84 protein-coding genes and 7 pseudogenes (1 of these 91 running past the window's edge) are annotated in these 115,343 nt (G+C 71.2%); 34 read left to right on the top strand and 57 right to left on the bottom strand.

The window, feature by feature from the left end:
- Positions 1 to 550: the 5' portion of a hypothetical protein gene (locus ACH4U8_RS14315; RefSeq protein ID WP_395777999.1), read on the bottom strand. It extends 257 nt beyond the left edge of the window; only the first 550 of its 807 coding nucleotides appear in the window; it begins with the start codon at positions 548 to 550; the stop codon falls past the left edge of the window.
- A 791-nt stretch (positions 551 to 1,341) separates the two neighbouring features.
- Between ACH4U8_RS14315 and ACH4U8_RS14310 the strand changes: the two genes are divergently transcribed.
- Positions 1,342 to 1,848: a hypothetical protein gene (locus ACH4U8_RS14310; protein WP_395777997.1), complete on the top strand. Its 507-nt coding sequence runs from the start codon at positions 1,342 to 1,344 to the stop codon at positions 1,846 to 1,848.
- A gap of 97 nt (positions 1,849 to 1,945) precedes the next feature.
- Here ACH4U8_RS14310 and ACH4U8_RS14305 read toward each other — a convergent pair.
- Both ACH4U8_RS14305 and ACH4U8_RS14300 read right to left on the bottom strand, forming a co-directional pair.
- Positions 1,946 to 2,372: pseudogene (locus tag ACH4U8_RS14305) on the bottom strand (transposase); the annotation flags it as partial.
- Between the two features lie 376 nt (positions 2,373 to 2,748).
- Positions 2,749 to 4,357 (bottom strand): annotated as a pseudogene (locus tag ACH4U8_RS14300) (DUF6185 family protein).
- Between the two features lie 938 nt (positions 4,358 to 5,295).
- Here ACH4U8_RS14300 and ACH4U8_RS14295 point away from each other — a divergent pair.
- From ACH4U8_RS14295 to ACH4U8_RS14285, 3 genes are all read left to right on the top strand, one after another.
- On the top strand, positions 5,296 to 6,009 hold the full coding sequence (locus ACH4U8_RS14295) for a DUF4232 domain-containing protein (RefSeq protein WP_395777995.1): 714 nt from the start codon (positions 5,296 to 5,298) through the stop codon (positions 6,007 to 6,009).
- A 977-nt stretch (positions 6,010 to 6,986) separates the two neighbouring features.
- Positions 6,987 to 8,408 carry a hypothetical protein gene (locus ACH4U8_RS14290; protein WP_395777993.1) on the top strand — a complete coding sequence of 474 codons (1,422 nt, stop codon included), beginning with the start codon at positions 6,987 to 6,989 and terminating at the stop codon, positions 8,406 to 8,408.
- A 336-nt stretch (positions 8,409 to 8,744) separates the two neighbouring features.
- Positions 8,745 to 8,885 (top strand): hypothetical protein, encoded by a 141-nt coding sequence (locus tag ACH4U8_RS14285; protein ID WP_395777992.1) that lies wholly within the window; start codon positions 8,745 to 8,747, stop codon positions 8,883 to 8,885.
- Between the two features lie 166 nt (positions 8,886 to 9,051).
- Here the strand turns inward: ACH4U8_RS14285 and ACH4U8_RS14280 are convergent, their stop codons facing one another.
- The 4 genes from ACH4U8_RS14280 to ACH4U8_RS14265 form a co-directional block, all read right to left on the bottom strand.
- Entirely contained in the window at positions 9,052 to 9,747 is a 696-nt protein-coding gene (locus ACH4U8_RS14280; protein WP_360310156.1) for an ester cyclase, read from the bottom strand.
- A gap of 474 nt (positions 9,748 to 10,221) precedes the next feature.
- Complete coding sequence (locus ACH4U8_RS14275) at positions 10,222 to 10,746, bottom strand: hypothetical protein (RefSeq protein ID WP_395777990.1); 525 nt, start codon at positions 10,744 to 10,746, stop codon at positions 10,222 to 10,224.
- Between the two features lie 314 nt (positions 10,747 to 11,060).
- The gene (locus tag ACH4U8_RS14270) at positions 11,061 to 11,462 is read right to left on the bottom strand and encodes a hypothetical protein (protein WP_395777988.1); all 402 of its coding nucleotides are present in this window, start codon (positions 11,460 to 11,462) and stop codon (positions 11,061 to 11,063) included.
- A 279-nt stretch (positions 11,463 to 11,741) separates the two neighbouring features.
- Entirely contained in the window at positions 11,742 to 12,215 is a 474-nt protein-coding gene (locus tag ACH4U8_RS14265) for a MarR family winged helix-turn-helix transcriptional regulator (protein ID WP_395777986.1), read from the bottom strand.
- A gap of 293 nt (positions 12,216 to 12,508) precedes the next feature.
- On the opposite strand from ACH4U8_RS14265, the gene ACH4U8_RS14260 reads away from it, so the two are divergent.
- Entirely contained in the window at positions 12,509 to 13,726 is a 1,218-nt protein-coding gene (locus tag ACH4U8_RS14260) for a PucR family transcriptional regulator (RefSeq protein ID WP_395777984.1), read from the top strand.
- On the opposite strand, the gene ACH4U8_RS14255 is transcribed toward ACH4U8_RS14260, so the two are convergent.
- From ACH4U8_RS14255 to ACH4U8_RS14240, 4 genes are read right to left on the bottom strand one after another with little or no spacing between them, the layout of a single operon-like run.
- Positions 13,623 to 14,546, bottom strand: coding sequence for a pyridoxal-phosphate dependent enzyme (locus tag ACH4U8_RS14255; RefSeq protein WP_395777982.1), 924 nt, complete (start codon positions 14,544 to 14,546; stop codon positions 13,623 to 13,625). The two genes, ACH4U8_RS14260 and ACH4U8_RS14255, sit on opposite strands and share 104 nt — an antisense overlap.
- A gap of 13 nt (positions 14,547 to 14,559) precedes the next feature.
- Positions 14,560 to 21,567 (bottom strand): amino acid adenylation domain-containing protein, encoded by a 7,008-nt coding sequence (locus ACH4U8_RS14250; protein WP_395777980.1) that lies wholly within the window; start codon positions 21,565 to 21,567, stop codon positions 14,560 to 14,562.
- A gap of 17 nt (positions 21,568 to 21,584) precedes the next feature.
- Positions 21,585 to 22,616: an aldo/keto reductase gene (locus ACH4U8_RS14245; protein WP_395777978.1), complete on the bottom strand. Its 1,032-nt coding sequence runs from the start codon at positions 22,614 to 22,616 to the stop codon at positions 21,585 to 21,587.
- The gene (locus tag ACH4U8_RS14240; RefSeq protein WP_395777976.1) at positions 22,609 to 25,839 is read right to left on the bottom strand and encodes an amino acid adenylation domain-containing protein; all 3,231 of its coding nucleotides are present in this window, start codon (positions 25,837 to 25,839) and stop codon (positions 22,609 to 22,611) included. Before ACH4U8_RS14240 ends, ACH4U8_RS14245 begins: the two co-directional genes overlap by 8 nt.
- A 181-nt stretch (positions 25,840 to 26,020) precedes the next feature.
- Between ACH4U8_RS14240 and ACH4U8_RS14235 the strand changes: the two genes are divergently transcribed.
- Both ACH4U8_RS14235 and ACH4U8_RS14230 read left to right on the top strand, forming a co-directional pair.
- Positions 26,021 to 26,893: a hypothetical protein gene (locus ACH4U8_RS14235; protein ID WP_395777974.1), complete on the top strand. Its 873-nt coding sequence runs from the start codon at positions 26,021 to 26,023 to the stop codon at positions 26,891 to 26,893.
- Positions 26,890 to 27,654 (top strand): annotated as a pseudogene (locus ACH4U8_RS14230) (enolase C-terminal domain-like protein); the annotation flags it as partial. The gene ACH4U8_RS14235 and the pseudogene ACH4U8_RS14230, both read left to right, overlap by 4 nt.
- A gap of 27 nt (positions 27,655 to 27,681) precedes the next feature.
- Here the strand turns inward: ACH4U8_RS14230 and ACH4U8_RS14225 are convergent.
- Complete coding sequence (locus ACH4U8_RS14225) at positions 27,682 to 28,266, bottom strand: TetR/AcrR family transcriptional regulator (protein WP_395778206.1); 585 nt, start codon at positions 28,264 to 28,266, stop codon at positions 27,682 to 27,684.
- Positions 28,267 to 28,398: 132 nt separating this feature from the next.
- Between ACH4U8_RS14225 and ACH4U8_RS14220 the strand changes: the two genes are divergently transcribed.
- Entirely contained in the window at positions 28,399 to 29,589 is a 1,191-nt protein-coding gene (locus ACH4U8_RS14220) for an acyl-CoA dehydrogenase family protein (protein WP_395777972.1), read from the top strand.
- Positions 29,586 to 30,620, top strand: a complete 1,035-nt coding sequence (locus tag ACH4U8_RS14215; protein ID WP_395777970.1) for a phosphotransferase family protein — start codon at positions 29,586 to 29,588, stop codon at positions 30,618 to 30,620. Before ACH4U8_RS14220 ends, ACH4U8_RS14215 begins: the two co-directional genes overlap by 4 nt.
- Before the next feature lie 281 nt (positions 30,621 to 30,901).
- On the opposite strand, the gene ACH4U8_RS14210 is transcribed toward ACH4U8_RS14215, so the two are convergent.
- The 3 genes and pseudogenes from ACH4U8_RS14210 to ACH4U8_RS14200 all read right to left on the bottom strand — a co-directional run bounded on the left by ACH4U8_RS14210 (position 30,902) and on the right by ACH4U8_RS14200 (position 32,387).
- Positions 30,902 to 31,384: an amidohydrolase family protein gene (locus ACH4U8_RS14210; RefSeq protein WP_395777968.1), complete on the bottom strand. Its 483-nt coding sequence runs from the start codon at positions 31,382 to 31,384 to the stop codon at positions 30,902 to 30,904.
- Positions 31,385 to 31,481: 97 nt separating this feature from the next.
- Positions 31,482 to 31,775: pseudogene (locus ACH4U8_RS14205) on the bottom strand (amidohydrolase family protein); the annotation flags it as partial.
- A gap of 228 nt (positions 31,776 to 32,003) precedes the next feature.
- Entirely contained in the window at positions 32,004 to 32,387 is a 384-nt protein-coding gene (locus ACH4U8_RS14200) for a winged helix-turn-helix transcriptional regulator (RefSeq protein ID WP_395777966.1), read from the bottom strand.
- 141 nt (positions 32,388 to 32,528) lie between these two features.
- Between ACH4U8_RS14200 and ACH4U8_RS14195 the strand changes: the two genes are divergently transcribed.
- Both ACH4U8_RS14195 and ACH4U8_RS14190 read left to right on the top strand, forming a co-directional pair.
- A complete protein-coding gene (locus tag ACH4U8_RS14195; RefSeq protein WP_395777964.1) occupies positions 32,529 to 33,497 on the top strand; it encodes an NADP-dependent oxidoreductase in 969 nt (322 codons plus the stop codon).
- A gap of 199 nt (positions 33,498 to 33,696) precedes the next feature.
- Positions 33,697 to 33,789 (top strand): annotated as a pseudogene (locus ACH4U8_RS14190) (heme-binding protein); the annotation flags it as partial.
- Between the two features lie 68 nt (positions 33,790 to 33,857).
- On the opposite strand, the gene ACH4U8_RS14185 reads toward ACH4U8_RS14190, so the two are convergent.
- Positions 33,858 to 35,471, bottom strand: coding sequence for an acetolactate synthase large subunit (locus tag ACH4U8_RS14185; RefSeq protein ID WP_395777962.1), 1,614 nt, complete (start codon positions 35,469 to 35,471; stop codon positions 33,858 to 33,860).
- 175 nt (positions 35,472 to 35,646) lie between these two features.
- Between ACH4U8_RS14185 and ACH4U8_RS14180 the strand changes: the two genes are divergently transcribed.
- Positions 35,647 to 36,195, top strand: coding sequence for a helix-turn-helix domain-containing protein (locus ACH4U8_RS14180; RefSeq protein ID WP_395777960.1), 549 nt, complete (start codon positions 35,647 to 35,649; stop codon positions 36,193 to 36,195).
- Between the two features lie 96 nt (positions 36,196 to 36,291).
- On the opposite strand, the pseudogene ACH4U8_RS14175 reads toward ACH4U8_RS14180, so the two are convergent.
- Positions 36,292 to 36,888 (bottom strand): annotated as a pseudogene (locus ACH4U8_RS14175) (alpha/beta fold hydrolase); the annotation flags it as partial.
- Here ACH4U8_RS14175 and ACH4U8_RS14170 point away from each other — a divergent pair.
- Together ACH4U8_RS14170 and ACH4U8_RS14165 are read left to right on the top strand one after the other, a co-directional pair.
- Positions 36,888 to 37,040, top strand: a pseudogene (locus ACH4U8_RS14170) (CGNR zinc finger domain-containing protein); the annotation flags it as partial. The pseudogenes ACH4U8_RS14175 and ACH4U8_RS14170 sit on opposite strands and share 1 nt — an antisense overlap.
- Positions 37,041 to 38,785: 1,745 nt before the next feature.
- A complete protein-coding gene (locus tag ACH4U8_RS14165; protein ID WP_395777958.1) occupies positions 38,786 to 40,426 on the top strand; it encodes a hypothetical protein in 1,641 nt (546 codons plus the stop codon).
- A 597-nt stretch (positions 40,427 to 41,023) separates the two neighbouring features.
- Here ACH4U8_RS14165 and ACH4U8_RS14160 read toward each other — a convergent pair.
- The 3 genes from ACH4U8_RS14160 to ACH4U8_RS14150 form a co-directional block, all read right to left on the bottom strand.
- The gene (locus tag ACH4U8_RS14160) at positions 41,024 to 41,980 is read right to left on the bottom strand and encodes a zinc-binding dehydrogenase (protein ID WP_395777957.1); all 957 of its coding nucleotides are present in this window, start codon (positions 41,978 to 41,980) and stop codon (positions 41,024 to 41,026) included.
- Entirely contained in the window at positions 41,980 to 42,507 is a 528-nt protein-coding gene (locus tag ACH4U8_RS14155) for a VOC family protein (RefSeq protein WP_395777955.1), read from the bottom strand. Before ACH4U8_RS14155 ends, ACH4U8_RS14160 begins: the two co-directional genes overlap by 1 nt.
- A 63-nt stretch (positions 42,508 to 42,570) precedes the next feature.
- Positions 42,571 to 43,806 carry an amidohydrolase family protein gene (locus ACH4U8_RS14150; RefSeq protein WP_395777954.1) on the bottom strand — a complete coding sequence of 412 codons (1,236 nt, stop codon included), beginning with the start codon at positions 43,804 to 43,806 and terminating at the stop codon, positions 42,571 to 42,573.
- A 71-nt stretch (positions 43,807 to 43,877) separates the two neighbouring features.
- Between ACH4U8_RS14150 and ACH4U8_RS14145 the strand changes: the two genes are divergently transcribed.
- A complete protein-coding gene (locus tag ACH4U8_RS14145) occupies positions 43,878 to 44,414 on the top strand; it encodes a PadR family transcriptional regulator (RefSeq protein ID WP_395777952.1) in 537 nt (178 codons plus the stop codon).
- Between the two features lie 101 nt (positions 44,415 to 44,515).
- Here ACH4U8_RS14145 and ACH4U8_RS14140 read toward each other — a convergent pair whose 3' ends face one another.
- The 3 genes from ACH4U8_RS14140 to ACH4U8_RS14130 all read right to left on the bottom strand — a co-directional run bounded on the left by ACH4U8_RS14140 (position 44,516) and on the right by ACH4U8_RS14130 (position 47,187).
- On the bottom strand, positions 44,516 to 45,118 hold the full coding sequence (locus ACH4U8_RS14140; protein WP_395777950.1) for a M20/M25/M40 family metallo-hydrolase: 603 nt from the start codon (positions 45,116 to 45,118) through the stop codon (positions 44,516 to 44,518).
- Positions 45,119 to 45,150: 32 nt separating this feature from the next.
- Positions 45,151 to 45,747 (bottom strand): hypothetical protein, encoded by a 597-nt coding sequence (locus ACH4U8_RS14135; RefSeq protein ID WP_395777948.1) that lies wholly within the window; start codon positions 45,745 to 45,747, stop codon positions 45,151 to 45,153.
- 918 nt (positions 45,748 to 46,665) lie between these two features.
- Positions 46,666 to 47,187, bottom strand: a complete 522-nt coding sequence (locus ACH4U8_RS14130; protein ID WP_395777946.1) for a S1 RNA-binding domain-containing protein — start codon at positions 47,185 to 47,187, stop codon at positions 46,666 to 46,668.
- A 111-nt stretch (positions 47,188 to 47,298) separates the two neighbouring features.
- Between ACH4U8_RS14130 and ACH4U8_RS14125 the strand changes: the two genes are divergently transcribed.
- From ACH4U8_RS14125 to ACH4U8_RS14115, 3 genes are all read left to right on the top strand, one after another.
- Positions 47,299 to 47,451: a hypothetical protein gene (locus ACH4U8_RS14125; protein ID WP_395777944.1), complete on the top strand. Its 153-nt coding sequence runs from the start codon at positions 47,299 to 47,301 to the stop codon at positions 47,449 to 47,451.
- A 6-nt stretch (positions 47,452 to 47,457) separates the two neighbouring features.
- A complete protein-coding gene (locus tag ACH4U8_RS14120) occupies positions 47,458 to 48,579 on the top strand; it encodes a methyltransferase domain-containing protein (protein WP_395777942.1) in 1,122 nt (373 codons plus the stop codon).
- 151 nt (positions 48,580 to 48,730) lie between these two features.
- On the top strand, positions 48,731 to 49,138 hold the full coding sequence (locus ACH4U8_RS14115; RefSeq protein ID WP_395777940.1) for a hypothetical protein: 408 nt from the start codon (positions 48,731 to 48,733) through the stop codon (positions 49,136 to 49,138).
- Between the two features lie 520 nt (positions 49,139 to 49,658).
- On the opposite strand, the gene ACH4U8_RS14110 is transcribed toward ACH4U8_RS14115, so the two are convergent.
- The 6 genes from ACH4U8_RS14110 to ACH4U8_RS14085 all read right to left on the bottom strand — a co-directional run bounded on the left by ACH4U8_RS14110 (position 49,659) and on the right by ACH4U8_RS14085 (position 61,797).
- On the bottom strand, positions 49,659 to 49,883 hold the full coding sequence (locus ACH4U8_RS14110) for a hypothetical protein (RefSeq protein WP_395777938.1): 225 nt from the start codon (positions 49,881 to 49,883) through the stop codon (positions 49,659 to 49,661).
- A 185-nt stretch (positions 49,884 to 50,068) separates the two neighbouring features.
- Positions 50,069 to 50,515 (bottom strand): TIGR03618 family F420-dependent PPOX class oxidoreductase, encoded by a 447-nt coding sequence (locus tag ACH4U8_RS14105; RefSeq protein WP_395777936.1) that lies wholly within the window; start codon positions 50,513 to 50,515, stop codon positions 50,069 to 50,071.
- A 129-nt stretch (positions 50,516 to 50,644) separates the two neighbouring features.
- Positions 50,645 to 57,598, bottom strand: coding sequence for a hypothetical protein (locus ACH4U8_RS14100; RefSeq protein ID WP_395777934.1), 6,954 nt, complete (start codon positions 57,596 to 57,598; stop codon positions 50,645 to 50,647).
- A gap of 73 nt (positions 57,599 to 57,671) precedes the next feature.
- Positions 57,672 to 59,036, bottom strand: coding sequence for a hypothetical protein (locus ACH4U8_RS14095; RefSeq protein ID WP_395777932.1), 1,365 nt, complete (start codon positions 59,034 to 59,036; stop codon positions 57,672 to 57,674).
- Positions 59,037 to 59,156: 120 nt separating this feature from the next.
- Positions 59,157 to 60,698 (bottom strand): hypothetical protein, encoded by a 1,542-nt coding sequence (locus tag ACH4U8_RS14090; RefSeq protein WP_395777930.1) that lies wholly within the window; start codon positions 60,696 to 60,698, stop codon positions 59,157 to 59,159.
- A 397-nt stretch (positions 60,699 to 61,095) separates the two neighbouring features.
- Positions 61,096 to 61,797: a hypothetical protein gene (locus ACH4U8_RS14085; protein WP_395777929.1), complete on the bottom strand. Its 702-nt coding sequence runs from the start codon at positions 61,795 to 61,797 to the stop codon at positions 61,096 to 61,098.
- 535 nt (positions 61,798 to 62,332) lie between these two features.
- Here ACH4U8_RS14085 and ACH4U8_RS14080 point away from each other — a divergent pair.
- The gene (locus ACH4U8_RS14080; protein ID WP_360310094.1) at positions 62,333 to 63,214 is read left to right on the top strand and encodes a methyltransferase domain-containing protein; all 882 of its coding nucleotides are present in this window, start codon (positions 62,333 to 62,335) and stop codon (positions 63,212 to 63,214) included.
- Between the two features lie 12 nt (positions 63,215 to 63,226).
- On the opposite strand, the gene ACH4U8_RS14075 is transcribed toward ACH4U8_RS14080, so the two are convergent.
- The 8 genes from ACH4U8_RS14075 to ACH4U8_RS14040 all read right to left on the bottom strand — a co-directional run bounded on the left by ACH4U8_RS14075 (position 63,227) and on the right by ACH4U8_RS14040 (position 72,550).
- A complete protein-coding gene (locus ACH4U8_RS14075) occupies positions 63,227 to 63,616 on the bottom strand; it encodes a hypothetical protein (RefSeq protein WP_395777927.1) in 390 nt (129 codons plus the stop codon).
- Positions 63,617 to 63,768: 152 nt separating this feature from the next.
- Positions 63,769 to 65,361: an alkaline phosphatase D family protein gene (locus ACH4U8_RS14070; protein WP_395777925.1), complete on the bottom strand. Its 1,593-nt coding sequence runs from the start codon at positions 65,359 to 65,361 to the stop codon at positions 63,769 to 63,771.
- 282 nt (positions 65,362 to 65,643) lie between these two features.
- Complete coding sequence (locus tag ACH4U8_RS14065) at positions 65,644 to 66,102, bottom strand: nuclear transport factor 2 family protein (RefSeq protein WP_360310089.1); 459 nt, start codon at positions 66,100 to 66,102, stop codon at positions 65,644 to 65,646.
- A gap of 147 nt (positions 66,103 to 66,249) precedes the next feature.
- Positions 66,250 to 67,776, bottom strand: coding sequence for an ABC transporter substrate-binding protein (locus tag ACH4U8_RS14060; RefSeq protein ID WP_395777923.1), 1,527 nt, complete (start codon positions 67,774 to 67,776; stop codon positions 66,250 to 66,252).
- Positions 67,777 to 68,430: 654 nt separating this feature from the next.
- Positions 68,431 to 69,417: an acyl-CoA dehydrogenase family protein gene (locus ACH4U8_RS14055; RefSeq protein ID WP_395777921.1), complete on the bottom strand. Its 987-nt coding sequence runs from the start codon at positions 69,415 to 69,417 to the stop codon at positions 68,431 to 68,433.
- The gene (locus tag ACH4U8_RS14050) at positions 69,414 to 70,577 is read right to left on the bottom strand and encodes an acyl-CoA dehydrogenase family protein (RefSeq protein ID WP_395777919.1); all 1,164 of its coding nucleotides are present in this window, start codon (positions 70,575 to 70,577) and stop codon (positions 69,414 to 69,416) included. The genes ACH4U8_RS14055 and ACH4U8_RS14050 overlap by 4 nt, the downstream gene beginning before the upstream one ends.
- A gap of 1 nt (position 70,578) precedes the next feature.
- Positions 70,579 to 71,367 (bottom strand): enoyl-CoA hydratase-related protein, encoded by a 789-nt coding sequence (locus ACH4U8_RS14045; protein ID WP_360310081.1) that lies wholly within the window; start codon positions 71,365 to 71,367, stop codon positions 70,579 to 70,581.
- 73 nt (positions 71,368 to 71,440) lie between these two features.
- Positions 71,441 to 72,550, bottom strand: coding sequence for a zinc-binding dehydrogenase (locus ACH4U8_RS14040; RefSeq protein ID WP_360310079.1), 1,110 nt, complete (start codon positions 72,548 to 72,550; stop codon positions 71,441 to 71,443).
- 116 nt (positions 72,551 to 72,666) lie between these two features.
- Between ACH4U8_RS14040 and ACH4U8_RS14035 the strand changes: the two genes are divergently transcribed.
- The gene (locus ACH4U8_RS14035) at positions 72,667 to 74,073 is read left to right on the top strand and encodes an aldehyde dehydrogenase family protein (RefSeq protein WP_395777917.1); all 1,407 of its coding nucleotides are present in this window, start codon (positions 72,667 to 72,669) and stop codon (positions 74,071 to 74,073) included.
- Positions 74,074 to 74,125: 52 nt separating this feature from the next.
- On the opposite strand, the gene ACH4U8_RS14030 is transcribed toward ACH4U8_RS14035, so the two are convergent.
- A complete protein-coding gene (locus ACH4U8_RS14030; protein WP_360310075.1) occupies positions 74,126 to 74,872 on the bottom strand; it encodes an FCD domain-containing protein in 747 nt (248 codons plus the stop codon).
- Between the two features lie 530 nt (positions 74,873 to 75,402).
- Here ACH4U8_RS14030 and ACH4U8_RS14025 point away from each other — a divergent pair.
- From ACH4U8_RS14025 to ACH4U8_RS14015, 3 genes are all read left to right on the top strand, one after another.
- Complete coding sequence (locus tag ACH4U8_RS14025) at positions 75,403 to 76,455, top strand: hypothetical protein (RefSeq protein ID WP_360310073.1); 1,053 nt, start codon at positions 75,403 to 75,405, stop codon at positions 76,453 to 76,455.
- Between the two features lie 416 nt (positions 76,456 to 76,871).
- Entirely contained in the window at positions 76,872 to 78,812 is a 1,941-nt protein-coding gene (locus ACH4U8_RS14020) for a flavin-containing monooxygenase (RefSeq protein ID WP_395777915.1), read from the top strand.
- Positions 78,813 to 78,952: 140 nt separating this feature from the next.
- Entirely contained in the window at positions 78,953 to 80,554 is a 1,602-nt protein-coding gene (locus ACH4U8_RS14015; RefSeq protein WP_395777913.1) for a fatty acyl-CoA synthetase, read from the top strand.
- Positions 80,555 to 80,646: 92 nt separating this feature from the next.
- Here ACH4U8_RS14015 and ACH4U8_RS14010 read toward each other — a convergent pair whose 3' ends face one another.
- Both ACH4U8_RS14010 and ACH4U8_RS14005 read right to left on the bottom strand, forming a co-directional pair.
- On the bottom strand, positions 80,647 to 81,216 hold the full coding sequence (locus ACH4U8_RS14010; RefSeq protein WP_360310067.1) for a hypothetical protein: 570 nt from the start codon (positions 81,214 to 81,216) through the stop codon (positions 80,647 to 80,649).
- A 204-nt stretch (positions 81,217 to 81,420) separates the two neighbouring features.
- Positions 81,421 to 82,089, bottom strand: a complete 669-nt coding sequence (locus ACH4U8_RS14005) for a helix-turn-helix domain-containing protein (RefSeq protein ID WP_360310065.1) — start codon at positions 82,087 to 82,089, stop codon at positions 81,421 to 81,423.
- 239 nt (positions 82,090 to 82,328) lie between these two features.
- Here ACH4U8_RS14005 and ACH4U8_RS14000 point away from each other — a divergent pair, with 239 nt between their 5' ends.
- The gene (locus tag ACH4U8_RS14000; RefSeq protein WP_395777911.1) at positions 82,329 to 84,428 is read left to right on the top strand and encodes a SpoIIE family protein phosphatase; all 2,100 of its coding nucleotides are present in this window, start codon (positions 82,329 to 82,331) and stop codon (positions 84,426 to 84,428) included.
- Between the two features lie 77 nt (positions 84,429 to 84,505).
- Here ACH4U8_RS14000 and ACH4U8_RS13995 read toward each other — a convergent pair whose 3' ends face one another.
- On the bottom strand, positions 84,506 to 85,246 hold the full coding sequence (locus ACH4U8_RS13995) for a TetR/AcrR family transcriptional regulator (protein ID WP_395777909.1): 741 nt from the start codon (positions 85,244 to 85,246) through the stop codon (positions 84,506 to 84,508).
- A gap of 459 nt (positions 85,247 to 85,705) precedes the next feature.
- Between ACH4U8_RS13995 and ACH4U8_RS13990 the strand changes: the two genes are divergently transcribed.
- Positions 85,706 to 86,209, top strand: a complete 504-nt coding sequence (locus ACH4U8_RS13990; protein WP_360310059.1) for a MarR family transcriptional regulator — start codon at positions 85,706 to 85,708, stop codon at positions 86,207 to 86,209.
- A 7-nt stretch (positions 86,210 to 86,216) separates the two neighbouring features.
- Here ACH4U8_RS13990 and ACH4U8_RS13985 read toward each other — a convergent pair whose 3' ends face one another.
- The 3 genes from ACH4U8_RS13985 to ACH4U8_RS13975 all read right to left on the bottom strand — a co-directional run bounded on the left by ACH4U8_RS13985 (position 86,217) and on the right by ACH4U8_RS13975 (position 88,853).
- Complete coding sequence (locus tag ACH4U8_RS13985; protein WP_395777907.1) at positions 86,217 to 87,071, bottom strand: SDR family NAD(P)-dependent oxidoreductase; 855 nt, start codon at positions 87,069 to 87,071, stop codon at positions 86,217 to 86,219.
- Positions 87,068 to 87,511 carry a nuclear transport factor 2 family protein gene (locus ACH4U8_RS13980; protein WP_360310057.1) on the bottom strand — a complete coding sequence of 148 codons (444 nt, stop codon included), beginning with the start codon at positions 87,509 to 87,511 and terminating at the stop codon, positions 87,068 to 87,070. The genes ACH4U8_RS13985 and ACH4U8_RS13980 overlap by 4 nt, the downstream gene beginning before the upstream one ends.
- Positions 87,512 to 87,587: 76 nt before the next feature.
- Positions 87,588 to 88,853 (bottom strand): phosphotransferase family protein, encoded by a 1,266-nt coding sequence (locus ACH4U8_RS13975; RefSeq protein WP_395777905.1) that lies wholly within the window; start codon positions 88,851 to 88,853, stop codon positions 87,588 to 87,590.
- A gap of 275 nt (positions 88,854 to 89,128) precedes the next feature.
- On the opposite strand from ACH4U8_RS13975, the gene ACH4U8_RS13970 reads away from it, so the two are divergent.
- Positions 89,129 to 90,238, top strand: coding sequence for a CapA family protein (locus ACH4U8_RS13970; RefSeq protein ID WP_395777903.1), 1,110 nt, complete (start codon positions 89,129 to 89,131; stop codon positions 90,236 to 90,238).
- A gap of 55 nt (positions 90,239 to 90,293) precedes the next feature.
- On the opposite strand, the gene ACH4U8_RS13965 is transcribed toward ACH4U8_RS13970, so the two are convergent.
- On the bottom strand, positions 90,294 to 90,830 hold the full coding sequence (locus ACH4U8_RS13965; RefSeq protein WP_360310051.1) for a hypothetical protein: 537 nt from the start codon (positions 90,828 to 90,830) through the stop codon (positions 90,294 to 90,296).
- 472 nt (positions 90,831 to 91,302) lie between these two features.
- Between ACH4U8_RS13965 and ACH4U8_RS13960 the strand changes: the two genes are divergently transcribed.
- Positions 91,303 to 92,238: a cytochrome P450 gene (locus ACH4U8_RS13960; protein WP_395777901.1), complete on the top strand. Its 936-nt coding sequence runs from the start codon at positions 91,303 to 91,305 to the stop codon at positions 92,236 to 92,238.
- A 30-nt stretch (positions 92,239 to 92,268) separates the two neighbouring features.
- Here the strand turns inward: ACH4U8_RS13960 and ACH4U8_RS13955 are convergent, their stop codons facing one another.
- Positions 92,269 to 93,219: a zinc-binding dehydrogenase gene (locus ACH4U8_RS13955; protein ID WP_360310047.1), complete on the bottom strand. Its 951-nt coding sequence runs from the start codon at positions 93,217 to 93,219 to the stop codon at positions 92,269 to 92,271.
- A gap of 165 nt (positions 93,220 to 93,384) precedes the next feature.
- Here ACH4U8_RS13955 and ACH4U8_RS13950 point away from each other — a divergent pair, with 165 nt between their 5' ends.
- Positions 93,385 to 94,068 carry a TetR/AcrR family transcriptional regulator gene (locus ACH4U8_RS13950; RefSeq protein ID WP_379991926.1) on the top strand — a complete coding sequence of 228 codons (684 nt, stop codon included), beginning with the start codon at positions 93,385 to 93,387 and terminating at the stop codon, positions 94,066 to 94,068.
- A gap of 358 nt (positions 94,069 to 94,426) precedes the next feature.
- Entirely contained in the window at positions 94,427 to 94,873 is a 447-nt protein-coding gene (locus tag ACH4U8_RS13945; protein ID WP_360310043.1) for a hypothetical protein, read from the top strand.
- A 262-nt stretch (positions 94,874 to 95,135) separates the two neighbouring features.
- Here ACH4U8_RS13945 and ACH4U8_RS13940 read toward each other — a convergent pair whose 3' ends face one another.
- Positions 95,136 to 96,680 (bottom strand): ABC transporter substrate-binding protein, encoded by a 1,545-nt coding sequence (locus ACH4U8_RS13940; RefSeq protein WP_360310041.1) that lies wholly within the window; start codon positions 96,678 to 96,680, stop codon positions 95,136 to 95,138.
- Between the two features lie 1,191 nt (positions 96,681 to 97,871).
- Complete coding sequence (locus ACH4U8_RS13935) at positions 97,872 to 98,213, bottom strand: DUF4333 domain-containing protein (protein ID WP_395777899.1); 342 nt, start codon at positions 98,211 to 98,213, stop codon at positions 97,872 to 97,874.
- A gap of 298 nt (positions 98,214 to 98,511) precedes the next feature.
- Between ACH4U8_RS13935 and ACH4U8_RS13930 the strand changes: the two genes are divergently transcribed.
- On the top strand, positions 98,512 to 98,925 hold the full coding sequence (locus ACH4U8_RS13930) for a VOC family protein (protein WP_360310037.1): 414 nt from the start codon (positions 98,512 to 98,514) through the stop codon (positions 98,923 to 98,925).
- Positions 98,926 to 99,327: 402 nt separating this feature from the next.
- Here the strand turns inward: ACH4U8_RS13930 and ACH4U8_RS13925 are convergent, their stop codons facing one another.
- Complete coding sequence (locus tag ACH4U8_RS13925) at positions 99,328 to 99,939, bottom strand: FMN-dependent NADH-azoreductase (protein ID WP_395777897.1); 612 nt, start codon at positions 99,937 to 99,939, stop codon at positions 99,328 to 99,330.
- A gap of 142 nt (positions 99,940 to 100,081) precedes the next feature.
- Here ACH4U8_RS13925 and ACH4U8_RS13920 point away from each other — a divergent pair, with 142 nt between their 5' ends.
- Together ACH4U8_RS13920 and ACH4U8_RS13915 are read left to right on the top strand one after the other, a co-directional pair.
- Positions 100,082 to 100,483 (top strand): winged helix-turn-helix transcriptional regulator, encoded by a 402-nt coding sequence (locus tag ACH4U8_RS13920; protein ID WP_395777895.1) that lies wholly within the window; start codon positions 100,082 to 100,084, stop codon positions 100,481 to 100,483.
- A gap of 418 nt (positions 100,484 to 100,901) precedes the next feature.
- A complete protein-coding gene (locus ACH4U8_RS13915; RefSeq protein ID WP_395777893.1) occupies positions 100,902 to 101,714 on the top strand; it encodes a class I SAM-dependent methyltransferase in 813 nt (270 codons plus the stop codon).
- Positions 101,715 to 101,925: 211 nt separating this feature from the next.
- On the opposite strand, the gene ACH4U8_RS13910 is transcribed toward ACH4U8_RS13915, so the two are convergent.
- Both ACH4U8_RS13910 and ACH4U8_RS13905 read right to left on the bottom strand, forming a co-directional pair.
- Positions 101,926 to 102,192, bottom strand: a complete 267-nt coding sequence (locus ACH4U8_RS13910) for a metal-sensitive transcriptional regulator (RefSeq protein WP_360310029.1) — start codon at positions 102,190 to 102,192, stop codon at positions 101,926 to 101,928.
- Positions 102,193 to 102,265: 73 nt separating this feature from the next.
- A complete protein-coding gene (locus ACH4U8_RS13905; RefSeq protein ID WP_395777891.1) occupies positions 102,266 to 104,425 on the bottom strand; it encodes an MMPL family transporter in 2,160 nt (719 codons plus the stop codon).
- A 126-nt stretch (positions 104,426 to 104,551) separates the two neighbouring features.
- On the opposite strand from ACH4U8_RS13905, the gene ACH4U8_RS13900 reads away from it, so the two are divergent.
- Positions 104,552 to 104,947, top strand: coding sequence for a DUF302 domain-containing protein (locus ACH4U8_RS13900; protein ID WP_395777889.1), 396 nt, complete (start codon positions 104,552 to 104,554; stop codon positions 104,945 to 104,947).
- A gap of 256 nt (positions 104,948 to 105,203) precedes the next feature.
- Here ACH4U8_RS13900 and ACH4U8_RS13895 read toward each other — a convergent pair whose 3' ends face one another.
- Together ACH4U8_RS13895 and ACH4U8_RS13890 are read right to left on the bottom strand one after the other, a co-directional pair.
- A complete protein-coding gene (locus ACH4U8_RS13895) occupies positions 105,204 to 106,088 on the bottom strand; it encodes a HEAT repeat domain-containing protein (protein ID WP_395777887.1) in 885 nt (294 codons plus the stop codon).
- Positions 106,089 to 106,167: 79 nt separating this feature from the next.
- A complete protein-coding gene (locus tag ACH4U8_RS13890; protein ID WP_395777885.1) occupies positions 106,168 to 106,569 on the bottom strand; it encodes a DUF2185 domain-containing protein in 402 nt (133 codons plus the stop codon).
- A 2,067-nt stretch (positions 106,570 to 108,636) separates the two neighbouring features.
- On the opposite strand from ACH4U8_RS13890, the gene ACH4U8_RS13885 reads away from it, so the two are divergent.
- The gene (locus ACH4U8_RS13885; protein ID WP_395777883.1) at positions 108,637 to 109,050 is read left to right on the top strand and encodes a hypothetical protein; all 414 of its coding nucleotides are present in this window, start codon (positions 108,637 to 108,639) and stop codon (positions 109,048 to 109,050) included.
- A 237-nt stretch (positions 109,051 to 109,287) separates the two neighbouring features.
- On the opposite strand, the gene ACH4U8_RS13880 is transcribed toward ACH4U8_RS13885, so the two are convergent.
- The 4 genes from ACH4U8_RS13880 to ACH4U8_RS13865 all read right to left on the bottom strand — a co-directional run bounded on the left by ACH4U8_RS13880 (position 109,288) and on the right by ACH4U8_RS13865 (position 115,134).
- Positions 109,288 to 109,956, bottom strand: a complete 669-nt coding sequence (locus ACH4U8_RS13880) for a response regulator (RefSeq protein WP_379989761.1) — start codon at positions 109,954 to 109,956, stop codon at positions 109,288 to 109,290.
- A complete protein-coding gene (locus ACH4U8_RS13875; protein ID WP_395777881.1) occupies positions 109,953 to 111,140 on the bottom strand; it encodes a sensor histidine kinase in 1,188 nt (395 codons plus the stop codon). Before ACH4U8_RS13875 ends, ACH4U8_RS13880 begins: the two co-directional genes overlap by 4 nt.
- Positions 111,141 to 111,236: 96 nt before the next feature.
- Positions 111,237 to 113,438 carry an MMPL family transporter gene (locus ACH4U8_RS13870; protein ID WP_395777879.1) on the bottom strand — a complete coding sequence of 734 codons (2,202 nt, stop codon included), beginning with the start codon at positions 113,436 to 113,438 and terminating at the stop codon, positions 111,237 to 111,239.
- Positions 113,439 to 113,910: 472 nt separating this feature from the next.
- On the bottom strand, positions 113,911 to 115,134 hold the full coding sequence (locus tag ACH4U8_RS13865) for a DegT/DnrJ/EryC1/StrS family aminotransferase (protein ID WP_360310011.1): 1,224 nt from the start codon (positions 115,132 to 115,134) through the stop codon (positions 113,911 to 113,913).
- Positions 115,135 to 115,343 lie beyond the last annotated feature (209 nt).

Below are 115,343 nucleotides of genomic sequence, written 5' to 3'. Positions count from 1 at the left end.
CCGGCGAGCGCAGTTCGATCGAGGTGGGGTCGAGGACGTGGACGGTACCGCTGCCGGCATCGCCCCGGTCGTACACCGCGATCCGCCCGTCGTCGATCCACACCACCGGCCGGTTCCACTCCGAGACCTCGGGATACACCGCACGGCTGGGCCCGTCCTCGGACTCGTACGGGTTCTCGCGCAGCCAGGCGGTCAGGCTCCACACCGCCGGCATCCCCCACGGCTGCCACACCCAACCACCGTCGTAGACACGAGTCCCGTCAGGACTAAGCGACAGCGCGCCGTGGAAGTAATCGAGGTCGTACTCCGCATCGTCCTCGCCCCCATCCCGGCTGTCCCGCGCCGTAAGCACCTCGCCGGACGCGAGATCGGTGACATCCAACCGGTTCCAGTCCGTGCGATGGACGACAACCGGCCGGCCACCGTGTTCGGCGAACGCCAACGCGAACGGGACGGTTTCACAGCAGTAACCCCCGCCGTCCAACTTCAACGCCGACGAACCGGTGGTGAGATCGACGACGGTGCCGTACCGACCGCGGTCTTGAACCACCGCCGCCCAACGGCCACATCGAGACACATGAAGCCGCAGTCGAACACCGCCACCGTATTCGCACGCCGCCCTCTCCTCCCGATACCGGGCCACCTCCCGCACCCCGCCGGTCGTCGGCGTCCACCGCGCCAGCCGTCCGTCCTCGGACAACACCAACCACGCCGGCCCCGCCTCACCGAGGGCCGCCGGCAACGCTGCCACATCCACGACCGGCCGCAGCGCATCGGGAACCGCCACGTCCACCGTAATCGTCGCCATATCGATCCCCTCGGTGCGCCCGCATGCCCCCGCGGCAACGTAAGCAGCAGGTGATACGGCACCGTATCGGCAAAGTCGGTAAGCGCCGCAATGCCGGTCCCAGCGGTGAGGTCGGCACGGATCCGGTCCATGTCGGGCTCATTCTCGCGCAGCTCCGCCTCGGTGTCGTCCAGCGAGAATTCCCCTCCGGTCGTCATGCCCGGACCAATCTCACTACCAGGTACCACTGTATGTACCTGTTTCTGGATGGCGATCATGGCAATGCCTGATGCAGTCGGCGACGCTGGAGGAATCAACGCTTCCCCAACCATCCGACGTGGCGAGGATTGTCTGGGTGAAGCGACGGCAGTTTCACTACCGAAAAGGCGCCTTGGCAAGTCGACGGTGGCGCGTATGTGTTGGTTCCGGTTGAGGTATCCGCTTGTACGAACTTACGGAACGAGAGCGGAAGTTCCCGTCGCGCGGGGAACCGCAGGTGGCAAGGTCCCCTAGCATCGCTTCATGATGAACATGGAATCGTCGGCACCGGCGCGGTGCAGCTGATGGGCTATCTACTTCTCGCACTCATCGCTGCCTTCACCTCCCTCATTCTTGCCGTCACCGGACTTTCCACTCTCATCCGTCATGCCGCCGGCAGACCCGGCAAGCGGAACGTACTCTTCGGTGCCGCCTCTCTCACAGGCGCCGTCGCAGCGGCGTTCTTCACCGTAGGCTTCCTGGCGGTCGGATTTGCGATCCTGGATTCCACCGACGGCGGCACGAACTCCAGCCCGCCCCAGGCCTGCATCCGCGCGGGCGGAGCGGACAAGTCGAGGCACGTCAACGGCATCGAAGGCAGCATCCTGCCATTCGGCTTCACGTGCACCGCCCCGGACGGAGGCGGCTTCCGCGCCGACGAAATCCCCAGGTATCCGACCCTCGGTGCGTACGGTCCCGGGCTCGCCGCAGTGACGATGTTCGTCCTCGCGGCCGCCCGCCGGGAGGCACCTGTCCCGGGTGGGCCCCGCCAGGGCACTCCGGTGGGCAGTTCGAGAACGTAGGGACGATCTGCGGCAACCATCGGCCCCATCGTGATCGTCCCGGTCGCGATCTTCATGTGGCATGAGGGGCGTCGGCGTAAGGGGAACGGTCCTTGATCGGGCCGGGCCGGGCCAACCTCCTCGTCATGAGGGTAATGGCGGCCCACGTGATCAAAGCCTCGCTGTGCCGAGGCAGCCTCTCGTAGTCCCCCGCGTGTCGGCGGGCGTGCATGATCCGACCCAGCGACCTTTCGATCACCCATCGGCGGGGCAACAGGACGAAACCGACCGCGTTCCTGGGCCGACTGACGGTCTTGATCGAACCTCAGGTGGGTCGTCGCCCACTCGATCAGGGCGCCGGCGTACGCGGAGTCCGCCCGGACGATGGTGATCTCGGGGTGCATCAACCCGAGCCTGAACAACACTTCCTCGGCGGCGTCGCGGTCGCTCAGGTCGGCCCTGGTATCCATGACCGGCAAGGGAAGCCCACGCGTGTCGACGACCAGGTGCCGCTTGCGGCCAATGAACCTTCTGGCGGCGTCGTAGAGGAACAGGGCGGCGTGCGGGGCGACGGTGGCGGTGATCAACCGGCGGATCTCAGGAAAGCCCGACAGGAAACCAAGCTCTCCGAGCGCGCAACTGCCCCGGGGCGCCGTGGTGTCGGCGCCGGCGGCGGCACGCGGGGACGCGGGTGCCGTGGTCGCGCGGGTCGAGGCCGGCTACTTCGAGGGCGTGGTCGGTCTCGACGGGACACCGGTGCAACGAGTTGGCGAGTCGGCTCACCGGCGAGTCCCGGGACACCTGCGGACGCCGGACTCCCGGCTCGGCGGCGGGCTTTCGACCGCAGGTGCCTCGGTGCTGGACTCCCTCCCGTCGAGGTCGGAACAGCCAGGTGCGCATCGTCGACTACTCGGCAGGGTCTCAGCCGCCGGCGCCGGGTGCGGCCGGGTCGGGCGCGCCCGTTCCGTCGAGTGGGTCGGGCTCCGGGGCTGCGGGCGAGCCGTGCCGTACCTGCTGCCAAATCGACAGGATGGCGGCGAGTTGGGCGATGAGGAAGGCGATCTGGATCGACGCCGTACGCAATTGGTAGAGCGAAAGCAGCAGTCCCGCTCGGGTGGGCCAATACCTGCGTTCGACGCGGAAGGTGTCGATGTCCATGGCTATGCCGGTGATGGTCAGGATCAGCAGCAATAGGGCGGTCGCGAGCGTGAGGTTTCCGACTGCCTGGTGGAAGGCCGTGTTGAGCATGCGGTCGAAAAGGACGGGGAGGGCGTAGACCGCGGACAGGCAGAGCGCGCGCATCGGTCCGCGCCGTCCGGGCAGGACCCGCCACAGGGCGCCGAGGACGAACCCCGCCCCGGCCCAGGTGACCTGCCAGGAGGCCAGGTCCGTGATCGAATCGAGCAGGGCGTGGCGATCGTATGTGAGGTTCGTTCGGAGATCGCCCTTGATTCTCTCGGCCCAGAACATCACGGCTGTGGCCGGGATGCCGGTCATGCCCGCGAAGAACGAGGCACGGCGGGCGTTGCCCCACCAGGTCGGGCGGGGCCCCAGGACAGCGCGATGTCGACCGGCGATACGGAGGCCGGGAGTGGGGAACGTCGGGGCCCGCCGGAGGTGGGGGGCGTGGGTGTGGGTGTGGGTGTGGGCCAGCGATGCAGGCGGTCCAGCTCGCGTTCGAGAACCAGTCGTCGACTGTCGTCCTGGCCCTGTTCGAGACGGCGCAGCCGGGCGTGCAGTTCGCGTTGCCGGCGTGCGGACTCGATCATGCGCCGTCGGTGGGTCTCGTCGACTACGGCGTGAAGGGGTGTGTGCGGGAGGATCTCTCGGGCGAGGATCGAGTGTCGTTCGCCGAACGCGAGCAGCGCGGACAGGCCCGCCCAGGTCAGGAGCAGGGACAGCAGCGGCAACGGCACACCCGCGTAGGAACCGATGATCGGGGCCACCGCCAGGAGGAACAGCACTCGTATGGCGAAGCGTTCCGACCCGCGAGGGGCCGTCGTGGACGCGCCGGGGCCTGCGTGCGCGAGCGCATCACCGCGAACAGCGCGAAGGTCGACCACCACCACAGGCTCGGGCGCACCTCGTCGGGCCAATCCGACGCGAGCCGGGTCAGATCGTCGAGGAGGGCACCTCGGTGGAGGGCGTTGTAGGCGTCGCCGGTTCCGCTCAACCAGGTGTCGCGTCGCCGGCGCTGTTCCGCGGCCCACACGCTCGCGGTGGGGATGACGAGGAAGGCGACGCCGAGCGTGCCGAGGATCGCGCCTTTGAAGGAGACCGTATTGCCCGCGCTCGGGCCGGTCGGTGTTCGCCACAGGCGCAGGGCGCTCGCGGTGAGACCGACCAGCCAGATGAAGACGACGCACGCGCACGCGATGCCCAGCGCGACGAGGCCGTGGGTGCCGACCCGGTGGGGCGGTTCGCCGGAGGCGCTCGGGCCCGTCGACAAGGACGGTGGCAGGCCGAAGGCCCCGGGCAGCAACGCGACGGCGGCGACCGTAACGAGCCGCCGGAGCGGGCCTGCCCACATCATGTCTCGATCCGTCGGGCGGCGCGGGCATCCGTTGTAGCGCGACGCGCATGATCGCCGTCGCGACATGGCACCTTCTTGACCGACTTCGGTGCAGGGATGTCGAGGGACACGGCAGACCGGGTCGTCGGCGATTTCCGTGAAACCGTCAATCCGCGAGGGGCATTCGTCGTCGTGGGAGTGCGAAGCTCGCGTGGCCAGAGGTCTGGCGTTCGAGCGTCTCGATCCACCGGGTGGAGCAATGAGGGCTCGGGGCGGAGTGAACGGGCAGGAGTCGCTCCAAGCCGTCGACGAACTCAACACCCGGTTGCGTGATCAGGCACACCGGTTCGCACCGTGTCGACCCGACGACCGCCGTCGCTCCGACCAGTACTCCCCCAGCGGCTCCACAACTCCACGCTTCCCGCAACGAATCGCTCCAGGGCCCGTGCAACGCCTGGACGTCGACGCCCATTTCGCCCCCCGAATCGCCACACCCGCACGACGTCGATCCACGGCACGCCGCCACACACCCCGCCCTCGCCCGGGACTCCCACCGTCGGTCACGGGTGAGAGCCCAACCCGGCCCGGGACGCCGACGACGAGAGGCCGTCGGGCCGACAGTCGTCCGGAACACGTGTGGTGGGGCGGCGTGTTACCCAGCCGTGGACGGGGCCGGTGGTCGGGTCGGCGGCCGGCGGGGCCGTTGTAACACCGTCCGCCTGGGCGGCCGGGATAGCTGTGACCAGGGCGAACGTGGTGTCATCGGGGTGTGGGGCGGGGCGGATCCGGGTGGTTGGCGTTGCTTCTCGTGACCATGTCACCGGTTGGCGACAGCGGTGTCGTGGTGCGACGACTCGGGTATCGCCCGGGCCGGCGACCCGGCCATAGTCGGTCGGGCAGGCACCGAGGAGCCGAGAGGGTTTCGGCTCCAACCACCGGACACCAAGGGGTCGTTCATGTTCCGCAACCGTCGCACCGCCCTCCTCCTCTCCGCCGCCGTCCTCGGCGGCGCGATGATGACCACGGCGTGCCAGGGCACGGACTCGAACTCCAACACCGGGGCCGCGCAGGGCTCCTCGCCCGTCGCCCCGCCGGCCGCCCCACCCGCCGCGTCGACCACCGGCGGCACCACGGGCGGCACCCCGGGAGGCAGCGGAGGCGGGACCGAACCCGCCGGGAAGGTCTCCCCCGGGAAGACCTCCGGCGGACAGGGCACGACCACCACAGGCGGCGGGGGCGGCGGCGACACCTCGATCGGCAAGTGCCGCACCGACGACCTCCGGGCCACCGCACAGGACGCCACCATCGGCGGCGACAACGAACTCACCGTCGCCGTCACCTTCAAGAACATCGGCCACAACTGCACCATGTCCGGCTTCGCCGGCGTCGACCTCCAGACCACCAAGGGACCCCTCTCCGCAAAGCGCATCGGCGCCCCCGCCGACCCCTTCACCCTCAAGAGCAACACCTCGGTGTCCTTCGGAGTCACCTACCCCAGCGGCGCCACCGGCGACCACGGCGTCAAGGTCACGGGCCTGCAGGTCACCCCGCCCGGCGAAACCAAGACCATCACCCTGACCTGGCCCGGCACCCCCACCGTCCCCGTCGTCGACGGCACCGGCTCCCCGATCAACGTCGGCCCCATCGGCAGCGCCGGCCAAGGCGGCTGACCCACACCACCCGGCACAGCCAGAGCCATGTGGACCTCGTCGACTGATCCCCACACGCAAACCGCGAACGGTCCCGCGAACCCGACAGGTTCGCGGGACCGACATCCGACGTTCGCCGACGCCCACGCAGACGCAGACGCAGACGAGCACGAACGCAGCCCCACCCGCGAAGCTCGGGCGGGTCAGCACGTATTCCGATGATCACCCACCGCCGGGGTGTACCCGGGGTCGACGGCATGACACACGAGCCCGGAGACCCCCGAGGACGATGACACCCGAGATGGCCGCCCGGACCCGTGTGTGGCGCGTCGACGAGGAGTACACCTTCCGCGCCGTCGCCCAACCGCGACCGACCTGTGGGGCTCCACACGGGGCAGCAACCAGATCTATGGCAGGGAACTCTGCATCACCGCAGCCGAATTGCTCGGAAGAGCTGACCATCGCCGCTCGACCTTCGGTGAGAACGCTCAACCTTCACTGCTGCGCGGCCCCACCACCGACTCGACGACCCAACGGAACACACAGCCCAAGGCGCGCGCCGACATTGAGCGGCCGCGTACGGTCGGGGTCCGGCATTGTCGCTCCGGGGTGCGTGCTGCTCAGTGGGCGGTGGTGGATAGCCTCGGCGCATACTTGATCGGATCGCCGGTCCGGGACCGGGGTGGGCTCGCCTGGCGCCGGGGTCCAGGGGGAGAACCGGCATGTCCGACACACGCGTTCCCGGTGACTCGCCACCACCCACATCCGGCGGCGTGGGGGGCGATCCCCGGCGCGACGGCGGTGAGTCGAGCGCGGCGAGCGCTCCCTCCGCAGGTGCGCCGAAAACCGCGACCGCAGGGGCGTCCGAGTCGGTGGAGGGGCATCGAACGGGTGAGTCCTCCGATCCGGAGCCGGATTCCGGCGGGTCCTGTGTCGCGTCGACGGCGGCCGACGATCGAGGCGAGGCCGAGAGCCCATCGCCCGGCGCCGGCACCGAGATGGCGGCCACCGAAGCGCCCGAATGCGAGCGGTCGGACCCGGAAGCCCGACCGGACGCCGCCGGCGCACCTCGCGCCAAGCGGCGCACCATGCTTGCGGTCGCGGCCGCGTCGATCGCCGTGGTCCTGGTCGTGGTCCTGCTGGTCGCCACCGGAGTGATCGGCGGCACCACGACTGCGGGCGGGCGACAGCAACGGGTGGCAGCCGATCGGACGGACCGCGCCGAGGCGGCCCCTCAGCGTCCCGAGATCCGCGAGGAGGAAGTGGAGGCGGTGGTCGCCGCGCGCTCGCGCGCCCTGGCGGAACACAACGTGGAGGCCTTCGTCGCGCCGATCGACCCGACGGCCACCGAGTTGATCGCGGCGCAGCGCCGCCTGTTCGCCAACCTGACGCTGTTCCCGTTCGCCGAGGCCCGGTACACGGTGTCGAACCAGCTCTCTCGGTGGGTCTCCGACTCCGGCCGCGCCGCCATCATGGTCGTGGTCTCTTTCGTGCATCGCGTCGAGGGAGTCGATCCTGCGGCGATCGCCGAGAACTACCGATGGACCTTCGACCGTACCTCCGACGGCGGCCCCATGTGGATGACCGCGGTATCCACCGCTCCCTACGGCGGGGTGACGTACCCGATGCCGTGGGATCAGACCGCCCTGGTGGTCGAAAGGCGCCCGCATGTGGTCCTCGTCGCGGCCGTCGCGAACAAGGCCGAGCTGGTGACCTGGGCCGACAAGGCGGAGGCCGCGGCCCGGCGCGATCTCGATGCGTGGCGCGGCCCGCGACTGCCGGTCGATCGCTTCGTCGTCTACATAACACCCGATCGACGTACCTTCGACGAGATCGCGACGACCAAGGGGCGCGGCCCCGCGGCGGGCGTGTGCGTGGGCCTGGCCCCCCTCACCTCGACCGAGGGCAAACAGACCCGACAGGCAGGATGTCGCGTCGTCGTGGACGGCGCGGGGAAGGGGTTCGCCACCTCCGACGACGCGATATTCAAGTCGATCGTCGAACACGAACTGGGTCACGCGATGGTCGCCGGATTCGCCCCCGCGTGGACCGAGCACGTGAGTTGGGTCGCGGAGGGATTCGCCGAGTCGCTGCCGTGGTCCGACCCCCGGATGGCGAACATGTACAACCCGACCGCACGCGCGCACGTCAAGGACGGCGGATTCACCGGCAGGCTCCCCACCGACGGCGAGATCCACAGCGCCGACCCCGCGACGTCGTCGATCAACTACCACCTGTCGATGCAGGCGATCCGCTTCCTGGCCGAAGAGTTCGGTACGGGCAAGGCCCACACGTTCGTCGCCGAGGTCTATCGCGACGCGAGTCGCCTCGACGCCGCGCTCACCGCCGCAACGGGCTTGGACCGAGCCGCGTTCGAACGCAAATGGGCCCGGTACGTGCAGGACCACCCGGGCAGCTGACGCGAACGAGGCGTGGCGTACATCTCCGCGTCGAAGGCCGCACGCCGCACGCCGATTCTCGGGCAGCGCGGCACGGATTCCCGCCGGTGTGTTCGGCGACTCGACGCGCACGACGGGTGGTCGGCGTGGGGAACGAGACGACCGGAGACCCGCGGCGGGGCCCCGGGGAGGTCGGGCCCTCGGGGTCCGCGCCGGTTCCGGGACCGGGCGTGGTTCAGCCGGTGGGTTCCGGCGGGTAGGTGCTGGAGACGGTGACGTCGTTGAGGTCGAAGGCGAGGCCGTCGTTCGCGTCGACCGAGTCGCCGTTCATGCGGCGCGGGCTGATCCGGTGGCTCTGTGTACTCGGGCGGTTCGGCGGCGCTGGTCAGCGCCGGCACCTGCGCGATGTTCCCCGTGCTCTCGTCGAGTATCGGCAGTTGCAGCACGTACACGGTGTCGGTGGGGGCTGTGGTGTCGTGGTTGTTCGCGGTGCAGTAGGAGTTGACCGCCATCAGCATGGTGTGCGGGTCGGTCCAGCCGCTCTGGCCGGTCGGTAAGGCCACTCGGTTCCAGCAGGCGAGATAGTCCTGCGCGCCGCTGCCGTCGTCGTCCCGGACCCGGCCGCCGACGGGCTCCGAAGCGACCGTGGCCGGAGGAGCCGGCGCTACGGCGTGATCGCGCCGACCTGGCGAAGCATCGCGAGGTTGTCCCAGTTCCACCAGCCTTCCACGATCTTGCCGTCACGGAAATGGAAGTTCGTGATGCCGGTGAACGAGACGTTCTCGTTCGTCGGCGCTATGCCACCGAACTCGCCGATGTGCCTGCCCACCCAGCTCCACCGGACCGCGACTTCGTCGCCGTCCGCCAGCGCGCTGTCCACGGTGAACTCGAAGTCGAAGGCCGCCCGGTAGCCCTCGATCTCCCGGCGGATGCCGTCGACGCCGCGGGTGTCCTCGTCGTTGGCGACGTCGTGATCGTGATAGTCGGCCGCGAAGAGCTCGTCGAGTCGACCCAGGTCTCCCTTGGCGATGACCTCCTCGAAGAGGCGCAGCGCGCTCTGCTTGTTGAGCTGTTCGTCACGCAACACGTCGAGGTCGGTGAACGTCGGCGGTTCGTCGCACAGCGCGACCATCTCCTCGAAAATCCGGTTGGTCTCGGGGAGTGACGAGTTGCGTTGCGCTTCCTCGTACGACGGGAACTCGACCATTTCGACGATGTGCGTCGCGTCGGACCTGTCCCGACCCACGATCGCGTGAGTGGCGGTCCGCTTGCCCTTCGTCTGCTCGACCCATGTGTCCATGAGCCGGTTCATGTCGTCGACCCTGCCGGTCTTGCATTCGATGAGTTGAACGAACGTCACGGCGTGCCTCCAGAAACTCTCGGGCTGCCGCCAATACCACCTTATGCCTCGTTCCCGGGGAGGTGGTGAGTTGCTTCGGGAGGGGTCGGACGGCTGCGGGTATCGGGCCTCCCCCGACCCCGGCGCCCAGCCACCGACTCCCGCGTCCGCAACGCGCCGGGCCCGGATCCTGATCCGATCGGGCCACCGCGCACCCGGGCGATACACCGAGGCCGACCGCCGTCCGGATCCGCCGCCGAGCCACGCCCGACCCTCCACCGTCCGGCGCGCCCCCATCGCCGGACCGACCCCCGCTCGATGCCGCCGTCCCCGGTACCGCCCGCAACAGAGCCTGCCGCCTACCGCCCCGGACCGGACCGGATACCGGGTCGGGCACGGATCCGGTCCGGAGTGCGGTCAACGTGCCGTTCCCCGCTGTCCCTTCTCGGACATGTCGGTCACGGTGGCAGACGCCGCCGACGTCGGCCCGGGTGGTCAGCTGCCGGGTCGGTCCGCGCCGTATATCCCGTCGAAGACGACGCGTTGGGGTGGTGACAGGACGGCTCGGGCGGCGGCAAGGAGGGTCTCGCCGCCGTCGGCGCCCAACGGCCAGTGGCAGTCGCGGGCCGTGCCGAGGTGCTCGCGGGCCTTCTCGGGGTCCGCCGGGAGGCCGTCGCTTCCGCGCAGGTACGCCAAGGCCAACTCGAAGTGGGCGTTGCCCTGGACGAAGCCGTCGTCGTCGTAGCGGAGCGAGGACGTCTCCAACAGGTCGTCGATGAGGTCCGCGGCTTCCTCGTGGCCGAAGTCGGAGGCCACGCACAACAGCTTGTAGACCAGTTCGTCGAGGTCTTCTTCCTTGCCCCCGCTGTCGGCGAGGAGGCTGGACACGGTCTCCGGTCCGCCGTGCCGGGCGAGTCGTACGTACTCCTGGAAGGAAGGGGTGGACCCGGGCCCCGGGCTGACGATGTAGTCGCACCGGTAGCGGTCGTGGAACGGCATGCCGCCGTCGGGAGTTGTCATGGGCGCACGGTAACGCCGGGCACCGTCATGGGAGTTCGCGTGGCGACAGGGTGGGCGACCCAACCCTACGAACGGTCCGGTCGACCCGCTCACGAAGGTGGAGCGGACCGAGGTGCGCCCTCACCCGTCCCACGGCAACGCGACGCTGTCCGGCCCGCGATACCGGTGTGCTCGCGTAATCAACCGTCGCCGGTTCCCCGAGGAACCCGGCCCGCCGGTGACCTTCCGTGACCCCTTGAGGCGTAGCGGCTCCTGGTGGTCGTTCTTGGGCCGGCCGACGGAGTCCGGCCGCCTCGGCGAGCGCGGCCCACCGGTCAACCCGCCGTCCACCGGCGGAGCTTCTCCGGGTTGCGCACCGCCCGGATGCGCGTGATCCGGTCGTCCGCGACGTCGAACGCGTACACCGCAACGACGATGCCCTCGTGCTCGATCACCGGACCGGCCCGGCCGTTGACCGTGCGCTCCCGGACCGTCAGGCCGCCGATCGCCCGGACGGCGAGGTCCGTGAGATACCGCGCAATCCCCTCGCCGCCCTCGATCGGGTGGAGCGCGGCGGCGACCACGCCGCCGCCGTCCGCCGTGAAGGTGGCGCCGGGGGCGAGGAGGCCGACGAGGGCGTTGATGTCCTGTGCGTCCCACGCCTGCTTGAAGTCCCTGACGAGGGCCGCCTGGTGGGCCGCGCGCCTCGGGGGTCCGGACGGCGATTGGCTGATCACGCACGACCAGGTCTCCGTGCCGCTGGACGTGCCGGGCGGCAAGGGGGTCGTCGACCTCGAACCGTGACGACGGCGGCCCGTCGGCTCCCGGGCCGGACGGCGGGCAAACTGCCGCGGCGGCGCCGATGGCACCGTCGGCCGGCGCATCAACGCCCGGTCCGGGTGGAGGGCGGCTTCGTCACGGCGTATGGCCACACCGCCGCCGAGGGCCGCACCTTCCCCGTGCACCGCGGCACCGGCGTCGGAGAGCGGACGGAAGGCCCCGCCCGCGGACGGCGTTCAGCCTCCTTCGAGTTCCCGGCGCACGGTGGCGGCGATGCGGGTGAGTGCGGTCTCCAGGTGGCGGCGTTGCGCGGCGGTGAGGGGGTCGAACACGAGCCGCTTCGCCTGGGCGACGTGTTCCGGGGCGCTTTCGACGAGTTTGTGCCGGCCGGTGTCGGTCAGGGTGGCGAGGGTGTAGCGGCCGTCGCCGGGGTCGGGTCGGCGGGCGACCCAGTCGCGGGTTTCGAAGCGGTCCATCGTCTTCGACAGGCGGGGCTGGGTGCTGTCGCAGACCCGGGCCAGGTCGCCGAGCCGCATCGTGGCCTCGTCGGCCGCGGACAGCCGGGCCAGCACGCCGTACTCGAAGTTGGAGATGCCCGCGTCCCGCCGGAGTTGGCGGTCGAGGGCCGCGGGGAGGGCGACGACGACCGTGAGCAGCGCCTGCCACAGGTCCTGCTGGTCGTCGTCGAGCCAGGGCGACTGGGTGTCCATGAGCCCCATCCTACTTGCCCGGGCAACTCGCATTGACTTGCCTGGGCAACTCTCGGCAGGCTATCTTTCAACTTGCCTCGGCAAGTGAAAATGCTTGCCGAGGCAAGTTGACGAGGGGTTCCGACGACCACCACGAGCCGCCCCGCCTTCAAGACCGTCCGTGCCGGTGGGCGGGTTCGAGCGTCGGTCGGCGGTAACGCGACCGTGAACGCGAACCCGCCTCGCCCCTGCGCCGGTTCCCCATGTCGACCTGGGTGGCCCTGTCACGACGTCATGACCCGAGGGAGGGCGATGTGACCGAGACCGGTCGGAAGCCGCGGCGGGCCTGGATCGCACGACTGAGCCCGCAGGGTGAGGTCGACCTCGACCGAGCGGCGTGCCCGCGCGCGATCGTCGAGGACGCCGTCGCGCGCGTCGGAGAGGACCCCGTGTGCTGGGCGATCGAACTCGGTTCCGTGGTCGTGCGGCGGATCGTCGACGAGGTGCCGGCCCTCGGCGGCAGCCCGGCCGCGGTCGAGCTGCTCCGCCGCGGCAATGAAGCGACCACCCTGCGGGCACTGTCCACTCTCGTGGAAGGCCCGGGCGCCGCCCCGCCCACCGCCGAGGCGGCCCTGGAGGGCATCCGCGAGTTCGTCCACCGGGCCGTACCGCTCGAACAGGTGTTGCGGGGCGTTCGGATCGGACACGCGGCAACGACCGAGGCGTTCCTGCGGGCCGGTGCCGAACTGGTCGACCCGGAGGCGGCGGTCGAAGAGGTCACGGCGATCTCCCGCGAGCTGTTCTCCTACGTCGACAAACTCGCCGACACCATGATTCGTGCCTACCTCGTCGAGCACGAGGTGTGGAGCACCAGCGCGGCCGCGGCACGGGCCGACATCGTGCGTTCCCTGTTGGGTGACGCCGCGACGACGGACGTCGGCGAGGCGTCGCGTGCGCTCGGCTACGACCTGCGGCGCACCCACGAGGCGGTGGTGGTGTGGTCGGACTCGCCGAACGGCAGCTCCACGCTGCAGGCGGCGGCGATCGCCGTGCTCCGAGCCCGGGGGGCCACCGCGACGCTGGTCGTACCCGTGGCCTCGGGGCGGTTGTGGGCATGGGGCGCTGTGCCTGCGGGCGGCACGCGCCGGGCCGGTTCGTGGGAGACCGTCGTGGAGGCACTGTCGCGGCAGCAGGTGCACGCGGCCTTCGGCACCCCGGTCGACGGCGTCGTGGGCTTTTGTCGCTCTCACCGCGAGGCCGAGCGCGGGGAGCGGGTGGAGCGCCTGCGGCGGGAGGCCGGGCGGGTTCCCAGGCATGCGACCGCGTACGCGGACGTCGCCGCCGTCGCGCTGTTGGCCACCGATCTCGACGCGGCCCGACGCGTCGATCGTGCGCAACCCCTGCACGACTGGTCCGCTGCCGCGCCGTTCAGCGGCCGGTCAGCAGGACGATCTGGTTCCCGCCGACCGCCGTGCCCTCGGCGTGGGCCAGCAGCCCGGCGAGTGCTGCCGAGCCCGCTGCGTTGGGGTTGACTCCGTATCGGCCCAGCCGGGCCTGGGCGGCGAGGAGTTCGTCGTCGTCCGCCGCGTGCACCGCGCCGCCCGAGTCGGCTATCGCGGTCAGGGCCTCGGGGCCGTGCAGGGCGTGCCAGTTGACCAGGGGCTCGTTGTGCTCCGTCGTGACCACGTCGTGGCTCGGCAGCGTGCGGTAGGGGCCCGGCCAGCTCGTCACGATCGGGTTGTTGCCGGACGAGCCGACGGCGTGCAGGGCCACCGGCCAGCCCAGGAGGCGGGCTCGGTGGTGGGCGGCGACGATCGTCGTGCCGTTGCCGACCGGGATCCACAGGGCGGCCGGAGCGCCGCCCAGTTCTCGGTGCAGGGCGTCGAAGACATGCCCGTGGCCCGCCAGGATCGTGTCCTTGCAGGGGCCGTCGACATTGCCGTCGAGCGCCCCCAACGTGTGGGCCACGCGGTGGGATTCGTCGACGGCGTCCTCATAGACACCGTGCACGAGACGGATGTCCGCCCCGGCGGTCGCCGCGGCGGCGCCGCCGTCGCTCCATTCGGCGGGCAGTACCACGGTGCAGCGCAGGCCCGCCGCCGCACACGCCGTCGCCATCGCCCGCCCGTAACTGCCGCACGAGCCCACGACGATCCGGTCGTGTCCTTCGGCGACGGCGCGGGCCACGACCGCGCGGGCGGCGGGTTCCTTGTGACTGCCGGAGGCGTAGCGGGTCTCGTCCTTGAGGAGGACGCGGACGCCCGGCAGCAGGCCGTCCGCGACGATCGACGGAATCAGGTACGGATCGGTGGGCGCGAGATCGGTGGGCGCGAGGGAGATCGGAGGCAACAAGGGGATGGTTCCTTCACCGGGTGCGGGCGGAGAGCAGTTCGTCGGCTTCGCGCTGCAGGTCGTCGCGCGTGCCGATCTCGGCGGGCGGTATGGCGTCGGGCAGTTCGTCCTCGATCAGCCTGAGCCGGGCGTCGAACCAGCCGCGGACGGACCAGGCCAGTTGCAGCAGTCCGCTGACGACGACCAGCAGGGCGAGGCCCCGTCCCGGGCCCTCGGATTCGAACAGGGGCTGGACGAAACGTTCGGCCAAGGGCCCGACGACGAGGTAGCCCAGCGGCATCGTCAGCATCATCAGGGTGATGAACAGGGACAGGACGCGGCCCTGCAGTTCGAACCCGACCTTGCTCTGCACGATCGCGATCCAATGACCTTCGGCGAGGGATTCGCCGAAGCCCACGAGGAACATCCCGACGACGATCAGGGCCGGCACGGTGGAGATTCCGACCAGGATCATCGCGAAACTGCCTACGGCCATCGAGACGAGCATGCCGTGACTGCGCCGGGCGGTACCGCCCCACAGACCCATCAGCACGCTGCCCAAGAGCGCGCCGACGCCGCCGGCGCCCAGCGCCAGACCCAGCACCGAGTCCGACTGCTCGGCCAGCAACATCGGCGTGATGACGGCGAAGCCCAGGGTGTAGAAGACGTGGTCGACGACGAAGAACCGGAGCGCGGCACGCAGGCCGGGTCGGCGGGTGATGTACCGCCAGCCGTTGCGGATCTCCGTGCCGAAGGTTTCCTCGCGTACGCGGAACATGAGGTTCGGGAAGCGCACGAGCAGCAGGGTGAGCGCCCCGATCGCGAAGGTGCCCGTGTCCACGAGGAGCACGCCGTCGATGCCGATCGGGTCGATGAGCGCGGCACCGAGCATGGGTGAGAACACCAGTCCGGCGCCGACACCGAGTTGCCCGATTCCGGCCGCGTGGCCGAGGTAGCGCTTGGGCACGAGTTGCGCGACCGCCGCGAGATAGGCCGGTCGCTGGAACGCGCCGGCCACCGACGTCACCGACACGACCAGGCAGACGTGCCACAGACGCAGGCCGTCGCCGTGCATGAGGAGGACCAGGGCCGCCATGGAGAGTCCGGCCGTGGTGTCGCTCGCGAGCATCACCTTCCGGCGGTCCCACCGGTCGGCGACGGCGCCGGCGAGCGGCCCCACGAGGATGCCGGGGAGCAGTCCGATCGCGCTCACCACCGCGAAGGAGGTGAGCGAGCCGGTCCGGTCGAGCACCCAGATGCTCAGCACCAGTGTGCTCAGCCCGCTGCCCATCATCGACAGGAGTTGGCCCAACGCGACCAACGCGAACTTGCGCAGGTCGGGCGCGGTTCCCCGGGTCGGGCTCTGTTCCTTGACGGTCGGCGCGGCGGGCGGCTGCGCGGCGCCGGGGACGACGGCGGCCACCAATTGCTCCGCGAGCGGCTTCGCGTGGCTCTTGAGGAAGAAGTGCCCCGCGCGTGGCAGTACGACGAGGCCCAAGTCGCCCTCGGTGAAGTGCCGCCATTCCCGGTGGCGTTCCTGATAGTGCTCGGTGACCCGGTCGCGGGCGCCGACGACCGTGATGATCGGGGCCTGCAGCGGACGGTAGGTCTGCCGGTAGGCGGCCGTGAAGTACTCCTCGGCGTCGCGGGCGTCGTGCCGGACGTTGCGGAGTACGAAGGCCTCCTGCTCCTCGTCGTCCAGATCGGTGAAACCGCCGCGGGCCCGGAGGTAGGCCAGGTATTCGCGGTCGGAGGTGAAGCGGTCCACCGGCACGTGCCGGTAGATCCAGTCGAAGAATCGCCCCGGTAGCCGGGCGGTCGGGAATCCGGCCCCGAGCGCGACCCCGGCGAGCGGCACGCCCGCGGCCTCGGCGCGCCGGGCCACCTCCACGGTGAGCGCGACGCCGAGGCAGTGTCCGTACAGGAGCACCGGGCCCTCGATCGTTCGCATTTCGTCGACGATGCGGTCGGCGACGACGGCGATCGGTTCCAAATCCTCGTCGGGTCGGGATCGGTCGTGGCCCGGCAACTCCACCGCCCGCAGCGCCCAGTTCGCGGGAAGCGCGTCGGCGAGCGGCTGATAGGCGACGGCGCTGCCCCCGGAGTAGGGCACCGCCACGACGGTGTGCCCGCCGGTCTCCGGGTCGGCGTCCGTGGCGGTGAGCCGTTGCAGCAGCCGCTGCTCGGCGGGCCCGGCCTCCGGCCGCGCGTCGAGGTGTGCGGCCAGTCGACGGATGGTGGCGTGTTGGTAGAACTCGACCAGACTGGGCGCCGGTTCGACGCGACGGACGACCTTGAGGGCCGAGAACGAGTCGCCGCCGAGGGCGAAGAAGCTGTCGTCGATGCCGGGTTCGGGCAGCCCGAGGACGTCCGCCCAGATCGCCGCGATCCGCTTCTCGGTGTCCGTCCGGGCGAGCGTCACGGCGGACGTGGGGCCCGTCCCGGCCGGGGCCGGCAGCGCGCGCCGGTCCAGTTTCCCGTTCGGCGTCGACGGAAGTGTGGGCAGCGTGAGGATACGGGTGGGAACCATGTGCGCGGGCAGACTCGCGGCGAGTGTCTCGCGGTAGGCGGCCTCGTCGGCGTCCGTTCCGTCCCGGGTCACCACATAGCCGATGAGCCGGGCAATGCCGCCGGCCGGCCGGTGCACGGCCACGGCGCACGCCGCCACGTTCGCCGGCGTGCCGAGTCGGGCCTCGATCTCGCCGAGTTCGATCCGGTATCCGTTGATCTTGACCTGGTCGTCGAGCCTGCCGAGGAAGTCGACCGTGCCGTCGAGGTGGAACCGGGCCGAGTCGCCGGTGCGGTACATCCGCGCACCGGGTGAGGTGACGAACGGGTCGGCCACGAATCGTTCGGCGGTCAACTCGGGGCGGTCGTGATAGCCGGGTACGACGCCGAGCCCGCCCAGATACAGTTCGCCGACCACGCCCGCCGGAACCGGCCGGCGGTGCGCGTCGAGGATGTAGACCCGGTTGTTCGGGAAGGGCCGTCCGATCGGCAACGGCGCGTCGTCGGCGAGGTGTTCGACCGAGCCTTCGAAGAGCACGTTGTCGACGGTGACCTCGGTGACACCGTACGAGTTGACGACGCGGTTGTCCGGGCCGACCAGGCGTTTCGCCAGCTCGTACTCCTTGACGTGCCACTTCTCGCCGCCGCCGATCAGCAGGCGCACGAACGACAGGTCCGCCCCGCTGCGCTCGGTGTGGTCGAGGAGCGCGCGCAGCACCGCGGGCACGAGTTCGGTGCAGGCGACGTTCTCGGTCTTCATCAGCGTGTGGAGATCGGCGGGGTCGAGCAGGGTCTCGCGCGGGGCGACCACCAGTCGGCCGCCGCTGAGCTGCGCCCGGAGCGTTTCGCCCACGAACATGTCGAAGGAGAAGCTGGCCGCCTGCAGGTAGCTCCACTCCGGGCGCAGCCCGTACGCCTGCTGCCACATGCCGGCGGCGTGCACGAGGTTGCCGTGCGTGACGACGACTCCCTTGGGCCTGCCGGTGGATCCCGAGGTGTAGATGACATACGCGGGATCGTCGGCCGAGTTGCACAGGGGCGGATCGCCGTCGTCCTCGGCAGATCCTGCGAGAGATCCTCGGAGAGGTCCTTCGAGAGGTCCTTCGGGATGTGCTCCGGGATGTGCTCCGGAAGGTCCGTCGCGAAGTTCTTCGGAAAATCCTTCGGCGAGATAGTCCCGGTTGATCACCACCGTCGGCGCACTGTCGGCCAACATGTAGTCCAGCCGGTCGCGCGGGTAGGCCGGATCCAGCGGCACGTAGGCGCCGCCCGACTTGAGCACCGCCCACATCGCGGTGAAGAGTTCGACGCCGCGATCCAGGTTGATCGCCACCCGGTGGCCCGGCCGGACCCCCTCCCGACGCAACCTTCGGGCGAGCCTGTTGGCCCGGCGGTTCAGCTCCCCGTAGCCGAGGGTATCGCCGCCCACGGTGAGCGCGGGCGCGTCGGGCGTGGCCGCCGCGTGGCGTTCGAAGAGCTGGTGTACGGCGGTGGCATGCAATGCCGGGGCGACGATGTCGTTCCAGTCGTCCACGACGCGACGGCGCTCGCCGTCGGTGAGCATCGGCAGCAGGGTGATCGGCGTGCCCTTCCCGCCGCTCTCCCCGGCGGCCCCGGCCCCGCCGGTCGCCGCGTCGAGCAGGGTCAGCAGGTGGTCGAGGAACGCCTCGACGCGTGCGCCGTCGAAGAGTTCGGCGGCGTAGTCGGCGTTCAGCACCGCGCCGTCGGCGGGGAAGTCCAGGCCGATCGCCAGGTCGACCATGGTCGCGGCCGGTGCCAGCTCGCCGGCATAGCGCATGATCGGGTCGTCGGATGCCGGGGTGTTGTGCACGGTCAGCATGACCGGGCTCAGGCGCTTGGCCCCACCGGGCCGCGCCAGGGCGTGCACCAGGTCGGGCAGCGCGAGTTGCCCGCGATCGAGGTCGCCCAGGACGGCTTCCCTCACCCGCGCGAGGAGTTCGGCGAACGACGGATCGCCGGACACGTCGCCGCGCAGCGGCAGGACGTTCAACGCGGGGCCGATGAACGAGGCCGACTCACCGGTGGACCGCCCGGCCACCGGCGAGAGCACGGTGACGTCGGTGCGTCCGGTGTACCGGTGCAGGACGACCTGGAGGCCGGCCAGGACCACCATGAACAGGCTTGCCCGCTGTTCGCCGGCGTAGGAACGCAGCCGGTCGAGCAGGTCGGCATCGAGGGGGCGACTGATCCGGCCTGCGGCGTACGTGGGGGTGGCCGGGCGAGGCCGGTCGGTGGGCGGTTCCAGGTCGAGGTCGGCGCCGTCGAATCGCTCCCGCCAGTACGCGACGAGTGACGCGTCGTCCTTCGCCCGGGCGCTGCGGGCGGCGAGGTCGGGTGCGGCGGCCGCCGGCGGCAGACCGGGGACGGTGGTCGGATCGGCACCCTCGCGCACGGCCCGGTACAGGGCGGCGAGTTCCTGCCCCAGCACGCCCGCCGACCATCCGTCGAAGGCGAGGTGATGCACGATCACCACGAGTTCCTCGCCGTCGAGGTAGGCGTGTGCGATCGGGCCGTGCCGGAAGTCGATGCCGGCGCGATCCGGCTCGCCGAGCGTCAGCGGGATCCGTCCCGCGGGCGCGACGACCATGCTCGGCTCGACGCCGTCGTCCGGGAAGCGCGCTCGCAACAGCGGGTGCCTGCGCACCAGTTCCGCGAGCGCCGTGGTCAGTGCCGCGACGTCGACCGGCTCTGTCCAGCGGTACCTGATGCCCAGCGTGTACACGGGCAGATCGGCGCAGAGTTGCTCGGCGATCCAATAGTCGCGCTGCATCGGGCTCAGCGGGTGTGGGACTCCCTCGGCGAGGGTGGGGGTGGGAGAGCCGGCAGTTGCGACCGCCGCCCCCTTCGCCTCGTCGATCAGCCCGGCGAGCGCGGCGACGGTCGGATCCGCGTACCACCGGGTGAGGGTCGGCTCCGCGCCGTGCCGCTGCCGCAGGGCGGCGATCAGGCGTACGGCGTCCAGGGAATCGCCGCCGAGGGTGAGGAAATCGTCGGCCGCGCTCGTGATCGGGACGCCGAGGATTTCCCCCATCAGTGTGCCCGCGCCGCGTTCGGCCGCCGTGCCGGCGAAGTCCGGCGTGTCCTGCTGCGGCGCCTTCGCGGCGAGGGCCGCCTTGTCGATCTTTCCTTGCGGGTTCAGCGGAAATCGTGGGTGCGCGACCAGGGCGGCGGGGACGAGGTGGGCGGGCACCAGGTCGGCGAGGGCGGCGCGTACCGTCGTGAGGTCGGTCGTGGCGTCGGTGACGACGTGGCCGATCAGCTTGGCGCGGCCGGTGTGTTCGTCGACCAGGACCACGGCGTCGGCGATGCCGTCGAGCGTGCGCAACGTCGCCTCGACCTCGGCCGGTTCGACCCGGTGGCCCCGGATCTTGACCTGGTCGTCGAGCCGTCCCAGGAACTCCAGTTGCCCGTCGGCGGAGCGGCGTACGCGGTCTCCGGTGCGGTATTCGCGGCCCCGGCCGGGGGTCGTGACGAACCGCTCGGCGGTCAGCTCGGGGCGGTTCAGGTAGCCGTCGACCACGCCGATGCCGCCGATCAGCAGCTCGTCGTCGTCGCCGATCCGGCAGGTCACGCCCGGGTGCGGGAGGCCGATCGGGACCACCTCGCCCGACCACTCGGTCACGTCCGCGGCCGTGGCGCCCACGGTGGTCTCGGTGGGGCCGTAGGTGTTGAACAACCGGGCCGCGTCGCCCACCGCGGCCTGCCAGCGGCGTACCGCGTCGGGCCGCGCGGTCTCGCCACCGATGATCACGCACCGCACGGCGGCCGGGAGCGCGGTCTCGCCCCGGTCCAGGGCCGCGACCAACTGGTGCCAGTACGCGGTCGGCAGGTCCAGGACGGTGATCCCGAGCGCGTCGCAGCGTTCGAGGAACAGGTCCGGCCTGCTGATCATGTCGTCGTCGCGCAGGACCAGGGTGGCGCCCCGGAGCAGCGGGCAGAAGATTTCCTCGACGCTGGTGTCGAAGCTCAGTGAGGCGAACTGCAGGATTCGGTCGCCTTCCGCGAAGGCGAACCGGTCGGCGAAGACCTCGGTGAAGTCACGCAGTTGCCGACGGCCGACCAGGACGCCCTTCGGCCGGCCGGTCGAGCCGGAGGTGAAGATGACGTACGCGGGATCGTGCCGGGGCACGCTCCCCTCCAGCGGCACCACCCCGTCGGCCGTGATCAGCGCGCGGGGGCGGGTCTCCTCGACCATGAGGTCCAGGCGGGCCGCCGGATAGACGGGGTCGAGCGGTACGTAGCCGGCTCCGGCACGCAGGACCGCGAGGATGGCGACGATGGCGTCCCGGCCGCGCGGCAGCCGGATTCCGACGAGATCGCCCGGTCGAACGCCCGCGTCGGCCAGCCGGTCCGCCAGGTCCGCGACCAGGTCGAACAGGGTCCGGTAGTCCAGTTCTTCGCCGTGCGCGTCGACCAGTGCCGGCGTGTGTGGTGTGCGGACGGCCTGCGTGGCCAGGGACGACCAGACGTCGCCGTCGACGGTGGCGGGCGACGTGTCGCGGGTTCGGATCACCGGGGTCTCCTCGGTTCTCACATCGACCAACGCGTCGGCTGCCGGTCCCAGCGGTGGGCACGCAGGGCCTCCAGCAGCTCCGGCGACAGCGACTCGGATCCGGATACGCGCAGGTTCGAACGCACGTGCTCGGGGCGGCGCATGCCCGGGATGACCACGGAGACGGCGGGGTGGTGCAGTACGAAACGCAGCGCCAGTTCCGGCAGGGTTCGGCCGGCGGGGACGAGGCCGCGCAGCGCGTCGACACGTTCGACGGTGGGTGGCAGGTTCTCCGGTCCGAAGTAGACGGCTCGCCAGTCCTCGGGTGGGAACACGGTGTCGGCGCTCAGGTTCCCGGTCAGGGAGCCCTCGTCGAAGGGGACCCTGGCGATGATCGCGATGTCCTGCTCGATCGCGCGGGGGAACAACTCGTCCTCGGGGGCCTGGTCGAAGATGTTGTGGATGACCTGGATCGCGTCGACCAGCCCGGTGTCGAGCGCGGCGAAGCAGTTCGTCGGTTCCCAGCGGTTGACGCTGATGCCGAATCCGTCGATCAGGCCCTGCTCCTTGAGCAGGGTGACGGCCTTCTGCCAGGCGGGATCCGCGGCCCAGCGGTCCTCCCAGACGTGGAGTTGCAGCAGGTCGATCCGGTCGACGCCGAGGTTGTCCAGGCTGCGCCGCGTGTAGTCGAGGATGTGCTCGAGGGGGAAGACGTCGTCGAGGGTGTCCTGCGGGCGCGGGGGCCATTCGCGGTTGAGCGGGGGGACCTTGGTGGCCAGCCGGATCCCGGCGTCGGGACGACGGTTGCGCAGTTCGCCGAGCAGGGTCTCGGACTTGCCGCGTCCGTAGGCCCAGGCCGTGTCGAAGAACGTGCAGCCCATGTCCACGGCGAGGTCGAGGGCGTCCGGGGCGATCTCGTAGTTCCATCCGGTGAATCCGCCCGGACCGCCGCCGATGCCCCACATGCCGTAGCCGACCTCGCCGACCTGCCAGCCGAGCCGTCCCATGGTGCGCCGGCGCATCGGCGCCGCTTGCTCGTTGACGACCATCGGTCGCTCCTCGTCATGCACCGACAGGCTCCTTCGGGCGGGTGTGCGATGTGGTGAACAGGGCGGAGTTGTCCTGCAGCAGGTTTTCGAGAACTTCGCGAAGGTCGGCCTCGTCGTCGCCGCGGCCGGCGGCGCGGTGCTCGACGATCGCGAGCAACATGCCCGACTCGGCGTCCCCGTCCGCCGCGGCGGTGCGCAGCCGGGACAGGAAGTGCGTGCAGGAGACCCGCTCCGCGTGCACGTCGGCCAGTTCGTCGAAGTGCACGCTGCCCGGGCTGAACAGGTGCGCGGCGCGTCCGTGCATCGCCGGATCCCGGATCGCTTCGCCGATGGCCCGGGCGATCGTGTCGACCGGACTGTAGTCCGAGCGGATCGTCGCCCGGGGCACCGCTCCCAGGCGGTCGAAGGCGGTGAGCAGCAGGTGGGTGAGTGCCGTCGGGTTGGGTACGGCGGCGGCATCGACGGCGGGCATGACCTCGCCCAGGCGCAGCACAGTCACGGGCAGGTCGACGGCGGCGTGCACGAGCCGCTCGCCCACCCACTTCGACAGGCTGTAGCCACTGGACGGTGGGGTCGCTTCGGTGATGTCGACGTCTTCGGGAACCGGCCGGCCCTCGGCGAGCGCGTGGTCGTGCAGGACGCCGAGTGTCGAGATGTAGTGCAGCGGGATGCCGCCGGCTTCCCGGGCCAGGCGGATCATCTCCGCCGTGCCCAGTACGTTCGGCTCGCGGTGCGTGCGGTAGTCGTACAGGAGGTTGACCAGGGCGCCGGCGTGGACGATCAGGTCGCACTCCTCGGCGAGCGAGCGCCGACGCGCGTCCGTCAGCCCGAGCCCGGGTCTGGCCAGGTCCCCGGCGACGGCGACGATCCGTGCGGCGTACCCGGCGTGGTCCAGGTTCTGTGCGGCCAGGGCTGCCAGGAGACGTTGCCGGGCACGGGCGTCGTCGTCGCCGCGGGTGAGGCAGAGCACCGTCAGGTCGGTGCCGTCGAGGAGTTCGTGGAGCAGTCGGGTACCGACGAACCCGGTCGCGCCGGTGAGCAGCACCGTGCGCGCGGCCCGGCTGCGCCGCTCGTGGTGCGCTGCCGGCAGCGCGGTGAGGGCGGCGAGGTCGGCGGCGACCAGCTCGGCCGAGGTCGGTACGCGGTCGCGCCCGCGCCCTGCGATCAGCCGACGCAGACCGGTCGCCGTCGGCTGGTCGACGATGTCCCGGACCCCGATGTCGGTGCCGAACCGGTCGCTCAGCTCGACCACGGCCGCCACCGCCTGCAGGGAGTTTCCGCCCGCGGCGAAGAAGTCGTCGTCGGCCGCGAAGTCCGGGCGCCGCAGGGCGGTTCGGAGAATGGCCAGTACGGGATCGGCGCCGCCGGCGGAGGGCGGCGAGTGGGGGCGTTCGACCCGTAGGGCCAACCGCCGCCGGTCGATCTTTCCCGCCTCGGTCAGGGGCATCTCCTCGACGACCACGACGCGTCGCGGGATGCCGGCACGAGGCAGCCCGGCCCGCAGCCGGGCGAGTACCGCCTCGTCGCTCGCGGTTCCGGTGACGACGAGCAACAGCTCGCGGTTCTCGGCGGTTCCGGCGACCAGTGCCACGGCCTGCCGAACTCCCTTGCAGGCCAGGGCCACGTTCTCGATCTCGCCCGGCTCGATGCGTACCCCGCCGATCTTGATCTGATGATCGACGCGTCCCGCGAAGTGGAAGCGACCGTCGGCGTCGAGGTGCCCGAGGTCTCCGGTGCGGTACATCCGGCCGTACGTCGGGGAATCGAGGAAGCGCCGCGCGGTGCGGTCGGGCTCGCCGTGGTAGCCGGCGCCGACGCAGGCGCCGCCGATGACGATCTCCCCGGTCGCGCCCGGCGGCAGGGGCCGTCCGTCGACGTCGACGACGACGGCTACGCAGTTGTCGATCGGCCGGCCCAGTGGGATGTCGTCGCCGTCCTCGGCGGTCACCTCGTGGAAGATCATGCCGATGGACGCCTCCGAGGGCCCGTACGCGTTGCTGACGCGCAGCCCCGGCAGCAACTCCCGCAGGGCCCGCACGTCCTGCGGATTGATCTGTTCGCCGCCGACCACGAGGTGCCGCAGCGAGCGCAGCCGCCGGGCCGTCGCCGGTCGTCGTTCCAACAGGGTCAGCAGCGCGCCCAGTACCGCCGGCACGAAGTCGGTGACCGTCACGGCGTGGGTGTCGATGAGGTCGATGGTGTGTTGCAGGTCGAGATGCTCGCCGGTGGTGGGCACCACCGTCGCGCCACCGGTGGTCAGCGGCCAAAAGAGCTGCCAGAAAGCCGAATCGAAGGTGTGCCGGGTGTTCTGCAGCACCACTTCGGGGCTCGACGGGGGCCCGAACCAGCGGTCCATGAACGCCAGCCGGTTCGCCAGTCCGCCGTGCAGGTTCACCGCGCACAGGGGCGTTCCGGTCGTACCGGAGGTGTACACCCCGTAGACGACGTCGTGCGGTGCCGGTCCGGGCGCGGCGTCGAACACGAAGTCCTGGTCGATCTCGGCGAGTTCGACTCGGATCGCTCGGCCGCGGTGGGCGATGGGAACGGCGGCGGGGTCGGCGCACAACACCACGGGGGCGTCGAGGAGATCGAGGGTGTGCGCGATCCGCTGTGCGGGCCAGCGGGGGTCGATCGGTACGTAGCCGACCCCGGCGATCATCGCGGCGGCCCACGACACCGGCAGGGCGAGGCCGTCGGCGACCAGGATGGGCAGCAGCGCGTCGCTTTCCGGTGCCGCGGCGCGGATCCGGGCGGCCAGCGTGCCGGTGTGCCCGACGAACTGCCGGTAGGTCAGCGTTCCGTCGGCGGCGTACACCGCCACGGCGTCCGGATGGGACCGGGCGGCGGCGAGAATGCGTTCCGGGACGCTGCGGTAGGGGCCGTGGTCCACCCGGGTTCCCGCGAGCGGGCCGAGCACCGCCGACTCGGTGTCCTGCGACAGTGCGGCGAGTTCGGCGAGGTCGGGGTCGGGATCGGTCAGCGCCGCGCCCAGCAGTTCGGTGTGCATCTCGGTGACCGCGGCCGCGGCCCGCTCCCACACGTCGCCGGGAGGGCACCGGAGTTCGACCGACACTCGACCGGGAGGGTCGATCCGTATGTACAGGGTGGGCCCCACGGTGTCGTCGGACGCGTCGTGCGTGTGGACGGCGACCGCCGTCGGGTCGATCGCGGTCGCGGTGGGGACCAGGTCCCGGCTCAGTCGTCGGGCGACTTCCGCCAGTGTCCGTTCCGCGGTATCCGCCAAGGAGATGTCGGGCCTGAGAAGGACGGGACGCCGATGGCTCCGCCAACCGAGGTTCATGGCTTCAAACGTAGGTCGGCTTAGGGATCTTTGGTGTTACCGGGAGTTGGCATCCACCCGAAGACGATCTTAACGATGATCGCGATTCCCCTACTATGCAAGCGAGTTGCCCATAATGCGGGTCATGGACACCGGTGATGAGGCAACCAGGGCACGAGCGAGCGCCGCGCGCGCCGGCACCAGATCCGGCGTACGGATCCGGATGTTGGATTCCACGGCCCGCGGCCACGCCTGTGCGCGATTCCTGTGCGAGGTGTGGCAGACGGACCCGGACCGCCCGCCCCTCGCCGGCGACGTCGTCAAGGCGATGGCGGACGCGGGCAGTTACGTGGCGGGCGCGTTCGACGAGGCGGACGGCGACGACCGGCTTCTCGGCGCGTGCGTCGGCCTGTGGGGACCGCCCGGCCGGCCCGGAATGCACAGCCACATCGCGGGCGTCCACGTCTCCGCTCGCGGACGCGAGGTCGGCTACGCGCTCAAACTGGATCAGCGGGCGCACGCCCTGGAGCACGGCGTCGACCACATCACCTGGACGTTCGACCCGCTCGTCGCCCGCAACGCCCACTTCAATCTGCACAAACTCGGTGGCACGGCGAACACGTACCTGCCCGACTACTACGGTCCCCTGTCGGACGGGCTCAACTCCGCCGACGAGTCGGATCGGCTGATGTTGCGCTGGGATCTGCGCGGCGCGCGGGCCGTGGCGGCATGCGACGAGGACACCGGGCCCGCCCCCACTCCCGCCGGGCCGACCCCGCGGGCACTGCTGGACATCGACGGCGATCGGCCGGTGACCCGGCGGGCGGGGGACGCGACAGTCCTGGTCGCCGTACCGCCCGACATCGACCTGCTCCGCGTACACCGGCCGTCCGTCGCCCGTGACTGGCGCCTGGCCCTCCGCGACACCCTGGGCACCCTGCTGGCCGAGGGAGCCCGGCTGGTCGACTTCGACCGGGCGGCCTGCGGCTACGTTCTCACCCGAGGAGAAGGACGATGAAGATCGAGCACGTCCGCCTGCGCCGCATCTCCCTGCCGCTGGTCACGCCCTTCCGCACGTCCCTGGGCATCGAATACGAGCGTTCGGCACTGGTGGTGCAGGTGTCCACCTCGCACGGCGAGGGATGGGGCGAGTGCGTCGCCGGGGCCGAACCCGACTATTCCTAGGAGTACGTCGAGGGCGCCGAAGACGTGCTCCTGCGGCACCCGGTACCTCCGCTGCCGGCGGCCGAGTCCGTGACCGCCGATGGCTTCGCACCCCTGGTCGCCTCGGTCAAAGGCCATCGCATGGCGAAGGCCGCCCTCGAAATGGCGATCCTGGACGCCGAACTGCGCTCCTGCGGCCGGTCGTTCGCGGCCGCTCCGGGTGCGGTCTCCGACCGCGTCCCCAGCGGGGTGTCGGTCGGAATCATGGACTCGGTGCCGGAGTTGATCGATGCCGTGGCGGGCTACCAGGCGCAGGGCTATCGACGGATCAAGCTCAAGATCGAACCGGGCTGGGACGTCGCGCCGGTGCGCGCGGTCCGGGAGCACTTCGGCGACGAGATACTTCTGCAGGTCGACGCGAACACCGCCTACACGCGGGCCGATTCCCGACACCTCGCCCGACTCGACGCCTTCGACCTGCTGCTGATCGAACAACCCCTCGACGAGGAGGACCTGCTCGGACACGCCGCCCTCGCCCGCAGTCTGCGCACCCCGATCTGTCTCGACGAGTCCGTGGTCTCGGCCCGTTCCGCCGCCGACGCCATCGCGCTGGGCGACGATGACCGACACGGTGCGGCCGGATCATCGGGCCACGTTCGCACCGACGATGCGCAGCGCGATCTCGCCGTACTCCCAGGCCACGGCTTCCTCGGTGATCTCGCCGTCCTCGCGGAACCATACGGCGACGCCCATGCCCAGATCCAGGATGGCGTAGGAGGCCAAGCGCACGGACGCGACCCGGAACCGACCGGCGTCGACTCCGGCGGTGATCAGGTCGCGAAAGCACGCCTCGTATTCGGCGCGTTGCGCCAGTACCTCCGCGCGATGGGGCTCCACGAGACTGCGGAGTTCGCGGGTGCCGACGAACGCCTCCCGGCGGTGCCGGGCGTGGTAGCGCACGTGGGTCTCGGTGGCGCGCCGCAGTCGTTCCGCCCAGTCGTCCGTCGTCGCGACGGCCGCCCGATGCGCGGCGAGCAGGTCCTCCATCGTGCTGCGGATGATCTGCACCAGCAGGCCCTGCTTGGAGGAGACGTGCTTGTAAAGGCTCGGACCGCGGACGCCGACCGCGGAGCCGATGTCCGCCATGGTCGTCGCCTCGTAGCCACGCTCGGTGAACAGATCCAACGCGGCGGCACGGATGGCCTCGGATCGCAGCGAGTCGGACACGAGCACTCTCCCAGGTCTGAACATTTCGCTAACTTCTGTTAGCCACCGACTCTACCTCCCTGGCTCACGTTTCTACGATTCCGAGAAGCATCCTGATACGGTCGGCTAACACTCATTAGCCTGGGAGGGTTCATGGCAGTCGATCTCACACCCGGTCCGGTCGCGGCGGAACTGGCGGAACGCACCGCGCGGTTCGTCCGCGAGACGGTACTTCCGGTCGAGGAGCGCCACAGAGGCGTGTCGACCGAGGCGATACGACGGGAACTTCAGCGGGCCGCCCGCGAGGCGGGCATCCTGGCGCCGCACGTCGCCCCGGAGTTCGGCGGGCACGGCCTGGACATGCGCGACCGCGCGTTCGTCTTCGAGGCGGCCGGCTACTCGTTGCTCGGCCCGCTCGCCCTGAACATCGCCGCGCCCGACGAAGGCAACATGCACATGTTGGAGGCCATCGCGACACCCGAGCAGAAGGAGCGCCGGCTGCGCCCCCTCGCCGCCGGTGACGTGCGGTCCTGCTTCGCGATGACCGAACCCGCCCCGGGGGCCGGGTCGGATCCCAGCGCCCTGACCACCCGGGCCGAACGCGTCCCGGGCGGCTGGCGCATCGACGGCCGCAAGTGGTTCGTCACCGGCGCCGACGGCGCGGCCTTCGCCATCGTGATGGCGCGGACCTCCGGCACCCCGGGCGACGCCGGGGGCGCGACCATGTTTCTCGTCGAGGCCACGAACCCGGGCATGAAGATCGTGCGACACATCGACACGCTCGACGAGAGCCTGTTCGGCGGACACCTCGAACTGTTCTTCGACGGCTGCCTCGTCCCCGAGAACGCCGTACTCGGGGAGGTGGACGAAGGGTTCCGCCACGCCCGGGTCCGGCTCGGTCCGGCGCGTACGACGCACTGCATGCGCTGGCTCGGCATCGCCCGCCGGGCCCAGGACATCGCGGTGGCCAGGGCGACCAGCCGCGAGTTGTTCGGCTCGCGGCTGGCCGACCTGGGCATGGCCCAGCAGATGATCGCGGACAACGAGATCGACATCGCCGCCGCCCACGGTCTGATCCTGCAGGCCTGCGCGGACCTCGATCGAGGAGGATCGGGAGCACAGTCCACCTCGATCGCCAAGACCTTCTGCGCCGAGGCCGTCTGGCGGGTGGTGGACCGCTCGTTGCAGATCTGCGGCTCCCTGGGCGTGTCCGGGGACGCCCTGCTGGGGCGCTTCCTGCGCGAGGTGCGACCGTTCAGGATCTACGACGGGCCCTCGGAAACCCACCGCTGGGCCATCGCCCGCCGGGTCGTCCGCCGACACGAGACGGCGACCGCCCGGTGAACGCGGACGCCGGAGAAAGCCCCGACGGACTGGACCTGCCGCTGCTGAACCGCTTCTTCGAGGAACACGTGCCCGGCTTCCGCGGCGAACTCGCCGCCGAGCTCATGCACGGCGGACGGTCCAACCTCACCTACAAGGTTACCGACGGTCACACCGACTGGGTCCTTCGTCGCCCACCCCTGGGCGAGCTGACCCCGTCCGCACACGACATGGCCAGGGAGTACCGGGTCGTCTCCGCGCTCGCCGGCAACGCGGTCCCGGTGGCGCGCGCCGTCGCCTTCGGTGACACCGCCCTGTTGGGTGTGCCGTTCTCGGTGGTCGAGTACGTCGAGGGAACCGTCATCCGCACCCGTGAGCAACTGCACAGGCTGCCGGACGAGCGGATCGCCGGCTGCGCCCACGCCCTCGTGGACACCCTGGCCCGCCTGCACGCCGTCGATCCCGGCTCGGTCGGACTCGACGGCTTCGGCCGGGCCGAGGGCTACCTCGCCCGGCAGGTCCGGCGCTGGTACGACCAGTGGCACCGGGTACGCACCCAAGACCTCGCCGACCTCGACGCCCTGCACGCCGGGCTCGACGAGATGTGCCCGCCGGAGAGCGGCGTCTCGATCGTGCACGGCGACTTCCGAATCGACAACGCCATCCTGGCTCCCGACGATCCGACGGACGTGCGCGCCGTGGTCGACTGGGAGATGGCCACTCTCGGCGACCCGCTCGCCGACCTGGGTCTTCACCTGGCGTACGCGGACCCGGCCTTCGCCCCGGTGCTGGGGAGCACGGCCGCCTCGACCAGCGACCGCCTCCCGGCCTCCGCCGAACTGGCCCACCGCTACGGCCTCGTGAGCGGGCGCGCCTTGGACGGTCTCGGCTTCTACATCGCCCTCGGCTACTTCAAGGCCGCGGTCATCGCCGAGGGAATCCACGCCCGCTTCCGCCTGGGCCTGACCCGGGGTCTCGGCTTCGAGACCGTAGGCCGCGCACCCGCACCGCTGGCCGCAGCCGGCCTGCGCGCGCTGGCCGGGAAAACATGAGCACCGTCGGCCCCGGCTGTTCGCCTCCGGCCGCCGGGTCGCGTTCCGACACCGAGGCCGCGGCCGCGGCGGTCCCGCATCGTTCACCCACGTAGGAGAGAACGACGTGTCGACGTAGGCCCGGCGGGCCTGCCCGGACTCGCCCACCACACTCTCGCGTCGGTGCGCTTCGGACGACGTCGCGGACCACCCGAGATCCCGCCGATGGCAGGTGCCGGGGGTTGACGGTGGGGCCGGCCGGAGGGCGTGGTGGCATTCCGGCCGGCCGGTGTGGGGGCGCTTCAGGCCGAGGGGCGCTCGGCGCGGGCGGTGAGGCGTTCCCAGTTGCGGTGGCCGATGTCGGCCTTCTGCTCGTCGGTGAAGGGCGAGTTCTCCAGGAAGGAGCGGGCTTCGCCGTTGCTGGTGTCGACGTAGGGGAAGCCGCCGGGGCGGAAGCCGTAGGTGAAGGGGTAGTCGGTGGAGTACAACATCCGGTCGGTGCCCATCACTTCGGCGGTCCAGCGCAGGTAGCGGGGGCTGTTGGTGCCGCTGCCCGCGACCCAGAAGTTCTGCTTGAAGTAGTCGGCGAGGGGCTGCCGCAGCCGGCCGGCCTCGCCGAAGAAGCCGATGTGGTCGAGGTAGAACAGCACGACCTCGCCCCAGTGTCCGGCGATCACCTGCAGGTCGGGGAACCGGTCGAAGACCCCCGAGAAGATCATGCGCAGGTACTGCACGCCGAGGTCGTAGTACCAGCCGAGACCGGCTCCGGCCAGGACGGGGCCCATGGGGGTCCGGGAGGTCGGAGTAATAGGCGTCGACGACGGGCCGGACCGGTGTCTGCGGGTGGAAGTGCAACGGCACGGCCAGCCGCTCGGCGGTCGCGTACAGCTCGTCGTTGTCCGGATGGTCGGCCGGCTTGTCCCCGGTACGGCCGTACAGCATGGCTCCGGGGAAGCCCGGCTCGCACACCGCGCGCTCCAACTCGGCCGCGGCCGCCGCCGGCGACTGGGTGGGAATCGCGGCGAACGCCTGGAAGCGGTCGGGCCGGGCTGCGACGATCCCGGCGAGCTGGTCGTTGGGCTCGCGGGCCACCGCGACGGCGTCGGCCTCCGGCAGGTCCTGCACGCCCGGAGACGACAGGGACAGCACGGCGACGTCGATGCCCTGATCGTCCATGTGGGCCAGCCGCTGCTCCCCGACCTCGTGCAGATTCCTTGCGATCGGACCGTCCCCGAAACCACGCGCGGGGATCTGCGGCGATCCGGCCCGCTCGTACGCCTCGTGGACGGCCGGGACGACGACGGTCTCTTCATCGTGGCTCGATGCGCTTGTGCGTCCGTGTGACGGTGGTTGGCCGTCCGTGTCCGGCCGCGTGGCTTTACGAACCCGTCGTGGCGGGGAGGGTCAGGCGTTCCGGGGCCGGCACGGGCTTGCGGCGGTGTTGTCGAGGTTCTCCTCGACCCAGGTGCGCAGCAGGCCGAGGGGGACGGCGGCGCCGTGGCCCAAAGGGGTGAGGGCGTACTCCACGTGCAGGGGTACGGCGGGGTAGACGGTGCGGGTGAGGATGCCGGAGTCCTCCAGACGGCGCAGGGTCTGGGTGAGGACTTTGGGGCTGATGCCCTGTAGGCGCCGCTGCAGCTCGCCGAAGCGTTGCGGGCCCTGTTCGAGTGCGCCGATGGCCAGCGCCGACCACTTGTTGGCGAGCATGTCCAGCATCGCGCGGCAGGGGCACTGGGCGGCGTAGACGTCGTGGTCGCTGTGCCGGCCTGTTGCACATTCCATCGCCATGAACCGCTCCTCACCTGGTTGCTTCCCAAAGGAAAGTAGTAACCCTTGCGGGTAACTATAGGCGCGTGGATACCGTCGCCAACACCAACCGGGAGGCCGCACGACCGGCCTCCCGCCGTTCCACCTGCTTGGAGTTGACGTATGTCCGCAACCTTGATGCGCGCGCTGATCCAGGACGGATTCGGCGGTCCGGAGGTGCTGCGGGTGGCGCGGGTGCCCCGGCCCGCGCCCCTGCCGACCGAGATCCTGGTGCGGGTGCACGCCGCCGGGATCAACCCCGTGGACTGGAAGACGCGTTCCGGCGGTGGAATGGCCGGGGTGCTGGGCGAGCCGCCGTTCACTCTGGGCTGGGACGTGTCCGGGGTGGTGGAGGAGATCGGCTTCGGGGTGACCACCTTCGAGCCCGGTGACGAGGTCTACGGGATGCCGTGGTTCCCCCGCGCGGCCGGCGGCTACGCCGAGTACGTCACCGCACCGGCGCGCCAGTTCGCCCGCAAGCCCGCCGCTCTCGATCACGAACAGGCCGCCGCCGTTCCCCTGGCCGCCCTGACCGCGTGGCAGGCGCTGGTGGACACCGCGGGGCTCCGCGCGGGCCGGCGCGTGCTGATCCACGCGGCCGCGGGCGGGGTGGGACACTTCGCGGTCCAGTTCGCCAAGCATCTGGGCGCGCACGTCACAGGCACCGCGAGCGGTGGCCGCCACGACTGGCTGACCGAACTCGGCGCGGACGAACTCGTCGACTACGCCGCCGTCCGCTTCGAGGACGCGGTCCGTGACGTCGATGTGGTCATCGACCTGGTCGGTGACGATCACGACCGCACCAGCACCCGATCGCTCGACGTGCTGCGCCCCGGCGGCCTGCTCGTCGCGATCCCCGGTGGGGTCTCGGCCGAACTGGCCGAGGCCGCTCGGGCGCGGGGTATGCGTGCGAGCGCCTTCCTGGTCGAACCCGACGGCACGGCCCTGACCCGTATCGCCGAGCTCATCGATGCCGGAGCGGTGACCGTCGAGGTCGAGGAGGTCTTCGCGCTGGAGCAGGTCGCCCGGGCCCACGCCCGCGGCGAGAACAATCGTACCCGCGGCAAGCTCGTCCTGCGTGTCACCTCCTGACGCACGCTTCCCGGCATTTGCACCACCACCCGTCGCCGGCGCACGACCGGCCTGACGCGTCCTCGAACACCCCTCCCCGGCAATCACCTCACCCTCATTTCGTCGCGCAGGAAGGCACCGATGAACCGTCGAACACAGGCGAAGTCGCAGTCCGCTCCCACCATCACCCGCTCCGCTGCCTCCGAGCTGATCGGGGGCGGTGCTCGCCGCCGCCGATGAGATCGGCTTCCCGGTCGCGGCAGCGGTCACCGACACCGGAGGTCATCTCAAGGCGTTCGAGCGCACCGACGACGCGCCGCTCCTGGCCGCCGAGGTGGCGGTCGACAAGGCATGGACGGCCGTGATCAGCCGCTCACGCCCTCAGCCGGCGCGCGGCGGCAGCACGGCCTCGATGAGGTGGGGGCCGGGTTCGGACAGGGCCCGACGGAACTGCCGGGCCAGTTCCCCGGCGGTCCTGGCGCGGCCTGCGGGCACGCCCATGCCGTTGGCGAGGGAGAGGAAGTCCAGATCCGGGCGCGACAGGTCGAAGAGTTGGGCGGACGCCTCGGCGGTGGCACCGACGCGTTCCAGTTCGGCGCGCAGGATCGCGTAGGAGCTGTTGTTGAGGATCACGGTCGTGATGTCGAGGTTTTCCCGGGCGTGGCTCCACAGGGCGGACAGGGTGTACATGGCACTGCCGTCGGCCTGGAGGCAGATCACGGGGCGGTCGGGGCAGGCGATCGCCGCCCCGGTGGCCGAGGGCAGTCCCTGTCCGATCGACAGACCGGTCAATCCCAGCATGTCGTGGGGCGGTGAGCAGGCGGTGGCCGGCTGGAGTGTGGCCATGCCCGCCGTGATGGACTCGTCGCAGACGATGGCGTCGTGGGGAAGCAGGGCGCCGATGACCGCCGTCCAGTTGTCGACGGTCAGCTCGCCGCGCGGCAGTGGCGGCGGCGACAGCGGGGCGAGGACCGGCTCGATGCCTGGCGCGACATGGTCGGCCAGCATGTCCAGCGCGAGTACGGCGTCGGCGCCTCCGTCCTCGGCCAGGACGTGCACCCGGGTATCGGGGGGCGTCGGCAGACTGCTGCGGTCGGGATAGGCGAACGAGGTCACCGGCGTACGTGCACCGCAGAGGACGAGGTGTTGTGCGTCCCGAAGTTGCACGGTGATCTGTTCACCTCGGTACGCGAGGGGCTCGACGAGTGGCACCCCCGCGCCTCGGCGTTGGCGGGCGGCCCAGTTCCGCGAGAGCAACCGTGCGCCCGTGGCGTGCTCGATCCGGCTCGCCGCGCGCAGTCCCCGCTCGCTCAACGCTGCACCGTCCAGCAGGAGTACGCACGGTTCTCCCGAGCGCAGCAGCCTCGCGATGGACCGCACGTGCTCTTCGGAAGGCGCGGGGGACGCGGGTATCTTCACCGGCCGAGCCGGTCGGCCTCCCGCCGACCAGGACAGGTTCGCCGGGACGATGAGGGTCGAGACGGACCCGGACGTACCGGTTCGGGAGGAGCCCTGTCCGACCTCCTCGGCGCCGTCGAAGCAGGTCAGCGCCGCCGCGACCGCGTCGGCCGCGTCGGCGCCGAGCGCCTCGGTGGTCGTGGAACGCCGCACCCAGGTGGAGACCGTGCCGGCGAGCGCGTCGATGTCCGACTCCAGCAGGGAATCCAGAGGTTTGTGGTCGATGGCGTGATCGCCCACGACATTCACCACCGGGGTGTTCGCACGGCGGGCGTTGTGCAGGTTGGCGAGTCCGTTGGCCAACCCGGGCCCGAGATGCAGGAGCGTCGCGGCCGGGCGCCCCGTCATCCGTCCGTATCCGTCGGCCGCGCCGGTGGCGACTCCCTCGAAGAGACACAGCACCCCGCGCATCTGCGGCAGGGCGTCCAGAGCGGCCACGAAATGCATCTCGGACGTGCCCGGGTTCGCAAAACAAACCCGCACATCGCTGTCCACCAACGTACGCACCAACGCGTGCGCTCCGCTCGTCCCTTGCACCGTTGCTCCTTTCCGTGTCCTGTCCAGGGGTCCATCGATCGCCCGTTCCGGCTGCCGATCGGACAGAATCACTGTACATTTTTTCGTCCGAACGTTCGCCACAGCGAACGTTCGGACGATGCCGGGCCACTGGCCACGCCGGCGTCGAACCCACAAGCCTCTGGAGTCGTCCCCCATGGCATCACCCGTCGCAGCGATTTCGGCCGCGGTTCGCAGCGAGCGACAGCGCAGGGGGCTGTCACTGAGCGAACTCGCCCGCCTCGCAGGTCTGAGCAAGGCCACCGTGTCGCAACTGGAGGCCGGTACGGGCAATCCGGGAGTGGAGACCGTATGGGCGCTCAGCGTGGCGCTCGGCGTCCCGTTCAGCCGGCTGGTCACACCGCCGCGCCCCGCCATCCGCATCCTGCGCGCCGACGAGGGGAGCCCCACCCACGCGGAGGAATCCGACTACACGGCCACACTGCTCGCATCCTGCGCGCCGGAAGCGCAGTGCGACATCTACCGGATCCGCGCCGAACCCGGCAGAGCCCGCCGGTCCTCACCGCACCTGCCCGGAACGATCGAACACGTCGTCCTCACCGCCGGACGCGCGATGGCAGGGCCTCTCGACCAGGCCGTCGAACTCGACGTCGGCGACTACGTGAGCTACCGCGGCGACATCCCCCACGTCTTCCAGGCCCTGGCACCGGAAACCAGCGCCGTATTCGTCCTGGAACAGAACTGAACGGAACCGATCACCCCCGCGGCCGGTGCGGCCCGTGCGGGTCCACCGGCGGCCGGGTGCTTCGCCCGGTATCCGTCGCGGCCCCATCGCGCTCTCTCATCGCAGCACCCGCCCGAGGAAGCCGCGCAGGTAACCCGCAACGACGTCCAGGTGGCTCTCCAGCAGGAAGTGACCGCCGTCGACCAGATGCACCTCCGCGTCCTTGGCGTCCCGGGCGAAGGCCCGCGCGCCCGCCGGGCCGAAGATTTCGTCGTTGCGGCCCCACACCGCGAGCACCGGGACCTCGCCGGCGCGCAGGAATTCGTGCAGCAGCGGGTAGAGCGGGCGGTTGTTCCGGTAGTCGCGGAACAGCGCCAGTTGGATCTCGTCGTTGCCCTCGCGGGAGACGAGGGCGAAGTCGTGCTCCCAGGTGTCCATGCTGACCAGGCTCGGATCGGGCACACCGTGCACGTACTGCCGGCGGATGGCGTCGAGGCTCAGCGCGGCGCGGACGGCGGGTTCGGTGTCGGGACCGGGGTTCGCCCCGTAGGCCCAGACGTCGGTCCAGAACGACTCGACGAAACCGTCCTCGTAGCCGTTGCCGTTCCGGGTGACGAGGGCGGAGATGCGTTCGGGGTGCTTGAGCGCGAGGCGCCATCCGATGGGGGCGCCGTAGTCCTGGACGTAGAGGGCGTAGCGGTCCAGGCCCAGCTGAGCAACTGCCCGGCCGGCTGCACGCCTGCGCCAATGACGAGTGCCAACTGTTCCTGCTCGATCGCAGCCGCGCCAACCGCGCCCGCTGGTGCTCGATGGCCGCCTGCGGCAACCGCGAAAAGGCACGCCGCCACTACGAACGCACCCGCTGACCCGTCCCGGGCGAACGCCTGGACCATCTCGTCGATGTCGGTGTGGTCGGCCTGGCGGGGTGCGTTCAGGTCGCCGAAGGGAATCGCCGACGGCGCGAGGGTCTGCCGGCCGCCGTCGTCCGCACCCAGGGAACCGTTCCGTCCGGCCCCCGTCCAGGGGAGTTGGTGTGCGTCCTTCCTGCGGGCGGCCTGCGGTTGCATTCCGGGGACGGTGCGACACCCGGTTGGGGATGGTGACGTTCCGCCGGCCCAGCGGGCTGGGCACGGTCGAACTCTTTACCTTGCGGGTGAAGTGGTCGGTCGGCAGGGCCGATTGGGATCCGTGACCGGTGATTGGTTCGACACTGCCGTCCGGGTCGGGCCGTGAGCCGTGGGCGATGCGGGCCGTGGATCGGCCACGGCCCACACCGAGGTCGCGTCGGTTGCGGATGGCCGTCAGGAGTTTCGCCGTGGCTTGGGGGACTCGACCGGGAAGTGGTGGCTGCCGAGGTCGACGGGGACGATGTCGAGGCGGTCTCCGTAGCGGTCGATGGCGGCCGGATCGAGTGTTCGGGTGGGTGCCGGGCGTCGTTCGGGGGGAGTCAGCCGTGGTTGGGGCGGCAGATGCGGGCCTGGGGGGAATCGTCTTTGCCGCCGGCGAAGCGGACTCCGAAGCCGCAGGCGGCCCAGGGGTCGACCGCGTCCGGTCGGGAGGTGACGCGGTCGGGTCGTGTGGGGGGACGGTCGACACGGCCCGAGGTGCCGGATCCGCGGGTCGGCTGGGGGGATCCGGCCGGTCGGGTGTCCCCGCGCGGGTCGGGCGGCGTTGTGGACGGCGCCGGGGGTGGGGGTGTCGCGGGGCCGGTCGGGCCGAGGGGGAGGGTGGCGGGTGGCGGGAGCCGGGGTGTGCCGGCGTCGGGGAGAGGCGCGCTGTTCGCGGCCAGGGCGGGATCGAGGGCTTGGGTGGGGCCGGTGGCCGGCGCGGTGTCACAGGCGGCCAGGAGCAGGAGCAGGAGAGCCGTCGCGGCGGCCGGTCGGGTGATATGCACGTGTTCCTCCGTGAGCACGAGGTCTGTCCCGTAGGGGGTAACGCGCGGACGCTCGGGGAGTCACTCGGGTGCCGTGGTGGCCTCACGGGGCGAGTCGCGGATCGCGGTGGATGGTTCACGGGGTCGGCGGTGCGACGTCGACGGACACGGAATCGGCGGCGTGGTGTCGACGGATTCGGGGTCGGGGTTCGGGGTCGGGGCTCGGGCGTCTTTCGGCGCGGGGCGGGCGCGGCGGGCCGGCCGTTCGGTGTCGTCGCCAACGCGATCGGGCGACCGATCCGTTGCCGGGGCGTGGGCCGCTCGTTGAACCGGTATCGCGAGGGGCGCGGGCGCCGACGGTGCGGGAGCCGAGGGCCGGGACCACTCGATCGACGACAGCGAGGAGCCGACCGTGGCCGAGAGGATCGTCCTGGTCGCGGGGTCGGACCCCGTCTCCCCCCGGGACGTCGGACCGAAGACGTCGGACGGGGGCGTCGACGCGCGGGACGGTCCCGAACACGTCCGACCGGAACAACCGCCACCCGGCCGGAGCCGGCGCGATGCCCCACGGCCCCGTACGCGTCCCGCCCCACGAAGGCGAAGCCCCCGCGCGCCGGGACGTCAGGCGCCGCGGTCCGCGCGGGGCGGCCTTCCGATCCGGGCCACCCGCGCGCCGTCCGGGCCTCGCCCATGCCACGACCGCACCCGCCCCAATCGCCCGAGAACGCGGGAGAACCGTTGACCACCCACGCCTCCGCCGTCCCGGCCACGCCCTTGTTCGTCATCGAGTACCCCCAGGACGGCACCGCGACCGTGGACGGCACGCCCGTCCACGTTCCCGAGGGGACGCAGGCCCGGCACGCCGCCATCGACGAGGTGCGCTTCACCGCCTCCCTCCTCGACCGGCCCGTACGCGCGATCGACATCGATCCGGACGGCACGCGCTACCCACTCCTCGTCGACCCGGACGGGACGCTCACGTTCCTGGCCGAACCCCATCCCGATCCCGAACCCGACGACGAGGCCCCCGACGACCAGGCGCACGCCCCGACGTTCGGGGAGGACGCCGCGGCGACCGACGACCACGACGACGAGTTCGACGGGCAACGGGCCCACTCCGACGGACACCTCACCCACGAACACGATCCGTACGAGACGCCGGACCCGCCCGAGACCGCCCCGCCGCCCACCGGGCGGCCACCCTCGACCACGCCCGCGCGCCCCGGTCGCGCACGGCGGCGTGCGACCCGGTCCCTCCCCCGCGTCACCCCGGCCGCGATCGGCCTCGCGATCGCCGCGGCGGTCACGGTCGCCGCGGTCCTGGCGTGGCCGGACGACGGACCCGCCGACCCCGGACCGGGCACGACCTCGCGTGCCGAGACCGCCGCATTCACCTCCCCGGCCGGCTGGCAACGAACGTCCGCCTGGACGCGGTCGATCGCACCGCCGGGAGCCGGCCGGCCGAGCGTGGCCGCGCTCGGGAACGTCCTGGCCGTACTCACGCCGGACCGTCGCGTCGCCCTCCTCGATCCCCGAGACGGGCGGATCGAGGAAGCCGGCGAACCGCTGCCGGCGGGCCATCTCGCGCTCCACGCCACCGGCGACCCGACCGCGCCGGTACTCGTCGCCGAGACCCGGGACGGACTCGTGGTGTGGCCCACACATGGCGGCCCCCGCCCCTGGGACCCGCCCGACACCGTCGCGCTCGCGCCCGGCGCCCGCGTCAGCTACGCCGGCGCCCTCCCCCTGGTGACCGGACCCGACGGATCGGCCGCCGCGCTGCGCGGCGGCGTCCTCGTCCCCGTCCGGGTGCCCCCCGGAACCGTCGCGATGGCCGCCGACGCCACGCACGTCCTCGCGGGACGCGCCGTCGGACCCTGGGAACTGCTCGGCTTCGACGGCACGACACGCGGGGTCGCCCCGGTCCCGCCGCACCCCGGCGCGCGCATGCTCCGCGTGGCCGGCGGCGGACACGGGTCGGTCGCCGTCGTGTGGTCCGGGCCCCGGGACGACGCCGAGACACTCGCCGTCCACGACTCCTCCTCCGGCCGGGTACTCGCCCACGCCGACGCCCCCGCCGGATCCCTCTCGAACACCTGGATCCGCTCCGACGACGGCCCCCTCGCAGCCCTGGGACCCGTCGTCGTCGACCTCGCCGAAGGACGCGCGTCGGTCACCCCGGGCGCCGTCGCCCGCTCCGTCGCCGGCGACCGCGTGTACGGCACCCGCGAGGGCCACCCCGTCGCGTTGACCGTCCGCGGCGCCCTCACGATGCCGGACCACACCGCCGTCCCCTGGGCCGTCAACACCGGCCGCGCGCTCCTGCTCACCGGGAACGAGGACCGAACAGTCCTGCACGCCGTGGAACCCGCCCCATGACCGAACACACTTGGCACAGCCCGGAAAGCCGACACCCACCCCACCGGACACACGGAACCCCGAACCCGGTGCAGACACGAACCACCAAACCTTGCCGGTAACCGCGTACGCCGCCTACCAGTCCCTGGAGACCGTGCCGGCCCCCACCGAGGCGATGTCGGGCTACGGCTTCCCCAAGGCGTCCGGCACCGCAGCGACCACCACGTCCCGACCGCCGTGGGCTCCCGGACGCCGACACCGGAATGGCGCACGCTCCGCAACCAGTACACGGTCTCCGACAGTTACCGCGACGCCGACGGAATCCGCCGTGCCCCACGCCGCCCGGCTGCGCGGCGACCGCTACGAACTCACCCGCATGGGCGGCACCGCCGTCCTGACGTGGCGCACCCCGACCGACCCGACACCGACACCATCACCGACGCCTGGCCCGCCCGCCCCGACCACTCCGGTGCGAGGGCACGATCGCCCGGTCCGCCCCCGGCCACGCGGACGCCGAGCCTCGGCGGCCGGCATCCGTTGCGGTCCCGGCGCAGCGGCGGGCCGTGGAGCGTGAGGCGCGTGGCCGGTGAGGGTGGGGGCGCATGTGCGGGGTTCTGCTCAGGGTTCGAGGACGACCTTGATCGCTGCGGCGGCGGGGTCCTGGGCGACGGCGAAGGCGCGGGCGGCTTCGTCGAGGGGGAAGCGGTGGGTGATCAGGACCCGAGGCAAGTCGGGTACGGCGCGCAGGATGTCGGTGGCCTGTGCGAACTCGGGTGCGCCGTGGTGGTGTCCGTACATGAAGGCGGGGACGATGGTGATCTCTTTCATCTGGGTCGTGTAGCCCATCGCCACCGGCGTCCAGAACGTGCCCAGCAGGCCGAGGGTGCCGCGTGGCCGCAGGTGGGCGACCGCCAGGTCGAAGGAGGCTTGCACGGCGGCGGCGTCGAGGACCGTGTCGTATTCGCCGGTGGCGCGGATGCGGGCGCCGAGCGCTTCGCCGGCTTCGGCGCGGTGTGGCCGCGGTTCGGTCAGGTCGACGTCGGCGCCGAGGTGGCGGGCGGCGGCGACGGCACACAGTCCGATCGGGCCGCCGCCGATCACCAGCACGCGCCGGCCGGCGGTCACGCCGGCGCGGTTGAGGCCGTGCAGGGCGACGGCGAGCGGTTCGACGAGGGCGCCGTCACGCGGGTCGACGCCGGCGCCCGAGGTGTCGACGAGCGGGAACAGCGCTCCGGGATCGACCCGGACGCGTTCGGCCATGCCGCCGTCGATCGCGACGCCCAGCAGGCGTTCGCCGCCGGTCCGGCAGAGCTGGGCGGCCCCGGCGGCGCACTGGTCGCAGGCGTCGCACGGAAGGTACGGGCGCACCGCGACGGGGGTGCCGTCGGGCAGCAGGCCGGCGAACTCGTGGCCGGGGGTGACCGGGGATGGGCCCATCGCCATCAGGTGCAGGTCGCTGCCGCAGATGGCGGTGGACACGACGGTGACCTCCACCGGCGGCACCCCGTTGCGGTCCGCCGGTTCGGGAACCTCCAGGACCCGGATGCCGTCGGCGGTGTTGCGCACCGCCTTCATCACAGGGTCACCTCGCGAACCGGGTCGGTGCCGTCCCAGTCGCGGGCGGCGTCGCGCATCATGGCGAAGAAGTCGCCGTGCAGCGTGCTCTCGTAGACTTCCGCGACCGAACCGCCGTGCCCTTCGGTGGGGAAGTACGCGAACCGCGCCTGCGGCCCGGCGTCCCCCCAGTGGTACGGCTCGACGCCGGCGTCGGCGAAGCGGCGCACGTACGCGTCGTAGTCGGTGGTGAAGTGGCACAGGTGGTGCAGCCCTTCGCCGTGCTCACTGAGGAACTCCGTGTAGGCGCTGGGTGCTTCGGGATTGAGCTGCTGGATCAGTTCGATCTGCAGGTCGCCGGAGTAGGCGATGCCGACCGCGATGCGCGCGTCGGTGCGCGTCCCGAGGTAGTAGGTGTTGACGATGCCGGCGTCGGGGAAGTGGAAGAACGGCCCGACGCCGAGGTTCTCGGTCCAGTGCCGCATCGCCGCGCGGACGTCGCGGACCACGTAGCCGAGCTGGTGGATGGAGCCGATCGCGGTCGCCATGGAAAACCTCCGTGCTGCGGTTCTGTCTTGTGGGTACGGGGGTGCCGGTCGGGGCACGTGTGGTCAGCCGGGGAACTGCCCGTGCACGAGTTGGCCGCCTTTGAGGACCGCCCGGGGCGTGCCCTCGGCGAGAACCGCGAGATCGACGGTGGGATCGGTGTCCAGGATGAGCAGGTCGGCGAGCTTGCCCGTCTCCACGGTGCCGAGGTCGGCGGCGCGGCCGACCAGTTCGGCACCGTTGCGGGTGGCCCAGCCGACGATCTCCGCCGGGGTGATGCCCGCGTGCTCGGTGTAGAGGCGAAACTCCCGCCCGTACAGGCCGTGCGCGAAGCCGACCGCGCCGTAGTCGTCGCCGAGGACGAACCGCACGCCGGCGGCCTGGGCCCTGGGGATCGCCGCGTACATGCTCTCCAGGTCGGCGCGGATCGCGTCCGCCGCGAACCCCAGGCCGGCACCCATCACTTCGAGGAAGTGCTTGGGAAAGTGCAGCGACGGGACCACGAACGCGCGGGTGTCCACCAGCGCCGCGATGACCTCGTCGTCCATCTCGTCGCAGTGGTCCACGATGTCGATGCCCAGCTCCAGGGCCATCATGATGGCGGGCTTGTTGACCAGATGGGCGCGCACCAGCGCGCCGCGCGAGTGCGCGGTCTCGATCGCGGCGGCCAGCTCGTCGCGCGTCATCTCGATGCGGTCCTTGGGCGCCGTGGTCCCGTGCCCGCCGGTGACGAACAGCTTGATCACCTCGGCGCCGCGCTTGATCTCCTCGCGTACCCCGTACCGGAAGCCCTCGGCCCCGTCGCACAGCCGCACCGCGCCGGGCGCGGGCATGCCCCAGTGCCACGGCACCCCGTCGTTGGCGTGCCCGGTCGTCGACAGTTCACGACCGGAGGGCCAGAACCTGGGGCCGGGCGTCATCCCGTCCTCGATCGCCCGCTTCACGCCGCCTTCGACCTCGTTGGCGGCGCCCGCGCCGATCACGGACGTGTAGCCGTGCGCCAGCGCGGTGTCGAGGTTCTTCGCCGCGATCAGTGCCTGGTACGAGGGTGGGTATTCGTTGCCGTACGGCACGTTCGGCCGCGACCCCAGCTCGTGGTAGGTGGCGTGGAAGTGGCAGGTGAACATGCCCGGCATGACCGTCCGCCCGGCCAGGTCCACGACCCGGTCTCCGTCCCGGGGCACCACCGTGCCGGGCGTGACCGCCGTGATGCGATCGCCCTCGACGACCACGGTCCGCCCCGCCGCAGACGGGTTGACGCCGTCCAATACGGTCGCGTCGGCCAGAATCAGTCGCTCCATGAGTGGCACCTCCACGCGATCCGATATAACTGGGATACATATATGCCATGCATGTTGAGGAGGCAAGAGCCGTGACCGAATCCGCACCCCTGCCGCCGCTGACCGAGACCGGGTGGACCGCGCTCGGCTTCATCGTGCTGCAGCCCCGCTCCGGCTACGAGATCAAACAGGCCGCGCTCGCCCAGGTCGACGCCTTCTGGGGCGTCAGCTACGCCCAGCTCTACCCGCAGCTCAAACAACTACAGGACCTCGGCCTGACCGAGCCGCTCGGCGCCTCCGGGCCCCGCAACCAGACGATCTGGCAGGCCACCGACGCGGGCCGCGCCGCCCTGCACGACTGGCTGGCCGCCCCGCCCGGCCCACCCCGGCTGCGTGACGAGGCGCTGCTGAAGCTCACCTTCGTCGACACGCTGTCCTCGACGGACGCACTCGCCCTCATCGCCCACAAGCGCCGCGAATTCCTAGGCTGGATCGCGTACTTCGAATCCGAAGCAGGCGCCGCCACCCGACCCCTGCTCCGCGCCTACGGCCTCGGCCAGGCCCGGGCCGGCCTCACCTGGTGCGACCACGCGGCAACCGAACTCGCCGGCGGTTCAGCCCCCGGGTAACACGGCCGCCCACACCCTTTCGTCCCCGAACATCGAACGCACCCCGCGCCGCGTCGGCAGCGCGGGGTACCCGGCTCGCATTCGGTGGGGAGAGCGCCCTGCTATCGGTTGTCCATCGCGAAGACTTCGCCCGGCTTGAGGATTCCTGCGGGATCGAGGGCCCGCTTGACGGCGCGATGCATGTCCGACACGAGCGGGTCCGACTCCCGGTTCAGGCCGGACCTCTTCAACCAGCCGATTCCGTGCTCCCCGGTGATCGTCCCACCCGGTTCGATCGCCTCGGTCGCGTCGGCGGCGTTGACGCCCTTGTGCGGCATCGCCGCAGCGTGCGCGGTGACTCCCGTGTAGGCGACCTGCCAGGTGCTGATCGCCGGCGAGCCCATGCCGACACAATCCATCGGCGCGGCGTGCACCATCATCGCCGTCGCGACGTCGTCGAACGCGCCCCGCTCCGGCAGGTAGACCTTGCCACCGCCGGACTCCTCCGCCGGAGTGCCCAACAGCTTGACGGTCAGGCCGAATTCGTCGGCGAGCGGGGCGAGCGCGAGGGCCGCTGCGACCGCCGCCGCGCCGTTGACGTTGTGGCCGCACGCGTGGCCGATGCCCGGCAGGGCGTCGTCCCGACACCCACGGACTCCGAACGGCGGAATGCCCTTCCTGCCAAAGCCCGTTCGCGACTGCTCCCGCGTTCGAAAGACACCCACACACCGACCACCGCGGCGACACCACGGCACGGCTACTCGGACTGGCCCGTGAGCTTGACCATGCCGATCGTGATGCGGTCGGCGGTACTGCCGAAGACCACACTCAGCCTGAGCGTCATCGCCCCGGTGGGCGTGATGTGGGCAGGCATCGTGTAGCAGGCGGGGCCGACCGCAGTTCGGTCGGTGTTGTCCTCGAAGCTGACGAGCGCCGAGTTCGGCAGGGTCATGTCCGTCACTCGCGTCTGGCTGATGTACGTCCGCCCGACCGTGGCCGAGAGGACGGCGTAGCACACCTCGACGGCACTGACCGAGGTGTTGTCGGACGGCAGACCGAGGTTCATCCCCTGGGAGTCGCGATCGGTGATCACCTGTTGCGGTGTCAGCACGACCGCGCTGGACGGGCAACAGTACGGCGCGACGGTGAGCTTGGCGGTCGCCGGGCCGGCGGGACCACTGGCGATGGCACCGAGCGGGCTGTACCTGGTCTGGACCGACGTCGAGGCGGACGATGCCGCGGAACCGACCGTCGGGCTGATCACGAATACGCCCAGGACCAGGGCCGCGACGAGCCCCAGGATGCCGAGTGATGCCTTGTTCGGGGTGTGACGCCCGCGCCGGATCCCAACCATTACGGCTCTCCCATGATGTTGGAAGCCACCCCTCGTACACCGCCCCGGAACCGCTCGGGTGAGGGGTGGCACGAATGAGCACCGCAGAGTGATCACGCTGCTGTCGGATATGACCGGCACATCCGATACGCCAATATACGGGTCCGTTGTACCGGCCGACACCAGCTTTCCGGGCAACTCCCTCCCGAAACGTATCCCCGAGCAGCGGCAGCCGCCCACGTTCTCCGGGCACGGACACGACACCGCAACGGGGCTTCCACCGGCGGGAGTTCGCCGCACGATCCGCGCGCCGACCACATCGGACCGCGGCTTCGTCCTCCGAGGTGCGACATCGCCGAGGAGCTCCTGTCGACCCCCGATGGCCGATCTGCGGGGTGCAGGGGTGTCCGAGATCATCCGGCCCGGCGGAGCCGTCATGGTCGGGGTGGATGCACGCACCGCGCCGAGTCCGCCTCGGCCGACGGCACTTCGCCGACCCGGGCCGTGTGAAACGGGCAGACGGCCTGACGCGGACACGCGCCTCACGTCGTCGGCCGCGCGGAGCGAACTGCCCGCCGCCACCCCCGAACCGCCGCTCCGGTCGAGCGACTCGTCGGCCGACGCGCGCGTCGTGGCTCACGGTCCTGGGCAGGGGGAGCCGATCGGGTGGAACGCGGTGATGTCCGGCGCTCGGGGCGAGTTGTTCCGACGTCGGGCGGTGTACAGGACGGGCGGCCCCATTTCCTCTCGGGGGTCTGGCCAAGGACCACTCTCCCGCTCCCGGGACGGTCGTACACCCCGGCGAGGCCGTCACACCGTCCCGAAGCCGCAGCGACGCCCGGGTCGCCCGGGAGGCGCGTCCGGGTCGGAAGCGCTGCCGTTCGCGCCGGCTCCCGACGCCTCGGGGGCGCGCCGGGTCCCTCGCGCGGACGTCGGGGCTCACGCCAACGCGACGGCCGCCCAGTGCGTTCCGGGTTCGGTCCCGAGGTCGACCTCGGAGATCCGGACGCGGACCTCGTCGCCCACGCGCACCGTCGCGCGATCCTTCTCGGGAATCGACAGGTGGGCCACAAGGGAATTCGAGAGGGCGAGCAGGGCGTCGCCGTGCTCCGCGAGGGCGACGACCGTCGCCGGTACCACGTCGCCGATCCTGTCCAGGAACGCCGCGGCGGGGTTCGCCTCCAGGGCCCTGACGGACAGGTGGACCCGTGCCTTCGCCGCGTCGACGTACATCACCTGAGCCGTGATCACCTGTCCCACCCGCAGCCGCTCGTTGAAGTCACGGAAGTAGCCGGACGTCAGGTTCAGCGTGTTGATCATGCCCCGGGCGTCCTCCAGCCGCACGAACGCCACCGTACGCAAGACCTGCTCCACGGTCCCGGAGCAGATCCGCCCGCTCGGGAACCGCGATCGAAGGTCCGCGACAACCATCTCGTAATCCGGATCGGAACTCCCTGCCATCCCATGGATTCTCGTCCACTCGGGCGATGCCGACCATGGGCGACTCCTCGTCCTGCTGCTCCGGCGCCGGGGTGCGCTGCGTCTTCCGAGTGGATGTGATGCTGTGTCATCATGAAGTCCCTCTGCGTGACCGAGGAGGCGTCCATGGGGCAACACGAGAAGCCGCCGCCGGATCCGTCGAAGGGCAATCCACCGCCGGACAACTCCGACGGGCGCGTGCCCCCTCCCCCGCCGTCGAACGGCCGGCACAAGAAGGACGAGTAGCCCGCCGTGGACCTGGTCGAGGCGCGGTCGCGCTTGGCGGCCGAGATGCAACGGCGGAGGGACTGGCCCGAGCGCGCGCCGTGGATCCGTGCCGCGGTGGAGGCCACGCCCCGGGACGCGTTCGCGCCCGGTCGGCTGTGGCGTTGGGACGGCGACGGCTACGTGCCGGTGGACCGCACGGTCGACGAGGACGCGTGGGTGTCGTTGGTGTACGCCGGCCCGGACGACGCCGCGGTGACGCAGGTCGTCGACGGGGTACCCACGTCGAGCCTGTCGTGCCAGGCGGTGGTGGTGGACATGCTCGACTCGCTGCTTCTGCGACCCGGCCACCGGGTCCTCGAATTGGGCACCGGGACCGGATGGAACGCGGCTCTGATCGCTCGACGCGTCGGGCCCGGCAGCGTCGTCGGCGTCGAGGTCGATCGCGGTCTGGCCGAGGAGGCCCGCAAGGCACTCGCCGCGGCGGGGGCGGACGTGACCGTCGAGGTCGGGGACGGCGCGGCCGGTCTCCCGGCGCAACCCCCGTGGGATCGGGTGATCTCGACGTACGCGGTCGAGCGGGTGCCATGGCCGTGGATCGCGCAGATGCGTCCCGGGGGCCGCCTGGTCACCCCGTGGGGGCGGCTGGGGCACGTCGCGTTGACCGTCGCCGACGACGGGCGATCCGCCTCCGGGTGGGTCCAGGGGCTCGCCACGTTCATGCCGGCCCGCGGCACCCCGGCCGAACCCCGGTTCACCGACGTCCGCGGCACCGCACCGCCCGGGGACGAACGCGGCGTCGCCCGGGACCTGGCGCCGCTGTGCGACGACGCCCACCTGCTGTTCGCGCTGCGGGTCGCGCTGCCCGAACTGCGGGTACACGCCGCGCGCGACGCCGACGGCGTCAACGCCTGGATCCACGACGGCGACACCTCCTGGGCCGTGTACTCCGCATCGGCGGGCAGCCGGACCACCCTGTACCAGGGCGGAGCAAGACGCCTGGGAGACGAGTTGGAAACAGCCTGGGACCGGTGGATCGCAGCGGGCGGCCCCGGGCTGTATGACCACGGCATGACCGTCACATCCGACAGCCAGTACGTATGGGCCCACCACCCCGACACCGGGCCCCGATGGCCGACGACCACTTGACCGCGCGGGCGCTCGGGCGTGGTCGCGTCGGCCTCGGGCCGCGACGGCGCCGTTCGACACCGGCTGCGGGAGGACGGGGGACGGGTGTTGCCGGCCGTTCGTCCCGGATCTGCTGCCGTGTGGCGGATGGCGTAGGCGGGTTTTCGCGCTCGTGGCCCGGAACGGGCGACTCGCCGCCCTGTGGGCGGACCGCGGCGCGGGCCCGGATCGTCCCGCGACCCTGTACGCGGCGCCGCTCTCGTTCGCCCCTTGGGGGCAGCCGCAGTTCGGGTCGGTGACGCGCCGCGCCTACCGGGCGGCGTATCCCGCCGCCGACTCCACGCGGCACATCTCCGACATCTCGGTGACCGACACCGGCCGGATCCTCGTGAGTTCGGCCGCCGACGCGGGCGACGACGGCCCGTTCGACTCCGCCGTGAGCGACGCCGGCCGGGTGACCGTATCGGCGGACGGCCGGGTACGAGTGACGCTCGCGGCCGCCCGACGGTGCTCGCCACCTTCCCGGGCTACAAGGTCGAAGGAGTGGAGTGCCTGCCCGGATCCACCGACGCCCTCCTAGGCACCGACGACGAGAACCTCGGCGGATACGTGCGGACCATGCCGCTCTGCGGGCCCTGACAGCGGTCGGCCGGCGCGGAAGGCGACACAGCCGAGGACGACCTCGTGGTCCTCGCGGTGCTTTGATCGGTCGGTCTTTCGCGCGGTGACCGGAACGCCCAGTTCCCGTCGACTGCGTTCCGCACGCCGCGGACGGCACCGTTCGGCGCAGCAACCCGACGTCATCCGGGCCGTGTCGGGGTGGCCCCGGCTCGAACACCGCAGAACGGCGGGCGCCCCGCGCCCGTCTTCCGCCCCGGGCACCCCTGCCTCCGCGCGACACCGACGCACAGCTACGAGTGGCGGCGCGATCGCGCCGCCGTCGCGCCCGGGACACGGTCACCGGTGGCATCCGGAAAGCGCCGGGGACGCGCGACAGGGACGCACCGCGAGCGGCGACCGGCCCCGCGGTCTTGGCCGCGGTCTCGACGCTTTCCGCCGCGGGAGGGCAGGCACGGCCTCCCCCGTTCGTCCGCCCTCGGTCAGGCGCCGCGATACCTCAGGTAGGTCTCGATCTCGCGCGTGATGTCGTGGTCTTCGTCGGCGGCGAAGGCGAACGGGCGCAGCGCGCGGCCCAGGTGGTGCACCTCGGCGGCGTCGCCGTCTCGTCCGCCGGGGCCCGGGTACACGTGCGGTTCGAGCAGCGACGCGTACAGGACGGCGCCGTGCCGGACACAGGCGAGCGTCTCGGCGCCGAGCTGATCCACGACGCGGACCGCGTCGGCTGGGCCCTCGCAAGGAACCGGGTCGTCGTCGTGCGCAGCGGGGCAACGTTCCACGAGCCGACGCTACCGCTCCCACCGAACATCGCACACCCGTACGAGCGTTCAAGTCGTCGACAGTTTCCGCCCGGCCGAATCGCCGAAGCGTTCGAGGCGACGCAGGAAGTCCTTCAGGAAGCGGGGACGGGGCCGCCGGGCCGGAATCGTTCCACTCCGACGATGTGCCGCACCTTGAGCGGGCGCACGATCACCGCGATGCGCCGCTCCCCCGGCATGGTCCACTCGAAGCGCTCGACGCCCAGGTACTTGCGGGCCAGTACGTCCATCCGGTCGTGTGCCTCCCGACCGTCGACGAAGCGGGCCACCACGCCGCTGATCTGCACGCGGTCGAAGGGGTCGGCGGTGTCCGCGTGCGAGAGGTAGACGCGGGGGTCTCGGCGCAGGTTCTCCTCCTTCACCCGACCCGCCGAGGTGTTGAACGTCAACTCCCCCTCTCCTTCCAGGTCCACCCACATCGGGCTGACCTGGGGGGCTCCGTCGGGGAACACGGTGCCGACGTACCAGATGTTGGGGGCTTGCAGCCGGGCGCGGACGGCCTCGTCGAATGTCACGGTCATCCTGGGACGCTACCCGACTGGGGTCGACGGATGGCACGGAGAGGCCGTGAAGTCCGATGGGAGAAGCCGATACCGCGAGACCGCCCGCACACATCTGCACCCGCACCCGCCCGCATCTCGGCGTCCGCGTCAGGGAGTTCCCGGGTCGCGGAAGGCCAGGGTGGCCGCATCGGACCAGGGGCCGCCGGCCCGGAGGGTGCGGGCGCGGACGCGAATGATGTAGTAGCCGAACCAGTTCGTGGTGGCGAGTCGGGTCGTGGCGGCCGGGGCGTCGGCGGAAGTCGGGGTGACGGTGGTCGTGGTGATCGTGCGGGCCGCGCCTTCGAGCGGCCGGCCCAGTGCGTCGCGGTCGCGGATGGCGACGACCTCGTAGTGGAGGCCGAGCGGCAGCGGGCCGATGGGGGCCGTCCAGGAGACCAGCACCGGGTTCTGCTTGGGCGGGAGCCCGTAGGCCCGCGCGTCGCGAACGGCCCCCAGGACGACCACTCCCGTAGCAGGCGCCCACGGCCCGGTGGTCTGCGGAGTGGCCAGCCGCACCTGGGCCGTGTACTCCTCCCCCGGCGCGGGCCGGCGGCCGTCGGCGCGGCGCAGCACGAGGCCGCGCGCGGTGATCGCCCGGGCCCGTCCGACCTCGGTCCCGCCGCACGACAGCACCGCCTCGTAGCCGAGTTGCACAACGGCGCCGGCCGGCAGCGGGCCTTCGGAGTTCGTGAGGGTCAGGGTGGTGCGCGCGGCGTCGGCGACGATGCTGGGTGGGTCCGTCCACACCAGGGTGAGTTCCGCGTCGTCGGCGGTGAGTTGCGGGGTGAGCGGTCGCGGCAGGGTGACCAGCAGGAGGCCGGGCGAGGTCGTCCACGCGCTGGTGTTGCCGTACATCTCGGCCCGCACCCGGACCCGGTAGGTCGACCGGGTGTGCAGGGCGCGTCCGTCGGCGAGCACGACCCCGCGGGCGTCGGTGCCGACGATTTCCTTGCCGCCGCCGACCGCGTAGGGGCCCGAGCCCGGGGAGGAGTCGACCAGTTCGTAGGTGTAGGTGGGTGCCGCGGGTGCGCCCGCCGGCGTGGCGACCGCCGTCCACGACGCGGTGACCGTGCCCAGGTCGTTGCGCAGTTCGGCGCGCGCGGGGGCGGCGACCACCCAGGCGTTGAACACCCGGCCGGCCCATCCGCTCATCCCGACGCCCGGGTTGTTCACCCATACATGGACGTAGTACGCCCGCCCCGAGACCGGCGCGGGCGAAGGGCTCAGCGTGACACGCCCGTTCAGGACTCCGGTGGAGGTGGCCACGGCCTTGTTGGTGGTCGGGTCGACCACGGCCACGTCGCACGGCACCGGGGTGTTCCAGGCGATCGTCAAGTCCCCCGCGGACTGCGTGACGGACAGGATCGTCGGCGCCGGTTGCGACAGGACGGTGTACGGCACCCGCGGGCTCCACGCCCCCGGGAAGTGCCCGTGCCCGAGTGCCTGCGCCTGTACCGTGTACGCGCCCCGCACCGGCTGCGCGAGCGGAACGGCGCTGCCGGCGGCCACCGGCAGCGGCACCGTCAGCGTCGGGGCCGAGGCCGGCCTCACCTCGTTTGCGAGCATCACGCCGTTCGGGTCGAACACCCGGATGACCACCTGCTCGGTACCGGCCTGCGGCGTGCCGGTCGCGACGAGTTGCGAGCGCCCGTAGGCCAGGGTCGCCGTCGGCGGGGCCGGCTTGCTCAGCACGAGCTGCTGGGACCACAGTCCGCTCAGGGGGCCTCGGATGCCCCTGACCCGTACCGGATAGTCACCGGGCGGCAGCGTGTTCGGGTCCAGCGGCAGTGCGCCCTGGAGCACCAGGCCCAGGTTGCGGCTCGCCAGTTGGGTGCCGTCGGGGCGGAACACGGCCAGCGTGTACCCGGCGGCGCGGCTCGCGCCGGCCCAGCGCGCGGCGACCGTGCCGTTGTCGTAGCCGGCCTCGTGCAGCGCCGGGGTGCCGATCCCGCTGTTCGTGCCGGGCCCGCCGTGGCTTGCCGCGTCGGAGACGGCCTTCGCGATGGCCGCCGCCAGCGTGGCGACGGTCGCCGACCCCAGGATGCCCCCGGCTCCGATCGTCGCGAGCACCAGCGCGGCGGCCTCGACCCCTTCGACGGCCGCACTGGTGATCAGCCCGTCGCACAGCAGGACGGTGGCGACGTCGAGGGCCTCCTCCCCGACGACCAGCGCCAGGAACAGGGCGATCTTCGCCGGGTCCGCGAGCAGTGCCCGGGCGAACTGCGCGGCGGCGCCGCGGATCCCGTCGGCGAGGACGCCGGGAAGCCGGTCCCACCGGGTGGTCGTCGGGACGTGCACGGCGAACGCCGGGAAGGCCGAGGTGAGGAACGGGGCGTCGGCCCCGACCAGGGTGAGGGAGCATGTGCCGGTGAGGCTGAAGACGAGGTCGTCGCCCACCGCGGTCACCGCGGGCGTCACCGTGTACGAGGTGTTCACCGCGTGCCGGGCGACGAGCTTGCCCAACGGCCCGCACAGCGACAGGGATTCGGCGTCCGCGAGCGCCTTGATCGCCGACACGAAGTCGACCAGGTTCTCCGCGAGGCCGAACGACGGCCACCCGTCGAGCGCGAACTCGGCACCCGCGCCCGCCGGATGGGTGCTGTAGCGGAACCCGCAGGCGAGCGGCCCGAACGGGGGAAGGGAACGCAGGGACGTGAGCCGCCCGGTGAACACCCGTCCCCCGTCGTGCCCGGGCGCCACGGACACGGACGCCACCGCGAACGCCTCGCCCAGGAAGTTGATGCCCGCCGACAACCGCGCCGTCGCCGAGGGCCCGGTCTCGAAGCCGAGTTCGGGGCCGCCCTGGTACGTCCCGCTGCCGCCGGGGCGGGTCGTGCCCGCCAGCGACATGAACCCGAGGTCGAGCGGCGCGTCCAATACCGCGGTCGCCGCGACGCGGTCCCACTGGCCGGTCCTGGGGTCGCGCAGGACCGTGACGATGGCGTGCAGGTCGAGGTCGGCGATCAGGCGCACGGTGAGCCGGGCGTCGATGGTGTACCCGTCGCGCGGCACCGTGCCGTCGGGGGCTCGGAGCGTGGCGCCCGGGTCCCGGTCCGCCTCGTAGTACGAGATCCGGGTGCCGGACCGGAGTCCGACGTCGATGAGCGTGCCGGGCCGGGTCGCGGACGTTCCGGTGAAGCACTGGGCGAGGAACCCGGCGAGCGACCAGTCGGCGGCCAACGAGACGTCGTAGAGCACCGGGACGCCGTCGCGGAGCACGAGCCGCGCGGCGCAGTCGAGCCGCCGGTCCGGCTCGCCCGTGCGGGGTGCGGGCCCGAGCAGCACCCGGCCGCGGATCATGACCGTCGACGTCTGCGGGACGGCCGGGCGGCCGGGCGCGGCCGGAACGGCCCATCGGTAGGCGATGTCCGCACTGAGGTGTTCGAGCGCCAGACCGCGCAGCATGAACGGCGCCGGCACGGTGTCCGCGGTGCCCTGCCGGACTCGGGTGGTGAGCCCGGCGTCGTCCGCGACGAGAGTCACGTCGAAGGCGTAGGTGCGCCCGAAGATCTCGACCAGCTCGACCCGACCCGCCAGTTCCACCCGATCGGCCAGGGCCGGCCGGTATTCGACCCGGATGCCGCGCGGACGGTCGGGGGTGTGGGTGAGCCGGACGGTGCGCGCGATCGTGATGTCGGGCAGGTCGGCGGTGAAGACCGTGCGCGAGGGGTCGGCGTGCTCGATCATCGCTGCCAACCACAGTGTCGGCGTCGCCGCACCGATGCCGATCTCCAGCAGGTGCGCGAACAGCGCGGTCCGCGCGAAGTCGATCCGCACGGCGCAGGCCACCCCGGTGGACAGTGTCAGCGCCTGGTCGCCGAGATTCTTCAGCGGCGCCGGCGACGATCCGGCGCGTTCGAGCAACGGCGCGGTGGCGCGGCTCAGTTCGCCCAGGGTGGTGCCCGCGAGATCCGACACCACCAGATGTGCCTCGCCGACCCGCAGCCGGTCGTCGACCTTCCAGGCGGCGGGCAGTATCGAGTCGAACCGGAAGCCCGCGCCGACCACCAGCGACACCGCGTAGTGCATGCGCCCGCCCTGCCCGGGGCGCGGATCCGGGGCGAGGTACACAAAGGCGTTGCACGCGGGGACGGCGCCCTGCCGGGCCAGTTGCCCCGACAACATGAGCTGCGAGGTGGTCGCGTTCAGGTGGAGCGAGGCGGAGCCGAACGTCGACGGCGCCAGGCTGCCCGGCGCGACGGCCTGCCATCCCGTGCCCGCCGCGGGCGTACACACCCCGTCCGTCAGCGCGGCGATCGACACGCGCGGTGCGTCGGCGACCGTGACCGTGCCGGTGAGCACGGTGGGCGCGGACGCCGCGCCGAGCGCCAGGGTCACCGCGGCGCGCAGCCCCGCGTACTCCAGTGTGCCGGTCACGCTCGCGCTCGCGGCTGCGGCCCGGCCCGGCAGGTCCAGGGTCGCGCCGATCGAGGTCACCGGCAGTTTCGCGGCGCCCAGCGGGATCCGCCACGCGTCGAACTCGGCCCGGCCTTCGAGGTGGAGCGCGCCGGTCTCGGGGATCGCGCGGATCTCCGCGGCGGTGAGCGTGACGCGGTCCGAGAGCCCGCGATCCTTGGCGCCCGACGGGAGGGCCAGGGGCGTGCGGTCCGGCGCCGCCACTGCGGCGGCGGTCTCGGCGACGTCCAGGACCCGGTCGCCTGCCAGGCGTCCGGTGAATTCCCACGGCCGGCCCGGCGCCGGCTTGACCGCGCCCAGCCGGATGTCGGTGGCGCCGATCGCGAGCGTCCCGAACACGGCGGCGACCACGGTGTCCGCGGTGACGGGGTAGGCACTGCGCACCTCGGCGGTGACCCCGGTCAGGGCCAGGCGGCCGGGAACCAGCGTCCATGCCTCGGGGGCCTCCACCGCGAAGCCGAAGCGGGCCAACGCCCCGCCCGCCGCGCCGGAGAACGCCAGCGCCACCCGGCACACGTCGAATCCCTTGGCCAGGGGCAGGGCGGCGGGCAGCGCGGCACGCGCCCGCGGGCCGGCGAGCCAGCCGTCGAGCGCTTCGAAGCCGGGCACGTGCACGGTGTGCGTGAATCCGGCCAGCACCTGCCAGCCGCCTTCGAAGTCGTTCTTCACGGCGGTGACGTCCACCGGGCTGCCGCACAGCGTCAGTTCGCCGTCGATGGTGCCGAGTACGCCCACCGGGTCGGTTTCGGGATCGAACACCAAGGCGGCGGAGACACCGCGGACCGCGAGTTTGCCGTCGATGATCGTCCAGGCGTCGGCCGACTGTTCGAACGCGAGCGAGAGCTGCGTGAGCGTGAGGGTCCGGGGGTCGAGGGCCACGGCCAGCCGGGTCAGGGTCAGTGCGCCGAGCGTCGCGATCCCGGCGGGCAGCACCGTCGGGTCGCCGCCGAGCAGGGCCAGCGCGTGGCCGATCGAGGGCAGCCGTACGAGGGTGTCCCGGTCGAGCACGAGCGTCCACGGCTCGTCGTCGCGCGCGGGTACGGGCAGCCGCATGTCGAACGCGGGCGCCTGCGGCCCGGAGCCGAGCGCGGCCCGGCCGCGCAGTGCGCCGGACACCGTCCAGGCGCCGGCCGCGTCCCGAACCGCAGTCAGGTCGACGGCCCAGCCCGACAGCGTCAGCAGGCCGCCGAGCACCGGCCACGCGCTCCCGCCAGGCTGGGCGATCGTGCATGAGACCTCCCGGAGTTCACGCGCGACCGGGTCGACCAGCAACGCGATCCCGCTCACCGAGGTCGGCCGTCCGGCGTCGACCAGTGTCGGCGGCAGCGCGGCCGTCAGCCGGGCGGCGTCGAAACCCGCGAGGCCGTCCAGGCGGGCGAGTTCGGGCAGCAGCCGGCCCGCGTCGTCGTCGGTGATCTCCACCCGCCACGGGCCGTTCGCCGGCACTGTCGCACGCACCGCGAACGGCTTTCCGCCCAGGGTCACGGTGCCGGAGATCGCCCCGGAGAAGGCGACGGAGATTCCGGTGGGGTAGGCGGGCGCCCGGATGACCGTGACGGCGAGCGTGACGCCGGATATCGCCAACGCGCCCGGTATCAGCGTCCATTCGCCCGTGCCGAAGCCGAGCGTGACGGTGCTGCGACCCGCCTCGTCACCGGCCGGGGACACCTGCTCGGCGTAGCCGGTCACCGTGGCCCCGGCGAGGTCCAGCAGTGACGTGGGCAGCCGCTTCGCGGCGGCGTCCGGCACTCCGCACAGGGCCAGTGCCGCGCTCGTCGAGCCCGCGTTCGCGAGCGGGCCGGTGATCCGCAGCACCGGCCGGCCGGCACCCGAAGTCGGCAGATCCACCGAGCACTCGACCGTGGCGCGACCCACTCCGGTGCTGCCCTGGACGATCAGCACGTCGGCGGCCGGATCCCTCCCGCACTCCAGCCGCAGCATGCCCGAGCGCACCGTACTCGGGCTCTGCCCGAAGCGTGCCGCGGTGAGCGGGCCCAGCGGGGCCTCGCTGCCCCATTGCAGCGACGGCCGCACTCCCGGGGCGGTGGCCACCACCCGCCCGCCGATCCGGACCCGCTGCACGCCGGTGTCGCCGGCCGCGCCGCCCACCGGCCGCAGGTCGCTGCGCACCGCGAGGGTCGCCTGGAAGTTCAACCCGGCGCCCGGATACAGAGGGAAGAAGAACGCCGGGTCGACGTGCGCGTGCGTGGTCGCGATGAACACGGCGTCGGTGAGCGGCAGATACTCGAACCTCGACTCCATCAACTCGGGGAACGAGTCGGTGAATTGCCAGTCGGCGGGCGGTCGCGCGGTCCACGCGCACCGGAGGCCGCGGTCCGCGGACACGGTGAAGACGAGGGAGACCTCGGTCAGTGGGTCGCCGGTCAGCACGTCGGAGGTGCCGGTGAGCCGGAGCACGCCCGCGTCCACGCTCGGGGAGCCCGCCGACACGAGGGTCGGGATGGCACCCGCGGACAGCCGCAACTGCCGGTTGAGCGTCTGGCGCAGCACATCGCCGGTCGGCCCCGGCACAGTGGTCGCGTCCAGCCGGTAGGCGAAGGTGCCCGGTGCGGCGGCCGAGCCGCGGGTCGCGACCAGCCGACCGCGCAGCGCGTTCAGGATCTCGGCGTCCGTGGGGTCGGGCATGGCGGATCGGTCCTCACATGGGGTCGGCGGTGCACACGGCAGGGGTTGGGGCGGGGAACGGCCGGCGGGCGGGTCAGCCGTAGACCGGCTTCGGGCCGGCCCCGAACCTGTCCCGCTTGAGTGCGGCGAGGGTGAAATTGCCGGTGTCGAACCCGGCCCGCGTCGGCGCCTCCCGCTTGGCCTGGTCGTAGCGCCTCAGCGCGGCCGGCACGTCGAAGTCGTCCACCCACCGCGGCGGGCGCACGGCCCCGAACACCAGCCGGCCCCGGTCGTCGTCGTAGCGGTACAGCGCCGACCACCGCACCGCGCTCAGCAGCTTGGTGCTGCCGCGCGTCGCGGTACCCCGGCCACGGACACCGACCGCGCACATCCAGTACGTCAGTTCCAGCGGATACGTCTCCGGCGGGAACGCGAACGGCGGTGCCAGCAGGCCCCGCGCGCCGCGCACCTGCGGCGGGGGCGCCAACCCGTCCACCGCCAAACCGAGATCGTACGGATCCAGGTGCTCCTTGATGCGCCACAGCGCCTCGTTGCCGGTCCGCGCCACCAGTTCGGCCATGTCGTACTCGGACAGCACGTGCACGCACACCTCGCTGTCGTCCTCGAACCCCGGCCGCGAGTAGATGACCAGCGTGTCGCCCAGATCCTCGTCGTCGGGCAGGGTCAGCAGGACGAACCGGCCGACGACCTGGGCGGCCACCTCCTCGCGGACGAGGTCGGGCAGCCACGGCGCGTCGTCGCCGGGCAACGCGGTGGTCGCCAGCGACCGCAGCGCGAGCTGATACGGCTCGGCGTGGGCCAGTTGCGCCGGCGTCACGGGCAGCGCGAGCACCAGGTTGTCCGGCGTGAGGCAGTCCCCGACGGCGTCCGGGGTGAGCAGCCCCGGCGGGACCTCGGCGGTCAGCACGGCGGCCTCGGAGTACCGGAAGTCGGGGTCCGAGGCCCACAGCGCCCCGTGCGAGTGCGGCGCGTACAGGTCGTCGATGCTGCGCACATCACCGTCGGTGAGCAGGGAGTTGAACGCGTACAGCGGCACGGGGATGTTGCAGGCCCGGGCGTTCGCCGGGTCCACGAGGTCGACGAAGTACTTCTGCGTCCGGTCGAAGACGTACGGCTGTCGGTCGGCGACCCGGCCGCCGAACGCCGCCGGCGTGATCGGCGTGCCGAGGAACGTGAACTGTGCGCACTGGAGGTAGCCGACGTATCGGAAGGCGGCCGGGTCGGCGCCGAAGCCGCGCTGCTGTTCCCGATACTCGGCGGGGTCGAAGTAGGCGCGGACGACCACCGATTCGGAGAATCCTTCGTCGAAGCCGATCCAGTGCGGGCCCTGCTTCCAGTACGTGGTGCCGAGCGTCGCCTCGACCTCCGGCTCGGGAAAGACGCCGTCGAGGCGATACCGGGGGTTCCCCGCATCGGGCTGGACCAGGGTGAACGGCATGGCGACTCCAAGGGGACCGGGCGCGCATCGCCCGGGCCGCAGCGGCCGCGCGATCGCGGCGAGCAGAGCGAGCAGAGCCGGGTCGGGTGCACGAACAGGACGGAGAGAACGAACAGGCGATCAGAACTCGGTCTCGTGCACGAACGGGCCGATCGGATAGATGTCCCCGGGCGCGGAGTTGCGCGGCTCCGTCGGCCGTAGGGTGGTCCGGGTGCGGTCGAGATTGGTCAGCGTGCCGGTGCCGTAGACCTGGACGACCAGGTCCGGGTAGTCGTTGTAATCCGCCGCGCGCAGCGCCAGCACCGACTCGTCGACCGGCCGTACCACGATGTCCCCCATGATCGGCGCGTCGTGCAGGTTCACGCCGAACCTCTTGGTGCTGCCTTTCGAGGTGACGACCACGTCCGCACACTCGGTGACGTAGGTCTGGACGATCGAGTTGGTGATCCGCGCTCCGGTCAGGTCCACCCACTGCGGGGTCACCCTGTCGTTGGTGCGGTTGATCACGTGCTGCGTCGGGTGGTGGTGGAACAGCGAGCGGAACCCGCTGCTGATCAGGAACAGCATGGGCTGGACGGAGGCCAGCAGCCGTACGTCGTTGCTGGACTTGCTGCCGTGGTGGTTCGCCTTCATCACCGTCGCGTAGCCCGCGCTCGCAGCCTTGTCCTTGCCGGGCCGCCGCTTGTGCGGCATGGGGAAGAACCGCACGAGGGCGTCGCCGACCGGGGATTCGACGTCGGCGTGCGCGGTGAAGGACTTCAGCGCGTCGTTGGGCAACAACTGGGCCGCCTTGTCGTTGTTGCCGCGGTTCCCGCCCGCGGGGCCGCCGTCGCCGGCGATGTCGCCACCCATGAAGAACCGGAACGAGCCGTACGACAACATCCCCACGATGGAACGGTCGTTCTGGTCCACCGTCTTCGTCTTGGACGACACGACGACGTTGCCGCCGTACGGCTTCTTGCGCACGGCCTGGCCCGACGCGATCACCCGGAAGGAGATGCGGATCCCGCTCGCGGAATTTCCGAGCCAGACCTCCGCCGTGTCGGTCTCGGTCCCGGCCTGCGGATTCCACACCTTGGTGTAGTCCTCGTCGGTGTCCAGGCCGCCGGGGAAGATCGCGACCAACTGCGTGCGTTCCTTCTTGGGTTTGCCCGTCATCGCCTCGTTGATGTCGGTCTGGAGCGCGATGAAGCCGCCGCTCATCCCGGCCCGTTTGCCGGCCGCCTGGTAGACGCGTGCCGGGTGCATGTTGCGCACGAGTACGGTGGAGCCCGGCTTCTTGCGCCGCTTGAAGATGCTGCGCAAGCCGTCCATGTGGTCCGCGTGGTAGTGGCTGATCATCACGTAGAGGTTCGGCTGGTACGCCACGGACGTGTCGACGACGCCGTGCGTGCTCAGGTAATCCACCACGTCGCCGCCGAACTCGTCGTTGCCGCCGTCGATCAGCAGCGCCTTGGTGACCGTCCCCTTCAGCGGGATGTCGTAGTGCACGGCGTAGGGCACATGGTCGATCGGCTCGCCGGGATCGGGTAGCGCCGCGTTCTTCGCGCGCGCGGCGTCGATCGCCGCCTTCACCCGGACCGGGTCGCGGTTGATGATCAGAACCGAGTCGCCCTGGCTGACGTTGATCTGATGGATCTCCAGGCACGCGCTTATGGACACGACGCACTCCCCCCACGCCTCGCGCCGTGTGACCAACGCGAGAACACGTTCTCCCACTCCCCGGCCCGACCCTACCGCGCGCGGCCGCCGGTCGCCCGTAATCCGGCTGTGGGGTGGGGAGTTGACCGAGACGCGAGTATGCCGCAGACCGCTGCGGCGGCGCCCGGCGAGACGTCGGCACGCAGGAGGACACGACGAAGTGGTCCGCCGATCGGGCCGGTTCGGTGCGGACCCGAAAGACGAACACCTCGTGGTCGGTGACCACCATGGCGTACCGGACGCCCACCGGCAGCCGCAGGCACCCGAGTTGCCCTCCGCCCCAACGCATGGTGTCGAGTCGGAGTCCGGTTGGCCCGCGGTCTGTGCGGAGGTCTGTGTCACATGATCGACGTGCCGGTCAGGAGCGGGCGTTCGCGGGCGGAGTGGCGGGCGGGGTGCCGTTCAGGAGCGGTGCTTTCGGCATCGACGTGCGCGGCACCTCGAAGCGCGCGAGCCGGGTGTAGGGGGCGATGCACTCCGGCGGGGCGCTGCGGTCGGGGAGGCGTACGTCGAGCCTGAGCCGGTTCCCGTTCGCGTACAGACGGGCGCCCTCGGGGTCGAGGCAGCCCGCCTCGACGGTCACGGTGACCACGACGTTGCGCGCGAAGTCGGTGGTGGGCACGGGTTCGCCGGGACGTTTGGACGGGTTGCCCGCGAACACGGCGGCCAGGACGTTCGCGTCCTGGGTCGCCGATTCGGCGACGGCGAACACCTTGGGGAGGCCGCGAGCGTCGGCGAAGGAGACGGTCCGCGTGTCGAGGCGGCCGTCGGCGGGTGTGGCGGGGGCTGCGGTGCGCGATGGTGCGGTCGTCGTCGTGGCCGGGGTCCCGGCGGGGGTGGCTGTGGGCGAGGTGGGCGAGGTGGCGGTGGGTGGGGCGACGGGGGCGGTGACGGGTGTGTCGGACACCGTCGGTATCGAGGCCCCCGCCTCGGGCTTGTCGTCGTCACCGTCGGCGAACAGGAACCACAGTGCGATCCCGATGCAGACGGCGGCGATCAGTGCGGCGGTGACGACGTAGGTCGTCCGTGCGGCGGGTGGTCGCGCATTCGACTCTGCCATGGTGATGTGACGTCGGCGGGCCGTCCGCGGTTCCGCGTCCACCCGACCGCCCACGACCACCATCGCCTCGGGGCCGCCGCGGAGTTGCCTCGGCACACCCGAACAACGCCTGTCCGTCCCTACGGGTCGAGGTCGGCCCGCGACATCCCGGTATGCCCGCCGCAGGCCGACGTGCGACCGCAGGCAGCGGTTTCCGGCCGGGTCCATGCGTGCCTGCCGACCGGGACCGCTCCACGCGCCATCGGCTCCGGACCACCGTCACAGCCGATTCCTCCACCGGTGTGGCCCGCCACGGGGGCACGCGCGTGCCGGGCGTGGGTGCCGGGGCAGCACGCGACCACCACGGCCGACTGCCGCCCGGCGCACCCGGGACACCCGCACGGCGGCGGGGATGCGCCATCCGCCTGTCCGCGGCGCGCCCTCGCCCGACACCCGACGCCCCGGATGGCGTTCGCGCGGTGGCACGGAGCGGTCGCACGGCGATGTCCGGCGATCGCCTTCTGTGGGCCGTGGGTTCGCCACTATCGTGAGCGGCATGGCAGCGGATGAAAGCCTCGAAGGTACACAGACTGCGCCGACCCCCGAGGAGGTGGGCGCCTCGTACGACGAGTTCGGCGACCTCTACAGCCTCATTCTCGGCGACTCCGCCATCCACGTGGGCAGTTGGGCACCGCCCGACGGGCGCGCCCCCGCCTCCAGCCTGCTCGATCTGGCCAATCTCGGTATGGATCAGCAGACCGACCACTACATCGACGCCCTGGGCCTGGGACCCGACGACCACCTGCTCGACATCGGCTGCGGCACCGGTGGTCCCGCCGTCCGGCTGGCCCGCGCAACCGGCGCCCGGGTCACGGGAATCACCGTCAGCAGTTCGCAGATTCCCCTGTGCGAGGCACGCGCCCGGCAGGCGGGTCTCGACGATCGGGTGCGTTTTCGCCTCGGCGATGCCATGAACCTCGGTGCGGAACACGCCGACGAGTCGTACGACGCCGCCTGGGCCATCGACTCGTTCCCGCACATGCACGACCAACTCGCCACACTGCGGCACGCCCTGCGCGTCCTCCGGCCCGGCGGCCGACTGCTGTTCACCGAGTTCACCCAACGCGGGAACCCCACCCCCGAACACCTGGCCGTCTTTCGCGCCGTGTGGACGTCCCTGCCGCCGCAGAACCCGGCCACCCTGCTGAGCCGCACGGCCGAGGCCGGATTCGAACTCGTGCGACTGGAGAACCACACCCAGGACCTGGCGCTGTGCGGCGAAGTGATGGACGTCCTGTATCGCGACAACCACGACCGGATCCTGGCGCGCTACGGTTCCGACACCACGTCCGCCATGGACGACGCCATGCCGAAGCTGCGCGAGTTCGTCCGCGACCACGCCGGATACCACGTCTTCCTGCTCCGAAAGCCCGTGTGAGACGCACGAGCATCACCACACCGACGACGAGCCTCTGCGGGGCCGGACCGTCGCGGCGGCGGCCCCGTCGTTCTCGTGTCGATCCCGCGGGTCCGGCGCGGCGGCGGTCCCGAGGCCCTGAACCCCCGACTCGGGCAGGCCGCGCAGGCCGGTGATCGGCCGACGGCTTGCCGGGACCACGGGCACCGATTCGTCCCGTAGCCGGCGCGCCGCGAAGGCCACCACCCGGGCCGACACGTGGTCCGGCCGGTGCGCGTCGTCCACCAGGCACGGCAGCGGGCGTTCCCGCGCCGACGCGGTGAGCAGATCGAGCAGGCCGCCCCACGGGCGGCGACACCCCGGGTGAGCTCCCGGCGCGAAAGCAAACCGCGCAGGGCGACCCAGCCCCTCGACACGGGGCACGGCAGCCGCCCCCGGTGCCCGTCCGACGCCCGCCGTCGGGCGGGCACCCACCGGCGTGTTTCGCCCGTGAGGTGGGCGACGCGCCGTCGAAGGGCTCACGGTGGCGAGCGCGCTGCCGTACCCCCGCGCCGGCGTGAAGCCGCCCTGCGCGGTCAGACCGGCGTGGTCGCGGGCACCATCCGCTTCGTCGCTCCGTCGACGGCGAACGACTTCAGGTGGGTGACCGCGCTGTCCGGCCTGGTACGGTCGGCGATCTTGTACCAGTCCATCTGCACACGTGCGGCGGTCACGTCCAGCACGCCGCAGCCGTTGGATTCGGCTTCGCCCCACTGCAGGTGCGGGTTCAACGCGCGGATCGCGGCGACGATCTGCGCGCCCACCCCGCCGGGGTAAAGCGTGCCGAAGGGCGTCGAGGTAACCGACGTCATCACGAACTGCGAGGCGACCGGCGCCCCTCCCCCGGGCGCCGGGACCTCGCCGGCCCACGAGGAGTGCAGGTCTCCGCTCAGGAAGACGGTGTTGCGCTTGTCCTGCCGGCGCAGGTGGGTGAACAACTCGCTCTGTTCGGCCCGGTAGCCGTCCCACTGGTCGGAGTTGACGGTCACGGGCGCCTCGGGACGTCCGCTGGGCAGCCACCACGGCGCGGCCATGACGGAGCTGACGATCAGATTCCAGCCGGCCGTGCCGCGCGCGAGGCCGTCCTTGAGCCAGCCCATCTGCTCGCGGCCGGTGAGGGTGCGCGCCCGGTCGTCGAGGCCGGCGGTGTCGGTCGCCGCGACCTGCCGGGAGCGGAAGCTGCGCAGGTCGAGCATGGTCAGGTCGGCGAGGGTGCCGAAGGACAGCCGACGCTGCGTGGAACCGGGCACCGCCCGGCGTACCGGCAGCCACTCGAAGTACGCCTGTTTCGCTGCCGCGAGGCGGTCCGCCCAACTCCCGTCGGAGGCCGGATCGTGCTCGTCCGCGCCGCCGGACCACCACCCGCTGCATACGTCGTGATCGTCCCACGTGGCGATGATCGGTGCCGCGGCGTGCATCGCCTGAAGGTCGGGGTCGGTGCGGTACCGGCCGTGCCGGGCGCGGTAGTCGGCCAACGTGCGACACACGACGGGTGGCTCCATGGCGCGGATGTTCCCGGGCTTGGTCGCGAACTCGTAGGTGTAGTCCCCGAGGTGGATCACCGCGTCGAGATCGCCGCGCCGTGCGAGGTGCCGGTAGCCGGCGAAGTGGCCGTTGGCGTAGTTGGTGCACGTCGCGATGCCGAAGCGTAGGCCCCCGATGTCTTGCCGGGCGGCCGGCGCGGTCCTGGTGCGCCCCACCGGCGAGCTGTCGTGGGCGGTGCGGAAGCGGAAGTGGTAGGTGGTGCCGGGGCGCAGGCCGCGCACGTCGACCTGGACGGTGTGGTCGCGGTCGGGGCCGGTGCGGGTTCGACCGGTGCGCACCGGGTGCCGAAAGTCGCGATCGAGGGCGACCTCCCAGAACACGAGGGAGGCCGGGCCGCGCCGCGAGCCCGGGCGGCAGTCCGGGTTGGGGGTGACCCGGGTCCAGATGACGACCCCGTCGGGCAGGGGGTCACCGGACGCGACGCCGTGCAGGAACGTCGCCCCCTTCGCGACGCTCACCGCCTCGGGCTCGTCGACCCCGGCGGCCCGGGCTGCGGGGGCTGCTGCGACGACACCGGCGGCGACCGCGCCGGAGGCGGCCGTGATGCGGACGAAGTCGCGGCGGTGCAGGGGAGTTCCCATCATGCGTTCCTTCGAAGGTGTGGTATGGCCGAGGTGGGACCGGATCGTGGCAAGGAGGTCGAGAAACCTGCTTGGCCTTGGGAAGGGAACCGGATCGTGGCAAGGAGGTCGAGGCACCTGCTTTGCCTTCGGAAGGGGCGGGAGTGGAGCCCGGGTTGCCGACGAGGCACGACGAGACGCCGCGCCCGTGGCCGGCCGAACCGCCGGCGCCGCCCCGGCGGCGGGACCCGACGGCGTATCACCGAAGCACGTCGTCCGTCGGTCCCGGGACGGGCTCCTACGAAGTCAGGAATCGACCGAACGCTCGGCGAAGGCAACGGAGTCGACCGTGTCGAGCACGACGTGTACGACGGCGAATCGGTAGGCATCGCCTTCTCGGCGAACCACGGCCCGCACGATGCCGCTCGCCACCGCCGAAGGCAGTTGTCCGACGATCTGTGTGACGTGGATGTACGAGGTGATCGAGACCTCCTGGTCCGTCTCGCCGTCGACGTGGATGTTGGTGCCGTTGTGGCGCAGCGGGTACGGGCTGGCGAGGCGGTGTTCCCGCTGCCAGGCCAACACCTTGTCGCGCCCGCGGTTGTCGGAGGCGATGAAGGCTTCATAGGGATGCTTGCCGGTGTCGGTACGGGAGGTGAACCACGTGTCCCGGGTGAACATCTGCGGCCAGATGTCGAAGTGTCCCTCGTCGTAGACGTACCACCAGCGATGCATGAGTTCGTGGACTGCGAGGCGGTCGTGCATGTTTGTCCTTCTCCTTGTCTCCGGGGGCGCGTTGGCGTGAAAACGTCGTGAAGACGTCGCCGCGGAGGGCGGGTTACGGCTTGCCGCCGGCGAGGCGCGGTGCGATCGGCCGCGGCGTGGACGACGGGACGAGCCCGCGCCGATTCCTCAGCCGGTCAGGGCGAGTTCACCGGGCAGATAGGTGCCGTCGTTGACCTGGACCACGCCCGTGACCTTCGCGTGCGCGATCACCGCGACGGTGGCCCGCGCATAGACCCAGTAGGGGAGTTCGCGTGAGAGGATCCGTTGGACCTCGGTGTACGCCTGCCGGCGCACCACCTCGTCCTGGCTGGTCCGCGCTCGGGTCAGGGCCGCGTCGATCTCGGGACTGCGCAGGCCGGCGTAGTTCTGGGGGCTCTGGGAGTGCACGAGGTTGTGGAGGTTGGGTTCGGGGTGCGCCCACCATTGTTGTGACAGGGTCGCCTGGAAGTCGCGTTGGATGCTGTACCGCGTGGCGTAGGCGGAGTAGTCCAGGCTCTCGATGCTCATCCGGACCCCGCGGAACTCGTTGAGTCGGCTTTGGAAGTATTCCGCGACCTGCATCGAGCTGCGGCTCTGGGGGACGAGATACCCGAAGGTCATCGGTTTGCCCTCGGCCGCGAGTTGGTCGAACAGGCGCTGTGCCTCCGCCTTGTCGGGTCGTGGCTGGTCCACGCCCGGGGAGACGAACGGGTTCCGGGACGGCGAGAGCCCGAGCGCCGGCACGTATCCGTTGCGCAGGGTCTTCGCCATGTCGGCCGGGTCGAGTGCGAGCGCGACGGCACGACGTGCTCGTGCATCGTCGAACGGGGGGCGAGTCGTGTTGAAGGTGACGAACTGCCCACCACCCGAGACTACTTCGTCGACATCGAGCTTCTCGGTCCGCGCCCGTTGGATGTTCGCGCCGTTGGACGAGTTCACCAGTTGCGCCTGGCCGGAGGCGATGTTGGTGAGTTGTTGGCTCTCCTCCGCGACCACGTCGAAGATGATGCGGTCCAGGTACGGGCGGGCGGGTCCGCCCCAGTACGTCGGGTTCTTGACCATCGTCATCCGGCTGCCGCGGACCCAGGTCTGGAGCTTGAACGGGCCGGCGCCGACGGGCTTGGCACCGAAACCCTTCGGGTCCGCGCGGTACGCGGTCGGTGAGACGATCCAGTTGAGTTCCTGGGCGATCACCCGGTCGAAGAAGGTGTTGGGTTCGGGCAGCTTCACCGTGAGGGTGAGCGGGTCGGCCACGGTCAGGGTCAATCCCGACGCCGCGAGCATGCGATAGGACCGAACGGCGGGATCCGCCTGGGTCTGCCAACTGAACTTCACCGCCTCCGCGTCGAAGGCGGAGCCGTCGGTGAAGGTGACCCCGGGACGAACCTTGACCGTCCACTCGGACGGATTGCCCGGCGTCATGGCGACGGACTCGGCCAACTGCGGTCGCAGGGCGCCGCTCTTGGCGTCGATGTACACGAGGCCGTCGTAGAGGGCGTCCAGGCGCGGCGAGTCGGCCAGGGCGGATTTGAGCGCCGTGAACGGGTCGAGGGTCGCCGCGTCCTGGAGGCTGTCCACGACGATGCTGCCGCCGGATCGTGGCGGGCCGTCGGCGGCCCGGTTCGCCTCGCCACTCGATCCGCAACCGGCGACGAGTGCGGCGGCGGCGGTCACGGCGGCCCACAACCTCGCGCGGTTGCGGGAGCCTGGGGCGGGAGTCCGGGGGGTGACTCCGGTGCGTCTCCTGAGCACGAGCTTCCTCTCGTCGGAAGAGAACACGGCGACTGTCGGGCCGTCGCGGGGTGTCGCATCGCCGGCAGCACGCGCGGCGGCGCATATTCGGACAACTGATCGGGGATCGGCCGCTTCGGACCGTCGACACCCGGGTTCGCGCCTTGAGTGTGGACCGAACAATTGCGATAGTCCAGTACACAAATCCCACGACGTCGCTCGGTGCATCGAATTTGCGTAGGCATTACTCTATGTGCGCTCGCCAAGGTGGCCCGACGAAACGCACGGATGGGGCGGCGGCCGTGGCGCCTCCCCGACCGGCGCTCCGGGCGACCGGCGAGCAACGTCCCGATCCACCGGAGGTCGCGCCCGTCGATGGACGACGCGGTCGGTGTCCGGCAGGTTCTCGCGTGCGGCGGCGGGGGCGGTGCGGTGTCGGATTGTGGCCGACGGACCGGGAGGCGCGACGAGGTGTGCCTCGATGGCGCGGCAGGCCCGAGCGCAGCGCGGCGGAGCAGGGGTGGTGCCTCGCGGGGTGGTCGGCGGCGGTGGGACCGACCAGTGGGTGGGGTGGCGTGCGGTGGCCGAGCGGGGTGTTCAGCCGGTGAGCCGTTCCCACAGGTCGAGTTCCCCGCCGTCGGTCGCGTGGGCGCCCAGGAGCCGGGCCCAGGATTCCTCGTCGCCGTACTCGTCGCGCCAGGCCCACAGCCGGGTGGTGAGGGGGTGCAGGCCGTACTCGCGGGTGACGCCCATCGCCCCGTGGAGTTGGTGGGCGAGCCTGGCGACGGTGTCGGCGGCCTCCGCGGCGACGACGCGGGCGACCGCCGCGGCGGCGAGCAGGGTTTCGGGGCCCGTGGTGCCGGCGTGCAGGTCCACCGCGCGGTCCACGGCGGCGTTCACCTGGAGCCCGGTGACCTTCATGGTCGCGAGAGAGCCGGCGACGGCGGGGATGTCGATGAGGGGGCGCCCGAACTGCCGGCGTTCCTTGACGTACGAGCGCGTCAGTTCGTATGCTCCCGCGCACGCTCCCGCCAGGGCCGCGGCGCGCAGCGTGGCGATCCGGGCTCGGATCACGTCCGCGTCCGGTGCCCCGGCGAGGTGGGCGAGGGGGATGTCACCCGGGTCGACGGCGTCGCGCGGTTCCCCGGCCAGGTTGGCCCCCTCCCCCACCACGACCCGCCGCCCGGCGAGGTCGACGTAGCGAACCACGTCGTCCGAGCCGACCACGACCAGGCCGGTCGCGCGGCGGCCCCAGGGCACGGCCGGGTACGGGCCGCCCACCCCGGGAACGCCGCCGAACACGACCGCCAGGGGCCCGCCCGCGGGCAACGGCCAGCCGGCGCAGGTCAACGCCCAGGCGGCCACGGCGTGTTCGGCGACCGGCACGGACGCCGCCCGGTGCGCGAAGCGGCGTACCACGGTGGCCAGGTCGGCGACGTCGCCGCCGGAACCGCCGTCGCCCTCGGGGACGCCGATGGTGTGCAGGCCCAGACCGACGACGGTGTCCCACAGCCGGTCGGGGTCACCGGGCCCGGCGGTGATGTCGTCGACGAGGTCGCGCAATTCGGCGTGGACGTCTTTCACGTGCGGGTCTCCTGTTTGGCGATCAGGGACAGCAGCACGTCGGCGGCGCCCCCTCGGATGGTGAAACCCGGCGAGGCGAGCAGCGCCTGGTCGAACGCGGCCCGCAGGGCCGGGTCCGGGATGCGCCGACACACGCGGCGCGCGAAGTCGACCACGTCGTTCTCGAAGGCGTTGCCGAGGTACTTGAGCGTGGCGGCCTCGACCGTCGGCGCCCGGCCCTCGTCCACCTGCCGGGCGACCCGCAGCGCGAGCCGACGCAACGTGGCCAGGCGCGCGGTCAGCCTCCCCAGGTCGACGCGCAGGTCACGCGCGTGCGGGGGGTCGCCCGCGAGGGCCTCCACGCACCCGGCCAGCAGGGGATACGTCGACAGGACACGTTCGGGGCCGCCGCGTTCGAACGCCAGTTGCTCCACGACCTGGCGCCAGCCCTCGCCGACGGTCCCGAGCAGGCGGTGGGCGGGTACGTGGACGTCGGTGAAGGTGATCTCGTTGAAGTGGTGCTCGCCCGCGAGGTCGACGATGGGGGTGACCTCGATGCCGGCGGTGTCCATGTCGACGACGAACTCGGTGAGGCCCTGATGCTTGCGTTCGGTACGCGCGGTGCGAGCGAGCAGGTAGATGTGGGTGGCGTGATGGGCGCCGGTGGTCCACGTCTTGCGGCCGTTGACCCGCCATCCGCCGGGCACCGCCTCCGCCGTGGTACGAACGGCGGCGAGGTCGGATCCGGCGTCGGGTTCGCTCATGCCCAGGCAGAAGACGGCCTCGGCGCGGGCGATCGGCGCCAGGATCTCGGCGCGCAGCTCCGGGCTGCCGTAACGCAGGACGGCGGGGCCGATCTGGCGTTCGCCGATCCAGTGGGCGGCCACCGGCGCGCCGGCGCGCAGGAGTTCCTCGGTGACGGCGAGCCGGGCGACCTGGCCGAGGCCGGCGCCGTACTCGGTGGGCCAAGCGAGGCCGAGCAGGCCGCGCCGGGCGAGTTCGCGGCTGAAGTCGGGGGCGAAGCCGCGCATCCAGTTGTCGCTGCGCGGGGTGTAGCGGCCCTGGACGCGCCATCGGGTGGTGAGGTCGCGGACCTGGCGGCGCAGGTCCGCGACGGCGGTGCCGGTCGCGGGGCCGCCGCCCGCCGCGGCGGTCGTCTCGCGTGCCCGTGTGGTGGTCATCTCACTTCCCCGTGTAGTCGCCGGGGCGGCGGGTGCGGAAGGCGTCCATCGCCTCGCGGGAGTCGGCCGTGGAGGTCATCACGGCCTGGTGGGAGGAGATCAGGTCGAGCGCGGTGCGCAGGTCCTGACGTTCGCCCGCGCGTACGGCGCGCTTGATCAGTTGCACGGCCAACGGCGGGCGGGCGGCGAGCTTGAGGGCGAACCGGCGTGCCTCGTCCCGGAGTCGGTCGTCGGGATGGACGGCGCTGACCAGGCCGAGGGCGAGCGCTTCCGGGGCTTCGACGAAGTCGGCGGTCCACAGCAGGCGCAGGGCGGTGGCGGTGCCGACGATGCGGGGCAGGTACCAGCAGCCGCCGTCGCCGGGGACGAGGCCGACGCGGACGTAGCCCTCACAGAAGCGGGCCGATTCGCCCGCTATCCGGATGTCGGCCATCAGCGCCATGTCCATGCCCGCGCCGACGGCCGCGCCGGCCACGACCGCGAGGTAGGGCTTGGTCAGTGCCTCCGCGGCGAAAGCCACCTGGTGGATGCGGGACATGAGCTGCTGCTCGGCCAGGGGGGTGCGCTCGCGCTCGGCGAAGGCGTCCAGGTCCACCCCCGAACAGAAGGTGCCGCCCGCGCCGGTGACGACGACCACCCGCACCTCGGGGTCGGCCTCGGCTCTGCGCAGGGCCTCGGCCCAGGCGTCCACCATCTCCAGGGTGAAAGCGTTCTTGTGGTGCGGGCGGTCGAGGGTGATGGTGGCGATGTGGTCGGCGAGGGAATAGTCGAGTCCGGTGGGGCTGCTCATCGAGTCCTCGGGTTCGGGATGGGTTCGCGGGTTCGGTTGCACCGGTTGCGGCGGTTGCGGCGGTGGGCGGCGGTCAGGGCACGATCGCGGCGCGCACGACGTCGCGGTGGTCGGCGGCCCGGAACGCTTCGTTGATGGCGTCCAGGGGGAAGACGGTGCTTTCGGTGAACCGCTTGGGCAGGCGGTCGTGCACGGTCTCGAGGAAGTGCAGGCTCTTGCCCAGTGCGGAGGGTTCGTACAGGGAGACGCCGATGACGCTCTTGTTGGTCATGGTCAGTCGGGACGGGTCGGCCTCGTAGGTACGCTTCGCGCTGATGTTGCCGACGCTGAGGTAGCGGCCGAAGCGGCCGAGCATGCGGATGCCCTCGTCGACGACGGCCGGTGACCCGACGAGTTCGACCACGACGTCGGCGCCGCCGTCGGTGAGTGCCTGGATCTTCTTGATCCGGGATCGCGCGTCGGTCTCGGCGGTGATGTCGACGGTGGCGTCGGCGCCCATTTCGCGGGCGAGTTCGAGGCGTTCGGCAACGGCGTCGAGGACGATCACGGTGCGGGCGCCGCGGGCCTTGGCCAGGGCGGTGGCGTACAGGCCCAGGCCGCCGGCGCCCTGGACGACGACGGTCTCGCCGAAGCCCAGTTGTGCGCGATCGAGACTGTACATCACCTGCGACAGTGCACAGTTGGCGCCGGAGACGACCTCGTCGGAGAGCGTGTCGGGCACCGTGTAGAGCAACGCGCCCGGCGGCAGGACGAAGTAGTCGCCGAACGCGCCGACGTAGTAGGGCGGTTCGGCGGCACTGGTGAGCATGGCCATGCGCAGCCGGGTGCAGCCGGCGCTGCGTCCGGAGACGCAGTACCGGCAGACGTGGCAACTGAAGAAGTACGGGAAGACGACGCGCGTCCCCGGTTCCAGGGGTTTGCCGTCGGTGTCGCGGCCGGTGCCCTCGCCGAGGGCGGCGACGCGTCCGACCATCTCGTGCCCCAGCACGGTGGGGAGTTTGCCGCCGAGGCCGCGGGTGTCGAAGTTGCCGTGCCAGGCGTGCAGGTCACTGCCGCAGACGTTGGCCCGGGTGACCCGGATCAGGATCTCGCCGGGGAGGATCCCGCGACCGGCGAGCGAGACCTCCCGGATCCCGAACGGCTGCTCCGGTGCGTCGAACCGGGCGATGCGTCCTTCGAACATTGGGTGATCCGCCTCTCGATGCCCGTGCTATCTATGTACATGGAATAGATCATTGACCCGAGAAATCGTCAAGGGCCACCGCCCGCCCGGACACCCCCACCATCGGGAGGACTCTCATGCCACCGACCATCTACCTCGACGGACGCTTCCGCGACTCCTCGTCCCCGGTCACCGTCCCCGTGATCGACCCGACGACCGAACAGGTCTACGACCACGTCCCGCGAGGCACCGCCCGGGACGCGGACGACGCCGTGCTGGCCGCCCGCCGCGCGGCAGACACCTGGGCGGCGACCCCACAGTCCGAGCGCATCGCCCTCGTGCGCACGCTCCGGGACACGCTCACCGCCCGCGCCGACGAGCTGACCTCGGCCGCGGTGCGCGATGTCGGTACCCCGGTACGCATGGCCGGTCCGCTGCAGACGATGTTGCCGATCGGCGCCGTGACCGACTTCCTGGCCGCGGCGGAGGGCATCGAGGAACCCCATGGGGTCGCGAACTCGCTGGTGCACCGCCGGCCCGTCGGCGTGGTCGTGGCCATCACCCCCTGGAACTATCCACTGCTCCAGATCGTGGCCAAGGTCGTGCCCGCGCTGCTGAGCGGCTCACCGGTCGTCCTCAAGCCGAGCGAGGTCGCCCCGCTGGTCCCGCACCTGCTCGCCGAGGCGGTGGACGCGGCCGGTTTCCCGCCCGGGGTGTTCAATCTGGTGTCCGGCCTCGGCCTCGAAATCGGCGACGCGCTGGTACGTCACCCCGAGGTGGACATGGTCTCCTTCACCGGCTCCACGGCGGCCGGCCGGGCCGTGCACGCCGCGGCCGGGCTCAAGCGCGTACAGCTCGAACTGGGCGGCAAGTCCGCCTCATTGGTACTGCCCGGCGCCGACGCGGTCGCGGCCGCGCGGGCCACCGTGAACAGTTGCCTCCTCAACTCCGGCCAGACCTGCCTCGCACTGACCCGCCTGGTGGTGCACCGTTCGCTCTACCGCGAGGCGGTGGAGGCGGCCACCGCCACCGCCGCCCGCTTCACCCTCGGTGATCCCGCCGACCCGGCCACCAAGCAGGGGCCACTGATCTCGGCCGCCCAGCGCGACCGCGTCCGCGGATTCATCGAGCGCGCCGGCGCCGACGGCGCCCGACTCACCGTCGGCGGCGCGCACGCGCCGGACGGCCTCGAACGCGGGTTCTTCGTGCGCCCGACCGTGTTCGCCGACGTCGCGCCGGAGTCGGAACTCGGGCAGGAGGAGGTCTTCGGACCCGTCCTGGCCATCACCCCCTACGACGACGTCGACGAAGGCATCCGGATCGCCGACGGCACCCGATACGGCCTCTCCGGCGCGGTGTGGGGCCCGGACCGGGAGAGCGCCGCCGCCGTGGCGCTTCGGCTGCGCACCGGGCAGGTCGACGTCAACGGCGGGCGCTTTCACACCGCCGCCCCCTTCGGCGGCGTGAAGTGCTCCGGACGCGGCCGCGAGTTCGGCCGCGCGGGGCTGGAGGAGTACTACGAACTGCAGTCGCTGCAACTGTGACGGTGGCCGGCCCCGGCACGTCGGGCGCGGCCGGGGCCCGGGTCGCGAGACCTCAATACGTCCACTCGACCGGGCGGCCCATCAGGTCCGGGTATCGGCGACGCCAATACCGCTCGGCCTCTTCGAGGTGTTCGCGCATCGCCGCTTCCGCGGCGTCCGGATCGCCCGTCCGCAGGGCCGCCACAATGACCTCGTGGGCCGTCGCCACGGCGGCCTGTTTGCGGGCCGAATAGGTCACGCCCACCCGCACGCCGTCCGCCAGCGCCTTGAGCGAACTGGCGAACACGTCCAGCACGACACTGCGCGCCGCCTCCGCGACCACGGCGTGGAATCGCTGGTTCTGGACGGCGAACACCTGTTGGTCGCCGGGGTTCTCCCGCAGCAGGCGTACCGTCTCGTCGAGTTCGACCACCTGCTCCGCGGTGATCCGCTCCGCCGCCCGCCGGGCGAGCATCGGCTCCAACGCGCGACGGGCGTCCGCGACGTCGCCGAAGGAGGCACCCTCGATCTGGAGCAGGAGACTGAGCGACTCGCCCAGGCTGTCCTTGCGCGGGTGTCGTACGACCGGCCCCCCTCCCGGGCCGCTCTTGAGCACGATCAGACCGCGGGTCTCCAGAAGTCGCAGCGCCTCGCGCACGGTCGGGCGGCCGGCCTCGTAGCGCAGCATCATCTCCTGCTCGTTGGGCAGGCGGTCGCCCTCACGGAGGGCGCCGGTGAGAATCGGCCGCGCCAGGACCTGCGCCAGCCGTTGCGACGCCTTGGGACCACGCCACGACCTGTCCTCGATGTTCGTGCTCATACCTGCCCGTTCCCCGGCGAACACCGGCAGCACATCCGACTCGACCTATTCCTGTACAGGAAAGACTACCGGGCGGCGTTCCACGCCTCCCGGGCCGATCTCGAACGATCCGGGGTGGCGGGTCGCGCCGACGGATGGCAGGATTTCGCGTATCAGCAACGCAAAATTGATATCCTGGCCACCGACGGCTTCACCCGGATGACCTCGGTCACACGGTCGAGCCCGTTGACCTCGCCTTCCCGTCGTCCTACTGTGCCGGGAACCACCGCCCCCGACGGGCTGCTCCCGGCGTCTCGACCGCCCCGGAATCACCGAACGAACCCGTCGACCCGAACCGCGGGTCGAGGTCCCGCCCGCGTCGACGATCCTCCCGATCCGGGAGCGATCCCCCGCGGCCGGCCCCGTGCGCCGAGCCCGGCGATTCGCCACACCCGACGAGGAGTCGGCGTGACGCGGGGCGGAATTTGTGTACGGATCAAGTATTCGCAGGCGGCCACCGAGCGTCGGCCGCCCGGAAAGGACAACACACGATGAGCCGGACACTGACACAGCTCAACGACATCCTGCGCCCCGTGGCCCCGCCCAGGGTCGTGGAGGGTGTGTACACCGACGACCAGCACCGCCGGATCCTCGACGTCCTCAAGCAGCACGGCCCGTGGCGGACGATCATCGCCCAGACCTTCGACTCGATCGAGGAACTGGTCGCCACCTCCAGCGGCCCGGACAACGACCAGGTCCTCGACCTCACGCTCGACGACGTCGCCGGCGCCCACTTCCGCGGGTTCTTCGCCCAGAACTCCACGGTGCTGTACCCGGAGTTGGCGGACTGCTTCTACAACTCCCGTTTCCTGGACCTGGCGAAGGCGTACTGGGGCGGCGAGTACGCCCGCCCCACGATGATGCTGTTCAACTTCTGCGGCCCGCACCACAGCGGACTCACCTCGCACCTGGACGCGGTCACCTTCCGCGGCATCCGCTACGAGAACTCCCCCACGTGGCTGATGAACGTCATGGGCCGCTCCGGCCTGTTCACCGACCACCTGGTGAAGATGGCCCAGGTCATCACGTGGTGGTACCTCGGCGAGAACGGCACCTTCACCTACTGGCCCGACGGGCCGCACGGCGAGCCCAAGCGCCTGGACCACCCCCTGTGGAACAAGGGCGTGGTCGTGCAGAACGAGTCGATGTTCCACCGCGGCGACCCGGTGGGCCGCCCCGAGGAGCGCGACACACCCGGCCTGAAGAACCGCTCGCTCCTGGGCTGGGACGCCTCCCGCGAGGACTGGGCGATCACCACCGACGGCGAGGCGATCCGCCGCTACCGGCCCGAGGAGATGCGCCTGCTCGTGCACTGGAACGCCGAGGTCTACGCGGACCACGACGAACTGAAGAAGAACATGGACCACACCGACGACCTCACCCACGACCTCGTCTTCGAACGCCTCCTGGCCGACCTGCGGGCCCGGGGAGTCGAGGTCGCCGAACCCTCGGACCCCATGAACGACAAGGACTTCATCCGCGCCCTCATCGCCACCTACGCGATCGCCCCCACGACCGACTGGGCCACACCGGGCGTGGTCTGACGCGTCCCGCGGAACGCGCGCCCGTCCCGCCCCCTTCCGCAAGGGGCGAACGGGCGCGCGGTGCCGATTCGAGGGGGCGCCTGTCCGTTCCACCTCCGCAGCCACCCGCAACGGCATCCGCTGCGGGTGTTTCGTGGACCCGTTGCGCCGAAGCGCGACGGCCGGGGTCCGACCACCATGCGGCGGCGTTTCGGCGATTCCGCCGGGTGGACCGGTTGATTTCGAGAGGTCGGTACACAAATTCGTGACCTCGCACGGTCCGATGTTCGGCGGTGGCTCTGGACAGTTGTCGCCCGGGTGGGCATTCTTTTCTCGCTGGACAGAGTGTCTATTGACCATCCTCATTGGTCAGCCGGCGGGAGGTGTCCCGGGCACGGCCGACCACGATCGAGGCAGAACGTTCCCGGAGGCCCCTCATGCCCACGCCCATGCGCACCGTCGAAGCCGCGTATCCGCGCCCTCGCGCCGCGGCCCTGCCCCTGCCGCCGACCGATCGGGCCGAGATCCGGCGGCAGTTGGCACAGGCCGACCCGCGCATCGTCTTGATGGCGTTGATCCAGCTCACCCGCGACGCGGCGCTCCTGGAGGAACTCGCCCCGGCCGTCGCGCCGACGACGGAAGCGGCCGACCGGGCGGACCTTGCCGGCCGTGCCCGCGACCTGCTCGCCGAGGCGCTGACCCGTCCCGCCCCGCCGGAGGCCGATCGGCCGCTGCCCGACGAGCTGTTCCAACGCATGGCCTCCGTCTGTGTCGGCGAGCCGGTCGACGTCGAGTTCCTGCCGCTGCTGCGCGAGCAGGGCGGTTTCAGCGCTCGCGAGGCCGTCCCCGCCGAGGTCCGCGCCAGTCCGCCGGACGGCTTTCACGCGGTGATCATCGGCGCGGGGCTCAGCGGCATGTGCGCGGCCATCAAGCTCGCCGAGGCCGGTTACAGCTACCACGTCTACGACCGCAACGCGGACGTCGGCGGAACGTGGCTGGCCAACCGCTATCCGGGGATCGGGGTGGACACCCCCAGCCACTTCTACTCCTTCTCCTTCGAGATCAACCCCGACTGGCCGGAGTACTACTCGAACGGCCAGGTGGTCTGGGACTACCTGCGCACCTGCGCCGACGCCCACGGCCTGCGCGAGAACACCACCTTCGGCACCGAGGTCACCGGCGCCCACTATGACGAGAGCACCCGCCGTTGGACCGTCACCAGCCGCGGACCGGACGGCGTCGAACACACGGAGCAGGCCGACGCCGTCATCAGCGCCATCGGGTTCTTCCAGGCCCCGATGCGTCCCGGCTTCCCCGGCCTGGAGAAGTTCGCCGGTCCGGTGATCCACACCGCCGCCTGGGACCCCGACGTCGACCTCACCGGCAAGCGGGTCGCCCTGATCGGCACCGGTGCCAGCGCCATGCAACTCGGTCCCGCCGTCGTGGACCGAGTCGGTGAACTGACCGTCTTCCAGCGTCAGCCCTCGTGGATCATGCCGCGCCGCGCCGACGGTCTCGTCGTCCCCGACGGCGCCCGCTGGGCCATGCGGCACGTGCCGTTCTACGCCGAGTGGTTCCGCACCCTCACCTACTGGATCACCGCCGACGGCAACTACCCCCGCGTGGTCGTGGACCCCGAGTGGACCATGACCGAATCGGTGTCCCAGGCCAACGAGGACGCCCGCCAGTGGCTCCTCGCCTACGCCCGCGAGGAACTCGACGGCCGGCCCGACCTCCTCGCCAAGGCCGTCCCGGCCTACCCCCCGTTCGGCAAGCGGATTCTGCGCGACTGCGACTGGTACCGCATGCTGCGTCGCGACCACGTGCGCCTGGAGACCTCGGCGATCACCCACGCCACCGCCGAGGGCCTGGCCACCGCCGACGGCGAGGTGGTCGCGGTCGACGTCGTCGTCCTGGCCACCGGGTACCACCTCCTGCCCATGCTCGACGGCATCGACATCACCGGCCGCGACCGCGTCGCCCTGCGCGACGTCTGGGGCGAGGAGGACCCCCGAGCCCTGCGCGGGGTCACCGTGCCCGGGTTCCCGAACTTCTTCGTCATCGGCGGCCCCAACTCCGGCCCGAACCACGGCGCCGGCGTCAACATCATCAGCGAGGCGCAGGTCAACTACATCCTCGGTTGCCTGGGCCTCATGCACGCCCGCGGCGCCACCGCGATCGAACCCACCGAACAGGCCCACGACGCCTACAACGAGACCGTCGACCGGGCCCTGGACGGTCTCGTCTGGAGCCACTCCTCCGTCCGCGGCTACTACCGCAACAGTTCCGGCCGCGTGGTCGTCTCCAACCCCTGGCGCCTGGTCGACTACTGGTGGATGACCCGCGCGCCACAGGAGAACGAATACCTCCTCACCTGACCGGGCCGACCGGACCGAGCCCCTCCCGCCCCTTCCCGGGGCGAACGCGGTCCGCTCCCCCACCGTCACCTCGCGGCGGCGAACCGCGAGGTGACGACGCGGCCGCCGCAACCACCCGAATCCTCGACCGGAGCACTGTCATGACCATCGAGCGCCCTCTGCCCGCCGACGTGACGCGGGCGCGCCGCCACGGCATCGCCGATCTGCTCGCGCGCAGCGCCGCCCGCGACCCGGACAAGACCGCTGTGGTCGCGGGGGCGTTGCGCCAGACGTATGCCGAACTCGACGCCCAGGTGCGCCGCACGGCCGGTGCACTCGCCCGCCGAGGCATCACCAAGGGCGACCGGGTGGTAGTCCTGTCCCGCAACAGCCACGGCTTCGTCGTGGCCTACTTCGCCCTCGCCCGCGTGGGCGCCGTCTCGGTACCGGTGAACTTCATGCTCACCGCCGCAGAGGTCGCCTACGTGCTCGAACACTCGGGGGCGGTCGGCATGATCGCCGGCGACGACGTGCTGAACACCGCGCGCGAGGCGCTGCAACTCGCCACGCCCATCGCACCGTTGCGGGTGGTGATCGGCGACACGGACCACCACGGCTGGGTCCGGCTGGACAGCCTCGGCAAGGAACGGGGCGACGCGTTCGAGGCGCGGATCGACGACGACGATCCCGTGCAGATCATGTACACCTCGGGAACCGAGTCACGGCCCAAGGGTGCCGTCATGACCACTCGCAACCTGACGGCGCAGTACACGAGCGCGATCGTGGACGGCGGCATGTCCCGCGACGACGTCGAGATCCACGCGTTGCCGCTCTACCACTGTGCGCAGTTGCACTGCTTCCTCACGCCGAACGTCCACCTCGGTGCCACCTCGATCGTCCTGCCGGGACCGGAGCCCGGCCGGGTGCTGGAGACGATCGAGCGCGAGCGCGCCACCAAGTTCTTCGCCCCGCCCACGGTATGGATATCCCTGCTGCGCCACCCCGACTTCGCCCGCCGCGACCTTTCCTCCCTGCGCAAGGGCTACTACGGGGCGGCCGCCATGCCGGTCGAGGTGCTGGCCGAACTCGGGCGTCGGCTGCCGGAGTTGGGGCTGTACAACTTCTACGGCCAGACCGAGATGTCCCCGGTGGCGACCGTACTGGGCCCGGCCGACCAACGACGCAGAGCCGGTTCCGCGGGGCGCCCCGGACTCAACGTGGAGACCCGCGTCGTCGACGAGGACGACAACCCCGTGCCGGCCGGTCGGGTGGGCGAGATCGTCCACCGCGGCCCGCACACCATGTACGGCTACTGGAACGACCCCGAGCGCACCGCCCAGGCCTTTCGCGGCGGCTGGTTCCACAGCGGCGACCTGGGCCGCTTCGACGAGGACGGCTACCTGTACGTCGTCGACCGCAAGAAGGACATGGTCAACACCGGCGGCGAGAACGTCTCCAGCCGCGAGGTCGAGGAAGTCCTGCACATGCATCCCGACGTGGTCGAGGCCGCCGTCTTCGGCGTGCCGCACCCGTACTGGGTGGAGGCGGTGACTGCGGCCGTCGTCCTGCGTCCGGGCGCCACCGTCACCGGCGAGGAGCTGATCGAACACTGCGCGTCGACTCTGGCCGGGTTCAAGGTTCCGAAAACCGTCGTGCCGACCCGGTCGTTGCCCAAGAACCCGAGCGGCAAGGTCCTCAAGCGAGACCTTCGGGAGCGATACGCCGATCCGACCCCTCCGGGCGCCGGCCGCCATACGCGTTGACGCCTTCGATCACCTGCGCGACCTTGCCTGCGAGGTCGCGCCCGGTCGATGCCTTCGAGTGGCGGTGGCCACGATCGAAGCGGTCGCGGGGGTCAGGTGGTCGAGGGCAGGTGCCATTGCAGTTCGATGTGTTGCCCGAGGCCGACCAGGCCGCATGCCACGACGTCGGTGCGGACGAACGCCTGGACCATCGTGTCGGTCGCGGCGCCGGGATCACCGGGGCGGAATACCGCCACCACCTCGACCCGGCCCGCGAGTTCGCCGCCCTCGCGACCGGCCGCCTCGATGTGCGCCAAGGCCGCGTCCAGTGCCTGCTCGGACGGCAGCCGCAACCCGAAGTGGTACGTGTACTGGGGATGCGCCCGCATGTGCGTGCTCCAGGCCGACCGTGCTCGGGCGAGCGGCCCGTCGGCGGCCTCGGCGTCCAGTTGTTGTTCGAAGGCCCACTGCTGGGGGGTCACCTCGGACGCGTACAGGACGTTGCTCCGGTAGTCGGTCACCCCGGGTTCGACGAAGGCGCTGAAGAAGTGACCTCCCCGGTCCAGGACACGACACCCCAGCAGTTCGAGCAGCCGCCGGGCCTGCGCGCGCTCGCCGGGACGGTGCAGCAGTTCCACGTGGGTGATTCGCCGCGATACGGGATCGTCCTCGGGTGCGGGCATGCCGAAACTCCTCGTTCGCTGGGGGCCTTGGCTCGGTCGAGAGCCGGTGCAGCCCCGTTCACATGATGGTTATCATAGCCATGATGACGTCGTAAAATGCCGATCCCGTTTCGTCTTTTGGTTTTGCGTACAGGCTACACATAACTTGCCGGGCATGCGGCGTCGGGAGCCCGGGGCGGGACGTCGGCCGGCGACCGGCGTGGGTCACCCGCGTGCGGTCGCCCGATCGACGTCTGCGCGGGGATCGTTGTCGGCCTCCAGGGTGTTGCGCCAGACGGTGGTCAGCGTGTCCAGGATGGCCGAGCGTTCACGACTCCAGCGGCCCGCCATCCACGAGGGCATGAACGTCTCCAACTGCGTGATCAGCAGGTAGGCGCGCCGCTTGGCCTCCGGCTTGGAGAAGTGTGCCCAGCGCTCGGGCGGCCGGGTGAGCAGGGCGACGAACTCCTTGACGTGATCCTGGTGTTGGTTGCGCAATGCGTGCGGCAATTGCTCGGCGAAGATCCGCAGCGCCTGCCGGTTCTCCTCGCCCCGCGTGACGTACGCGCTCAACCACGCCCGGATGCTCGCGTGCGACCAGTCGGGCAGTTCGCCGAACGCGGCGAACATCGCGGCCGTGTCCGCCCAGATACGGTCGGCCAGCTCGGCGACGATGTCGCCCTTCCCGGTGAAGTGCAGGTAGAACGTGGCCCGGGCGGCTCCCGCCTCGGCGACGATGTCGTCGACGGTCGTGGCCTCGTAGCCCTTCGCCTCGAACAGACCGGCTGCGGCCTCGATCAGTCGTTGCCGGGTATATCGCTTCTGCTGGGCACGAAGGTCCGGGGCCGAGGAGCGGCCTGCGGAATCGGCGGAACGGCGCGTGGGGGCGGGCATGTCGTCAGCGTACCGATCCGATGCAGACGTCCGACATCGATCCGTCCACTCACCGGTCGTGCCGTCCGCGACCGCCTCGGGGCGGGCGGCCCCGGGCCATGCCGTTCCGAGCCCCTCGGCCCGCCGCCCCGAGCGCGTATCCGCCGCGCGGCGGATCGGCTGCACCTGCTCGTTCGGGCCACGGAGGGAGATACTGGAGAGCACCCGCCGGTTTCCGGGGTACTGAAAGCGGTCCGAGCATGTACGAACAGCACCGGCTCGTCGCGGGGCTCGGGCTGCCCCCCGAGTGGGCGGAGCAGCTGACCGCCTCCTTGTTCATCCAGGACTCGATCGGGCTGGTGGTCCTGGACGCCGATCTGCGGGTGATCGCCGCGAACGCCGGCGCGGCACTCTTTCGCCACGCTCCGGTCCGGGTCGGCACCCACGCGGACACCCTGCTGGCCGCCCTCGGTGTCGACGATGCCGGGGCGCAGCTCCGGCACGCGCTGACGGCCGATGCCCCGGTCGTCGGCCGACAACCGCTCGCCGCCCATACGCCGAGCGACGGCACGCGGTATCTGCGGATCGCGATCTTTCGCATCCCCCCGCGCGACGCTCCTCCGCGCGGGCTTCTGATGACTCTCTACGACGTGACCGACCAGGTGCGCGCCGAGTCACGAGCGGCCATCGTGCACGAAGCGGCAGCGACCATCGGCGCGTCCTTGGACGTCACGGAGACCGCGCAGCAACTGGTCGACCTGCTCGTGCCACGCTGGGCGGACCTGGCCGCCGTGGACCTGGCCCGGGCCGTCCTGAACGGCGACGAGCCCGTGCGGGATCCGGCGACCGGCTACACGCCCGCGGTCCGGGCTGCGGTCGCACGGGGCGGCGCGGAGTGGCCGGCCGATCTTGTGCAGGTCGGCCAGGAACCCCCGGTCCCGCCGGGCAGGCCGGAGGCCCTGACCCTCGAACGCGGGGCAACGTTGCTGACCCCGCAGCTGGTCGTCGGATCGCGGCAGGATCCCGACCTGCTCCGCCGAATCGTGCCTGCGGGCGGTCACAGCATCCTGGCGGTACCGCTGTTCGCCCGCGGCCACATGCTCGGCGCGGTGCAGTTGTGGCGCACCGAGCGCCCGGATGCCTTCGACGAGGACGACGCCCGACTTTTGGAGGAGGTCGCCTCGCGCGCCGCCCTGAGCGTGGACAACGCGCGCCGATACACCCGTGAACGCCGCGTCGCGCTGGCCCTTCAACACAGCCTCCTGGCCGGGGCGAGCACCGGTGCGCCGGCCGCCGAGACGTTCGGCGCATACCTGCCGACCGCGTCCGCGGCGGGCGTCGGCGGCGACTGGTACGACGCGATCCCGCTGTCCTCCCTACGGCTGGCCCTCGTCGTCGGCGACGTGGTGGGCCACGGCCTCGCGGCGAGCGGCACGATGGGACGCCTGCGCACCGCCGTACAGGCCCTCGCCGATTTGGATCTGCCGCCGGACGAGCTGCTGACCCATGTCGACGACCTGATCCTGCGCCTCCCCGGCGACCCGGGAGGCTCGGCGGCGATCGCGGGGGCGACCTGCCTGTACGCGGAGTACGATCCGGTCTCCGGCCATTGCCGGATGGCCTCCGCCGGGCACCTGCCACCCGTTGTCGTCGGCCCCGACGGACACGCGCGGTACGTCGAACTGGAGCCCGGGCCGCCGCTCGGCGTCGGCGGCATGCCGTTCGAGCTCACCGACATCGCCCTGGAGCCGGGAAGCGTCCTGGTGCTGTACAGCGACGGCCTGGTCACCGGCCCCGACCACGACCTCGACGGCGGCATGCGCAGGCTGCTCGACCGGATCGAGCAAGTCGACGCCGTGCACCGGGACTTGGACCAGGTCGCCCGCGACCTGCTCGACGCACCGGCACACGAGCCACGCGAGGACGACGCCACCCTGCTGCTGGCCCGCGTGAGCCCGCTGACCGACCAGGACAGCACCGTATGGGAGTTGCCCGACGACCTCGCCTGTGTCGGGCAGGCCCGCGACCTGGCGGTGCGACAACTCGCCACATGGGGACTGGACGAACTCGCCTTCACCACCGAACTGGTCGTCAGCGAACTGGTCACCAACGCCCTGCGCTACGGCGGCGACGGCGCCGTCTCCCTGCGGCTGATCCGCGGCAACGTCCTCGTCTGTGAAGTCTCCGACGGCAGCAACACCCAACCCCGCCTCCGCCGGGCCCGCAACACCGACGAAGGTGGCCGCGGGTTGTTCCTGGTCGCCCAACTCACCCAGCGCTGGGGCAGCCGATACCGGCAATCCGGCAAGACGATCTGGGCCGAGCAGGCCCTCCCCCAGACGCCGGGACTCGCGGGCTGAGCACGACGCTCCCACCATGGACCCGCCGAGCGCCGGCGCATTCGATGCCGCGAACCCACGACGAACCGCCCGATGGGCTACGCCGACGAAGCACTGCTGAATATCGGGTTCGTCGGCGCCGTACGGACGCGCTTCGGCGTGGGGCTCGTCCCGGAGGTGTCTTCGGCGAGGGACTCGACCGCCGCGATGGTGATGTCGATGACAACGTCATAGAGGCGATCGAAGGCACCGGGCAGCGCGTCGACCACCGGACCCACCTCGGCCTGCTCCACCGCATCCGCCTCGCCGAGCGCCTCCCGCAGGACGGCGGACATCTCGGCCGCGGGGACGCGCGAGGCGGCCAGGGTCGCCTGGCCCATGATGGTCGTGCCGATGAGAGCGATGGCCATGGCCAGATCCTCGTCGCCCAGTCGCAACGGCCGCAGCATCTCGGTCAGCAGTGCGAAGGACGGCAGCCAGCTCGGTTGGCGGGTGGAGGCGATGTACGGCAGCAACTGTGGATAGGGCCGCAGGTGTTCCATGCTCAGCAACATCCAGCCGCGCAACCGCTCCTGCCAGGTCGCGCCCGTCGGCTTGTCGAACCGCATGTCGGACGCCACCCGGTCGGCCACCGCGTGGAGCAGGTCGTCCTGGTCGGGGAAGTACCGGTACAGCGCCATCGGCGCCGAGTCGGCGGCTTCCGCGACCCGCTTGACCGTCAGCGGCATGCCCGGATCCTCGTACACCAGTGCCACGGCGGCATCGACGATCTTCTCGCGGGACAGTCGCGGCGGACGGCCACGACCGCGCGAGGACGCGGCCTTCGACGGCTGAGTCATCGATGTCCTTTCACCGCGCTTTCACCGGGGCCGAACAGGCGATCCACAGGCTGCGCGCGGCCCGGATCCGTGCGTCGGACGCGCCCGCACGCACTGGCCACCACCAATCAGCCTACGGCGGTCTCCCAGCTCCAGTCGATGCCGTTCTCCAGTGCCGGCAGGGCCATGCCCTCGACCTTGGCCGTCATCCGGCGCGTGTAGTCGGCGTCCCGGGCCTTGAGCGGGGCGAGGGAGAAGCCGCAGTTGCCGCCGATGTCCTCGTCGTCAGGGTGTCGGTGCCGTCGGCTTCGCCGATCCTCGGTTGCCGGTGTGTCATTCGGTCCTCCGGAAAACGGGTCGGGCGGGCTTCGGTGGTCGCGTGCGGCGGCACGGGCGCTCCGCCGATCAAGTTGCGTTCATGGCGCAACCACATCGCTACGATGGTCGCGGCCGTAGGAGACCGCACGGAACAGGGCACGGATGATCGACGACGGGAACACCGCTCCGGGGCCCGAGACGCCACCGGACATCGGCGAGGCGACCTGGCTGGCCGCGCTCGTTCCGCCGCTGCGTGACCTGGTGCGGGCGGCCCGGGACGAACGTCTGCTGGAACGGGTCGGCCGGGAGGCACGGGTCGACGTGCCCACCCACCTGGTGCTGGCGCTGACCCGGATCGGGGACTTCCAGCCGATCCGTCTCAGCGACCTGGCGGACCAGATGGGAATGGGTCGCACGACGCTCAGCCGACAGGTGACCGACCTGGTCGCCGCCGGCCTGGTCGAACGCACACCCGACCCTCGGGACGCACGCGCGGCCACCTTGGAACTCACCGCCTCGGGAGCGTCCACGCTGCGCGACATCTGGCAGGCGTGGGCACGGCTGTTGGGCGAGGCGGCCGCGCCCTGGAGCCCCGCCGACCGAGATGTGCTCCCGCTGTTGCTGGAACGGCTGGCCCAGGCGCTGTCCGCCATGGCGGACGGTTGATCCGGCGTCAGAGCATGAACGTTCCGTTCGCACGGCGCGTCCAGCCGGACGCGGCCGGCGACCCGCCGTCGACGTGCAGCGTCGTCCCGGTGATGAACCGGGACATGTCGCTCGCGAGGAAGACGATCGCCGCCGCGCAGTCGTCGGTCGTCCCGAATCCGAGCGGCACCTTCGCCGCGTACGCCTCGTAGTCCTCGCCGCCGTCGTGCGGCACGGTCGCGCCGAGGCCGGCGTCACCGGGCGTGGGAATCGCGTCCGGGGCAACGCAGTTCACCCGGATTCGGCGTTGCGACAGTTCCAGGGCCAGGGATCGGGTGAGCTGTTCCACCGCCGCCTTCATCGCCGCGTAGACGGCGAAGCCGGGGGCGGCCCGGAACGCCTCCACGGTGGTGCCGTTGACGATGGAGCCGCCGTCGTTCATCAGCGGCACGCCGTGGCGCACGACGTGCGTGGCGGAGGTGAAGTTCTCGTCGACCAGCGCCCCCTGGCCCTTGGCCGTGACGTCCTGGAACGGCGCCCAGAACCCGCCGCCGGCGTTGTTGACCAGGGTGTCCGGGGGGCCGAGCGCGTCCCGGCTGTCGGTGAGGAAGTGTTCGACGCCGGCGCCGTCCCGCACGTCCGTTTCACGAACCAGCACCCGCCGTCCGGCCGCCCGCACCTCGTCGGCGGTCCGCTCCATTCCCGCGACGTCACGGTCGCGGATCGCCACGTCCGCCCCGAACCGCGCGAGCGCGACCGCGGTCGCGGCGCCGATGCCGCGGGCGGCTCCGGTGACGACGGCGACGCGCCCGTCGAGCCCGGCCGACGACGGCCCCAGGGGCGGTGCGTTCTCCCGCGGAATCCCCGCCGCGGCGGTGCTCACGCGTCGGCCTTGCGCTCGCCGATGACGGAGTCGACGGTGATCCAGTCCGGCGGCATGACCGGCGGGGTCTTCCAGAAGATGTCGAGCCTGCTGATCAGGCCGTCGTCGTCGAGTTCGAGGTGGTTCGCGAAGCGCATCGCGAGAGGTTCCTCGCCCGGCGCGTAGGTGATGATCTCGACGGCCTCGTTGAACGCGTGGCGGCCGTCCTCGCTCAGGAACGTGAAACGGGAGCGCAGTTCGTGCGTCTGCGTGCGGCCGATCACCCCGGACACGAACGCCGTGTAGGCGTCCTTCCCGCGGCAGGTGTCCTCCTCGTTGTCGCGCATGCCCACGCGCACGAAGTCGTCGGCGAGCGTGGAGGCCACGAGGTCCCAGTCGTGGGTGTCGACGCCCTTCCAGAAGTCGGCGACGGTGCGGGCGCGCTTCTCGCGGTCGTTCATGATGGCGAATTCCTCCGAGGAAAGGGGGCGGGGACGGGCAGGGAACGAGCGGGATCGTGCCGCTTGGGCGACCGCGTCACCACGGCTGGAGAGGGTGGTGTGTGGCCATTGCCGAGCCGGCGGGGCCGAGTGTCTGGTGGGCGCGCCACAGGCGGCGGTGGAAGAGTCGGACGAGGGCGTGGTCGGACCTGCCGTCGTCGGCGAGAACGAACGCCTCCAGGGCGGCGTCTCCCTCCTGCCAGGTCCCGGGGCGGTGCCCCAGGACGGCGGCGAGGTCGTCGAGGTTCGCCTCGTCGCACTCGCGTCCGATCTCGTCGACACGCCGGATGTGTCGGGCCAGGCGGAACAGGCGGCGCTGTTCGTAGTCGCCGGAGCGCAGCGACTCGACCAGGTGGCGGCCGGGCACCGCGGCCGGCGACACCTGCGGCTCGGGCAGGGCGACCGGCTCCAGTGCGATTCCGAGGTGGTCCGCCAATGCCTCGACCGCGAACAGATTGGTCTCGTGGCACCACTGCAGGTTGGTCATGTAGTCCGAGCCGGGCGGCGGGTCGGCGAGCGCGTGGTGGAAGGCGAGTTGGTTCGACAGGGTGAACGCGAAATGGTGGTGCTGGAGCGCCTCCAGGTCCACCGCAGTCCCCGAGCGCTCCTCGTACCTCGCGTACAGTCGGCGGAAGTCGCCGTAGCCGATCACGGTGTCGCGCATGCGCATGGCCGCGAGATCCATCAACGGGTCGCCGAGATGGGCCAGTTCGAGGTCGAGTACCGCCGTGACCCGCTGCCCGTCCTGGTGGAACTGGCCGGAGTCCCAGACGATGACCGAGTCCCGGCCGCGGGTGTCCAGCGGATGACGCCTCAGCCAGGCCAGGCAGTACTCCAGGAAGGGATCGGGCCGCTTCTTCGACGAGCGGTACCAGCGCTCGTAGGCATCCATGCCGTCGCGCCGCACACCGGCCGCCTCGAACGGCCGCACGTCGAGCGCGTGCAGGTCCGCGAGGATGTCGATGTAGTCGTCCATCACCGCGTCACGCTGTTGCGGGGTGCACTCGGCGAAATCGGACCGACCCGGCACCCGGTCCATCACGTACGCCCGGGGTTGGTCGATCCACCCGTGCACCGCGGCGACGCGCACGCCTCGGTCGTGGAGCAGTCGCTGGACGAGCATCTCGTGCTCCAGCGGAAAGATGCCCGGGTAGTCGGTACGGTCGCCACGCACGCACAGGGCGCGCGACTCGGCGCCGCTGTCGACGTCGGCGAACCACACGGGCCGCCACCTGGCCTGGCGCTCCAGCCTCGTGACGCGGCCCATGTGCTTTTCCAGCCACGCGCGAATCGAATCTTCCACGGCGTCTCTCCCTGTCTGCGCCCGGGGCGACCGGCGAGCCCGGCTCGGCGGTCGCCCCAGGGAAACATAGGTGCGCCACTGAATCAACTATCAATGTCGGGCACGGTTGCGGCCGATCGACCGATGGAGCAGTTCCCCGCCGTCGTCTCGGGCAGCCGGTGCGACGCCGTATTCGGCGATGGACCCGGGGCGGCTTGCGCGGTGATGGTCCCAGGACGGCTTGCGCGGCGGTGGTGGTCCCGGGACGGCTTGCCCGGTGGTGGAACCCTGGAAGCATGAGGAATCGCCACGTGACGCTGTGTCTGTGCGGAGACGTGATGCTGGGCCGCGGCATCGACGGGATTCTTCCCCACCCGGGGGATCCGTCGCTGCGCGAGGGCTTCGTCCGTGACGCGGGCGAGTACGTGCGATTGGCAGAGGAGGCCAACGGGTCGATTCCGCGACCGGTGGGATTCCGTTGGCCCTGGGGCGATGCGCTGGACGTCCTCGATGCCGAGGCGCCCGACGTCCGGGTCGTGAACCTGGAGACCGGCATCACCACCTGCGACGACTTCGAGCCGTTCAAGGCCGTGCACTACCGGATGCACCCCGACAACATCCCGTGCCTGGAGGCGGTCCGGCCGGACGTGTGCGTCCTGGCGAACAACCACGTCCTCGACTTCGGCCGCACGGGTCTGGCGGACACCCTCGACGCGCTGCACGGGGCCGGGCTGCGCACCGCCGGCGCGGGAAGCGACCTGGAGGAGGCCCGGCGTGCCGCGGTGGTGCCCGTCGGGGAGGACGGGCGGGTGGTGCTCTTCGCCCAGGGCATGCCGTCCAGCGGGGTGCCGCCCGGTTGGGCCGCGACCGCGAACCGCTCCGGCGTCGACTTCACGCACGAGGGATCGGAGCGGGACGTCGCGGAACTCCTCGAACGGGTGGGGCGGGTGAAACGCCCGGGCGACGTCGTGGTCACGTCCCTGCACTGGGGCTCGAATTGGGGCCACGACATCGAGCCCGCGCAGACCCGATACGCGCGCCGGCTGATCGACGGCGGCGTCGACGTCGTGCACGGCCACTCCTCGCACCACCCGCGAGCGATCCACGTGTACCGGAACAAGCTGATCCTGTACGGCTGCGGCGACTGCGTCGACGACTATGAGGGCATCCGCGGCTACGAGTCCTACCGCGACGACCTGCGGCTCCTGTACTTCGCCACCGTGGCAAGCGACACGGGAGAGCTGGTCGGCCTGCGCATGGCGCCGCTGCGTGCCGTCAAGATGCGTCTGCGGCGGGCCGCGCGCGTCGACGTCGAGTGGCTCGCGGCAACACTGACCCGGGCCGGCCACCCGTTCGGGACCGAGGTGCGAGCGGAGCCCGACGACCGGCTCACGCTCCACCGCTGACCTGGGCCGGGGCCCGCGCGTACCCTCGGCACCGCGACTCTCGGACGCCGCACGGTCAGTAGCCGCCGCCGCTGCTGTTGGTGCTCTTCGGGGAGGTGGTCACCTTGTTTCCGTCCGGGCCCAGGACGTACCACTTGGCGCCGAACTGATCGAGCCCCTGGCCGTTGGTGTCGCCGGGTTGCCGGTCACCTTGGTAGAGGTACAGAGGGTGGCCGTTGTAGGTGACCTCCCGACCGCCGTCGCCCCGCGTCGTGATGCCGAGCAGGTCGGCCTTGGCGTCCCCGCCCGCGGTTGGTTGTCCGGGTGCGAGCAGTGGCGGCCACGCGACGGCGCAGTCGCCGGAACAGGTCGACGTACCCGAGGTGTCGGCTTCGAACAGGTAGAGGGTTCGGCCGGTGGAGTCGACCAGGATCTTGCCCAGTGAACCCGATCGGGTGGTGACCGTGGCCGCACCCGCGGACGCCGTGCCTGTACCCGGAGCGGAGGACTTCGAAGACGACGACCCTCCACCGCTGTCGGAACAACCGCTCGACAACGTGGCGAGCAACGCGGCGGCGACCACCGCCGAGAGCCTGCGGACGACGATCCCCATCGGCTGCTCCATTCTTGTATCAACGCTGCGGTCCACCGGGGCGGCGCCCACCATTGGGCAACGATCAGCCGAGGCCGGCGCCGCTCCGGGAGGACGCCGGTCGGTCGGCGAGCCTCCCCGCAGGCGTCGTCGGCGCACGGCACACGGTCACGAGTGACGACTGTCGGTCACTATACGGTGAATATGCGTCACCCTGTGTATTGCATGGACTTGTGTCGGCACCGTTGGCCACCCGGGAGTCGCACGGTCCCCCGCCTCGGCGTGCGGAGTACGCCTGCGATCACCGTGGTGAAGGGCGGACGGGAGGAGCCTCCCGCGGATGCGGATGCGGGCGCCGACGGGGACGGGCCTCGAGCGCGGCTGCGCTCGGTGCGGTAGGAAATGAGAACGTGTTCTGGAAATTTACGGGGGTAGGGATGGAACTCGACGACGCCACACTGCACTTCCCGTTCGCCGGCGGATCCGGCGGATCGTGCAGGGCGCCTTCACACCGCGCCGAATCCGTACGTGGGAGCCGCGGGTTCGGGCGGTCGCCGAGCGGCTCCTCGACGACTTCGTTGCCGACCCGGGGCGGACCGGCGACCTGTACGAGGGATTCGCGCTCCCGCTGCCCATCCGGATCATCTCCGAACTGCTCGGCATTCCGGACGACGACGCGGCCGACTTCCGGCGCTGGACCGAGATGGGGCTGTCGCTCACCCGCTGGACGCGCGACGAGATGCTCGCGGCGCAACGCGAGTACGTCGACTACGTGGGCACGTTGATCGCGGCACGGCGAAGCGCCGGCGGGGCCGACGGCACGGGCGACGACGGGGATGCGGGCGACCTCCTGGACGCCCTGGTCAGCGCCCGCGACCAGGACGACCGGCTGAGCGAGCACGAACTCGTACAACTCGTCCGGGCTTTGATCTCCGCCGGCCACGAGACCACCGCCACCGTGTTCACCCGCGGCCTCTACATGCTGCTCACCCACCCCGAACAACTCGCCCTGCTGCGTGCCGAGCCCGAGCGCCTGGACGCCGCCGTCGAGGAGATCCTGCGGTACGTGCCGCCCGGCTCCGGGGGTACCCCGCGCATCGCCACCGCCGAGATCGAGCTCGGCGGCGTCCGGGTCAAGCCGCACGAGGGGGCCATCGCGCCGTTCGGCGCCGCCAACCACGACCCGGCCCGGTTCGTCGACCCGGACACCTTCGACATCACCCGCGTCGACCCGCCCAGCCACATCGCGTTCGGCCACGGGCCGCACCACTGCCTGGGCGTGCACCTTGCCCGGCTCGAACTGCGGGTCGCGTTCGAGGCCGTGCTGCGTCGTCTGCCGGACCTCGACCTGGCCGTTCCGGTCGAGGAGTTGGTGTGGTCGGAGGGCCTGCGGGTGCTCAAGCTGCAGGCCCTCCCGGTGCGCTGGTGACCCGACACGAACACTGATCGTTCCGCCGAATCAGACGGTCAGAACGATCTTGCCGAAGACGGCGCGGGACTCCAGCAGAGTGTGCGCGGCCGCGGCTTCGTCCAGCGGGAAGGTGCCGTGCAGCACCGGCTCCAGTCGGCCTTCGCGCACGTCGGCGAAGACGAGTGCGAAGGTCTCGGCGGCGGTCTTCGACGGCGCACTGGAGAGACTGAGGGCCGAAATGGTCCAGGACTGCTGGAAGTTCGCGAACAGCGCCATGCCGAAGTCGGGAGTGGGGGCACCCGCGACGACACCACTGATCACGTACCTGCCGTTCGGGCGCAGCAGGGGAATGAAGTCGGCCACGTCGGAACCGGCGACGATGTCGATGACGGCGTCATAGCGGCCGTCCGGGCCCGGGTCGACCGCGTCCACGCCCACGACTTCCGCGGCCCCCAGGTCGTACAGCCGCTGCGCAACGGACCGGTCGGGAACGGAGGCGATCACCGTCGCACCCCGAGCGGCCGCGAGTTGGGTGGTGAGCACGCCGATCCCGCCACCGGCGCCGCGGACGAGCACCCGCTCGCCCGCCTTGACGTCGGCCCTTTCCACGCTTGCCGCGGCGACCAGGGAATTCACCCCGAGCGCTACCGCGTCATGGAACGAGACGTCCTCCGGCAGTTCCACGAGAGACTCGACGGGCACCATGGCGCGGTCGCTGTAGCCGCCGCCGTGTCCGGTCGTCGCGAAGACCCGGCGTCCCACCCACCCGGCGTCGTCCCCCGAACCGACCTCGACGACCGTGCCGGCCACCTCCAGCCCGGGTACGGCGCCGGTGCCGACATCGGGCTTGGCACCCTGCCGTAGCAGGACATCGAAGAAGCCGACCCCGGCCGCTGCCACCGCCAATACGGCATGGCCCGGCTCGGCGGTCGGGTCCGGTCGGTCGACCGGCTTGAGGTTCTCCGGGCCACCGAATTCGGTGATCTCCACTGCACGCATGATGTCTCCTCGTCGCGTCTTGTCGCGCATGAAAGAAGGGGAAGTGGCTGCCGGACAACGAGGCTCGGACATCCTCGGTGACCTCGGTGACCTCGATGTCGCGGCACCGGATCACGCTAACCCGCTAAACGGACGACCTCTTCCATTTGTGGTTAAGTGAGAGACATGCCTGTTCAGCCGTCTCGAAACCAGTCCTCGCCCGCCGCCGAGACCGCCGTCCGGGAGCAGCGAGCCGACGCCCGGCACAACCGCGCCCGGCTCCTCCGGGCCGCCCGCGAGGCATACGCCCTCAACGGCACCGACGTACCCTCCAGCACCATCGCCCGCCGGGCCGGCGTCGGCGCCGCCACCCTCTACCGGCACTTCCCGACCCGGGGCTCGCTGATCGCCGCGGCGTTCTCCGAGCAGCTCACCGAGTGCTCCGGGGCCTTGGACGAGGCCCTGCGGGACGACGATCCCTGGCGCGGTTTCTGCTCCGCCCTCGCCAAGGTGTGCAGGATGCAGGCCGAGGACCGCGGGTTCAGCGCGGCGTTCCTCGGCGAGTCCCCCGACGATCCCGACCTTCGTCGCGAGCGCGCCCGCACCGAGGCGGGACTCGCCAGGCTGGTGCAACGCGCGAAGAACACAGGGCAGTTGCGCAAGGACTTCGATCCCAGCGACGTCACCCTCCTGCTCCTGGCGAACAGCGGCGTCGTGCAACAGTCCCCGGAGGTGTCCCTGGCCGCCTCGCGCCGCCTGCTCGCCTACTTCCTCCGGTCCTGCCGGGCCACGGACGGCGCGCCGCCCCTGCCCCCGCCCGCACCGCTCCGCCTCGACGACCTCTACGGGCCGTCACACCGAACCGACTGACCGGCAACCTCCGCCCGGGGCGCCCCGATCGCTCGATGCCGAACTGCCGCTTCGTGGGAGCGACTTCGCGCCGCAAGGCGGTAGTGGCGGCGCAGGCCACCCGGCGAGTGCCTCTCCATTCGAGACGACCGGGCGCGAGAAGGGACCGACGACGGGCCGTCGCGCTCGACCGCAAGATGGTCCACCTGCGGATCGCGAACCGCAACGGCCTTGTCTCGTCCCCGACTTGTCACATCCGAGGTGCGTACCCGGTCTAGAAGTCGACGATCCGGATATGCCCGGGCGATCGCAGTCGGCCGACCACCGTCTGTCGGAAGTACACCGGTGGGCGGTCTCGAACCCAAGGAGTAGGCACCTCATGCGCGTCATCAAGAACCCACTCTTCAGCGCCACCGCATGTCTCGCACTGACGGTTGGCATCATCGGCGCCGTCACCGGCACCGCGGCCGCCTCCGGTGGCAACGCGGGGACAATGGCCACCCCAACCAAAATCACCGTCTGCAGGGACGCGGGCCAGCAGAACTGTGTGACCCTCGTCCCGACCACCGTGTCCGACGCTCTCAAAGGGGTCGGCCCCGGCTATCAGGACACCATCTCGTCCATCGTGAATCCCACCCCCACGCCGATCTGCTTCTTCGAACACAACAACTACCAGGGCCGCGGCATCCTGATACCCGGCTACAGCGGTATCCCCAACCTCGCGGCAACGCCGATCGGTGGCTCGTCCATGAACGACGTCATCTCCTCCTGGAAGCCTTCCGGCCCGCCCGGAGGCCCCGGCTACCCTGGTGCCCCCTGCGCCTGACCCGAGCCGGAATCAGCGTCGGCGAACGTCGTGCTTGTGCGGTTGCCGCGATGACAAGCAGTGGCCAAGGGTGATCCCATTCGGGCCGGTGGGACTGCTTCGGGCCGCGGTACGGGAGCGTCGCGAGCCGCGGGGGTCGTCCGGTCGGACGACCCCCGTTTCCGCACCCTCATCCGCCCGGGCGCCCGCGGGCGAGCACACGTCGGCGGCCCCGGGTGGTGCGGGCGGGTGAGGTGCGCGCGGGTCGGCCGCCGAACGGGCGTCAGCGCGCGTCGGTGCGGTGCAGGGATGTGGGCAGGAAACCGCCGCCGTCGACCTCGAACGTGTAGCCCCGGGTGAAGTAGGGGACGTTGCTGTCCACGAAGGTGATCACATCGATCCGCTTCATCAACTCCTCCTCCGCCGCGGTCCATTCGGCGCAGCCGGCGGTGTCCGGCTTGGCCATCGCGAGCGCGGTCAGGCGCTCGTACTCCGGGTTCTGCACGGAACCGAAGTTGAGGCCCTCGGGCGGCTTGGTCCCGGAGTAGAACGGGAGCATCTGGTCGGGTGTGCTCAGTGACAGTGGCGCCCACGCCACGTCCCACTCACCGGTCATCAGTGTGGACACCTTCGTCGCCGGTGTGGTCGGCTGGAGGGTCACCTTCACGCCGAACGACTTCCACTGCTTGACCGCCAGTTCGGCCGCCGCGACGACCTGGGTACCGGACAGGCCCGGGTAGGGCACGGCGATGGACAGTTGCCGCCCGTTCTTGGTCCAGTACCCACCGGACTTCTTCCACCCGGCAGTGCTCAGCATCTCGGCGGCGCGGTCCACGTCGTGCGTCGGCAGGTTGGCGGTGACGGAGTCGGTCGGACAGGGCGGGGACATCGCGGTGCCCAGTCGGGTCGGCCGCACACCCTTGCCGCCGGTGGCGACCGCGCCGAGTTGCCGGAGGTCGATCGCCGTGACCAGCGCCCGACGCACCTGCGGATCGGCGGTGACCCGGTTCGGATCCTCGTTGAACAACAACTGGCCGAGCGGGTCCTGCATGGCCGTGGACTCGATCCCGGCCGCGGCCAGCCGGGATCGATCGGGGCCGACCACCGTCGTGACGTCCAACTGGCCGCCCAGGAGCAAATTGGTCCGGGTGGACTCGTTGCCGATCACCTTGAAGACCACTCGGTTCGGGGTGCGGGCGTTGTCCACGCCGTCGGGGCCCCAGGTGTAGCCCTGTCGCTTGGTGAAGGTGAAGTGGTCGCCCGGTACCGCCTCGGTCAGCCGGTAGGGTCCGGTGCCGTCCGAGGCCTGGTCCAGCCTGCCCTGCGCACGCATGCCGGAGGGACACACCAGTTGCAGCGTCGCGGCGTTGCGCAGCAGGAAGGGAGTGGGCTCCGGCGTCTTGAACGTCAAGGTACCGGCGGCGTCGTCGGCGGAGACGGTGAGGCCGGTGGGCACGATCATGCCGAGCATGGGCGACGCGTTGGCCGGCTCGGCGATGTAGGCGTACTGTGCCGCGATCGCGGAGGCGGTCAACGGCGTACCGTCGTCGCACGTCACGCCGCGCTTGAGGGTGAAGCTCGCGGTGGTCGCATCGGACGTCCACTTCTCGGCGACGCCGGAGACAATGCGCCCGTCGGGCTGGATGTTGAGCAGCCCGTCGTAGGAGAAGCGGTTCAGCATGAACGCGCTCGCGTTCAGCGCGGTGAGCGGATTCAGGCCACCGGGATCGGCGACGACCCCGACGGTCAGCGTATCGCCGTCGCCGCCGGCGCCCCCATCGCTCCCACCGCATCCGGCGGCGAGCAGACCCAGGACGAGGGTCCCCACGACCCCACGCGAGACGCGTCTCATCGCGCGCCTCCCGGGAAACACCCGGCGAACGCGAAGCACTCGGCGACCGGGAAACGCCCGGAAACCGGGAAATACCCGGTCACGGCGTGCCCGGTGCCGCGCAGCGCACCCGACCCGGCGCCCGGTGCCCATCGGCGGCCTGTCGGCGGCGTACCCGGCAATTCGGATCGTCTCGTCACGGGAAACCTCCTCGGAACGCGGCGGCATGCGCCGCTGCGGACGATCACGGTAGGCAGTGGCCGGAAACCGAGGGATCGTCGCCGCGCACGAAGAACGATCTCCGATCCTGTGCGAATCGCCGACGCCGAGCCCGGCCGCCTCCGGGATTCTCGAGTGCGACGCCACGGATTCGACTCAGGGAGCGCACCGTGGCAGCGTCTGTACCTGCGTTGTACCGCCTCCCGCAAAAAGCAGTGCCCCCGGGGCTGTTCCCCCGGCAGCGGACCTCGCGCGGAGGGCGGGGCGCGTGGGAGCGCAACCATCTCCTGTTCGGCGGGCCAGATCCGATCTTCCACGACGCCCCGAGCCGTGATCGAGCCGGGCGACGGATGCATCGCCCCCACACGGGCGTTGCCTGCCGAGTGGCGACGCGGCACCGAGGACGTGTGGGTGGTGCTGCGGCCCGAGGACGTGGAACCGCCCCGACAGGGTGGGAAGTTGCACGTCCCGGCCACGCTCGACGCCGCGCCTCGGACGTTGGAGGTCGTATGGGAGCCCTGCGTCGCGCACGGCCTGCCGCTGAAGCATCCGCGGGATCGACACCTCCGGTCGACGCTCCGTTCCAAGTACGCGCCCGGGTCGTCGACCGGCAAGGTCGTGGCCCTGCGCCCGAGCGACGAGACCGATGTCGATGTCGATGTCGATGGCCGCATCGGCGGTGGGCGCTCGACCCGACTACGAGTATTGCCCCGGCAGTTCCGAGAACACCGTGCACCCGGCCACCATCATGCTTCCGCTCCACCGAGCCGCAGCCGGACCGCGTCCCCGAACGGGATCCGTCATCGAGGAAATCGCGACTACCTTCATCGCCCGCATCGCCGAAGCCGAACGAGAAGGCCGGCTCGGTGGGGTCGAAGGACTCAAGCTCAGCCTTGCCGGCGCCGAGGCCCTCGGGGTGGGGGTGGCGAGCAAAGGGGCGGCGGTCGGCGGGGAGGCGGTACCCCGCGATCAGAACCGTGTCGGGTTGCCCACGTCGATGTCGCCCTGGTCGGTCGAGATCGTGACCGGCACCGTCCCCATGCGCCCGTCCCAGAAGTGACAGGTGAACTTGCTGCCCACCTTGACCACGATGGAAGCGGGGCAACTCACTCTCGTCACCGGCGTGTCCCGGTAACCCTGGAGCTGATCGGCGAGTCGCCGCTCCACCGATCCGGGGTCCATGAGGCGCGGTGGCGGGGCAGGGCTGAAGTCGGTCTCCACCACCTTGATCGCCACGGCAACCGCACAAGCAGCGATCACGACCGAGGATGCCGCCATGGCGGAGCGTGCGAAGTTCCGATGATCAGACACGCGGACAGTCCTATCGGTCGTGTGCCGAGATGACAAGGCTCGATCCCGCTGCTGAACACCCCCGGTCGGCAGGTCGGCGCCGGGCGACGGCGGGAGTGCGTACCGGGAGACCAGCGCCAGGGCGAGGCGGACAGCCGACGGCGCGGACGCGTGCGTGACGGGGTCCCAAGACCGATCAGGATTCGAGAAGCCCCACCCGCCACCCAGCCCCTAGCGTGATGGTCATGGCAACCACCGCACATCGGGGCCCCGGCCCGGATGTCCGGCAGGTATACATCTACGGCGCAAGGGGCAAGACATGAAGGCGCACGTCAGCTCGATCCTCCTCGGTGTCCGTGACATGGACCGGGCCAAGCAGTTCTACACCGAGGGACTCGGCTGGAAGATCGCGAACGACTACGGCATCTCGGTGTTCTTCGAGTCGGACGGCGCTTCGCCGGTCGGCTTCTACGCTCGCGAGGGTCTGGCCGGCCAGGTGGGCACGGACCCGGAAGGCAGCGGCTTCAGCGGGCTGGTTCTGACCTACGTCGTCCGCAGTGAGGCACGGGTCGACGAGATCATGGCGGAGGCCGGGAAGGCCGGCGCCACGATCCTCAACCCCGCCGGTGCCCTGCCGTGGGGCGGCTACGGCGGCACCTTCGCCGACCCGGACGGCTACGTCTGGAGTCTGGGCTACAGCGCCCAGGGAACCGACCAGCCCTACGCGGAGTAGCCGCGATCCCTCGCCTCACCGGCTCCCGGGACGGCGCGGCACGCGCTGCGCCGTCCCGGACACCGCGATGGTCCCGGTGTGGGGCATCAGAGCTGCCGTCGGAGCCGGGCAGTCCGGATCCGCACCGAGCCGGCAAAACAACAGGAAACCCGACGTGGTCGCGGGCCCATGGGCAGGCGGACCCGGGCAGGGCCGAGCCGGTGCAGCCGATGAGGCGGACGCCGGATCGGTCGCGGGCGGCCGGATCGACGCCGCGTTCGGCCATGCCGAGCCTTGAGGCGTTCGAGCTGGACGCCGCCGCAACCGTGGACGATGCCGTCGGCAGGCCGGTGCCGAAGCCGGCTCTTCCCCGCACACGACGGCCAACTGCCCGGGCCCACCCGCTTCGTGCAGGCCCGGCGGTCAGGCCAGGAGCGCGGCGTGTCGCCGCGCGGACTCGGCGGCGCGCTCCAGCGACTGCCGCGCGGATTCCTCGGCCAGCGGCACCAGCTCGGCCATGGCGGGTTTGCGGGGCGCCATCGTCAGTTCGCGCGTGATGGTTTCGACCTCCAGGCCCAGCCCGCCTTCCAGCACCTTCTCCAGGTAGTTGGTGTCGAAATCGAAGCCGGCCCGCGGCGTGCCGGGGCGGTAGGAGCCGCCGCGCGAGGCCGCGACCACGACGCGCTTGCCGGACGGCGCCACGCCCTCGCCGAAGGTCCGCCCCGCCAGGATGATCTGGTCCAGCCAGGCCTTCAGGGTCGAGGGGATCGTGAAGTTGTACATGGGAGCGCCGATCAGGACGACGTCGGCCCTCTCGAATTCGGCGATGAGCTCCTCGCGCAGCGCGGGAACGGACTCGGCGGTGACGGTGGCGGCGTCCAGGTGCGGGACGGGGGCGGCGGCCAGGTCCCGGTATATGACGCCGCCCTGCGGGTGTGCCTCTTCCCAGACCCTGCGGAAGGCGGCGGTGAGTTGGCGGGAGCCGGAGCCCTCCAGCGGGAACAGGGACGAGTCGATGTGCAGCAGAACGGCCATGGCAGGCACTCCTCGGGATGGGCGCGCGGATGCGGTGAAGCCGGCGCGTCGAGGCACCGGGCATCAGCTTCGTAAGCTGCTTACCTTAATACAGTAGCTTACTTTTCCGCAGCCAAAGCATGGTGGGCGCTAACATGACCGCATGACAAAGGGGCAACACGGGGACGCGGGGCAGTGCGCACGAGCGGGCGGCACGGTGGAAGGCGTCTTCGCCCTGCTGGGCAAGCGCTGGAACGGCGTCATCCTTGCCAGCCTGATGAACGGCCCGGGCCGCTTCGCCGAACTGGGCCGCGCCGTCAGCGGGATCAGTGAGCGCATGCTCTCCGACCGCCTCGCCGAGCTCGGCGACGCCGGCCTGGTGAGCCGCGAGGTGGACTCCGGCCCGCCACTGCGCGTCACCTACCGCCTCACCCCTGCGGGGGAGGCCCTGCGGCCGGCCCTGGAGGAGCTCGGCAACTGGGCCGAGCAGTTCCTCGGAGCACCCGAGCACGGCGATTGCCCGAGCATGCAACAGCCGAAAGTGGCGAATCCCCGAAACGCGTGACGCCCCGAACAGCGCCCGCCGGCCGAAGCCGGATCGGCAACGCCGTTCCCGTCCATGACTACTCGTACCGCGGTGCGACCGGTGACTCCCGGCCCCACCGCCACCTTCCGACGCGCCTGAAAAAGCCGATCGCTCCGCGAGCCGTCACCTCCCGGCCGCCACACCCTGCTCGACCGGGCATCGCCTGTACAGCTTCTCCAAGTCTCGTTCCCGACACGTCACTTCGCCGACCCGCGCACCATTGCTTCGCCTCGAATCAGGCGCGGCCCGCCCCCGGCCACGCCGACATCACCACGATGCCCGGCAGCCGCATCGCCCACCGACAGGCCGATCCCGCAGGCACATGGCCATGGGCGATGCCGGGCGGGTGCCGGCGTGTCCGGGTCCGGGTCGGGCCCGGTCGGGGGATCGTGTGGGCATGACGGAGCAACGGTTCGACTCGTGGGCCACCGGCGATGCCTACGAGCTGTACATGGGTCGGTGGAGCCGCCTGGTTGCGGATGAGTTCGTGGCGTGGCTGGGTTGCGGGAGTGGCCTGCGGTGGCTGGATGTGGGCTGCGGTACGGGAGCGTTGACGGCGACGGTGGCCGCCCGGTGCCGGCCCCGGATGGTGATGGGGTTGGAACGGTCTACAGGGTTCGTGGTCTCGGCCCGGGAGGCCGCTCCCGCGCGGGCTTCCTTCGTGGTGGCCGACGCGCGGTCGCTGCCGTTGGGCGACGCGGTGTTCGACGCGGTCGTCAGCGGGCTGGTGCTGAACTTTCTGCCCTCGCCGGATGCCGCGGTGGCGGAGGCGGCCCGGGTGGTGCGGCCCGGTGGGCTGGTCGCCGCGTACGTGTGGGACTACGCCGAAGGCATGGCGTTCCTGCGCCGGTTCTGGGACGCCGCGATCGTGGTCGACCCGGCGGCTGCCGCGCTGGACGAGGGCCGCCGGTTCCCGGTGTGCCGACCGGATCCCCTGCACGCGCTGTGGACGAAGGCAGGGCTCGTCGACGTGGTTGTCGTCCCGATCGACGTCTCCACCGTCTTCGCCGACTTCGCGGATCTGTGGGAGCCGTTCCTGGCCGGGCAGGGCCCCGCTCCCGGCTACGTCGCCGCCCTCGCTCCAAGCGGCCGGGACCGGTTGCGCGACACGCTTCGCGCGACCGTACCCACGCGGCCCGACGGGTCGATCCCGCTCACCGCCCGCGCGTGGGCGATCCGGGGCCGAAGGCCGGCCCTCGCCGTCACCTGACGGAGCCGACGCGTCCCGGAGCGAACTCCGACTCGGGTGTGCTCCTGCCGCCCCGGCCGCGGGGTCGCCGGTGTGGGAGGCGACCCCGCTCGGGGCGCGCCGGCGGCCTTCACCGTGCAACGTGGGTACCTCGTGAAGGCCGCCCGCTCATCCGTCCGGCGAGCGCGTGGGTGTCGACATCCGCTGCGCTGTGCGCTCCCACGCGCCCGGTTCACGCGAGGGACAGGAAGAGTTTCTCCAACTCGGCCTCGCTCAGCGGCGGCGCGTCACCGTTGCTCTCGGTCAGGCATTGGCGCATGCCACTTGCGATGATCTTGAACCCGGCGCGGTCCAATGCCTTGGAAACCGCGGCCAGTTGGGTGACCACGTCCTTGCAGTCGCGCCCCGCCTCGACCATCGCGATGACCGCGTTGAGTTGTCCTTGGGCCCGGCGCAGCCGGTTCAGGACGGCGCGGCTCGCCTCTTCGTCCACCGTCATCGGGACTCCTTCCCCAACCGATTCACCCGTACATCGTACCCCGGGGGGTATCTTGACCCGGCAGTGCGGGAGGTCAGTCGTGCGAGAAGCGCACGTCCGGCAGGACCTTGCGCAGCCACGCCGGGCTCCACCACGCCGCCCGACCGGAGAGCCGGAGCAGCACCGGCAGGAGGACCAGCCGTACCAGCGCGGCGTCCAGCAGTACGGCCGCGCCCAGCACGATGCCCATCTCCTTGGGCGGCAGCGGTCCGGACAGCGCGAAGGTGAAGAACACGGCGACCATGACGGCCGCTGCGGCGAAGACGACGCGGCCCGAGTGGGCGAGGGCGCCGACCATGGCGCGTCGAGGGTCGCCGGTCTTCTCGACCTGTTCCTTGGCCGAGGCCAGGAGGAACACCGTGTAGTCCATGGCGATCGCGAAGATCATGGAGAAGAAGAAGACCGGTGCCCAGCCGTCGAGGAAGCCCTGTGGATCGAATCCGAGCAGTCCGGCGCCGTGGCCGTCCTGGAAGATCAGTCGCGCGACGCCGAAGGCCGCGGCGGTGGACAGCAGGCTGGTGACGGTGCCGAGCAGCGCCGCGAGGGGCGCTTGGAGGGCGACGACGAGCAGTAGGAAGCCGAGGCCCATCACGATGGCGATCACCAGGGGTGTCTTGGCATCCAGTGCGGCTTGCAGGTCGAGGTTTTCGACCGCCGCGCCGCCGACAAGTGCGTCGTCCGCCAACCCGCTACGCAAGCGGTCGACGGTGGCCGCGAGTTCGGGGTCGGAGGGGTCGACCCCGGGAAGGGCCTGGATCAGGCTCAGATTCGACCCGTCGGACGCGGGGGTCGGCGGCAGTACGGCGGCGATCCCCGGGTCGGTCGCCGCATCCGCCGCGACGGTCGCGGCCTGGTCGGTCGGCGTGAGGATCTGCACCATGCCGGGTGCGCCGGGGCCGAAGGCGCGTTGCACGGCGACGTAGCCCTGACGTGCGGACGAGTCCGGTGGAACGACGGAGATCGAGGGCATCGCGGTGCGCAGCCCGATCACCGGTGCGGCGAGTGCGAGCAGGACCACCAGTGCGGGTACGCCATAGCGCAGCGGGTGCCGCCACAGTCGCTCGCCCCAGGCCGTGAAGCGCGGTGATCCGGCGCTGTCGGCCCGCCGGGTCCACGGCAGCGCGACCGCGTTGACCCTGTCGCCGAGCCGTCCGAGGATCGCGGGCAGCAGCGTGAGCGTGGCGGCCAGGACGAAGGCGACCGCGAGCATGATCCCGAGCGCCATCGAGCGGAACGCCGGCGCCGGTACCAGCATCACGGCGGAGAGGCTCACCAGGACGGTCGCGCCGGAGAGGGCCACGGCCTTGCCGGCGGTGTCCATGGTCTCGCCGACGGCCCGCCGGGCGTCGCCGTGTCCGGCCAGGGCGGCGCGGAAGCGTACGACCAGGAACAGTGCGTAGTCGATGCCGAGCGCGAGGGCGAACATCATCGCGAAGTTCATCGCCCAGATCGACACCGGTGTCAGGTGGTTGAGCAGCACCAGCGCCCCGGCGGACGCCGCGAGTCCCGCCATCGTCAGGAGCAGCGGCAGGCCGGCCGCGACAAGCGAGCCGAACGCCAGGACCAGGATCGCGAGGGTCACCGGCCACGACAACATCTCGGACTTCATCATGGCGTCGTGGTTGGCGGTGTTGAAGTCGCTCCACATCACCGAGGATCCGGTGGCGTCGACCGTGACGCCGTCGGTGGACAGGGCGGCCAGCGGCCCTTTGAGGTCGTCGGCGGCCCGCACCATGTCGTTGCTGTCGGCGCCGGCGCCGGCCAGGAGGACCGCGGTACGACCGTCCGGGCTGATTCCGGTGCCGGGCTGCGGGGGTATCACGTCACCGATGCGCGGGTCCGAGCGCAGCAGTGCGGTGGCCCGTTCGATCACGGTTCGCACCGCGGGATCGTCGACCGGCCGGTCCGCGCCGACGACGACTTGCAGCGCGGTGGAGGCATTCCCGCCGAAGTGCCGTTGGGCCAGGTCGCGCACCTGTACGGACTCGCTGCCGTTGGCCTGCCAGCCGGCTCCCGCGAGGGCCGACGTGACCTGCGGCGCGAAGGCGCCCAGCCCGACGACCACGGCGAACCACATGAGGGCGACCAGGCGGAGGCGACTCGCGGACCACACCCCCAGACGTCCGAACGGGCCGAGGGCGGCCGGCGAGCCGATTGCGGCGGGTGCGGTCCCGGTGTCCGGGCTGATCGTCATGAATCCTCCTCGAAAAATACCCCCAGGGGTAATATTGCTCCCGAGGGTACCCGATACCCGATACCCCCACCCGTATGTGAAACGCCGGAGGAAGTCCGGCGGAAACAGGCAACGAGAGGATCGGCAATGACCTACGACCGCACCGTCCGCGTGGACTCCGACTTCACCACCACCGTGGCGGCCGTCCGCGAGGCACTCGCCGCGCAGGGCTTCGGCGTGCTCACCGAGATCGACGTGACCGCGACGCTGAAGGCGAAGCTCGACCACGAGATGGAGGACTATCTGATCCTCGGCGCCTGCAACCCGCCGCTGGCGCACCGCGCACTCGCCGCCGACCGGGCCATCGGCCTACTGCTGCCGTGCAATGTGGTCGTCCGTCGCGAAGGCGACCACACCCTCGTGCAGGCCCTCGACCCGCACACGATGGTCGCCTTCACCGGCCTGGAGGCCCTGCGCCCGGTGGCCCAGGAGGCAACCGCACTCCTGGACGCGGCACTCGCGTCCCTGGTGAAGGACAACTGACCCGACGGCACAACCCGGGCGGGGCGGCCTCCCCGCCCGGTCCGCCGGCCGCGCGCGCAGCCCCGCACCGATGCTTCGACTTGCCGGCGCTCGTCTCGCCACCCGTGTCACGGTCCGGCCGCCGGGCCTGCGTGTCCCCCCGGTTCGGCCTGCACCGGGCGGGGCCGGGGAAGGACGAAACGCTGGTCGGCCCCGTCCTGGTGGCCGCGCGATCGGCGGATCGTTTCGGGCTGCTCTCGGCGATGGCCGGGGGGCACTAGCCGATGCGCCGCCGGGTCTGGAGAACGACGGCCACGACCTCGTCGGACACTTCGTCGCCGACCGAGATCCGAACGTCCGTGACCGTGCCGGGCCCGGGAGCCGTGAGCTCGGTCGAGACGTAGTCGTTCTCCAGGACCGCGAGCACCTCACCGTCGCGGACCGTCCGTCCGCGCTCCACCAAGCCCTCCATCACGCGCCACGGTTCGCCGAACGGTGCCGCGCCCCCGGTGGTGAGCTCGCGCGGCCCCATGTCGAGCCAGACCGGCGGTGCCAGTGGTCCGCCGATGCGTCGCTCGATGCGGTCCAGCGCCGCCGAGGCACGTCTCGCCGTGTGCGCATCGTCGGCGCTCAGTCTGCGCAGCAAGGGTTCGATTGCGCGGGCGTCCCCCAGTCGCCCGAGCACGTCGAATGCTTCGGACCGCGTCAGTTCGCTCGCGTCGTCCAGGCAGTCGACAACGGCCTCCGTGTGATCGGCGGTGCCGTGTACGGCCAGACCGCACAGGGCCGACCAGCGGGCCCCGCTGTCGGGATGCAGCCCGCGTTCGAGAATCGGCACCGCGCGGGGATCGTCGACACTCTTGAGCATCCGCATGACCGCCGATTCGAGAGTGCGGTCGTGCGCCACCGCATCGAACAGGGCCTCGGGAAACGCGCGGACCAAGAGCCGCTCCAACCGGTCGAGGTGCTCGAACTCCTCCCGGCCGCAGCGCTCCCCCCTTGCCCCCGGGGCGTCCCGGCCCGGGTCGACCCGACCCGCCAGTGCGCCGATCAGACGGTGCAGACTCACCGGTCCAGCGGCCACCAGCCTCTCGCCGGCCCTGTTGTCGCCACCCAGGAACGACACGATGAGGTCGTCGATCCCGTCGGGTACCACGTCCATCGGAGATCAACCGCGCTTTCGTCGGCAAGGGGTCGAGGCAGGCAAGGCACGGCGCAGGGTGAACGTGTCCCGTGTTCGATCAGCCCTCGTCGCCCGCCCGGTGCGGCGGAGGCCCCGCCCGGTGCTGCGGAGGCACGTAGAGCGCGCTCCGGGGGACCTCGCGGCCCGACTCGACGTCGACGATCAACACTCCCCCGCCCTCACGCACGAACTGGAGTTCCGACCCGACCGGGAAGTCGTAGATGCCGATGAGGGCCGGTTCGATGGCGCAGAGCTCGTTGAAATCGACGGGCGCCCAGTTCTTCGCGTTCGACAGGTACTCGCCCGTGTCCGAGTCGCCCAGGATGCGCCATCCGTTGTCGGCCGGCTGCCGGGACGGCTTGCGGTGCACCCAGCGGATCCGGCTCTCGCCCGCGAGAACGCTCCTCGTTGCCAGGCTCGCTCCGGCGCCCGGGATGAACTCGGGGTATGAAAGAGACACGCGTTCCTCCTGGGGTGATCGGCGAGTCTCCCATATCCGTCCCGACTGCGTACGGGCAGGCCCGAGTTCCTGCCTTCGCCGCACTCGGCGCGGCCGGCGCGCGTGCCGCCACCGGCGGGCCCGGCCTGGCCCTGTGGGCCCGACAGCGGGCCCATTGCACGGTGTTCGGTACCCACCCGGGGTGTCGGACACGCATACGATTCGCGGCCCAGGCGCACGCGGGCGGTGGTGGGAAGTGCGCGCCCCCGGGGCGGGAGGTGCGCGGTCGCCGTCGTGCCGGCGGCGTGCGGCCGAATCCGGTGGTCGTGCGGCAATGTCCCTGCGTACGGGTGAAGTTCATTCGATGCTGTTGCGGGCAGGCGGGCGGGTATCGTCGGCTGCCGGGTGGAGCGAACCGGTGCTGCCGTTGCGAACGGGCCCGGCAGCAAAGCGAGTACGGGTGGCGGCTTCGGCCGACCCGCACCGAGAGGACCACAGGATGGGAGGGGTTCCGTCCCCATGGTGAGATGGCCCGGCCGCCGCCCCGACCCGGAGAGTGATCCCGGCACCGGAGGACGCGACACCGCAGACGCCACGCGGGAGACGGCGGTAGCCGCCGAGCAGGCCGACGATGCCACCGCCCGCGACGGCGCCCCGGCGGTGTCCGACCACACCCGAGCCGACCTCGCCCCCGCAGGCTCAATACATGTGAGCCACACCGGGGACGCCCGTGCCGACAACAACAGCGTGGCCAACACCGGGTACATCCGGAAAATCGTCCTGACGCAACAGGCCACCGCCCCGCGCCCCCACTGGACGTCGCGGCCGACTCGCCGGCCAAGGCCGTGCATCGTGAGTGGGAGAAGGAGGCCAAGCTGCGGCGGCTCCTGGAACCCGCGCCTCTTCCGACGCGATGGCAGGTGTCCGAACGCAAAGTGGCAGGCCGGATCGACGGGGCGATCGCCGACAAGGGCCGTGCCCGTTTCACCCCGTTGCCCGGGTTGAAGGCGGTCACCCTCGACGATCTGCGCCAGGGGGGCACCCTGCCCGAATTGCACGCGGTGTACGGCGGCTTGGCCTCGGGCCGTCTGCTCCTCGTGGGCTCGCCGGCGGTGGGCAAGACGTCCGCCGCCCTGCTGCTCCTGCGGGAGGCGCTCAGGCACCGCGAGGCGGCGGCACCGGACCGGCGGACCCGTATCCCCGTGCCGGTGATGCTCACGCCGTTCGGTTGGGACCCCGCAAAGGAGCTTCCGACCGACTGGGTGGCGGGCCGACTCGCCCGCGAGTACACCCTGTTCCGGGGCAGAGGCGGAGTCGCCCGGGCGCGAGATCTGCCGGCGGAGGGACGGATCGCGCTGTTCCTGGACGGGCTGGACGAGGTCGGCGGAAAGTTGCGCGCCGCCATGCTGAGCGCGCTGGAGGAAGCAAGTTTCCGCCCAGTGGACGTCACCCAGGCGCACCCCGCACGGCTCGGCCTCCCGGACGCGGGAGAAGTACGCGGAGACGGCGAGGCAACGCGGCGATTTCGTCCGCCGGTTCCCGGGTCGGGGTACGGATGGCGAGGTCGACACCGGCGCTCGGCTCGGGAGCCGAGAGTTGGCAGAAGGAGTCGAATACGCCTCCTTGCGGAGGGTCCGGGTCCTGGAGGAGTTCCGCCCGTGGAGCCAGGCTCCCCCGACGCGTTGTCGCCATTCCCGAAGTCCCGCCCGCGACCACGTGATCTCGGCCGGGTGCGTGTGCGGGTATCGGGTATCGCACACCGAGGGCGACTTCGAGCAGGGCGTTGAGCGTGAGAGCGACCCGGCGTAGATCCGCCTCGGTGAAATGAAAGCGCACCACGCTGCACCATCCTCGATGGCCGGAACCCTTTGGCTACCGGTGAAGGGCATGGCGGTCGAAACCGATGGATGTCAGGCTCGTTCTCGACTCGCCTCGTACGGGGGGACGTTGGGGAAGCGGATCCCCGCCCGGGGATCGCGACCCGCCGATGGGAACCCACCCTTCGTACGAGAGAGCCGTCGCGCCGCGGCGAAACGGCCGGCGAGCCTTGATCGCCCATCGAAGACCCGACGACCCACAGGAGAAACGTTGTTCATCAAGGGCAAGAAGCGGCATGTCGCGACGCTGACCGCGACCCTCGCACTGACACTGGGCTTTGCCGGCACCGCGACCGCGACCGAAGCGGGCGCTGCCGCCTCGGCACGGGGCGACGCGTGCCGGACCGTGGTGACCTCCAATTCCGCCGGCAAGGTGTACGTCTGCTGGAACTGGTACCCGAACTCCAGCGGCAACTACAACGGGCGCTTCCACGGAACGTTCTACGATCTCAACCCGAAGGACGGCCGGTGGGTCATCCTTCAGGCCCGCTGGAAGGGCCAGGGTTGGACGCCCGTCGCGACCGCCGCGAACGGCGGCAACTTCGATCGCGACTACACCAACCTGAGGGATCTGAACTTCCGGGCCTGCCTCACGGGAGGCTATTGCGGATCCCCCGCCGTGTAGCAACGGTTGCCAAGGAGCCGGCCACGGTGCCACCCGGAGCCGCGGCCGGCTCGACTGCTCGCCTCACCCCCGACACGGGTACGGGCCACCGGCCCCCGGCGGGGCTTCGGGCCTTGCCGGACGGGCGCCGCGCCGGGTTGTGCCGCTTCCGGGTGGGCAACGCGAACACTGCGCCCGCCCGGACCGGCCACAGCGCGTGCCGGCGCGTGTGCCCTGCGCGTGGCCGGTCTGCGGGGGTTACATCCCGGCTGTGACCAGGCCGGTTTGGTAGGCGATGACGACGAGTTGTGCTCGGTCGCGGGCGCCGAGTTTGGTCATGGCCCGGTTGACGTGGGTCTTGGCGGTGAGGGGGGTGACGTGCAGACGTGCGGCGATGTCGTTGTTGGACAGGCCGAGGGCCGTGAGGGTCGTGACCTCGCGTTCGCGGGGGGTGAGCAGTTCCAGGCGGCGCGCGGTGCGCGGGTCGGCGGCGGCCGGTTGGGCGACGACCCGTGCGATGAGTTGGCGGGTGGCGGTGGGCGATAGCAGTGCGTCGCCGGCGGCTACGGTGCGGATGGCGTCCAGTAGTTCGGGCGGGTCGATGCCCTTGCCGAGGAAGCCGCTTGCTCCGGCGCGCAGCGCGTCGACGACGTGCTCGTCCACCTCGAACGTGGTCAGGATCAGGATCTTGACGCCCGCGAGGTCCTCGTCGGCGCCGATGAGCCGGGTGGCCTCGATGCCGTCCAGGACGGGCATCCGGATGTCCATCAGGACGACGTCGGCGCACGCGGTGCGGGCACGCTCGACGGCTTCCGCGCCGGTGGAGGCTTCGGCGACGACCTCCATGTCGGGCTGGCTGTCGATGAGGAGCCTGAAGGTGCCGCGCAGCAGCGCCTGATCGTCGGCAAGGAGGATCCGGATGGTCATCGGGCGTCTCCCGGGTCTTGGGGCAAGGGCAGTTCCGCGACGACCCGGAAGCCCCCGCCCCGGCCGGGGCCGGCGGTGAGGGTGCCCCCGAACGCGGCGGCGCGTTCTCGCATGCCGATCAGGCCGTGGCCGTCCGTGGCGGCCATGTCGGCGGCGCGAACTCCGTTGCCGGTGTCGGTGATCTCCACCCGCAGCGCCGTGTCTCCGTAGTCGAGGTGGACGCGGGCGGTTGCCCCCGGGCCGGCGTGTTTGGCGGTGTTGGTCAGCGCCTCCTGGGTGATCCGGTAGGCAGCCAGTTCGATCGAGGGGTACGCCGGCCGGAGGGCGCCGGTGATCGTGACCTGTACCGGCAGGCCGGTGTGGACGAACGACGCGGCCAGGTCGTCCAGGTCGGCGAGTGTGGGGGCCGGCGTGCGCGGTTCCGATACGTCGTCGTCCTGACGCAACAAGCCGACCGTGGCGCGTAGTTCGTCGAGAGCTGCCCGACTGTTGTCCTTCAGTTGGCCCAGCGCCTGGTATGCGGCCTCGGCATCGGTGCGCACCAGGTGCTGGGCGACGCCCGCCTGGGCGTTGACGAGGGTGATGTGGTGGGCCACCACATCGTGCAGGTCCCGCGCGATGCGCACGCGCTCGGCGGTGACCCGGCGGGCGGCTTCGTCGTCACGCGTGCGTTCGGCCTGTTCGGCTCGCTTGCTCAGTGCCGCGAGATGCGCGCGCCGCGAGCGGGTGAGGTCCCCGAGCGCGACCGCCAGCACCAGCAGGTCGAACGAGGCGAGCGTCCCGGCGGCGAAGACCTCGTCGGAGCGGCTTGCGGCGAGGGCGACGGTCAGCGCGACGGTGACCACCAGGCCGATGACCCACGCCCGTCGACGGGGCAGACGCGACGCGAGAGTGTAAAGGGCGATCAGGCTCGCCCCCGGTACCAGCGGTTGGCCCGGCGCCGGCGCGAGGTGGACGACCTCCACCGAGGCGACGGCGACGGTCACGAGGACGGGCGCGCGGCTACGCCACACCAGCGGCGCGCAGGCGGCCGCCGTCCACACCACCGGGGCGGCCCGCGGGCCGTGCCAGCCGGAGGGCCCCGCCATCGAGGCGAACACCGAGACCACGAGGAGCAGCACACCAGGGAACGCGTCCTTGGCCCGACGATGTGCCGCGAGGTAGTCGCGGACGGTGGTGATCATGCGCACTCCTGCACGGTACGCAGGCCCCGGCCGGCACGGGATGTCATCCGTGCCGACCAGGGCCGAAAGGGCGGCAAGTCGTCGGTGGACGGGGTGTCAGCGGCCGGCGTGCGCCGTCGGGGCCTCCCTGGTCGCGGGTGTCGGCGCGTCCTGGTGCGCGCCTTCCACGGAGATCCGCGGCATCACCTTGTCGAGCCACGACGGCAGCCACCAGTTGGCTCGACCGAGCAGATGCATCAGCGCGGGTACCAACATCATCCGCACCACGATCGCGTCCAGGGCGATGGCCGCGGCCAGGCCGACGCCGAAGGTGGCGATGACGCGCATGCCGCCACCGGCGAAGGCCGCGAACACGCTGAACATGATGGCCGCCGCGACCACGATCACCTGCCCCGTCTCCGCCTGACCGACGCGGACCGCGCGGTGATTGTCCCGGGTGCGCGTCCATTCCTCGTGCATGCGACTGACCAGGAAGACCTGGTAGTCCATGGACAGGCCGAACATCACACCGATGACGAGGATGGGGACGAAGGATTCGATCGGCCCCGCGGAGCCGACCCCGAGCAGTTCGCTGCCGAAGCCGTGTTGGAACACCAGCACGATCGCCCCGAGTGCGGCTCCCAGGGTCAGCAGGTTGGTGAGCGCGCCGATCAGCGGCACCAGCACACTGCGGAACGCCAGCATCAGCAGCAGGAATCCCAGCACGACGATGATGGCGACGAACAGTGGCAGCTTGGCGATCAGGGCGTCGGCGAAGTCGTTGCTGCTCGCGGTGCTCCCACCGATGTGCACGCGCAGCGCGTTCCCGTGCTCGGCGGCGGGGACCACGTCCTTGCGCAGACGCTCGATCAGATCGCCGGTCGCCTGCGACTGCGGGGAGGTGTCCGGAACCACCGTGATCACGGAGAACGCCTGCCCGGGTGTCGCGGGCGGCGCCTTGACGGCCGCGACACCGTCGACGGTGTCGAGACGGTCGACCAGACCGCTCAATGCCTGGCGGGCCGCGCCGTCCGGGGTCTGGGCAGCCAGCAGGAGCGGACCGTTGAAGCCGGGGCCGAAGCCGTCGGCGAGCATGTCGTAGGCCTTTCGGCTGGACGAGGCCGGCGGGTTGTTGCCCGCGTCGGCCGCGCCGAGCCGAAGGGACAGCGCCGGGATCGCCACGATCGCCATGACGACCACGGCCACGACGGCCGGCCCCTTCGGGTGGCGCCGCACCCGCGCGGCCCAGCGGCCCCAGAACCCGCTGCCGTCGTCCTTGTCCGGGCGCGGCCCGTGTGCGGCCAGGTCGCGGCGTTGGCGGCGGCTGAGCACCCGGGTCCCGAACAGGCCGAGCAACGCCGGCAGCAGCGTGACGGCTGCCGACACGGTCGCGAGCACGGTCAGCGCCGCGCCCAACGCCATGCCGTTCAGGATGCCGATCCCGAGGGTGAACATCCCCAGCAGCGCGATGACCACGGTCAGTCCGGCGAAGACGACCGCCCGTCCGGAGGTGTCCAGGGCCTTGACGACCGAGGAGGCCACGTCGTCGCCTCGCATGAGGTTGCCGCGGTGTCGGTTGACGATGAACAGCGCATAGTCGATGCCCACCCCCAGGCCGATCAACGCCCCCAGGGTCGGCGTGACATCCGCGAGGGTCAGCACGTGGCTGAGCAACATGGTGGCCATCAGCGCGGTGACGACACCGGCCACCGCGGTGATCACCGGCAGGGCCGCGGCCCACGCGGAGCGGAAGACCACGAAGAGCAGCAGTGCGGCCATGCCGATGCCGATGATCTCGCTCCACTTCGACACCGCGGCCGTCTCGGTGAACGCGCGGCCGCCCAGTTCCACATGCAGGCCGGCGCTGCGTACGGAGGTCGCCAGGTCCTCCACCGCCTGTACCTCGGCCTTGTCGAGATCACCGCCGGCCCGGGTGAAGTTCACCGTGGCGTAGGCGATGCGCCGGTCCGGGCTGACCTGTTTCGCGCCCGCATCGGTGTACGGGCCGACCACCGCGGCCACGCCGGGAGAGTGGGCGACGCGATCCAGGGCCGCGGTCATCGGATCCCGCACGCCCGCGTCGGTCACGGTGCCGGCGTCGACGCGCCAGGCGATGGTCCCGCCGGCGCCGGCCGCGGCCGGTGCGTGGGCCTGCATGAGCTTGATGGCGGTCGCCGATTCGGTGTCCGGCATGGTCGAGTCGTTGGCGTACTTCGCTCCGGCGGACAAGGCGGAGACGGCCAGCGCTGCGAGGACCCCCGCCCACAACACGACAACCAGGATCCGGTGCTTGTGGCACCAGCGGGCAAGCGCGGACATCGAACCTCCGAGGAAGGGGTGTCTCCCGCGTACGCCGCGTGCGGACGCCGGCGTCGGGGACAGGTTCCGGGGCGGACGACGAAAACCGTGGCAATCGGTCGCATCCGCCCTGGTCAACCCTCGCGCGCCGGCGGCCGCGTGTCGTTGCCCGGCCGTAGACACTTGCGTCTGCTGCGAACGCAGTAGACACCGACACCACCGCGGTGGACGCGCGGCGCCCTCGCCACCCCTTCCCGTGCGGGCACGTCTTGCCCAGGACGAACAGGGCAAGCGGACTTCCGCCGCATCATCGGCCGCGACGCCCCGGGGGGCGACCACGATCCGCCCGCGCCCGATCGCACCGGGCCCGAGTCCCCGAGGCCATCCCCCTGCCCAGCCCACCGATGAGCGTCCGGCACCTTCACCTACCGGCCCGACGGCCCCCCGGCACCGGCCCCGCCGGGCGCCCCGTCGGGCCTCGTCCGCCGATGTATCAACCCGCGCCGAGGCGTTCGGTCACGAACGCGTCGATCTGCCGGCCCACGTGGTCGATCATCTCGTCGGTGAGACCGTGGTTGCAGGAGATGAGCATGCCGAACTCCATCACGTGGTCGGCACCGGGAAGTCCGCCCTCGGGCTGACGGAAGGCCGCGTCCTTCATGAACGGCTGCCGCACGGCGTTGCCCGTCCACACCACGCGGGTGTCGATACCCCGCGCCTCCAGGAACTGCTGGAGGTCGCTGCGCCCGAAACCGGCGTCCGGCCTGATCAGGAAGCAGTACGACAACCACGCCGTGTGCAACCCCTCCAGTTGACGCGGGGTGGTGAACAGGTCCGGGTGCCGACGCAGCACCTCGGTGTAGCGGTCGAAGTTGTGCTGCCTGCGGGCGTGGTTGCGGTCCAGCTTCTTGACCTGCTCGACGCCGAACGCCGCGCAGAGCTCGTTCGGCAGGAAGTTCCAGCCGACCTCGTCGAAGATGAACATGTTGTCGTAGTCGATCCCGTCCAGGTCCGTCCAGAAGTCGCGCGACCCGGCCTTGGAGCCGAACAATTGCGCCTCCGAGCGGCGCCCCCAACCACGCAACGTGAGGCAGCGGTCCCGCAGTTCGTCGTCGTCGAGCATCACCATGCCGCCGCTGCCGGCCGCGGTGATGATGTGCGACAGCGAGAAACTCGTCACCGAGATGTCGGCCCGCGTACCGGTCGGCGTTCCCCGCAGCGTCGACCCGACCGCGTCGCACGAATCCTCGACGACCTTGAGGCCGTGCCGGTCCGCGATGTCGCGAATCGCGTCCCAGTCGGGCGCGTTGCCCGCCAGGTTCGGCACCAGAATCGCCCGCGTCCGCTCGCCGATCATCTCCTCGATGCGGGTGACGTCGATCTGGAACGTGTCCGGTTCGACGTCGACGAAGACCGGGACCAGCCCGGCCCGCAGCAGGCAGGACAGGTCGGTGGAGAAGGTGAGCGGAGAGGTGATCACCTCCGACCCCGGCGGCAGATCGAGCAGGTCGACGGCCAGGAACAACGCCGCCGAGCCCGAACTGACCATCACGCCGTGGCGCTTGCCGAACAGGTCGGCGACCCTGCGCTCCATCTCGGCGACGCGCGGACCGACCCGCAGCCCGTTCTGCCCCTCGGTCAGGACCGAGACGACGGCATCGATCTCGGCCTGGTCGTAAACGGCGGTCGTGTAGACCACGCGCTTCTGCTCGCTCATGGAGTCCCTCTTCGTCGGTGGGCCATTGGGAGTCGACACCGGGCGGCGGCCACCCGATCCGTCGATGACTTCATAGCTATCATAGCCATGATGGACCTACAAGCCGTCCCGACGCTTGATCCCATCCAGATTTCGTGTAACGGTTACGCATATCCGCGCAGCGCGCCGGATCACCCCGGTCCGCACCGCGGGCGCCTGCCGCACCCACC

The sequence above is a fragment of the Embleya sp. NPDC020886 genome (assembly GCF_044333915.1).
GTDB lineage: Bacteria > Actinomycetota > Actinomycetes > Streptomycetales > Streptomycetaceae > Embleya.
This window is presented reverse-complemented; position numbering and strand designations above follow the sequence as displayed.

What these genes read in the sequence shown, in the direction of transcription:
- ACH4U8_RS14295 (WP_395777995.1), top strand. Translation starts at nt 5,296, where the DNA reads ATGTTCCGCAACCGTCGCACCGCCCTCCTCCTCTCCGCCGCCGTCCTC.
- ACH4U8_RS14290 (WP_395777993.1), top strand. Translation starts at nt 6,987, where the DNA reads ATGGCGGCCACCGAAGCGCCCGAATGCGAGCGGTCGGACCCGGAAGCC.
- ACH4U8_RS14275 (WP_395777990.1), bottom strand. Translation starts at nt 10,746, where the DNA reads ATGACAACTCCCGACGGCGGCATGCCGTTCCACGACCGCTACCGGTGC.
- ACH4U8_RS14265 (WP_395777986.1), bottom strand. Translation starts at nt 12,215, where the DNA reads ATGGACACCCAGTCGCCCTGGCTCGACGACGACCAGCAGGACCTGTGG.
- ACH4U8_RS14235 (WP_395777974.1), top strand. Translation starts at nt 26,021, where the DNA reads ATGGACACCGGTGATGAGGCAACCAGGGCACGAGCGAGCGCCGCGCGC.
- ACH4U8_RS14220 (WP_395777972.1), top strand. Translation starts at nt 28,399, where the DNA reads ATGGCAGTCGATCTCACACCCGGTCCGGTCGCGGCGGAACTGGCGGAA.
- ACH4U8_RS14210 (WP_395777968.1), bottom strand. Translation starts at nt 31,384, where the DNA reads ATGGGCCCCGTCCTGGCCGGAGCCGGTCTCGGCTGGTACTACGACCTC.
- ACH4U8_RS14200 (WP_395777966.1), bottom strand. Translation starts at nt 32,387, where the DNA reads ATGGCGATGGAATGTGCAACAGGCCGGCACAGCGACCACGACGTCTAC.
- ACH4U8_RS14195 (WP_395777964.1), top strand. Translation starts at nt 32,529, where the DNA reads ATGTCCGCAACCTTGATGCGCGCGCTGATCCAGGACGGATTCGGCGGT.
- ACH4U8_RS14180 (WP_395777960.1), top strand. Translation starts at nt 35,647, where the DNA reads ATGGCATCACCCGTCGCAGCGATTTCGGCCGCGGTTCGCAGCGAGCGA.
- ACH4U8_RS14160 (WP_395777957.1), bottom strand. Translation starts at nt 41,980, where the DNA reads ATGAAGGCGGTGCGCAACACCGCCGACGGCATCCGGGTCCTGGAGGTT.
- ACH4U8_RS14155 (WP_395777955.1), bottom strand. Translation starts at nt 42,507, where the DNA reads ATGGCGACCGCGATCGGCTCCATCCACCAGCTCGGCTACGTGGTCCGC.
- ACH4U8_RS14150 (WP_395777954.1), bottom strand. Translation starts at nt 43,806, where the DNA reads ATGGAGCGACTGATTCTGGCCGACGCGACCGTATTGGACGGCGTCAAC.
- ACH4U8_RS14135 (WP_395777948.1), bottom strand. Translation starts at nt 45,747, where the DNA reads ATGGTTGGGATCCGGCGCGGGCGTCACACCCCGAACAAGGCATCACTC.
- ACH4U8_RS14130 (WP_395777946.1), bottom strand. Translation starts at nt 47,187, where the DNA reads ATGGCAGGGAGTTCCGATCCGGATTACGAGATGGTTGTCGCGGACCTT.
- ACH4U8_RS14125 (WP_395777944.1), top strand. Translation starts at nt 47,299, where the DNA reads ATGAAGTCCCTCTGCGTGACCGAGGAGGCGTCCATGGGGCAACACGAG.
- ACH4U8_RS14105 (WP_395777936.1), bottom strand. Translation starts at nt 50,515, where the DNA reads ATGACCGTGACATTCGACGAGGCCGTCCGCGCCCGGCTGCAAGCCCCC.
- ACH4U8_RS14100 (WP_395777934.1), bottom strand. Translation starts at nt 57,598, where the DNA reads ATGCCCGACCCCACGGACGCCGAGATCCTGAACGCGCTGCGCGGTCGG.
- ACH4U8_RS14095 (WP_395777932.1), bottom strand. Translation starts at nt 59,036, where the DNA reads ATGCCGTTCACCCTGGTCCAGCCCGATGCGGGGAACCCCCGGTATCGC.
- ACH4U8_RS14085 (WP_395777929.1), bottom strand. Translation starts at nt 61,797, where the DNA reads ATGGCAGAGTCGAATGCGCGACCACCCGCCGCACGGACGACCTACGTC.
- ACH4U8_RS14080 (WP_360310094.1), top strand. Translation starts at nt 62,333, where the DNA reads ATGGCAGCGGATGAAAGCCTCGAAGGTACACAGACTGCGCCGACCCCC.
- ACH4U8_RS14070 (WP_395777925.1), bottom strand. Translation starts at nt 65,361, where the DNA reads ATGATGGGAACTCCCCTGCACCGCCGCGACTTCGTCCGCATCACGGCC.
- ACH4U8_RS14065 (WP_360310089.1), bottom strand. Translation starts at nt 66,102, where the DNA reads ATGCACGACCGCCTCGCAGTCCACGAACTCATGCATCGCTGGTGGTAC.
- ACH4U8_RS14050 (WP_395777919.1), bottom strand. Translation starts at nt 70,577, where the DNA reads ATGACCACCACACGGGCACGCGAGACGACCGCCGCGGCGGGCGGCGGC.
- ACH4U8_RS14045 (WP_360310081.1), bottom strand. Translation starts at nt 71,367, where the DNA reads ATGAGCAGCCCCACCGGACTCGACTATTCCCTCGCCGACCACATCGCC.
- ACH4U8_RS14040 (WP_360310079.1), bottom strand. Translation starts at nt 72,550, where the DNA reads ATGTTCGAAGGACGCATCGCCCGGTTCGACGCACCGGAGCAGCCGTTC.
- ACH4U8_RS14035 (WP_395777917.1), top strand. Translation starts at nt 72,667, where the DNA reads ATGCCACCGACCATCTACCTCGACGGACGCTTCCGCGACTCCTCGTCC.
- ACH4U8_RS14030 (WP_360310075.1), bottom strand. Translation starts at nt 74,872, where the DNA reads ATGAGCACGAACATCGAGGACAGGTCGTGGCGTGGTCCCAAGGCGTCG.
- ACH4U8_RS14025 (WP_360310073.1), top strand. Translation starts at nt 75,403, where the DNA reads ATGAGCCGGACACTGACACAGCTCAACGACATCCTGCGCCCCGTGGCC.
- ACH4U8_RS14020 (WP_395777915.1), top strand. Translation starts at nt 76,872, where the DNA reads ATGCCCACGCCCATGCGCACCGTCGAAGCCGCGTATCCGCGCCCTCGC.
- ACH4U8_RS14015 (WP_395777913.1), top strand. Translation starts at nt 78,953, where the DNA reads ATGACCATCGAGCGCCCTCTGCCCGCCGACGTGACGCGGGCGCGCCGC.
- ACH4U8_RS14010 (WP_360310067.1), bottom strand. Translation starts at nt 81,216, where the DNA reads ATGCCCGCACCCGAGGACGATCCCGTATCGCGGCGAATCACCCACGTG.
- ACH4U8_RS14005 (WP_360310065.1), bottom strand. Translation starts at nt 82,089, where the DNA reads ATGCCCGCCCCCACGCGCCGTTCCGCCGATTCCGCAGGCCGCTCCTCG.
- ACH4U8_RS14000 (WP_395777911.1), top strand. Translation starts at nt 82,329, where the DNA reads ATGTACGAACAGCACCGGCTCGTCGCGGGGCTCGGGCTGCCCCCCGAG.
- ACH4U8_RS13995 (WP_395777909.1), bottom strand. Translation starts at nt 85,246, where the DNA reads ATGACTCAGCCGTCGAAGGCCGCGTCCTCGCGCGGTCGTGGCCGTCCG.
- ACH4U8_RS13990 (WP_360310059.1), top strand. Translation starts at nt 85,706, where the DNA reads ATGATCGACGACGGGAACACCGCTCCGGGGCCCGAGACGCCACCGGAC.
- ACH4U8_RS13980 (WP_360310057.1), bottom strand. Translation starts at nt 87,511, where the DNA reads ATGAACGACCGCGAGAAGCGCGCCCGCACCGTCGCCGACTTCTGGAAG.
- ACH4U8_RS13970 (WP_395777903.1), top strand. Translation starts at nt 89,129, where the DNA reads ATGAGGAATCGCCACGTGACGCTGTGTCTGTGCGGAGACGTGATGCTG.
- ACH4U8_RS13965 (WP_360310051.1), bottom strand. Translation starts at nt 90,830, where the DNA reads ATGGGGATCGTCGTCCGCAGGCTCTCGGCGGTGGTCGCCGCCGCGTTG.
- ACH4U8_RS13955 (WP_360310047.1), bottom strand. Translation starts at nt 93,219, where the DNA reads ATGCGTGCAGTGGAGATCACCGAATTCGGTGGCCCGGAGAACCTCAAG.
- ACH4U8_RS13950 (WP_379991926.1), top strand. Translation starts at nt 93,385, where the DNA reads ATGCCTGTTCAGCCGTCTCGAAACCAGTCCTCGCCCGCCGCCGAGACC.
- ACH4U8_RS13945 (WP_360310043.1), top strand. Translation starts at nt 94,427, where the DNA reads ATGCGCGTCATCAAGAACCCACTCTTCAGCGCCACCGCATGTCTCGCA.
- ACH4U8_RS13930 (WP_360310037.1), top strand. Translation starts at nt 98,512, where the DNA reads ATGAAGGCGCACGTCAGCTCGATCCTCCTCGGTGTCCGTGACATGGAC.
- ACH4U8_RS13925 (WP_395777897.1), bottom strand. Translation starts at nt 99,939, where the DNA reads ATGGCCGTTCTGCTGCACATCGACTCGTCCCTGTTCCCGCTGGAGGGC.
- ACH4U8_RS13920 (WP_395777895.1), top strand. Translation starts at nt 100,082, where the DNA reads ATGACAAAGGGGCAACACGGGGACGCGGGGCAGTGCGCACGAGCGGGC.
- ACH4U8_RS13915 (WP_395777893.1), top strand. Translation starts at nt 100,902, where the DNA reads ATGACGGAGCAACGGTTCGACTCGTGGGCCACCGGCGATGCCTACGAG.
- ACH4U8_RS13910 (WP_360310029.1), bottom strand. Translation starts at nt 102,192, where the DNA reads ATGACGGTGGACGAAGAGGCGAGCCGCGCCGTCCTGAACCGGCTGCGC.
- ACH4U8_RS13905 (WP_395777891.1), bottom strand. Translation starts at nt 104,425, where the DNA reads ATGACGATCAGCCCGGACACCGGGACCGCACCCGCCGCAATCGGCTCG.
- ACH4U8_RS13900 (WP_395777889.1), top strand. Translation starts at nt 104,552, where the DNA reads ATGACCTACGACCGCACCGTCCGCGTGGACTCCGACTTCACCACCACC.
- ACH4U8_RS13895 (WP_395777887.1), bottom strand. Translation starts at nt 106,088, where the DNA reads ATGGACGTGGTACCCGACGGGATCGACGACCTCATCGTGTCGTTCCTG.
- ACH4U8_RS13880 (WP_379989761.1), bottom strand. Translation starts at nt 109,956, where the DNA reads ATGACCATCCGGATCCTCCTTGCCGACGATCAGGCGCTGCTGCGCGGC.
- ACH4U8_RS13875 (WP_395777881.1), bottom strand. Translation starts at nt 111,140, where the DNA reads ATGATCACCACCGTCCGCGACTACCTCGCGGCACATCGTCGGGCCAAG.
- ACH4U8_RS13870 (WP_395777879.1), bottom strand. Translation starts at nt 113,438, where the DNA reads ATGTCCGCGCTTGCCCGCTGGTGCCACAAGCACCGGATCCTGGTTGTC.
- ACH4U8_RS13865 (WP_360310011.1), bottom strand. Translation starts at nt 115,134, where the DNA reads ATGAGCGAGCAGAAGCGCGTGGTCTACACGACCGCCGTTTACGACCAG.